Source organism: Nonomuraea sp. NPDC005692 (assembly GCF_040631115.1).
Lineage (GTDB): Bacteria > Actinomycetota > Actinomycetes > Streptosporangiales > Streptosporangiaceae > Nonomuraea.
Window position 1 is genome coordinate 170,845 of sequence record NZ_JBEXYU010000007.1, and the last position, 113,375, is coordinate 284,219.

The window sequence follows — 113,375 nt, forward strand, 5'->3', positions numbered from 1 at the left end:
GATACGACCATAGGCAAGCGTGCCGTGGATGGCGCGAAACGCGCCGGCAGGCGTCTCGATCAGAGCGTAAGGATTGAAGAACAGCTTCGCCGGAAACCCGCCGCGCCGGGGGCCCAGAGACTGCGCGACGCCCAGCGACGGCTGGAATACGTCAGGATACTCCCGCTTGAGAGTTTCGCCGAGTATGATCCGCACTGGGCCCAGGGCATCAACTTCTGCACGCGCGTCGAGGTTCAGGATTTGCATCCAGACCGTTTCCCGCCCCTCTTGAAAGAAACCATCCGGCCTGTTGATGAAGTCGCTCTCACGAATCGTGCTGGGCAAGGTACAACTCGCGGGGAGTGGAATCTGCACTGAATGGTCGCCACCGCTTCGGTAGCGAAACGGAGCTGACCTTGAGACCGTCTGAACCGCGGGGGGCATCGTGAACATCACCGATTGCCCGGCCGCCGGCCCTTGCAGGATCTCCAGTGAGATGATGAAGTGGCTAAGAAAACCGTCGATGCCCGCATCAGGATATGGCCCGATCTGGTCTCCCATCTGCGCGAGGAGTTCGTCGTAGTCTTCGTTGAGTTGCGCGAGTCTCGCGGATTCGTCGCCCGTAGTCATCGTCCATTTCCTTTCACGGGTTTTTGCCGAATATTTTTGCGTCGTTACCGGACGGCGGCTCGCCGAATACCTGCTCGAATGCAGCACGCCAGTCTTCACCGAAATAGATCGGGCTGCGCGGAACCTCGTGAGGTTCATACCGCAGCTTCTTTATCAGGCGCGCAATAGCATACGAATCGTCATCACTCATTCGCGAGTAGAATTGCCAGAGCATGATGTGGTTGAGAGGGCTCGGCCGACCGTACTCGTCAGGTTCGGGCGATACACCTTCACGGAAGGCGCGCATGATCTTCTTGACAGAAGTCTTACTCTGCGGCCCGCCGACACCGAATTTTGTAAGATTGTCGGCATAGAAGACCGCATATCCCGGGTATGGAAACGTGGCCAGCCCTCTTTCGTGCACTCGCAACGGAAGATCCGGGCCAAATCGGAAGACCCCGGTGGTCGCGTCCTTCGGGTCGCCGCCGACGAATTTCTTCAAATTCCCACCCTCATGATGAGAGTGACACTCCGTGCATCCGACCAAGGCTGAGAGAAGGTAGTCCGCCCGTTTAGGGTCTCGGCTGCTTGGAGCTTTCTCGGGCGGGTCGCTTTTCGCTGGTTGCGGGTCGAACGGCAACACGCGATCAGGGATCTCGTGCCGCACTGGTTTCAAACTCTTCAAATAGCGGGCGAGTGCATATGCATCATCATCGGCCAGATTCGGATAGAACGAGTGGGGCGGGAACATGAACAGCACGCGCCCATTTTTCGTCACTCCCGTTCGCAATGCCTTAACGATGTCGTCCTCGCTCCAGCTGCCGATCCCGGTCTCATTGTCCGGAGTGATGTTCCGGCTATAAACCACAGCATTCGAATCTTTCGACAAACGGATGACGAAGGGAACACCGCCCGCGTTGGGCCGGTCGTGGTCTAGGTACTTCACCCAGTCGGGATCGGTGCGGAAATTTCTCTCACGAGCGATCTGCTTCTTGTCCGAGGGGTCAGGTGGATTCTGCGGCACTTCAGGTGGAGTGTGGCAGGCTTCGCATGCACCGATCGTGGCAAGATAGCGGCCACGAGTGATCATGATGTTGGCGGCCTGGCTATTCCCGTTATTCTCGGACTTCGGAACGCGCGTCTCATTGACACCATTGTCAGATGTTGTTTCTGAACACGCCACCATGGACAGTCCGACAACCGCTGAAACAACCCCGGCGGCAACCGGCAACCGCGCGCCATTCGATACATGCACCGTGCTTCCACCTTCCAGGAGAGCGGCAAGGATCAGCCCGAGGACGGCCCATGCAACGCGAAGGGTGCACCTTCCGGGTCGAAGAGCAGGCTGTAGAAGCTGCCATCGGGCAGGCCGGTGGGAGGAACGACGACAGTCGCTCCGAGCGCTGCCGCACGCATGGACATGTCGGCCACATCATGGACTTGCACATATGGAACCCATCGGGGAACGGGATCCTGATCTGTCACCGGCATCATTCCGCCCGCGACTCCTTCACCTACACGGATTTCCACGTAAGGCTTATCCGCAGGACCGGTCGGTTCCAGTTCCCAATCGAACAGCTCACCGTAGAACCTCTGCGCACCCTGCATATCGGGCGTATGCAGCTGCACATAACCGAACGCGTTCCCCACAACATGCTCCAGACGCTCTTGAGCCTCCATTATGCGTACAGCTTGACATCGAGCCTCCAAGATGCGTCTTCTTACGGATTGCTTTTCAGGGTGCGTGTCGGTCTGTCATAGGAGTAAACCCACTCAACCCGTTACAAATCGACTCGCCACCTCACCTACACCGGGTGAACCTGTAGAGGCATGTAACGGGGATCATCTCGATTCGACAGTCAAGCCGGTCCCGGTCAGGTTCCGGTGAGCGGATGCGGACGGTGCCGAATCTTCTACAGTTTGCGTTTGACGAGGCGGCGGGGCGTAGGCGGGCATCCGGTAGCTGCGCAGCCAGTCGGTGTTGGCGGCGGCGAAGTCGTCCGGCTCGGCGGCCAGATGCACGTACAGATGTCCCAGAACCACACGAGCGGCGCGCCGAGCTGCTGATTGCCGCGACGATCAGGTCGCGGTAGTCCTGCCAGCCGAACGTCTCGGGCTCGCCCCGCCGTCCGCGGTAGGCGTGCAGCCGGTACAGCAGATGCGGCCACTGCCCGGGGCGGAAGGACAGCACCCGGCGATATTGACCCGACCACTGCCCCAACCGCGCGCCCTGCGCGGTGCCAACACTCGTCCATGGCATCTGACCTGCCCTTCTCCTCAGCACTCGTGTTCCTACGCCTGCTGTATCTGCTAATCGTCCAGTTGTTCGGCTGGTTGGCGCTTCTCGCGCGCGGCGACACCTCTAAGGACGGAGATTTGGTGCTGCGTCGGATCCTCGCCGCAGTCGGCCAGTGATCAGCGTCACGTCAGGCCTCACCCGACCTGGCGACAGCCCCCCACCTCGCCAGCCTCCGGCATCTTGGCCTGCGACTTCATGCACACCAACGCCGTGTCCCTCAACGCCTGTACGTCTTATTCGTCATGGAGGTCGAACACGCTGAGTGCACATACTGGGCATCACCTTCAACCAGACCGGTGCCTGGACCATCCAGAGAGCCCGAAACCTTCTCATGAACCTCAGAGAACGCGCCAGCGCCTTCAGATCTCTCATCCGGGGCCGTGACGGCCAGTTCCCTGCTCGTTCGACGAGGTGCTCACCGCCGCCGGCGTGCGGGTCGTCAAGACGCCCGTCCGGTCCCACGGGCCCACGCGTTCGCCGAACGGTTCGTGGGAACGCTACGCCGCGAATGCCTCGACCACCTGCTCATCCATGGCGAGCGGCACCTGAGCGAGGTCCTGACTGAGTACGAACAGCTGTTCGGCCACCATCGCCCGCGTCAGGGCCGTTACCTCCGCCCGCCCTATGCACGCCCCAGCCAGGTGATCGACATGACTTCCCGGATCCGCTGACGAAGGATCGTCACAAAACTGATCAACAAGTACCGCAGAGCAGCCTGATCGATCTACGAACGCCAAGCTCAACAGCAGTATCCGCATTCTGGCACCGCACACGCCCATGGCCGTGGAGGATCATCGCCGACGGGCTCGCCTCCCGGCTGGCCACCGAAGACGTGGAGATCGGCGGGTGAGCATCAAGGCCGGCAAGGCCGAAGAAGACGAGTACCCTTCGCCTCGACCAAGGACGGAGCTGGCCATGCGGCGGACAGGGGCATGGAGCACCATTACTCTCTCCGTGCGATCGGGAACAGTCGCAACAGCACCGCTCGCGGTAGCCACGGGAAGGTCCTGTAGAGCTTCTACGACCGCAACCGAGTTCTGCCCGACGACAAATTCTGGGGCTGGATCGTCACCTGATTCCAGAATCGCCCTGATCTGTGGACGCCGTGTCCGGAGCGCCCGACCACATGGAGAAGACGAGATGACCGACATTCGAACCGCGCTGCCGGAGCACGACCAATATGAACTGCTGGCGGCGCACGGGTTCGACACCACCTTTTTCGGGCTCTGGACAGAACGGGACGACCTCGACGAGCTCGCCGAGCTGATGCGCCTCGACCCGCGATCCCGGCGCGATGTGCGGTTGATTCAAGAAGCGGCCACGATGACGAACCCGTCCGTCCCGATCGACGAGAAAGACAGCCTCTGGATCGGGCCCCACAGTCCCGGCTGGTCCGTGGTGATCGGCGTCAGCGGTCCGGCAACAGGTGGATGGTGGCTCAGTTCGGGAAACCGTGCGATGTTCATGGTCGACTGGGACCGGGACATCGACGGCCTCTCCGACCTCGCCTATTACCGGGACGGAAACGTGGTCGCCGAGATCCCCGCTTTCCCCTCCGGCGAGTTCATGCCCGGACCGGAATTCGAGCCCTATGCCCACGGTCTCCCCCGAGGCGAAGACCTGAACGCGGGCGAGGAGAAGCTGGCGCACGCCTTTCTCACCGTCGTGGGACGGATGACGGGCCGCTTCCTCGACGAGGACTGGTTCCATGCTGTGGGCCGCGCCTATGGCATCCCATCCCCTTCGGTTTGAGCCCGGACCCGCGGCTCGGCTCCCCCATTTCCGAAGGGACCACCGAGGCGACCTGACTTACGGGCCTCCGGCCACCTCACCCCTCGCGGAGGTGAGCAGGGCCGGGAACGACATCTTCGCCTGACGACGGCGCCGCCCGCGCACCGGCACGGGTTTTCGGCCCGTCGTCCCTCGCCCGGGTTCGAGCTTGTGCTTCGATGTTGCTTTGTCAGCACTTCGAAGGAGAGGTCATCGATGCCAGACCTTGACGACCCGGCCGCCACGTTCAAGGAGTTCGACCGTGACCGGGACGGATACATCACCCGCGAGGAGTTCGCGCTCGCCATGAACGCCCGCGGCGAGGAGGTCACCGCGGCCGAACTCGACTCGATCTTTCACTCCTCGGACGAGCACGACGGGGACGTGGACGGGCGCATCTCGCTGGCGGAGTTCCTGGTGGCCTGGAACAAGTGACGGCACACTCGCCCTGACCCGGCGGCCGGCGTCACCGGAGATGATCGGCCGCCCAGGTACGGAACGTGCGAGGAGGACGTCCCAGCACCCGCTCGACGTCAGGGGTGAGTCGGGCGTTGCCGTCCCGCGCCACCAGCCTGGAGCCGTCGACCGCGACGTCGGCGAACTCGGCATCCATCCCGGCGGCGATCAGCTGCGCGCGGTGGCCCTCCAGCGGCATGTCCACCGTCTCGACGGGCCGCCCGAGCGTCTCCCCCAGCATCCCGGCCATGTCCGGGACGCTGAGCAGCTCGGGCCCGGTCAGCGTAAGGATGGATCGCACGTGCTCGTCGGACGTCAGCGCCCGCACCACCACCTCCGCGACGTCCCGGGGATCGACGACCCCCTGCCTGCCCTGGCCCGTCGTGTTCGGCACCGGCCGCCCCAGCCGGACCTGCGGAACCCACCTCAAGGCGTTGGAGGCGAAGCTGGACGGCCGCAACACCGTCCAGTCCAGCTCACCCGCGCGCAACGCCTGCTCCCCGGCCCGATGCCAGTCCCCGACCTTGGCGCCGCCGTGTTCCTCTCCCGTGCCGATCGCCGAGAGCTTCACCACCTTCCGCACCCCCGCGGCCCGCGCCGCCAGGACCATCGCCTCGTCATGCCGGGCGAGCCACGGACCGGGGGCACTGAGCAGGAACACGGCGTCGGCGCCGCGCGCCGCTCCGGCCAACGACCCGGGATCGTCGAAATCCCCCCGTACGACCTCCACCTCCGGCGACACCGTGACCTTCCACGGTTCCCGCGTCATCGCCCGGACCCGCTCACCCCGGCCCGCCAGCAGCCGGACCACCTCACCGCCGACCGTGCCCGTGGCACCTGTGACAACAATCATGCGGGCGGCGGGTGAGCGGCCGCCGCTGGTGCACCTCCCCGTCCCCGGCACGTCCTTGATCTTCCGTACGACCCGCGCCGGGCACAGCGACCTGCTCGTGATCGGCCCGCGCACCCGTGCCTCGTACCACGTCGGCAAGGACCTCCCGTTCTGCCTGCGGTTGCGGCTGCGTCCCGGCGCCACCAGGCCGTTGCTCGGCGTCCCGGTGAGCGAGGTCGTGGACCGGGTGGTCCGCCTCGGGGACCTGTGGGGCGCCTCCCGCGACGGACACGACCCACTCCACGACACTCGACCCGGGACACACCAAGGTGTCCGCCGAAGTCGGCCCGGTTCACAGTGAGCCGATGCTCAGGGCGAGCGAGCCGGAGACCCCCGCAAGCCCTTGCGCGGTGAGACAGGCATGGGGCTTCGTGCTGAACATGATGAACGTGCCGGTCCAGCGCGCTCCCTTGAACTCGCCGTCGACCACCACGCCCTTGATCAGAACGAGGCTTTCGGCGCCGTCGAGCGAGACGCTGGAGGTGGAGGACAGCGTGCTGGTGTTGCCGTTGTTCCAGGTGATCCTCCGGCTCCCCGCCCTCGTGCCAGAGGTGCAGGAGAACGACCCTGTGGCGGAGAAGGTCGACGTGGCCTGGAAAATGGTGGGATCACTGCTGGAGGCGCACTCGATCAAGGGAGCCGTCCCGCTGACCGTCACCTCCCGGGGCTGGTCGGTGAGGCCGGGGGTGTAGGTCACCGTCTGGGAACCAGTGCACTTGGTGAACCCGATCGCGGCACGTGCGCCGGTCGCGGCCGGGACGAGCATGGCGACGATCAACGCAAGGCCGCCGATCGCCATCCCGGCGAACCGAGGCCCGCGTGAGGTGGACACGCCCTTGAGGATTGACATTCCCTCTCCTGCCTACGACGCAATGGCCACGGTTGTCGGACCTCGCTGGTCCCGGGCCGGAAAACCCACAGACCCACTACTTAGCGTTACCATATACAAACATTAAGTCAATTCTCCGGTCCAGGACAGCTCGGGCCGGAGTGGGAGTGACGACGTGACGGAGGGCCTCGCGTCGGCGGACGGTCTCGCCGTCGCTGCGGCGCGTGGCGGCTTGGCCGAGCGGGGTCGCACGTACGAGGGTCGCCCTGGCCGGTCCTGCCGCGTGAGGTACGGCGGCTTTCGAGAGGCAGGTCAGACAGTGGTCACACGCAGAACATTCCTCGGCACCGCCACCGCAGCCGGTGCCACAACGCTGCTCGGCGGCAACGTCCTCCCCGCCGCGCGTACCGGCACATCCCCGTCGGATGCGGCCGGACAACGGCCGGCACGCGACGCGATCCGTGCGGTCAACGCCGACACGCGGCGGAACTACGCCACCCTGAAAGCCGATCTCATCAACCACCTGAGCCCGGTCATCGTCGTCCAGAACGACCATCGGGGTGGTCTGTACAGCCTTGTCTCGAACGGGCAGGCACTGGAGTCGCTGCACCCGGTCGACGAGATCTTCGAGCTGGCGAAGTCGATCGCCCACCTCCCGCTGGGCATCTTCACAGTCATCGCCCCATACCTGCCCAAACGGGTCCCGGCGTTCCAAAGCTCCAGGATCGATCCGCACGACCTGGACATGGTCGCGTTCAAGGGGCCGGAGGACGGCTGGATCCAGCCGCTCAAGGACGTCTCCGCCACGATATCCACGGCCCGGCGGCAACTCGACGAGGCGAAACTTCCGTCTGGCCTTCAGCAGTCGTGCGCAACCATTCTCGACAGATCACGCGAATTCATCGCGGACACCACACGAAGCCGCTCCTTCGACATGGAGTCCTTCGAGGACTACTCGGGCAGCGTGTACCCGAACATCCGCACCAACATGTACTGGGCGTCCAAAGTGCAGATCGAAGGCGTCGCGGACGTCATGACCCGCTGGCGCGGACAACTCGGCGATAACGCCTGGAAAGGCCTGTACGTCGTCGTCTTCACGATCTGGACCACATCCTCCCTGAACCAGAACTCCGTCATCATCAAGAAGTTCATGGACCCGGCACAGGCCGACAGCCACCTGATCGACCTGTGCACGGCCGAGATCCCCTCCAAGCCGATCCCCGTCGCCCTGGACAACGTCGCCCGGATCGTGCAGGACAACATCGCCGCAGAGATGATCTTCTGCACCGACACGAAACTCGCCGACGCTCTCAAGGGCCCGGACGAGCTTCTGTCCGACGAGATCCTGCGACTGCTCGGCCGCGCGCCCGGCGCGAGGGATCGGGCATGCTGATGCCCTGGTCTTCGCGCGGCCGCCGATCAGCGCAACGTTGTGGAAGATGCCACGTCGCGACCACCGCAGGCAGCCACCCGACCTGCCGGCGAGGAACGGCGCGCCCCCGCGATCCGTCGGGCTGAAGGCCACCGGCTACGGCCGCCGCGGTCGCGGGCACCTGCGCCCGGTCAACCGCGCGCATGCTCGCATCCGAGGACGCGCTGTTGTCACCATGGACAAGGGTGCTCAGTGATCACGATTTCCGTCCTGCGGGCGGCCGAGTTCGCACCGCGGCCTCCATGCCGCTCCCCACACCCACGCAACCGCCTCCGCCGGGGGCGTCCGGTCCGCGACCGCGGGCCGGACGTCGGCGTGGTTCTCGACGACCACTTGGAGCAGCGCGACGACCCCACCAGCTAGCCGTCTCGGACGTGGCCGCGGTGCTCAGGTTCTGACGCCTGTGGCCAGGACGCGCCCGACGAGGATGTCGGTGAACCGTTCCGGCTGCTCGAACAGCGACCGGTGCCCGGCGCCGGGCAGGACGAGGCGTTCCTTGTGGGGCGCCACGAGCGCGGCGTACCAGTCGTCCAGCAGCCGGCTGCGTGCCGGGACCTCGTCGGCGCCGTCGATGAAGTAGGCGGGGACGGCGAGCCGCGGGACGCGCGTCCGCAGGTCGAGGTCGCGGGCCCGCGGGTAGTAGCGATCGTAGGCGTCGAGGAAGCCGGTGATGAGGTGCACTTTGTCCAGCAAGGAGTATTCGGGCGCCGCCAGGCTCTCGTCGAGGCCGCCCTGTCCGTTCCCGGTCGCGTAGACCTTGCTCTCGGCGAGCAGCATCGGCTCGTAGCCGTACATGCCGGCATAGGGCGGGGGCCCGACGGCTTCCAGCGCGGCGGCGAGGTCGCGGTCACGGTGGCCGCGCGCCCAGGCGAGGGTGTCGGCGTACTGGACGCGGTCGGCGGCGCCGGTGTTCACTGCCTGACCGACGCCGACGTAGGCGTGGAACAGCTCCGGCTGCCGTTGCACGGCGAGCACCGCCGGCAGGGTGCCCCCGGAGTGTGCCAGGAGGTAGATCCGGTCCTTCCCGAACCGGGTTCTGAGGTAGTTCGCGGCGGCGAGGATGTCGCCGGTCTCGCTCGTCGGGGTCAGCGTGGCGGTGGGTTCGAGCGTCGGGTACGAGCTGCCGCCGCCGCGTCGGTCGAGGGTGGCGACGACGACGTGGTCCTCCAACGCGGACAGGTGCCTGCGCACCGCTCCGCGTTCGGCCGCGCCGGGCGCGCCGGGGACGAACAACAGGACCGGCTTGGCCGTGTCCCGGCCGCGGATCATCAGCCCGAGCCGGTGGGAGCCGCTCGGGATGACCGTCAGCTCGGCGACGGCACGCTCACCGGTGATCGGAGCGGTGCTCGCGGGCAGCGTGACGCCGACCGCCGGCGCGGCGACGATCAACGCGAGCACGCCGATCAGCGTCCGGCCGAGCCGGCGCCGGACGCGCCCTGCTCCCGATCTTGATCGGGTAAGGCCGGTTCCCCGCCCTGATCGGGCAAGGCCGGCTCCGCAGGCAGCGCCGACGAGCATCGGAAGCAACGCGAGCAGCCCGTGCACGCCCCGCCCGGCTAGGAACGCGAGCACGCCGAACAGCCCACCCTGCGGCGCGTCGACGCTCGGCCCTTCCGCACCGATCCGGACGATCTCGAAGACCATGGCGAACACCGCCGGCGCCACGATCATCGCCCATCGCGACCTCGCGAGGTATCCGGCGACCCCGCCCACGACCAGGCTGAGCCCGATGCTGGTCAGCGCCGCTGCCGGGGTCAGCGGCCCGCGCGGCGTACTCACCCCCGCGACCACTCCCCACACCAGCGGTGCGAGTACGGGCGCCAGTCTGTTCACAATCATCGCCACCCCTTTGCCTGTAGCAGTCGCTACATGCACATGAATGTAGCATGCGCTACATACGTGGGTGAGACTGCTACGGTCGAGGCATGGATCGTCGTGCCGAGCTGGCCGAACAGGTGCTGGACTACGTGCTCGAACACGGTCTCATCGGGCTGTCGCTGCGTCCGCTGGCCACCGCCCTGAACACCAGCGACCGCATGCTGATCTACCACTTCGGCAGCAAGGAACGGCTCGTCGGCGCCGCCCTCGCGCTCGCGCAGCAGCGGCTGGCCGCGGCGGCCGAACCTCCTGGTGAGGCGGTACGCAGCGTCGCCGACCTCGTCAGGCATCTGTGGTCCAGCCTCGCGCACCCGAGCGGCACGCAGACCACCCGGCTCTATCTCGACCTCTCCGTCCTCGCCGCCAAGGAACCCGAACGCTGGAGTGCCGCCGTCGAACAACTGCGCGGGCCGTGGCGCGAGCCGTTGCGGGGCGGCCTCGTCGCCCTGGGTATCGCGGCGGGCGACGCGGAGCCGCTCGCCGACCTCATCCTCGCCACACTCGACGGCCTGGCGCTCGATCGCATGGTCGCCGCCGACCCGGCGCGCGCCGACAACGCGGCGGCGGCCTTCGCCGACCTGCTCGACCGCCACCCCGGCTGACCGCCGAAACCCGGTCGGCAGCGCAGTGACCACCAGGTCAGCGCCACCCCGGCGGCGTCGGTACAGGTGTCCACTGGCCCGGGAGCTGAGCAGGGGTGAGTTCGCCTCCCTTGGTGAGGCGGTCGGCTTCGGCCGGGCCCAGGCGGGCGGCAAGACCGTCCCTCATCCGGGCGGCGTACAGGGTGCCCGGCAGGGCGATGCCGAGCGATCCGCCGACGGTGCGCGCCCGGGTGAGCGTGCCGTTGGCGGCGCCCATGTCGCGGGGACCGGCGCTGTTCATGGCGATCAGGGTGGTGCTCTGCATCACCAGCCCGATTCCCGCTCCGATGGGGAGGGTGAGGGCTGAGGCGAGGGCGGCAGGGGTGTCGCCGTCGAGGAGCAGCAGGGCCGGCGCACCCACGGTCATGAGCCCCCCGCCCAGATCCGGTAGCGGCTGTTGGCACTGATGAGGCGGCCGGTGACCAGCTGGGCGCCGAGCATGCGGGGTCAGGATCCGGGCAGCTCTCGGGCGGTCGTGGCGTTGTGGCGTTGGTAGTGGCGTGCGGCCCGGGCGCGGTTACCGCATGACGGCTTGCACCACTCCTGCCGCCCGTGGCTCTTGACGAAGTAGCGTACGCAGCGCGGCGCGTTGCAGGCCCGCAACTGCTCACGCTGCGGACCGCTCAGGAAATCGATGGCGGCCCGCGCCAGGGCCGCGATCAGCTGGACGCCTGCGTCGCGCTCGGTCGACAACACCGCCGTACGGGGCGTTCCGCTCGTGGGCCAGTCGAGTTGCGGGACGATCGCCTCACGGGCGGCAACCGCGTTGAGGTGCGCCAGCGCCTGCTCGACCGGCATCAGCCGGTGGGCGTCGGCCGGGCTCGGGGGCGCTGGGCTGACCGCGTGCGCGAACAGCGCCCGCACGGCCCGGCGGAGCCCGACGATCTCGCTCCTGAGCTCCTCCCCCACCGTGAGCTCCGCGACGTCGGCGCGGCCGGCCAGCAGCTCGGCCTGCTGCCGGATCCAGCGGGTCGTGCTCTGCGCCGTTGCCAGGTCGTCGGCGACACCGCCGTCGCCGTCGTGGCGGATCGTGCTCGCCAGTTCCAGCGCCGGCCAGCGCTCCACTCGAACCTCCCGGTTGCTCACGTCCTCTTCCGTCCTCTATGGTCCCTAACGCTAAATCTCATTTAACCATTAGACAGCTCGGGAGGACCGCACGATGACGTTGCTCTTGGCCCAGATCAGCGACCTGCACCTTGACGGCACCGACAGGGCGACCCGACGCGCCACCCGGGTCATGGACTATCTGAGGGCACTGCCCCGACCGGTCGACGCCCTGCTGGTCACCGGTGACATCGCCGATCACGGCGAGGAGGCCGAGTACGAGCAGGCCGCCCAGATCCTGGCCGCCCCCTTCCCGGTGCTCACCTGCCCCGGCAACCACGACGTCCGCCCGGCCTACCGCAAGGCGCTGCTGCGACGGTCACCCGCGCCCGGCCCCGTCAACCGGGTGCACCACGTCGCCGGCACCGCCATCCTGATGTGCGACTCGACCATCCCCGGGCGCGACGAGGGCCGGCTCGACGCCGAAACCCTCGCCTGGATGCACGCCACCCTCGACGGGCTCGCCCCGGACACGCCCGCGCTGGTCGCCTTCCATCAGCCGCCCGTCGTGCTCCACCACCCGTTGCCCGACTCCGGGCGGCTGGAGGCGCCCGGCGACCTGGCCGCGCTGCTCGACGCCCATCCGCAGGTCGTCGCCGTGCTCACCGGCCACGCTCACACCGCGGCCGCCTCCGCCTTCGCCGGTCGTCCCTTGATCGTCGCACCGGCCGTCACCTGGACCCTGCGCCTGCCGTGGGAAGGCGACCAGCCCGCCGACCGCGACCAACCGCCCGGCCTCGCCTTCCACATCCTGGACGACGACCACCGCCTCACCACTCACTTCCGCGTCGTGCTCCAGGCATGACCCACACGTACGCGGTCCTTGGGTTCCTCCTGGCGATCCTGCCCGTCATCGCCACTCCGGGCGCCAGCCTGACCCTGCTCATCCAGCACGTCACGGCCGGCGGTCACCGGCAGGCCCTCCCGATCATCCTCGGTACGGTCAGCGGCCTGTACGCCCACGCGACCCTGGCCATCGCCGGACTGTCGGCCCTGGTCATGCACTCCAGCCAGGCCTTCACCGTCGTCAAACTCCTCGGGGCGGCCTACCTCATCGGCCTCGGCCTGTGGACCTGGCGCGCCACCACCCTGCCCCCGCCTCCCAAGCTGACGGACCGGCCGGAACGTACCGGCTCCGTCTACACCCAGGCCCTGCTTGCGAACGTACTCAACCCCAAGGCGGCCTCCATCTACCTGACCCTGGTCCCGCAGTTCATCGTGCCCGGCCCTCCCCTCAGCGGGCAGATCCTCACCCTGGCCACCGCCCATGCCCTGCTGATGGCGGTGTGGCTGCTGACCTGGACGGCCCTTGTCCGCCAAGGGGCGCACATTTTGCACAAGGCCCGCTTCAAGCGTGCGGTTGGCAAGGTGACGGCGGTGGTGCTCGTCGTCCTCGGTGTCCGGGCCGCCACGACGTAGGCGAGGTCGCGGTCGCAGCAAGGGGCAGGTGAGCGGAGTCGATGATGGCCAACGGCGACACGGTCGAGGGACCGTCCCGGTCGGGACCGAGCGCCTGCCCGGCTCGTTCTGCTCGCCGGAAGCGCTGTACGGGACGGCTCGGCCCTGCCGCCCGGCTCCGGTCGTATTCGTCAGCTACGACCTGGGCGACACGCTGGACGCCGCCAATAGCGTGCGCGCCGGGCGTACGCACTCCTTCACGGTCCCGCCATCCGGAACCCGGCGCCACCACGGGCGCCGTGACCCTCAAGGCCGAGGCGGGCAACTCCGTCAAGCAGACCACCGTCCGGGCTTTCGACCTGCGTTGACGAGCTCCCGGAGGCGCGCGGCCGGTTCCGGGATGGCCGCGCGCGGAGGCCGTCCCGGCCGTGGCCGCCGCGTTGGGCGGCGGCCCCAGCATGCCGAGGGCCGGCGGGGACGCCTCCAGCCGGCACTGCGCGAACACCAGCGCCGACACCGTACGGCCGGAGGTCGTGGCGGTGATCTCGGCGACGCCGGGCCGGTCGGCGACGTACTTGCCGGCCGCGTCGATGGTGCCAGGCCCGGCGGTGACCTTCCAGGTGACCGGCGCGGTGGGCAGGCCGAAGAACGTCACCTTGAAGTAGACCGGCTTGCCGACCTCGACGTCCGCGCGGGGCGGGTCCACGGCGATCCCGGCGAACCCGCCGCCGGCGTTCCCGTGGGCCACCGACGACGGCTCCCCACTCTGATCGGCAGCAGGAGACGCCCGCGCTCCCGCCCATCGAGGTGGACGTGACCCTCCCAAGAGGCGCGAGTTATCCTTGACCTGGGGGAACAATGCACTGCCGATCTTGTGGGTACGAAAGCCTCGCCGACTCGGCATACTGCGAACGCTGCCGAGCGGCGCTGACCCGCCCGTGCCATTCCTGCGGCGAACCGGTCCCGTCGGACGCGGAGCGCTGTCCCGCTTGTGCCGCGCCCGCGACCTCGCGGCAGCGCCCACCCCCGCCGTCACGACCCACGCCGCCCCAGACACCATCCACGCCGCCCAAGACACGACCCACGCCGCCGAAACCGGGGGCATCTTCCAGGCGGGCCCGCGACATGCCCGCCTCGGTGGAAGAACCTCAAGCCGGTCAGACCGCCCGGTTCACCGGCATTGTCCGCGACTTCCAGCAACGCCAGGACCGGTCCCTGGGAAACACCGATCTCGAAGAAGAGATCTGGCACTTCCGTATCGAACGGTACGACGCGAACGGCAACCGCCTGCCCCCGATCCCCGTGGAGATGACGGGCCTGTCCTTCGTGGGCGCTCTGAGCAACGGCGACCATGTCACCGTCGAGGGCAAGTGGCGCGAAGGCACGCTCCGCGTCGAGGAGGTCGCCAACCTCACCACCAACGCCCGCGTCCGCGCCAAGTCCTATCGCCGGCTGCGCATGGTGCTGGGTGTCGTGGTCATCTTCTTCTTCGTGGTCATTGTCGTGATCATCCTCAGCAACGTCATCTCCATGTGTTCATCTCCATGGCCACCGGAGTTGCCATGACCGTCGATCCTGTGAGCACGGCCGCCGTCGACTATCTCCAGCGGGTGCGGCTCATGCCACCACTGCCGGGCGCCACGGGGAGCATGGCGCCCCTGGCCGCGCGCCGTCTCGTCCACATCGCCGGAGCCGGGCAGCCGGTGCGTGAATCCGTACCGGAGCCGGACCTCTCGCCGCCGGACGGCAAGCGAGCCCCCGAGCCAAGCTTCACCCTTCCCACGCTGCCTCTCCTGGTCGGCCTGGCCGGCGCGGGCACGCCGGTGGCGTTCCTGCTGGACGGTCACGGCGACAACGTGTCCGTGCGGATGGGCACCTGGGTCGGCGACGGGCCGGGAGCCGCGGACGACACGGCGGTCGAGGCGGCGGCCGAGGCACGGCAGGCCATGCTGCTGGCCGTACTGGACGGCTGCTACCCGGCCTTGAGCATCAACGCCGCCGGGGTCGCCACACCACGGCTGGACCATGGCGCGCTCGTGCTCGGCGTGCCCAGCCCGGCCACGGTGGACCCCCGGGACGGAGGGCTGCCGATCGACCGGCTGGTGCGGTCGATGAACGGCCTGCGGTGGGCCGCTCTCGTGCTCGCCACACCGGTCGACGCCGACACCCTCGGCGCCGACCGGAACCGGGTGCTCAACGAGATGCGCGCGGTCGCCGTGGCCGTGGATGCGGCGGGCATCAGGAGCCCGCTGGCCGAGCACTACCTGAGCATGCTGCAAGCGCGCCTGGACGCACTCTCCGACGCCCAGGCCCGTGGCGGCTGGCGTACGGCCGTGTACCTGTTCGGCGCCGGGCCCGGCGACCTGACCGCCCTGACCGCCGCATGGCGGGCGGTGCACTCGGGCATCCGGTCCATCCCCGAGCCGGTGCGGACGATCCCGCACCCCCTGGCCGCCGAGCTGGGAGCCCGCTGGGCGCTGCCCGACGCTCCCGAGCAGCCTGGACCCAACCTGTACCAGCACCCCTACGGAGCCCAGACTTTGCTGAGCTCGGCGCAACTGTCGGCATACGTGCACCTGCCGAACCTGGAGACGCCCGGCTTCGCGATCACCCGGGCGCCGCGCTTCGACACGGTGGCCCCGCGGGTCGACAGCGGGGAGCCTCAGGTGCCCCTGGGACAGGTGCTCCAGCATCGGCAGCCGATGGGCGGCGCCTACACGATGCCGCTGCGCTCGCTCACCCGCCACGTCTTCGTCCCGGGCACCACCGGTTCGGGCAAGACCAACACCATCATGGGCCTGCTGGTGGAAGCGGCCGCGCAGGGCATTCCGTTCATGGTGATCGAGCCCGCCAAGACGGAGTACCGCGCTCTGATCGACCATCCCGTTCTCGGCCGGGACGTGCAGATCTTCACCGCCGGCAAGGCCACCGTCGCGCCGTTCGTCCTCAACCCGTTCGAGGTGCCGGCGGGCACCACCGTCAGCGAGCATCTCGACCTGCTGAGGGCCGTGTTCAACGCGGCCTTCGGGATGTGGACCCCGCTCCCCCAGATCCTTGAGCGGTGCCTGCACGAGGTGTACGTCGATCGGGGCTGGGATCTGCGTACCAACGCCAACATCCGGCTCGGCGAGCTGACCGGGGCGCAGGACGCCTTCCCCTCTCTCACCGATCTGATCGCCAAGGTCGGCGAGGTCATCCCCGCACTGGGCTACGAGGACCGCATCGCCGGCGACATGCGCGCCGCCCTGCTCACCCGCCTGGAGTCACTGCGCCACGGCGCCAAGGGCGCGATGCTCGACGTGGCCCGGTCCTTGCCGCCCGAGGTGCTGTTCGACCGGCCGACCGTGGTCGAACTCGACGCCCTCGGCGACGAGGGGGACAAGGCGTTCTTCACCGGACTGCTGCTGATCCGCCTGGCCGAGCATCGACGCGCCCGAGGCCAGAGCCGTGATCTGGTGCACCTCCTGGTCGTGGAGGAAGCACACCGGCTGCTGGCCAACGTGCGCACGGAAGGCTCGGAGGAGTCGGGCAACCCGCGCGGTCAGGCCGTGGAGACCTTCTCCAACCTGCTGTCGGAGATCCGCGCCTACGGCCAGGGGGTCGTCATCGCCGACCAGGTGCCGGTCCGGCTGGCGCCCGACGTGATCAAGAACACCAACCTGAAGATCGCGCATCGCATCATCGCAGCCGACGACCGCACTGCGCTGGCCGGAGCCATGGCGATGGACGAACAGCAGGCCAAGGCCCTGATCACCCTTCAGACCGGCGAGGCCGCCGTCTTCGGCGGGGGCGACGACGCACCCTTGCTGGTACGGGTGCCGCTGGTGAAGGATCCGCTGTCGCCGCAGCCGCCGCCGGACGACCGGGTGCAGCAGCACATGGCGCGCTGGCGGCAGGAGGGCTCGCTGGCCGCGTTCTTCCTGCCGCAGCCGTTCTGCGCCGAGACGTGCGCCGATCCGGTGACGTGCGACACCGCCCGGCTGCTGGCCGGCGACGAGTACGTCCAGCGCGTCATCTCCCGCCTCGTCACCTCCGTCATCGACGAGGCGGGCGCCCTGGACCGCCTGTGGGACGACCTCGTCTCCACCCTTCACTCCCGGCGCCCGCCCACCGTTCCCGCCGACGCGCTGCTGCGGGCGTTCGCCGGTCACGGGACCGACTGGCTGGCCACCCGGCGCGGAGCCCAGCGCGCCTGGTCCTACAGTGACACGGCCGAGCTCCGTGACCGGCTGCGCGCCGTCCTGCTGGACCGGCTCGACAACCAGGGCCGCAACGAGGCCGCACTCATCGGCGCGCTGCAGCAGACGGCCCACCGCCTGCATGCCCGACAGGGCGAGCCGTACCCGGCCTGTCATCTGGTGTGCACCCAGGACCCGGCCCTGTGCCTGTACCGCTCGGCGGTCGCCGACCTGGTCGACAGCGGCCGCTACCAGGCCGGATGGCTGGAGGCCGACAGCATCGACGCCGTCTCGGAGGACAAGCGGCGGCGCCGCACCTGGGAGGTCTGTCAGGACGCCGCGTACGAGCTGATCGAATTCCCCTCCGACGAGCTGCCCGAGCCAGCCCGGGCGGCACTGGACACCGCGGCCCGCCGGGTGTGCCTCTGCTTCGAGCAGCAGATGCTCGCCGACGACCGCCGCAAGGCCCCACGCAGCGGCCGGCGCATCGTGGCCAGGGTGATCGAGGAGGCGGGTCTGTGATGGCCGGGAAACGTCCGCACGAGGGCAGCGATGCGCTGCAGGAGCGCCAGGCGGAGTTCGAAAAGTTCAACCGGGAGGGCATGGAACTGGCCGCCAAGGCGATAGAGGCGTCGGGCATGCAGGGGGCGGGCGAGGCCGCGGCGGTGATGCGGCGCGCCTACGACGCGGCCGGCGCACAGCTCCAAGAGGGGCAGAAGTTCTGCTCCAGCGGAGGCAAAACCGGGGGCCTCGGCATCGGAACTGGCGGCGAAGCCGACGTGTCAGCCGAGAAAGCATCGGGAAGCTCCATGCTCGCGGCGGGGTCGTCGAAGACGCAGTTCGGTGAGGGCATCGACCTGGGGGCCCGCCTCGACGCACCACAGGGGTTGAACCAGCAGACGCTGGGATTCGAGTACCTGAGCGAGCGCAGCGCCCCAGGCTCCGACCACGAGCAGCACGAGTCAAAGGAAGGGGCCCTCTCCCTTTCCGATAAGTCGGACACCTCCACCAAGGTGCCCGAGCCTGGGCTGGCGGCCCGCCCCGCCGAGCCGTCGGCGAACCCCGAACAGATCGACTCCTTCCGCAAGAAGGAACTCGGCACGGGATAGGAGGAGCGGCCATGTCGGAACGAGATCTCGAGCACACCCAACACTCCACCGACAAACCGGGAGGGACGGAGAGTTCGGCCAGCTCCGAACGGCCCAGCCTGAACTCCCGCGAATCGAACACCGAGCAGCTCAAGCCGGAGGGCCGCGAACCGTCCGTCTCCGGACGCTCGGAGGGCTCCGCCAGCTCAGAACGGCCTGGCCTGAACTCACCCGAGTCAACCACCGAGCAGCTCAAGCCGGAGGGGCACGAACCGTCCCGGCCCGGAGATCGCCCCGCCCTGCCGGACAGGTCGAGTCACGAATCCGGAGGTGCCGGGGGTCTCGCTGGCCCGGAGGCGATCAAGCTGCCGTGGAACCCGAACGAGCCGGCCCGGTGGGGCGACGGGGTCTCCCGGGGCTCGGCCTCGGAGAACGCCATACAACTGTGCAGCGATCAGCAGTACACCGGTGCCGGCGGCATGAGCGGCCCGGAAGCCACCTCCTCCAAGGGCACCTCTCCAGCGGACGCGACGCAGACCGCCGACCCCCGCGTGGGTCAGTCCGCGGATGCCGGCGCGCCGAGCAAGAGCCCGGAGACCGGCGGCCCCGGCAAGACCGGCGAGAAGGCCGGCAAACCGGAGACCCCCGGCCCGGACGGACGGACCGAATCCCAGATCCGCGCCGACCTCGAACAGCGGTCCGGCAAGAGCTACCCCCAACTCGTCATGGAACTCGGCCGCGGCCCTCTCGACCCGGCCAAGATCTCGCCCCGGCAGGTGGAGCAGGAACTGGAGAGCAAGAAGGCGCTGCCCACGAGAGACACCAAGGAACCGACCGTCATCCGCAATGTCCTCGTCCCGCATGACTACCAGGCCGGCCGGTACGTCACCGAAGGCCGGGTGGGGCCCGAGTCCAAGGTCGAGGCCGCCGCCAAGGCCGGGCAGGAAGCCGTTCGCAAGGACTTCGTGTCCGGAGTCGCCGGAGGCCTGGCCGGGGGAAAGCCGGGCTCGGCGTCCGAAGGGCTGGTCAAGCCCGCGCCCGAGGTCTCACGCGGCTACGAGCCGCGACCGGCCCAGACGTACGAACCGAGGCAGGGAGCCTACAAGCCGGAGGCGCCCTCGACCGTACGCTCGATGGCAGGCCCCAGCGCAGGCGAGATGAGCTCCGCGAAGGGCTTCCAGAACGAGAAGGCGGTCGCCCAGCTCACCGGCGGAAGCCTGGCCAGGGACAACCGGGCCGCCTCGATCAGTGAAGGCGGTGCGCTGAAGGACACCGAGATCCGCTACGCCCTGCCCAACGGCCAGGGTGGCGTCGCCAAGGTCGACGTGCTGGGGCCCAAAGGGGAGCTGATCCAGGTCGGCGGCCCGGGCAAGGCCGAGAATCTGTCGAAGACCATCAGCGACCTCACGCATCTGCAGCGGGCGGCGGAGTCCCGTGGTGTCAACGCGGAGGCGTACTTCACCAAGGACACTCCGAAGGTCGTCCTGGAAGCGGCCGGCAAGGTGCTGGGCAGCGACAACGTGCACACCTTCGACCGGCCTGACTACCGCTCGCGGTAGACCTGGCACTGCCGTTGCTACGGCGAGCGGCCACTTTCCGCTGATGACAGCGGCCATGCCGGTGAAAGGTCGGCGCCCTCCCGGGCATTGTCCCCGGGGCGTCCTGCCTCCGACGTCCGGGGCGGCCAAGTGACCGTTTGTTCGCTGCACAACTGGCGATCAATACATGCTCTCGCGATGTGGAGCGCATCCCGCTTCAGCTCGATGGCGGAGATCGGATCCTCCCCGGGGGGCCACCGGAATGTGCGATCAGGCCAAGCTTGGCCCGCCGGACCAGCGTCCTCACTCGCCGACCGGCGCATCGTCGTGCCCCGGCCGTAGGGCGCCCGCGCGCACGGCGGCGAGCGTGACGCGCACCGCCTGGTCGGCGATCCTCTCGTCGACGGGTTCGGCGGTGATGAGCAGGCGGAGGTAGATCGGCGCGGCCAGGGTCTTCAGCACCTCGGCGGGATCGGTGTCCCCGGGAAGCTCGCCGCGCTCGACGGCACGCCTCAGCATCGGCTCAGCTCTGGCGAGCCGGTCGTCGAACACCTGCCGGCGGGCCGCGGCGATCTCCGGAAGGTGGGCCGCCCCCGTGAACATGGCGGCCAGGATGGCCTGCCCGGCCGGGCTGGTGAACACCTGGACGATCGAGCGCGCCAGCGCCCGCAGGTCGGTCTCGATCGCGCCGGTGTCGGGCACGGGGATGTCCGTCGCCATGTGTTCGGCCAGGGCGTCGATGAGCAGACTCTCGCGATCTTTCCACCGGCGATACACCGTCGTCTTGTGGACCCCGGCGCGCTGGGCGACGTTCTCGACGGTCAGCGCGGCGTAGCCCCTGTCGAGGAGCTCGGCGAGGGTGGCGGCGTGGACGGCGGCGCGTACTTTGGCGCCGCGGCCGACCGGCCGGGCAGGGGATTGACCAGACCGCATTGCAACTCCAAGTTGCGATATTCGAGGGCGAGTGACAGGATCAATCTATCGCAACTCAAAGTTGCGATGTGTTGGTCCCCACTCCTCCGAGGTGGCACATCATGCACAGCCCTCCCCCCTGGACCTTCCACGACATCCCCGACCAGACCGGTAGGGTCGTGGTGGTGACCGGAGCCAACAGCGGCATCGGCTACATCACCGCCCGCGAACTGGCCCGCCGTGGCGCCCAGGTCGTCCTGGCCTGCCGCGACCCCGAACGGGGCCGGCGCGCGCTGACCCGCATGCAAGGCGAGGCGCCTGGCGCCCGCCTGGAACTGCGCCGGGTGGACCTGGGCAGCCTGGCCTCCGTCCGCGAGTTCGCCGCCGGGTGGGACCGTGGCCGGCTCGATCTGCTGGTGAACAACGCCGGGGTGGCGATGGTGCCGTACGCCCGGACCGCCGACGGGTTCGAGTCGCAGTTCGGCATCAACCACCTGGGCACCTTCGCCCTGACCGGCCTGCTGCTGCCGCACCTGCTCGCCGCGCCCGACCCGCGGGTGATCACCATCAGCAGCGAAGGCCAGCGCTTCGCCCGCTTCGACCTGCACAACCTCAACGCCGAGCGCGGATATCGCACGGCGTTCGCCTACGTGCAGTCCAAGCGCGCCAACCTCTACTTCGCCATGGAGCTGCAGCGCCGGGCCGACGCTGCCGGGCTGCGGCTGCGCAGCATGGCCGTCGCCCCCGGGCTCACCCGCACCAACGTGCTCACCGGCGGCGCCAACAGCGGCAGAGGACGCCTGTACGCGACTCTCACGCGCCTGCTGGTGCGCGCAGCCTTCCGCCCGACGCCGGAAGGAGCGAAGACCTCGCTGTACGCGGCGACCGTACCGGACCTGTCCGGCGGCAGCTACATCGTTCCCGACGGGCCGCTGCAACTGCGCGGCGAGCCCGTACGCCGCACCCGCGAACGCGCCATCCGCGACACCGACACGGCCGCTCACCTGTGGCAACTGTCCGAACGCCTGACCGGAGTCACCTACGCCTCCTCGGCGACCGGGACACCACCGTCGGCCAGGCGGCGCAGCGTGGCCGATGACGCGCGGCCGTCCCATCTGAACCTGTACGGCAGGTTCGAGCTGGACATGAGCGAGGTTGAACGATCAGATGATCCGCTCTGAGCGACGAACGATCTTGAGGTTCAGCAAGGCGAGCCTCAAGACCTATTGACGTTCGGCGGACGTCGGCGCTCCGGCCCCCTCGGCAGCGCGGTCGGCGTTCCAGATCATCGTCCGCTGGTGGACCCGCCGGCCGTCGTGCCGGAGGCCGGGCACCAGTGGTGCCGGGCCGTGCTCGGCGAAGCCCATGCGCTGAAAGAACCGCACCGCCCGGGTGTTCTCGACCAGGGTCTGCAGGTGGCAGCCAGGGGATCCGGCCTGCCTGAGCCGGTCGAGCCAGCGGCTCATCAGCCCGTCGGCGGCGCCGGTCCCTCGCGCTTCGGGTGCCACGTTGATGTGCAGGTGCGCGGGCCACCTGGCGTCGGCGAACTCGCCGACGCCGGGCTGCCTGCGGACCGCGGCCCACGCCAGATCGGCCAGGCTGCGCGCGAAGAAGGCCGCGGGCCCGGGCCGGAAGACCAGCCGGTAGGTCCGCATCGCCTGCTCCATGCGCTCGCCCTCGCCGGGGAACCTCGCACTGTCGAGGCATCCCGTCAGGTAGCCCACCAGGGCGCCCCCGGCGACGGCGACGAAGAGCGAGTCCGGCTCCAGCTCCATGTAGGGGTCCAGATAGACGGCCGCCTCCGAGTCCACGTGCCCCCACAGCGACGCCGTGGGAGCGCCCTCGCCCGCGCGCTCGAACAGCTCGCGCAGCTCGGCGCGGTCGCTCGGCGCGAACGTACGGATCTCCATGCCGCCTCCTTCATTATGTACGGTCTACTCTGTACGACATACACGACTATTAGGCTATATGACGTACACAGATTCCGACCGCACGAGAGGATGTTCGATGGCAGAGCTGCCACCCGTCGTGGCGCGGATGTGGGACCGCGAACCCACCACGCGCAGAGGCCCGAGGCCGCGCCTGGACCTGGCCACGATCACGACGGCCGCCATCGAGATCGCCGACACCGAAGGGCTGGCCGCCGTCTCCATGAGCAACGTCGCCGCCCAGGTGGGCGTCGCTCCGATGGCGCTCTACCGATACGTCGGCAACAAGGACGAACTCCTGACCGTCATGGCGGACAGCGCCGTGCCCCCACCACCCGAACGCGGGAACCTGCCCTGGCGCGACTACCTCGCCACGTGGACCCGGCTCACCCGCGACCTCCTGCTGTCCCGGCCCTGGCTGCTGGACCTGCGCCAGAGCACCCCGCCCATGGGCCCGCGGCGACTGCTCTGGCTCGACCGGGCCCTGGACGCGCTGTCCGGTACCGGGCTGGACGACGGCCAGAAGTTCAACGCCGCCACGGCCCTGACCGGCTACGCCCTCACCAACGCCACACTCACGCACTCGCTCGGCGCCGGCGGCGATGAGCTCGCGGCCAGGGCCAAGGGAGCCGCCGAGTACGGCGAGATGCTCACCGAGGTCCTGGACCCCGCGACGTACCCGGCACTGTCGGCCATGATGCGCTCCGGCCTGCTCAGGGACTCCACCGGCTGGACGGAGGACGCCGACTTCCGGTTCGGCCTCGACCTCCTGCTGGACGGCATAGAGGCGCTGATCACCCGCCCAGCCCGGTAACCGGCCCTCTGTCCCAAGCCGCGTGTGACCGTGTCCCAATCGAGCTTCCAGGGTTCACGGGCAACGAACACCCACTGCACAAGAGTGCAAGAAGCTGAGCAACCTTCTGTACTTCCGGCGGCGTAAGGACGAGTGACTGTCGCCTGAGGAAGGACCGTACATGGCGGATAGATCGGAGTACGACGCGTTCGTCGAGGCGTCGTGGCACCGGCTGCTCCGCACCGCCTACCTGCTCGCCCGCGACTGGGGAGCGGCCGAGGACCTGGTGCAGACGGCGCTGCTGAAGACGTGGCAGGCCTGGCCACGCCTGGGCGACGAGCGTGAGGCGTACGTCCGGAAGATCATCGTGAACCTGCACGTCTCCTGGTGGCGGCGGCGCTGGAGAAAGGCCGAGCTGACCAGCGAGTCGCCGCCCGACCGAGCGCAGGCGGCCGACCACATGGGACAGGCCGACGACCGCGAACTGGTCTGGCAGGCGCTCGGCCGCTTGCCTGCCCGGCAACGGGCCGTCGTCGTGCTGCGGTTCTTCGAGGACCTGACCGAGGTCCAGACCGCTGCGACGCTCGGCTGCAGCGTCGGGACGGTCAAAAGCCAGGCGAGCAGGGCGCTGGCCAAGCTTCGGGTGGACGAGTCGTTCGCGTACGACAGGAGGGGGTAGCGCGATGCATATCGACCAGGGAGAACTCCGCGGCCTGCTGGACGAGCGCAGCAGCCCGGCGCTCGACCGCCCGATCCCGTGGCACTCGCTGCGGGCCAGGACGCGCGGCGCACGGCGGCGCCGGTTGTCGGCCGTCGCTGTCGCTGTCACTTGCGCCGTCGCGGTCGTCACCGCGGGAACGATCGTCAGCCTGCGCGGGCCGGCGCAAGTCGATCAGCCGACCACCGCGAAAGTGACCGACAAGCTCCCGATCCAGTACGAGGAGTCCGACGGCACCGTCTACCGCAGGCTAGCCACGGCGACCTTCGACCCATCACGCGAGGAATCGACGACGTTCCAGGTGAAGGTGAGCGGCAAGCCGGTGGCCATCCTGCCCGACTGCCCACACCCCAAGGCAGCGCCACCGCCTGTCAGCGCGTGGGTACCGGGCCTGGACAAGAGTTACACGCTGTCACCGGCGCCCTTTCTGATGAACTCGTGCGAGCGGGGCAAAGCGGTCGACATGCAGCCCCTCCCCGCCGGGACGCGGACGGTGAGATTCACCGTCAAGCGCGACCTCGGGCGCACACCTCCGGGGAAATGGCGGTTCGGCGTGTACGAGTGGACCCCGCCGGCCACGATGAGGACCGCCTCGCGCCCGGTCGAACCGCCCGCCAAGATCGGGGAGACCCTCAACCTGGTCACCAAGGGCAGCGCCACCTGGCCCGGCACCCGCGAGGTGACGCTCACCGTGCGGAACCGGGGCCGCGGACTGGCCATCGTCACCTACTGCGGGGACGGCCTCACCGAGCGGCTCAGCAACAAGATGTGGGTGAACGGGCGCTTGCACCAAAGCCCCCTCCCCTGCTCCGCCCCGCCGACCACCCGCTTGGCCGGGTACGTCCACATCGGCAAACGGCCGCGCGGTGAGAAGACGACAACGATCAGAGTCCGGCTGGAGACGTCCATCCCCGAGTACCTGCGGCGCCCCGGAACGCTGACGGTGGCCGTTTATGACGACGACCTGTGACAGGGCGCGGCGCCGTCCCAGTCGTAGGCGACGGTAGGCGGTGTGGTGCAGCTGGTTGCGGTCGTTGTGTTCCAGCTGCTCTGATCCGACGGTGGCGGACCGCCTGCCGCTCGACCCGGAGGAGGCACTGGCCGAACAGCCCAGCCGGCTGCTGCACGACCGCACACCCGTCCGACCACCAAGGGCTTGGCTTGCCCTGCCAGTACTACGCGCCAGGTCGCGGGACTCGGCATGACGGTGTTCGCCTTAGTCTCCGTCCTGCCCGCGGCGCCGGCGTCGGCCGCGCCGACCCTCCTTGTGCGGAACGGGCAGACCCAGCCCGCCTTTTCGTACACGGAGGCGGTGCGCGAGACGGTGTACGTCGAGACGCCGATGGACAGCGATCGCGACGGCCGCCGCGACCGGGTCGCCGTGGCCGTGATGCGCCCTGCGGAGACCCTGAACGGGATGAGGGTCGCCACGATCCTGAAGGCGACGCCCTACTCGGGCCGGGAGGCACAATCGGCGGTGCCCGACCCGGGAGTGTTCAACGACTGGTACGACGAGTACTTCGTGCCACGGGGTTACGCCGCGGTGGAGGTCGAGGTGCAGGGCACGGGCGCATCGGAAGGATGCCCGACGACCGGTGGCCGTGAGGACGTCCTCAGCGCGACCGCGGCTGTCGACTGGCTCAACGGCCGGGCACGTGCCACCGACCAGGGGATCGCCTATGCCGGTTCGCTGGGCGACCGCTACCCGGAGTACCAGGCGAACCGGGTCATCAGCGAAAGCGCCAAGACCAAGTGCGGGGACGTTCTGACGAAGCTGGGGGTTGACGCGGCCGACTACACCCCCTTCTGGGCCGAACGGAACTACCGGCGGCATGCTTCTCGCGTACGGGCCTCCGTCCTGCCGGCGCAGGGGCTGAACGACACGAAGGTTCGTGGTCGCCAGTTCGCCGAATGGTGGCAGCGGCTCGAGGACAACGACGTGCCGCGCAAGCTCTGGCTGCACAACGGCGGACACGAGGACCCGCTCGTCACCGGCGCCGGCTACTGGCAGGAGACCCTGCACCGCTGGATGGACCACTGGCTTTACGACCTCGACAACGGAATCACGCGAGAGCCGCGGGTGACCGTCCAGCAATCGGACAACTCCTGGCAGACCTCCGCCAGCTGGCCTCATCCCGATTCCCGGCCGGTTCGCATGTGGTTCGGTCCGGCCGATTCGTCGGCTGTGGGCACCCTCGCGGACACGCCCGCCACGAGCGCGACCCAAACCTTCACCGACGACACCACGCGGTACGAAGCGCAAATGATCGCCGACCCGTCGGTCGGCGCACCCTACCGGCTCGCCTACCTCACGGCTCCCCTGACCCGGCCCACACACCTCTCCGGTACGGCAGAGGTGAGCGTACGCATGACGAGCACGTCGACCAGCACTCCGCTGACGGCCCTCCTGGTCGACTACGGCCCGGCGGCTCCGCAAGCGACGGCGGCCCAGCCGGAGAGCGCCGACTTGTTCGCCCCCTCCCCGCGAGGCAAGCCGACCAAGCTCCCGGTCGTCACGCGTGGTTCCATCGACGTCAAGAACCGCGACTCCGTGACCCGTCCGAGGGCCGTCCGTCCCGGCCAGGCGTACACCGTCAGCTGGCGCCTGCACGCCACGGACTACGTCTTCCCGGCCGGCCATCGCATCGGGATCGTGATCGTCGCGAACGACAAGGACTACGTCACCACCGACCCCGCCGCCAAGTCCGTGACCATCGACCTCGGCCCGAGCAACGTGGTGCGCCCCTTGGCGAACTGACCTCGGACCGCTTGGGACCGCCGCCCGGGGCAGCCGCTCGCCCGGTCCCGGGAACGCCGACGAGTAGGAGCATCCCCCAAGTCGTCGGGCGGCGGCCGAACGTGCCGCGCCGCCCTACCTGCCGGCCCGGCCAGGCCAGGCCGCAGATCCGGTTGCCGCGCTGCGCAGATCGCGGCCGAGGAAGGCCAGTAGCCGCTGGTGGGCAGGGGCGTCGGCGTGGATCTCGCGCTCGGGGCCGAACATGGCGGGACGGCGGAAGGCTGCGAAGTCCATCTCGCGCATGATCGCGTGCAGGTGAGCGCAGGCAGGCTGGTCGAGGAGATGTTCCTGCTCGGTGGCCACGGCCAGGTCTGCGCCGTGCACCAGAACCTCGGTGAGGTGGACGAGCGCGGCCATCGGCCCGGGGACGGCGCCGAACCCCAAGCGGACGGTCGTGTTCAGGGCCTCCGGGCGATGCCAGGCGGTGCGATCCAGTTCGGCGGCGGTGACGAAGGCTGCGTACGGGTCGCTGCCCAGCCAGTCGTCTTCGTGGGCGCCGCCGGGGTCGGCGCCGGACAGTTCGGCCGCGAAGATGCGCATCCCGCCGACCAAGTGGTTGAGTTCGGTGCGGACATCCCATTCCGGGCAGGGGGTGGGGTCGGTGAGCCGCGCGTCGGTGATGCCCTTGACGACGGCGGCGGTCATGTCGAGGGCACGGTCGATCTGATCGATCACGGTGGTCATGGTGGTGGTCTCCGCTCGGGGTTCAGGCGATGGCGAGGGTGTCGTCGAGCCAGTCGAACAGGTGCTGGTGGAGCGTGGCGCGCCCGCCGTAGCTGCAGTGCTCGCCGGCCCCTTCCGCCTCGGGGAAGGTGATGAGGGTGCTCGGGCTGGTCAGCGCCTGGTGCAGCCGCTGAGGTTCGCCCTTGAAGGTGGCGTCGTTGTCCGGGTCGAAGATCAGGGCCGGGGTGGTGATCTGGTGGGCGAGCCCGTCGAGGGTGTAGGGGCGGGAGCGGCGTACATAGTCGGAGGGAGAGTCGGCGCCGAAGGTCCAGACTCCGTTGCGCAGGGCCCAGCGCAACGCGGTGTTGCGGGGCAGCATCAGCGACAGCACCCGCTCGGCTTCTTCGTCCCGGCCCTCCAGCATCCACTGGAGCAGGAACGGCGGGATGAGCCGGGTGGTGGCCTCGAAGTAGCTGTAGATGCCGTCGTCCAGGATCAGTGCGGCGGCCCGGTGCTCATGGGCGGCGGCGCGGGCGACCAGTAGACCGCCGAAGCTGTAGCCGTGCAGGGCGATGCGGGTGGGGTCGATCTCCTGGCGAGTCAGGGCGTGATCGAGTACGGGGGTGAGCACGCTTTCCCAGTCGGGGCGGAAGAACAGGCGCTGCTCGCGCAGCGCCGCACCCTGCCCAGGGCCGTCGTAGGCCAGGCAGTTGTAGCCTCGCCGCAGCGCCGCGGCGGCCACGGCGAAGTAGGCCTCTTCCAGGATCGAGTCGAAGCCGCTGGTGAACACCACCGTCGGACGCGGTCTCCCGGAGTCGTCGACGAGGAACAGACAGCCGGGCAGCGTCGTGTCCGCGTAGGGAATCGCCACCGCCTCGACCGGGGTGTCCATCAGGCCGGCCGCGGTGGCGAAGGTGTCGCGGGCCAGCGCCGACAGCTCCTTGGCGTCGGGGTCGTCGAACGGGTTGTCGCGCAGATAGAACTCCGCGGTGCGGTAGTAGTTCGACGCCCTCAGCAGCGCCTCCCGGGCGCTGACCCGGTGCCCGGCTGCGAGTGAGCGGTTGCCGAGCTCGTGCACGCGTCCGGCTGTGTTCTTCCACTCGCGATGCCAGGCGGCCTCGTCCCCGTCACCTATGGCGCGCGCGGTCACCAGAACCTCCCCCAGATCGGCGCCGCCATAGGTGGCGAAGCACGCGGTGCGTAGCGCCTCAAAGGAGAACGACTCATCCTCAAAGAGGAACTTCATGACGTCACTCCTCACGTCGAAACGTTGCCGTATCGACGCTAGTGGAGCCCATCGATAGAACGCAACTGTTGCGTCGCATCGCTAAGATGGGCTCATGACGCGCAAACCAGCCGGAGCGGCCGTCCTGCAGCAGGACGTCACGGACGCCATCGCCACCGCCGCATTCGCCGAACTGGCCGAGACCGGGTACGGCCGACTGTCCATCGAGTCCGTAGCGCGCCGGGCCGGGGTCGGCAAGACGGCCGTCTACCGCCGCTGGAGCTCCAAGCAGGCCATGGTCATGGACTTGATCACCCAAGTCGCCGTCCGGGCAGCCGACACACCCGACACCGGGACGCTCCGCGGCGACGTGCTGGCCTTCCTGACGATCACCGACCAGGCGCTGCGCCACCCTCTGGTCGCCCGAATCGTGCCCGACATGTTCGCCGAGGCAACCCGCTCTCCCGAGGTGGCAGTGGTCCTGCGGGAACAGGTGGGCGGCGCGCGCCGCAACAAGGTCGCGGCGATCCTGTACCGCGCCATCGAGCGCGGCGAACTTCCTGCCGACACCGACATCGAACTCGGCCTGGACCTGCTGGCCGGGCCTCTCTACTGGGGCGTCAACATCAGTCAGGCCCCGCCCAGCCCGGAGCGCACGCAGCGCCTGGCAGACAAGATCATCGCCGCGTTGGCGGCCTGACCAGACGTCATCGGGGCCAGTGCCGCCGGCGGACTCCTGCCCGCCCCCGGGCAAGGAGACTGCCGCTCCCGATCCCGCGACGTGTGGACAACCACCAGCTGGTGGTCGAGGCCATCGACGCTCTGCGCGCCGACCTGTCCGGCCTGGTCGCACGCAGGCAGGCGGGCCCGGCGCAGCGGGAGGACAGCCTGTTCCCACCCCGGCATGAGCGACTGCGCCCTGGAGGCTCGCCTGCTGCCTCGCCGCTTGTCCTCGGGAGTCTCCGGCAAAGCCGCTTGCGCGCTGACAAGCCGGACGCGATTCCGCCGCCCGCAGGCTCTGATGGAAAGGAGGGTGGTGAGCGTGCGTGCCCGGGGCGTCCCGTCACGGGAGCGGACGGTCGCTGAGCCGGCAGCCGCGCGGCCGCTCGGGGCGTTCGCTGGTCCAGCCCGCCTCAGGTGCCCATGCCTGATAGTCGATGAACGTCCCCTTGGTGAGCCCCTCCGTGCTCTCGACGGCGATCGCGACGTCTACCGCCAAGACGGTGCCGGTCCGCGGGTCGAGGATGGTGGTGTACCGCTGCGCCACCTCGCCATCGGAACCGAATCCGGCGGTGAAGCCCTCGCTCTTTGTGAAGGTGACCTCGATTCCCTTCCGTCCCAGAGGGTCGGTGATCGGGCCGCGCACCTTGGTCGTCGGCAGGCCGGCGAGGAGACGCAGGGTGGCTGCCCTGACCGAGGGCTTGACCGGGAGCTCCAGCAGGTGGGAGGAGGTGGAGAGGAATTCTTCGAAGCTGTCCTTGGGCTGGCCGTCCTTTCGGGCCTTCCAGTAGGTTCGCAGTTTCTCCCGGAGTCGCTCGGCGTCGCCGGGCAGCGCCGCGAGGTCGGCCAGCGTGAGTTCACCCAGCCGTCTGTCACCGAGCACGCCGCCCGGCTCGGCCGCGCGCGTGTAAACACACCGTGAGGGCTTGGACCGCAGCTGGACTCTCGCGCAGGTGTCCGGCATACCGCCCGGCGTGCACACGCGCTGGACCGTGACCGGAGAACCCGCCGCTCGCCACGCACGCTCGTCGGCCGCTGTGGCAGGACGGACGAACTGCTGCCGCTGCTCCGCTTGAACGGGGTCGCCGGGGTCGCGCGGTTGCCAGAGGTCGATTCGTGACGAGGACAGGACGTTGAACGTTTCGCCGCCCGCCCGGACCCTCATCAGCCCATTGTTGAGTAGCGGCCTGCGCCAGTAGTCGCCGCGTTCGTCCGGCAGTTTCGCGATCTGGTCCGCCAGCCGGAGCAGGGCATCGTTGCCGGCCGGGGGCGCGAGCATCGTTGCGGGAACAGCGGTCATGTTCGACACCAGCGTGACGACGGCCATGACGACGGCGATCGTTGTCGCGGCCGCTCCCAGGGTCCATCCCCAGGCGAGGCCCCGCCGATTCGCCCTACCTGGCCGTACCGGCTTGCGCTGGGCGGCGGCAAGTCGGAGGCGGGCCTTCTCGACCACCTCCGCCGAGGGCGGCGGAGCGTCAGGCAGGGCTCTCGCCAGGAGTCTCAGCTCATCCATGGGTCTCCTCCAACGGGTTGACGTCGCCGAGTGCCTTGCGGAGTTGCTTGCGAGCGCGGTTGAGCCGGGAGGCCACCGTCCCCGCCGGGACCCCCAGGGCGGCGGCGACCTCGGCGTGGCTGAGGTCGCCCAGCACGCTCAGCAGCACGACGTCGCGGTCCCCACGATTGAGCCCGGCCAGCGCCCCCGCCAGCTTGCCGGTCAGCCGGCCTGCGGCCACGCGGGCCAGGGCTGCGTCCTCGGGACTGTGCTCGGGACTGTGCCCGGCGCGCTCAGCCGTCCGGCTGAGCGCCTTCCATCTACGGATCTCGGTACGGCGGTGCCGTGCGATGAGGTGGGTGGCGATGCCGTACAGCCACGGACGCACCCCGCCGCGCGAGGCGTCATAGCCACCCCGATAGGCCGCCAGGAACACCTCGGCGGCCAGGTCGTCAGCGACGTCGTCGGACAACCGCCTGACGATGTAGCGGTGGATCTCGGAGAAGTGCGCATTGAAGATCTGCTCGAAGTCCACCCGTAGATCGGGTGGGTCGGCCAGGTCAGGTGGAACGGCCATGCAGGCGTCTCCGCTGGGTCAAGTGAACGATGGTCGCCCTTTCTTGCCCGAAGTGCCTCGATGCTTTCACGGACGGCCGCCGACTCTCTTTTGATCGCCCGGCTCCAGGCGAAGGGCTGTGAGGTTGGCCTGAAGGCCGGCACAGGCGTCCTTCCCAAGTCGGAGATCGTCGGTGTGGAACCAGGGTTTCCGTAGGGGACAACTCCGACGCCGTACCGCCCTCTCGTGTCGGATCTTGATACGGCGGAGACCGAGAGCCGGACTCCGTGAATCGGAGGAGCAACGTGAAGGGAAGACGCATCAGCGCGGCCGTCGTGGCGTGCTTGACCGTGTCGTTGGCGGCAACGCCTGCCGTGACCGCCACCGCGGCGGCAGACGCGAGCCCGAGCGGTCGGCCGAGTTTGCAGGCGATGCTGGACAAGGTCGTCGCAGGCGGTGCGGTCGCCGCGATCGCCGAGGTTCGCGACGGGGACAGGACCTGGCGAGCCGCCAGCGGCAAGGCGAAGATCGACAACGCCCGGCCGGCCCCGGTGGACGGGCGCTTCCGGGCCGGGAGCGTGACCAAGTCGTTCACGGCGACCGCGGTGCTTCAACTGGTGGGAGAGGGAAGGCTGCACCTGTCCGACAGTGTGGAGCAGTGGCTGCCGGAGCTCGTGGACGGGGGCGCCGACATCACGATCAGGCACCTCCTCCAGAACACCAGCGGCCTTCCCGAGTACTCGACGGACATGATGGACGAGGCGGGCATCCCCAAGGAGCGCTACCGCACCTGGTCGGCACGCGAACTGGTGGAAAGAGCGGAAAAGCTCCCGCGCGACTTCCCACCCGGGTCCCAGTTCAGGTACTCCAACACCAACTACATCGTGCTCGGCATGCTGATCGAGAGGGTCACCGGCAGGCCGTACGCGACAGAGATCAGGGAGCGGATCCTGCGGCCGCTCGGCCTGCGGCACACCCGCGTGCCGGGAGCCTCACCGGAGGTGTACGGCCCGCACGCCCACGCATATGTGCCGGTCACCAGGGCCGGCAAGGTCGTCCCCGTTGACGTCACACGGTTCAATCCCACGATGGCCGGCGCGGCGGGCGAGATCATCTCCACCACCGGGGACATCAACCGGTTCTACCGCGCCCTGTTCCAGGGCAAGCTGCTCCGCCCCGGCCTGCTGAAGGAGATGCAGGATCCCGGCACGACCGGGGGGTACGGGCTGGGGCTGGAGCTGGCGCCTCTTCCCTGCGGCACTGCGTTCGGCCACGGCGGCGGTGCCCCGGGCTACCTCACGGTGGCGTTCAACTCAGCCGACGGTTCGCGACAGGTCACATTGTCGATCACCCCGTTCTCCGGCGACCCTCATCAGGCGGCCATGACCCTGCTGACCTCTGCACTGTGCCCTTAGAGAGCCTTGAGGCTGAGGTCAGGGCGATTGGAAGTCCAAGCCCGTCTCGGCGGTGCGAGGACGGCACCAACGCCCCAACCCTCTTGGCCCGCTCCCGACACACCTCCGTACGCTCCCTGGAGTGCTACGCGCGACCCAGCGTTGAAGCGTGTCGCCAACCGCGATCCCCTACGCCGCCGGAAGCGAGCCACCACCGCATGAGCTCGGTGCGCTACCGCTGATTCCTGCGGACTCCCTTCTCGCCCCCGAAAGGGTCCCCACCACGATCCCGAAGCTCCCCCTCTTTGTGAATGGATTGGACTGTGTCCCTGCCGTCATATGCGCTTACGCGAGCGGGGCCCGTGATGGAGGGAACGAGTAGTCCTCGACGGTCATGGAGTTGTGGAGGCGCGCGCTCTTCGTGGTGAGGCGGAGGAGGGCGCGGCCGATCCCGGACGGCAGGCCGGAGATCAGGCGAGCTCCCTGCGCCAGTCCCGCCACCCCCAGTCGTGAGGTGGGGATCAGGGTCTTCGCCGCGCTGAGCGCGGCCTCGCGGCTGCCGCGCACGTGCTCGGCCATCGCCCGCTCGTAGGCGGGGAAGGCGCGCTCGTGGTCGCCGCCCGCCCGCGCCAGCTCCCCGGCGAGGACGTACGCGCCGACCACGGCCAAGCTGGTACTGCCGCCGACGGCCGGGCCGGGGCTGTAGCCCGCGTCGCCCACGAGCGTCACCCTCCCCCGCGACCAGGAGTCCATGCGGAGCTGGCTGATCGAGTCGAAGTAGAACGCCGGGCTGCGGTCCAGCTCGTCCAGCCAGCCGTCCACGGCCGGGTGCATGCCGTCGAACGCCTCGCGCAGCAGCTTCTTCTGACGGGGCACGTCGTGGTGATGGCAGTCCAGCTCGTACGCGCTCCGGAACAGGAACAACGCCCGCGCCCCGTCGAGGTGACGCGCGCCGTAGACGCCGACGGTACGGCCGACGCCGACGTGCATGACGAGCTCGCCGTCGAGGCCGGAGACGTTCGGCAGGGTCAGCACCCCGAAGTAGGCCCCGATGAAGGCGCCGGACGTGTCCCCGAACACGAGGCGGCGCACGTTCGAGTGCAGCCCGTCCGCGCCGACGACGAGGTCGAAGCGGCGCGGCGCGGCGTTCTCGAACCGCACCTCGCCGTCGGGCGAGATGGCGGTGATCGACTCGCCGAAGACGTACTCGACGTCGTCGCGGGTGGCATCGTGGTAGATCTCGCTCAGGTCGTCGCGCATGATCTCGACGTGCCGGCCGGAGGCGGCGCCGAAGATCTTGGAGAGGTCCACCCGGACGGGACGCCGCGCGCCCTCCTGGTGGACGCTCATCCGGCTGGTGCCGGTGGCCCGCTCCTCGACGCGCGGGAGCACGCCCATCTTCTCCGAGATGTCCATCGCGGGCCGGAACAGGTCGACCGCGTGCGCGCCCGTCTTACGCAGGCTCGGGGCCCGTTCCACGACGGTGACCTCGAAGCCGTGCCTGGTGAGCCAGTAGGCCAGGACCGGGCCGGCGACGCCGGCTCCGGAGATGAGAATCCTTGTCGTCATGCACTCACTGTCGCCGCCGGTGCACGCCGCTGGATTGGACGAATGTTCCCGCCGCCGGCTGGCTAGCATGGGACGATGCGGACATTCGTGCGCGATACGGCCGTGTGGGACGTCGCGTGCCCTTCGCGGCCAAGCCGGGTGGCCGGTGTCACCATGGCCGGGTTCCGCGTCCGTGACCTGGACGCGCTCCGGATGGTCCCCCATCCGGCCATGACGCTGCTGGTGGAGTTCGGCGCCGCTTCGCCCGTCCTTGACCGTGACGGCGGGCGGCGGCAGCGCGGCAGCATGGTCGCCGGACCCGGGCTCGGATTCGGCGGCTCGGTCCGGGTGTGGGGTGAGAACGTCGAGTGCGTGCAGGTACGCCTGTCGCCGCTGATCGCCCGCGCGGTACTGGGCGTCTCGCCCGCCGACCTCGGAGACGCCGTCGTGTCTCTGGAGGACCTGTGGGGGCGAGAGGCGTCACGGATCCGTGAGCGGCTGGGCGGCGTCCCGTCGTGGCAGGATCGCTTCGCCCTGGTCGACGCGCTGCTCGCCCGCCGGCACGAGGCGGAGCGGCCGGTGGACCCGGAGGTCGCCTGGGCCTGGCGGCGCATCGTCGGAAGCCGGGGTCGGGCCAGGGTCGACGGGCTCGCGGCCGAGGTCGGGTGGAGCCGTAAGCGGCTGTGGTCGCGGTTCCGGTCGCAGCTCGGCCTGGCGCCCAAGCAGGCCGAGAAGCTGGTCCGCTTCGACCACGCCGCCCACCGGCTGGTCGCGGGCGTGGCCGCGGCCCGGGTGGCGGCCGACACCGGCTACGCCGACCAGTCCCATCTGCATCGGGACGTCATGGCGTTCACCGGCGCGACCCCCGCCACCGTCTCCGCCGAGCCGTTCCTCGCGGTCGACGACATCGCCTGGCCCGGCAGCGCGCCCTCGCCCGCCTGAGCGCGTTCGCACCGCCTGTCCCGGCAGCACGCCCTCCCGCGCCTGAGGACATTCGTTCAAGACACCCGCGCGCGCCGGCGGCGACCGTGGGTCCATGACCACTCTCCATCGCGCCACTCGCCGCAGCCTTCCGCCCCGGAGGCTGACACGGCGCCGGCGGCGCCTCCTGATCGCCGCGGCCGTCCTTCTCGTCATCGCCGGATCGCTGCTGGTGAACGCGGCGGTGGTGACCCGCCAGAGCGCCGGCGGAAGCCCGACCCTGCCGCTCGACGGCGGGAACGTCTACGTGCGCCAGGACGGCCCCTCCGACGCCCCGGCGCTCGTGCTGATCCACGGGCTCGCCGCCTCGACCCGCTCGTGGGACGCCCTCGTCCCGCTGCTGGCCGGGTCCTACCGCGTCATCCGGCTCGACCTGCTGGGACACGGCCGGTCGGCCAAACCGGCCGACGGCGGCTACGGCGTGCCGGAGCAGGGACGCCGGGTCGGTCAGGCCATGGACCGGCTCGGCGTCAAGCACGCCGTGGTGGTCGGGCACTCCACCGGCGGCGCGGTCGCCACCGCCCTCGCCGAGCAGCGCCCCGACCTGGTGTCCGCGCTCGCGATCATCGACACGGCACCGCGCCTGAACGCCGCCGTCTCGACCGGCTTCGTCGGCGGGCTCCTGGACAAGCCCGTCATCGGGCAGCTGCTGTGGCGGCTTCGAACCGACAGCCTGATCCGCGACGCCGCGAGCAGCGCGTTCAGCCGCCCGGGCTACGAGGTCCCACAGGCGGTCGTGGACGACGCGCGCGAGATGACCTACCACGCCTTCGTCGCGACCTCGCAGGACGGCGACGACTACGTGAACCGACGCGCGCTCCCTGACCGGCTGATCCCCCTCGGCAAGCCGCTGCTGGTGATCTTCGGCGCCGACGACCGCAGGTGGCGCTCCTCCTCCGCCGCCGAATACCGCGCCGTCCCAGGCGCGACGGTCGAGGTGCTGCCCGGTGTCGGGCACTCGCCCATCATGGAGGATCCGCCGCGGACCGCCGCGCTCCTCCTGGCCTTCGCCGCCCGCCACGCACACCGTTGACCTTCGTCCGACCAAGGGAGATCGCCATGCCGCACACCAGCTCCGGCATCCACTGGGAAGAACACGGACAGGGCCCGTCGACAGTTGTCATGCTGCCGGGATTCGGCGCCTCGGCCGATCTCATGGCCGGGATCGCGCGGCACCTTGACGGGTTCCGCGTCCTGATCTTCGACCTGCCCGGACACGCCCGGTCCGTACGCGCGCCCGCGGACGGACGGCTGCCCTCGCTCGCCGCGATCCTGCACGAGGCGATCAAAGAGGCGGGCGCCGACGACTACTGCCTCGTCGGCTACTCCCTCGGCGGCGCGATCGCGGTGCGGATCGCGCTCGACCACCCGGACGAGGTGCGCGCCCTGATCGGCGTCGTCCCGTGGAACGCCGGGGGGACGACGGCCGAGGACGCGGTGATCGCCGGCTTCGACGCCGCGTACGGCGACGTCGAGGCTCTCACGCACGCGGTGGCGGCGATCTCCGTGGACCCGTCCAGGACATCGGGCCTGACGAGCAGCATGCTGACCGTCACCGAACGGATGTGGCACGGCTGGCTGGCCGGCGGCGCGCTGACCAGCCAGGCCGACGAGCTGCCCGGGATGCGCGTACCGACCTGCTACCTCCTCGGCGGGAAGGACGTCGTGGTGGACCAGGCGAAGCAGCTTGACGACGTGCGGCGCATCCCCGGAAGCCGCGCGGTCCTGCTGCAGGAGCTCGGCCACCTGTGCGGCCTGGAGCGGCCGGACGTCGTCGCGTACGAGATCTCGGCCTTCCTGCGGCGCACCGCACCCTCCTGACGGGGGTCACCCGTCCTGGTACGGCGCTGTGAGCTGGGTGGCCGGTTCGGTCGGCTCCCTCTGGACGGGCTCCGGGGTCTCCACGACGACGAGGCCCATCCGGATCGCCACGGTGTGGCGGTTCTCGACGTCCCCTACCGGACGGGCGGCCTGGACGTGATGCCGGCACTTCCCCCGCCCGTCCCTGGGCCCGCGCTGCGGAAGACCTCGACCTGGTCTGCGACCTCCATGTGAAGCTCCCCGGCAGGAGCCAGCAGGTCGCGCACGATGACGATCACCCCGTGCATGACGTGCTCGAACGCCTCGTCCACCGTCATCACGGGAGCGGCGGCGGCCGCTTCGCGAAGGTGCGGAACGGCCAGGTCGGGATGTGCCCGCAACCAGAGCGGCGGGACGGGAGTGTGCTCCATGACCGACTCCCCCTGGTCCTGACGATGGTCCACGAGCAGCACGAACCCGAAGAGCCGCAGCGTCAGATCGGTCCCGGCATGCCACGATTGCGCGGCGTTCCGCGTTGTGGTGGCGATCTCTCCGTTGAGAACGTAGACCGCGACCACAGGCGCCACACCCCTGCCCACCATGACGGCGGCTGCGAGGCGGGCATGAGCGGAGCCGGTGCCGGCTGGGCAAACGGCGAGCTCGTCGCCAACGCCGAGAAGCCGCGCTCAGCCCACGAGGGGGGACTCGAAGGAGAACTGCTCCCGCCTGACCAGATCTGTGACCTGGGCGGAGCCCAGAGCGCGGTCGAACTGGAAGGGGTTGTTGTCGGGCACGCTGCGGGTGCCGCAGAACGCCGTCTGCCCGTTCTGGAGGCTGATGTTGACGCAGCGGGCGTCCGCGGGAAGAGACTCCAGGCGGGCGGTGAGGTTCTCGACCTCCACCGAGAAACCCGTGCCGTTGAAGACCTCCGTCTGGGCCTGCTTCCAGGCGGCACCGGCCCCCCAGATACAGGCTCGGGCCGACAGACCGGGGAAGACGAGACTGGAGATCCAGCTCCCGCATGTAGGGTCGGCCGCGGCCAGGGCGCCGTTCGTGCCGGTCAGGCCCGGCGCCATCGTCACAGCGCCCGCCACCGCCGCTGCGATCAGGGCTCGTGACAGGCCCCTCGCCGATCGGATGCTCATCGTGGTCTTCCCTTCGTAGACGGCCTGATCGCCGCCGCCGGATATGGGTGTCGCGTCGACGGCGGTCGGACGCCGGGCCTTCAGGCTGGAGCGCCTGCCGTCCGACCGCTCGACCTTCGGCCGGTCACAGACAGTAATCGCCCCTTGACAGGTCCATAGTGTTGGTGACGGACGGCGACGGGCAATCTTCGGTCCACTCAGTGGACCGACGGAAGCAGCGCGTTGCGCAGCCGCGCCCGCGCCTCGACCTTGCGGCGTCCGCGGGCGCGGTCGTAGCCGGTGTACGGGCAGATATCGCCGTCCGGGAGCCGCCCAATGCTGATCCCCAGGCCGTCTCGTGGGCGATGGCACGAGCAGTGGCCTCCGGATGATCTCTCGTGCGCCGGGGAGTGCGACGTCGCGATCCGGCGCGCCGGCGGACGGCGGGCGGCCGGGCTCAGGCGCCCTTGCGGAGGAGCTCGGTGATGGTGAAGCCGACGCGCTGGGTCACCTTGCCGTCGGCGAGCGGCACGTTGAGCGCCCTGGCCAGCTCCGCCCCGTACAGGTCGGCGGTGGCCTCGCACACCTGGGCCAGCGTGCCCGTCGCCGACCTCCCCCTGCGGTGGCCGACCGCGATCGTCACCACGCCGACCAGCGCCGCCGGCCACCACAGGGTGACCGCCGCGACCGCCAGGTACAGCACGCCCCAGGCGGCGGTGGTCGCGGCGCCGGTCAGGGCGGCGCGGGCGTCGCCGATCGTGGTCCGCGCGTGGTCGGGGACGACCAGCCACAGGCGCGGCCAGGCGGCGTCGAGGTCGATGCCGTACCGGTTGCGCACGCGGACGGCGACGGCGTCGAGCTGGTCGCCCATCCAGGTGGGCCGGAACGGGCGGGCCAGCGCGATGGCGTTGCGGCGCGCGGCCAGCTCGCCCCGGCGGCGCTCGAAGTCCGCAGTGCTCTCGCCCTCGGCCGCCGTCGCCGACTCGTAGGCGCGGTGGGCGTCGTCCCAGCGCCGCCTGCGGCGTTCGACCAGGGGGCGGGCCAGTCGGCGCGGGCCCCGCGCGAACCAGCAGCGTACGACCGGCCCCGCCAGCGCGTTCGCGGCCAGCCCCGCCCCGAACGCGCCGAGCAGGAGGGCGACCAGCAGCAGCGCCTGCGCGACGGGCTCGCCGTCCAGGGCCCTGGTCTGGGCGGTGGCCCGGGCGGCCAGGAACGGGACGTCCCACGGGCGCCGGTGGCCGAGGACGGCGGCGAGCCAGAGCACGCCCTCGAACAGCGCACCGGGCAGGACGAGCACGGTCAGCCAGCGCTCGGCGAGCTTCTGCCCGAGGCTCGACAGGAACCCCGTCATCCCGGCGCGTATTCCAGCGGCAGCTCGTAGACGTCGCACGCCGGTATCGCGCCGCCGGGCTCGGGCCGGGCCTCGCGCCGGCAGCGGCCCAGCGGGCAGCGGTACCCGCCGGGCGGCGGCGGCAGGTCGCCGGCCGTCGGCAGAGCGGGGACGACCGGCTTGCCGCGGGCCAGGACGTCGAGGCCGAGCATGCGGCTCAGGTCGTCGACGATCTCCTGGGGGCGGCGCTCGCCGCCGCGCAGCGCGCGCCTGGCCTCGTCGAGCTCGGCCGACCATCCCTCCGACCCGGCCATGCGGACCAGTCGGGGGAGGCTCTCGCACAGGGCCGCGAGCGCGCGGCCGTCGTCCGGCGGATCTGCCATGGCTCGGTGTCTACCACCCGCCCGGCGACGTCGGCAAGACGGACGGACGGTAACACCCGCGTCGCGGAAAGCGAAGCGCAGGAGAGCGCCCCGATGCGACGAGGATCGCCTCGGCCCGGCCCCGGCGGGAGGACACCGATGCTTCGACGCAGCCGAGCCGTCCGAGCCGCCCGGCACGCGGTGTGGGTCATCCGCGAGCACCCGTCGAGTCAGGACCTCCAGCAGCTCGACGAGGCGCTCGCGGCGCTCAGGGACGCCCTCGACCGGCTGCCCGACGACCATCCCGAACGGGCGGAGTGGCTGTCGGCGCTCGGCGACGGGCTGTCGATGCGGTTCGACCACATAGGACGGATCGAGGACATCGAGGACTCGCTCACCGCCCACCGCGACGTCGTGCGGCTGGCCGGGGGCGCCGACGCCGGGGCGGTGGCCCGGCTGAGCCGCGCCGCGGCGCTGCTGAACACCTACGACCTGCACCACCCGGACCACGGCATGGCGGCGGAGAACCGCGAAGTGCTGGCGGAGGCGGTCGCCCTGCTGCGTGAGCTGCGCGACGGCCCGGAGCTGGATCCCGAGCTGCGCGACTCGGCGATGGCCAACCTGGTCCTGGCGCTGGAGAGGCAGGCCGAGCTCGACCCGGAGCGGCTCAGGGAGTACCAGGACGAGACCCACGCGATCCTGAGCCGGCTGGTGGCCGAGACCGACCCCGGCCACACCTACTACCTGTCGCGGGTGGTCAAGCTGGCCATGCTGCTCGCGCGGCGACCGGACCTGCCCGGACGCAACCGGCGCCTGCGCGACCTGCTGGAGATCGTGCGGCGGCGCTTCCCCACGGCTGCGGAGCTGGAGCGGCGCAGCATCAGGGCGGGGCTCGGCTGGCTGCTCGACCACGGCATCGAGGTCTCGGAGCAGGTCTTCACGGCGGACCGGCTCATCCCCCACATCCGCGAGCAGCTGACGCTGCTGCCGCCCGAGCACGCCCTCCGGACCGCCCACCTGGTCGAGATCGCCTACCACGCCTCGATCATCGCGATGATGTCGGGCCGGCTCACGCTGCTCGACGAGGTCATCGCGGCCATGCGGGCGAGCCTGGCCGGCCTGCCCGCCGGGCACCCCGCGCACGGCGAGCTGCTGTCCGCGCTGGGCACCGCGATGGGACGCAGGATGCAGGCGACGGGCTCTGCCGCCGACCTCCAGGCGACCCAGGACCTGCTCCTGGCGGGCGTCGAGCGCCTGCCCGAGGGCGACCCGGAGCGCGGCCTGCACCTGGCCAACCTCGCCAACACCTACTTGATCGCGTACCGGATCACCGGGCGCGAGGAGCACCTGGAGGAGTGCCTGCGGCTGTGCCGGGAGGGGGTGGCGGCGACGCCGCCCGACCACGCCAACCGCGGCATGGCCCTGACCGGCCTCGGCAGCGCCCTGCACGCCGCCTTCGAGCGCCGGCATCGCGAGCAGGACATCGACGCCGCGATCAGGGCGCACTCCGAGGCGGTGCGGGCCACCCCCGACCATCACTACGACGCCGCGCTCTACCGGGCCAACCTGGGCGGCTCCCTGCTCGCCCGGTTCGAGGACCTCGGGGTGGAGAAGGACCTGGACGACGCGATCGAGGCGCTGCGCGAGTGCGTGCGGCTGACCCCGCGCGAGCACTCGCTGCGCGGCTCCTACCTGTCCAACCTCGGCAGCGCCCTGTTCCGCCGCTACGTCCAGTACGACGACACGGCGGCGCTGGAGGAGGCGCGGCTGATCCTGCGCGAGTCCGTCGCCTCCGTGCCGAAGGAGACGCCGGACAGCGGCCTGGCCAGCCGGAACCTGGCCAACGCGCTCATGGTCCACGACCAGGCGGCGGCGTCCGGGGACGCGGTCGAGCTGCTCCGCGCCGCCCTGGCCAGGCTCGGCCGGACGCACGTGAGCCGGGCGGGCATGATGGCCAGCCTGGGGATGGCGCTGGTCGCGCGGGCCGAGGCGTCACTGGTGACGGACGAGGAGCGGAAGGTCGCCCGCCTGCTCCTGCGGCTGGCGGGCGACGAGAGCCCGGCGCCGGCCGACGCCGACGCGCTGGCGCGGATGGTCCACGAGATGCGGGGCGGCCCCCAGCCGGCCCACGTGGCCGACGATCTCGACGAGGCCGTCGACATGTTGCGCGACGCGGTCGCCGCCGGGCCCGTCACGCACGCCGAGTATCCCCTGTGGCTCTCGATGCTCGGCCTCAGCCTGTCGCTGAGGGCCAAGGCCACCGGCGAGCCGGCCCCGTACGCCGAGACGGTGCGCCTGCTGCGCGAGACGCTGGACCTGATCTCCCCCGGGCAGCCGCTCAGGGCCAGCGTGCTCAACCAGCTGGCCCTGCTGCTCGACCGGTGGGCCGACGACGAGCCGGCCGACGCGCGGCGCCTGCGCGCGGAGGCGATCGAGGCGTTGCGCGAGAGCACGTCCGTCGAGGCGGCCCCGGCGACCACCCGCGCGGGCGCGGCCCGGTTCTGGGGGCGGCTCGCCGCGGGCCGGCAGGATTTCGCGCTGGCCGTGCAGGGGTTCGCGATCATGGTCCGGCTGCTGGAGGCGATGGCCTGGCGCGGCCTGAACCGCGGCGACCAGGAGCGGCTGCTGGCGGAGTTCCAGGGGGCGGCGAGCGACGCGGCCGCCTGCGCGCTGGAGACCGGCGACGCCCGCCTGGCCGTCGAGCTGCTGGAGCAGGGCCGGGGCGTGCTGCTGGCGCAGGCGCTCGACGCCCGGGCCGACCGGGACCGGCTGGCACGGGAGCTGCCCGAACTGGCCGGGCGCCTCGCGGAGGTCCATGCCGAGCTCGACGCCCGCTCCGCCGACATGGACCGCCGGCACCTCGCGGCCCGGCGGCGCGCCGCGCTGGTGGCGGAGATCCGCCGGCAGCCGGGGTTCGAGGACTTCCAGCGGTCGATGGACTTCGGGCGGCTGGCGGCGGCCGCCTCGGACGGCCCCGTGGTCGTGGTCAACGTCAGCCCCTACCGCTGCGACGCGCTCGTCGTCGAGGCCGGGGAGGTGACCGTCGTGCCGCTGCCCCGCCTGACGGCGGAGGCGGCCGAGGCCCAGGTGACCGGACTCACCGAGGCGATCGACGCGCTCGGCGGTGCGGCGGAGGAGTTCGAGGAACGGCTGACCGCCCGGCAGACCGTCCAGGACACCCTGCGCTGGACCTGGGACGCCATCACCGAGCCGGTGCTCGACCGGCTGCCCGGCGCGCGGCGGGTGTGGTGGTGCCCGACCGGGCCGGCGGTCTTCCTGCCGCTGCACGCCTCCGGCGACCACCGCACCCGGCACGACGCCCGGCCGAGCACGGTGATGGACCGCGTGGTGTCCTCCTACACGCCGACCGTGCGCGCGCTGGCCCACGTCCGCGCGCTGCCGCCGCCCGTCTCGCGGCCCGACGGCCGGCCGCTGGTCGTGTCCATGCCGGTGACGCCGGACGCGGCCGACCTGCCGGGCGCGGCCCGCGAGGAGGAGATCTTCCTCGGCTGCTTCCCCGGCGCCCGCCTGCTGCGCGGCGCGAGCGCCACCCGCGAGGCCGTGCTCACCGTGCTGCGGGCCAGCCCCTGGGCGCACTTCGCCTGCCACGGGGCGCAGGACACGGCCAGCCCGTTCCACGCCTGGCTGGTGCTCCAGGACGGGCCCCTGACGGTTCGTGACCTGGCCGCGCTCGACCTGTCCGACCACGCGCGGCTGGCGTTCCTGTCCGGCTGCGACACCTCGCGCGGCGACGAGCGGCTCTCCGACGAGGCGATCACGCTGTCGTCGGCCGTGCACCTGGCCGGGTACCGCCACGTGATCGGCGCGCAGTGGCAGCTGGAGGACGGCACGGCGCCCGACGTCGCGGCCCGCGTCTACCGGCGGCTGGGCGACGGGCAGGGCGGCCTGGACCCGTCCGGCACGGCTCGAGCGCTCCACGAGGCCGTGCTGGAGCTGCGCGAGCGGATGCCGTACGCGCCGCTCGTCTGGGCGTTGTTCACTCATACCGGACCCTGAGCGGGAGGCCCCTGTGAAGTTCCTGCGGTCGTTGGCGGTGCCCGCTCTCGCGTTCGCGTTCTACCTGCTGTTCAGCGGCGAATGGCGCAACGTGGGGACCTGGGTCGGCACGGCGGTCACCTGGCTGCTCGGCGTGCCGTGGGCGCTGGTCCTGGCGGTGAGCCTTCCGCTGATCTTCGTCGGGCTGGCGATCAGGATGCTGGCGGGCGGCCTGCAACAGCTCGCCGCCAACCAGCCCAAACAGGGGCAGACCCTCGGCCGGCCGGCGGAGAAACCGGACGAGCGCTTCGACCGGCTCGGCGGGCTCGACGAAGTGAAGGCACAGCTCGAACCGGTCGTGGCCTGGCTGCGCAAGCCGCACGGCAAGCTGGGCGCGGACGTGCCCCGCGCGGTCCTCGTCACCGGGCCGTCCGGATGCGGCAAGACCGTCCTCGCCCGGGCCGTCGCCGGTGAGGCGAACGTCCGCCTGTACGCCTACTCGGGCGCCGAGTTCCACGAGATCCTCATCGGCATGGGCTCCAGCCGGATGCGACAGGCCTTCCAGGAGGCGAGCAGGAGCGCCGGGAGCGGCAGCCCGGTCGTCGTCTTCATCGACCAGATCGACCTGATCGCCGTCGAGCGCAGCAGCGAGCCCGGCTCCGGCGTCGGCGGCGAGTCCGAGGCCCACCGCACGATGGCGCAGCTGATGACGGCCATGGACGACCTCGGCGCCAACGGCAGGGTCTACGTCATCGCGGCCACCAGCAGGCCCCGGGTGATCGACCGGGCGCTGTTCGCCGCGGCCCGCTTCGGCCTGCGCATCGACCTGGAGCCGCCGGACGAGGCACAGCGCGCCGACATCCTGCGGTTGCTGCTGGCCGAGCACGACCTCACCGCGGCGGTGGACCTCAAGGCCATCGCCGCGGGGGTCGCCGGGTTCACCGGCGCCGAGCTGCGGCAGCTCGTCCACTGGGCGGCCGCCGCCGCGAGCGCCCGCGCGGCCACGCGGCTGACGCTGGACGACTTCATCGACGCCAAGACGCGCATCCTGCCGCGCGTGGACCTGCGCGACCCGCCCGACATCGTGCGGCACCTGGACAGCAGGATCGAGGGCCAGCGCACCGCCAAGGAGCGGCTGGCCGTCGCGGTCGGCAACCACTACCTGCGGCTGACGATGGCCAACCGGTTCGAGGCGCCGCCGGTGGCCATCCGCAAGGCGAACGTGATGATGCTCGGCCCGACGGGCACCGGCAAGACGATGCTGGTCGAGACCATCGCCCGCCTCCTCGACGTGCCGTTCGTCATCACCAACGCGACCGTGCTGAGCAGCACCGGCTACGGCGGGACGACGGTGGAGAAGATGCTCTACCGGCTGCTGATCGCCAGCTCCTTCAACCTGCGCCGGGCGGAGTACGGCATCGTCTGCGTCGACGAGTTCGACAAGCTCGCCCTCGGGCACGGCGAGCGCAGCAGAGCCTCCAGCGGGGCCGTGCAGCAGGAGCTGCTCAAGCTCGTCGAGGGGTCGGTGGTGGACGTGCCCAAGGGCGGCTCGGAGCTGTCGGCCAATCTCGACTTCTACCAGTTCGACACCAAGAACGTGCTCTTCGTGTGCCTCGGCGCCTTCAACGGACTCGCCGAGCACGTGGCCCGCAGGCTCAGCCTGCCCGAGAACGCCCTGGGCGACCGGGCCGCGCTCATGGACCACATCCTGCCCGAGGACGTCATCGAGTACGGATTCCTGCCCGAGCTGGTCGGCCGCTTCCCGGTGATCACCGCCACGCTCCCCCTCGGCCACGCCGAGCTGGTCAAGATCCTGCAGAACGAGCACAACGGCCTCACCCACGAGTACGCCGAACTGCTGGCCCTCCAGGGCAGGAAGGGCACGGTCTTCACCCAGGACGGCGTCGAGCGCGTCGCCGAGGAGGCGCTCCTGCGCGGCGTCGGGGCGCGCGGGCTGCGCGGCGTCCTGGAGAACGCGCTGGCCGCCACGATGTTCGAGCGGCCCGAGCCCGGCGCGCCGCCGCTGATCGTCGACGCGGCGCTGGTGGGCAGGGGGCTGAACACCGCCGCCCTGGTCTCCCCGTCCGCCGGCGGCCGCCCGCTGACGCCGCACCAGGTGGCGAGGAAGCTCGGCGACCTGCTGCCGGGGGCCGTCCGCGCCAGGGAGACCCTGGCGGTGGTCAGCAGCAGGCACTACGGCTCTCCCGGCGGCGACGCCGCCCGCCAGTGCGTCGTCCTGGTCGACCCGCGCACCGGCCAGCGCACCGCCCTGGTCAGGGCGCTGGCCGAGGTCTGGGACGTGCCATGGGCGGTGCTGGACGGGGCCGCGCTGACCGCGGGCGACGCGGAGGCGGTCAACGAAGGCGGCGGGCAGCCGTGGTGGGTGACGGAGATCGTCGAGGAGCTGGTCTCCCGCTCCTCGGGCCGGCCGGCGGCGATCCACCGGGGCGTCGTGCTGGTGGACGGCGTCGACGTCCTGCTCGGCGGGCACTCAGGGCGGGCGCTGACGGGCGTGGTCAGGCCCCTCGTCGAAGGACGTCCCCTGCCCGGCGGCTTCCCCACCGACCGGCTGCTGGTCGTGCTCGCAGGCGCCTTCCCGCCGCCCGGGGAGGACGACGGCCGTGCCGACGCCGCCGAGGTGGCCGAGGAGGTCACGGCGCACTACCCGATGCCCGCCTGGCTCGCCGACCGCGCGGTGCTCGCGGTCACCGATCTGACGCACGACCATGAGGGGCTGCTCGACTTCATCCGCCGCCAGGACCACGAGATCCGCCGCAAGTACCAGCCCATCCTCGACTCGCGGCACCAGGTCGTCCCGATGAGCGCCGAGCTGCACGAGGACCTGGCCCGCCGCGCCGAGCGGGAGGGCTGGCGGCTGGCCGACATCCCCGCCCACCTGGAGAGCGCCCTGCTGCGCAACCTCGGGGAGCCGTAGCCCGCCCACCGCGCCCCCGACTGTCGGCCGAGCAGGGGCCCGGACGTGCTTGAGTCGCCTCAAGCTCTTCAGGCAGTCGTCCCGACGGGATCGGCCAGTAACGGCCCACCTGCTGCCACTCGGCCTGCGGCACAGGCCAGGCCAGGGCGGATGTGGCCGCGTCGTCGACTCGCATGGCCGAGCGCGACGGCACGGCGGCGATCTCGGTCGCCCTCACCAGCTCATCCGGCTTCGCGAGCGTCGCCTATGATCATGCGGATGACCGACATCAGCGGGCCCCCGGTCGCCCGAGTGGACGTGGTGCGCGACGTTCACCACGGCATCACGCTCGACGATGCCTACCGGTGGATGGAGGCGGACGGCGAGGAGTTCCACCGCTGGCTCGACGGCCAGGCAGGACATGCCCGCGAGCAACTGGACACCCTGCCCCGCCGGGAGGAGCTGCTGACCCGGATCCGCGAGCTGGGCGGCGCGCTCCCGCAGTACTCGCACTTCACGCCGGCGGGCGACAGGATCTTCTACCTGGCGCGCGAACCAGGCGCCGGCGTACTCGTGCTGATGGTGCGTGAGCCCGAGGGAGCGAGCAGGGTCCTGTTCGACCCGGACACCGTGCCCGGCACGGCGCACCACGCCATCGCCTGGTACGTGCCCTCTCCCGACGGCCGCCACGTCGCCTGCGCCGTCTTCCCGTCCGGGTCGGAGGAGAGCACGATCCAGGTCATTGACGTCGGCTCTGGCGCCGTCCTGGAGACGATCCCGCCCACGACGCGCTTCGCCTTCCTGAGCTGGCTGGAGGACGGCCGGTCGTTCGTCTACCACCGCTTCGCGGCTCCTCCGGCGGGCGCTCCGCCCGAGGAGCGCCGTCTGGACAGCCGATCCTTCCTGCATCGGCTGGGCACCGACCCGGCGCGGGACGAGGTCGTGCTGGCGCGCGGGCTCAACCCCCACGTCGAGCTGACCCCGCAGGATCGGCCCTTCCTTGTGGTGCCGCCGCGCGGTGAGTGGATGCTGGCGATCGTCTCCCGCGGCGCACTCGGCCCCTGGACCAGCGAGCAGTTGAGTGACTGCTCGCTGTACGTGGCGCCACGAGCCGGGCTCGCCGATCCGGCCACCTGCCCGTGGCGGAAGGCAGCGGACGTGGCGGACGGTGTGACCGCCTTCGCCACCAGCCACGACACCCTCTATCTGGTCTCCCACCGGGACGCGCCCCGCTCCCACGTGCTCGCCGTTCCGTTTGCCGTACCGGATCTGTCCCGAGCCCGGGTGGTCGTGCCCGCGGGTGAGCGCGTGGTCGAGGCGGTGCGCGTCGTCGGCGACCGGCTGCTGGTGCGCGATCTCGACGGTGGCGTCCATCGGGTACGGCATGCGCCCCTGTCCGGCGGCGAGCCCGCCGACCTCCCAATGCCGGTGGAAGGCGCCATCTGGGAGTTGACCACCCACCCGGAACGGCCCGAGGCCCTGCTGCTGGCGACCGGTTGGACAGACGCGCCGCGGCTCTACCGCTACGACGGCGAAACCCTCCAGGACACCGGCCTGGCGCCCCGCTCACCGGTCGACTTCGGCGACGTGCACGCCCGCACCCTGCACGTGCCCGCGAGGGACGGCACACCGATCCCGCTCACCGTCATCCACCACAAGGACGTGGTGCTGGACGGCGACAACCCGGTCCTGCTCACCGGCTACGGCTCCCATGGCATGTCCGAGCTGCCGGAGTTCCGTCCGGAGATGCTCGCCTGGTACGAGCGTGGCGGCGTCTACGCCGTGGCGCACCTGCGCGGTGGCGGCGCCTATGGCCGGGAGTGGCACGAGGCCGGGCGTGGCCTGCGCAAGGAGGCCACCATCACGGACTTCATCGACTGCGCCGAGCACCTCATCGCCCTGGGCTACACCCGGCAGGGACGGCTGGCGGGCGAGGGCGTCAGCGCCGGCGGCATCCCCACTGGCGGCGCGCTGGTGCGTCGGCCGGAACTGTGGGCCGCCATGGTGATGCAGGTGCCGACGGTCAACGCCACACGGACCGAGTTCAGCGAGAACGGGCCGATCCACGTGCCGGAGTTCGGCAGCGTCACCACCGAGGAGGGCCTGCGCGGTCTGCTGATCGCCGATGCCTACCTGCGGGTCGAGGACGGCGTCCCGTACCCGGCGGTGCTGCTGACCACCGGACGTCGCGACGCGCGGGTGCCGCCGTGGCAGCCGGCGAAGCTGGCCGCCCGCCTGCAGGCGGCCAGCGCCTCCGGCCGGCCGGTGCTGCTGCGTGTCGAGGAGCACGGCGGTCACGGCGCCGGCTCGACCCGAGAGCAGGAACATGCCCTGCTCGCCGATGTGCTGGCCTTCCTGTTGCACGCCTTCGAGGCGTCACGATGAGTACGACTGAGCAGTGGGCCCTTCGTCATGTCGCGGCGGGCGCAGATCCAGGATCATGTCGAACGACTGTGCGCCGTCACTTCCGGTGAAGGAGCCGACCAGCTGGAAGCCGTGCTTCTCGTAGTAGCGAACGGCGCGTGGGTTGTCGACGAGAACGCCGCCGAACAAAATGATTCTCGTCCTGCCGAAATGCCGTGCGATGTCCGCGATGAGCGGGAAGATCTGCGTTCCCACCCCCCTCCCCTGGTGGTCGTCGGCCAGAGTGGCTGCCGGACGGCACGTCCTCAAGCACCAGTCTGAGTTTGTCGTAGCGCGCGATCGCGTCACACAGCTGCCGGGCAGCCTCGAGGTCGTACCCGTCGAAGGTGCTCAGTCGCCGCGATTCGGCCGACAGCCCCTCCAGGAAGGCTGCAAGACGCTCCGCGTCAGTGTGCATCAGCGGTCGGAAGACGACCTCCGAACCGTCCTTCAGGTTCAGGCGACGCGTCAGGACGAGCGGGTCTTCGGCGACCGCCGCCAGTGTGAGCACTTCAGCAATCCCTCTTCCTCGAACCTTGGTGGCGTGAACCTACTGGTCACCGACCTTCGCCGGCAACGCACCGGCGAGTGCTGCCGTACCGGCGGTGATCCGACTGACGGCTATGCGTCGCGCATCCGTAGGAGCAGCCCGCCGCCCAGGAGCGCCGCGGTGGCCCATGCGGCGAGTACGCTCAGGCCGGCCCATGGGCTGAGGGGGAGGCCGGCGAGATTGGTGGTGGCCTGGACGGCGAGCCCGGCGTTCATCGGGGAGATCTGCCAGAGAAGCCGCTGCCAGTCATCGTCGGCGATCATGAGGATGAGGGCGGGGAAGAGATAGAGCAGGCCGAGCACGACCCCGATGGCGGTGGCGGAGTCCCGAACGGCGGTGGCGACCCCCAGGCTGAACAGGGCGATCAGCGCCAGGTAGAGGACCGAGCCGACGGCGGCGCGCAGCATGGGACCGCTGGTGAGGAGGAGCATGTCGGCGGGGAATCCGTTGTCGAGCAGAACAGGCCGCGCGGCCAGCGCGGAGGCGAGCACGGCGACGCTCCCGGCGATCAGGGTCAAGCCGGTCAGAACGATCGCCTTCGCGGCTAGGACGCCGGTCCGGCGCGGCATGGCGGTCAGGGTGAGGCTGATCATGCCGGTGCCGTATTCGCCGGTGATCGCCGGCACGGCCAGGATGGCGACGACCGCCTGGCTCACCTGGACCCCGAACAGGCCGATCTTGGCGGGGTCGTAGCCGCAGCCTTCCGCGGCACAGGACACGACGGCGCAGGCCGCGACGCTGACGGCGACGGTCAGCACCACGATCGCGAGCAGCAGCCAGCCGGTGCCGGCCAGGGTACGGAGTTTCGTCCACTCCGCATGCAGGTGCTCTCTCATGCGTCCCTCCTGCGGAGTCGAAGGACGGCCGAGCCGAGGGCGAGCGCGGTATAGCCGGCCAGCACGGCCAGGCCGGCCCACGGCGGCAGCGGGTGGAACCCGGCGATGGGCGCGTAGTGGCCGAGCACGTGCGCGTACTGCGGGACGCTCTGCTGGATGGCGAAGCCGGCCGCCGGGGTGAGGCGCAGCAGCCATTGCGCCGCGCTGTCGGGCAGGACCGAGGTGGTGGCGAGGACGTGCGGGACCACGATCACCGCGATGGCGGTGATGACCGCCGCGACGCTGCGCCGCAGCAGCGCGCCGAGGGCGAGGGCGAGCACGGCGGCCAGCGCGAACAGCGCCGCCATGCCGACCACGATGCGCACCTGGGTGAGCGGGGACACCGGGAGGACGGCGTTGCCGTTGTCGCGCAGGATCCGCCCGCCGACCGTGAACGTGATCGCGGTGGCAGGCAGGGCGGCGGCGAAGGTGACCAGGCCGAGCGCCAGCGCCTTGGCCGCCAGCGTCCGGCCCCGGCGCGGGCCGGCCAGCAGGGTCGTCCGGATCAGGCCGTGCCGGTACTCGGCGGTGATGAACATGACCGCCACCACGATCACGAGAATCAGGCCGGTCAGCGCGCTGCTGAGGGGACGTTCGGGGGGCGCGCCCTCGATGGTCGGCGCGATGTCGCCGACGCCGGTGACGGAGAAGGTACCGCCGGACCGGCCGGCGCGGCCCGGGTGGTGCTCGGCCCCGTCGGGCGCGATGGTGACGCCGATGTCGTCGTTGTGCCACGAGCCGGGCGTGTTGCCCTGCAGCTCGACCTGGTCGAACTCGCCGGTGGCTTCGGTGAAGCGGGCCGCCGCGACGGACCCGCCGAGATCCCCCTGCGTGACCGTCAGATCCCCTGGGGAGGTTGCGAACAGCCCGACCTGTACGGTCTGCGGTAGTCCGGCCAGGGTTGCGGTGCCGATCTGGGTCCAGTTCGTGCCGTCGGCGGACTCGTACCCGGTGACGGTGTCGCCGGCGCGGGTCAGCCGCAGCCGGCGCGGCGATTCCCGGGAGACGCCGCCCGGCCGGCCGGCCGTGTCGTGGGTGAAGTTGTGCTGCATCCGCACGCCGTGCGCGCCGGTCATCATCACCGCCGCGTAGGCGGAGCCCTGCTCGGTGCTCTCCTTGATCATGACGCCGGCCTTCGCCCACGGCACCAGGCCGGGAACCACGTTGCGCTGCCCCGGGCTGACGTCGGGCTTACGGATCTGGCCGGTCATGGAGGTGAGGCGGACGGTGATGCTGCCGTCCCCGGCCAGCGGCCGGTGCACGAAGTAGAACTTGTCGTCCACCGCTTCGCCGCCCGGACCCACCAGCGACGGCGGGCAGGCGACCTCGACCGGACCGGAGTTGCAGGAGGCGTGGCTGCTGGCGGCCGACAGCAGCCCGAGCAGCACGGTGACCAGCGCCGCCGCGGTCATGGCGACCACCCAGCCGCGTACCGTCCTGAATTTGATCCACTCGGAGCGCAGCAGACGCCCGAAGCCCCCGCGCCCGGCGGGGCGTTGAGAGCGAGTGCTCATCGAGCCGTCCCCCGGTATTCGACCGCATCGGCGGTGAGGTCCATGTATGCCTGCTCCAGCGTCACCCGGTGCGCCGCCACCTCGGAGAACCGCACCCCGCCCGCGTTGAGTACCGCCACGATGTGCTCCGGCGGCAGCCCTGAGACGGCGATCGTGTCGCGATCGGTCACGGCCATCGTGGCGCCGGCCTGGCCCAGCACCGACATCGCCGCCGCGCGCGCCGTCGTACGCAGGGTGACCCGGCCGCGGGAGGCGGTCGTGATGAGATCGGCCACGCTGGTGTCGGCGATGACGCGGCCCTTGCCCACCACCACGAGATGGTCGGCGGTGTCCTCCAGTTCGCTCATCAGATGGCTGGACACCAGCACGGCCCGCCCCTCACCGGCCAGCGACCGCAGGAAGCCGCGCATCCACACGATGCCCTCGGGATCCAGGCCGTTGACCGGCTCGTCCAGCATGAGCACCGGCGGGTCCCCGAGCAGCGCGGCCGCGATGCCGAGCCGCTGGCGCATGCCCAGCGAGAAGCCGCCCGCCCTGCGCCGGGCGGCGGACTGCATCCCCACCTGCTGGAGCACCTCCTCGACCCGCCTGCCGTCCAGGCCCTGGGAGTGGGCCAGCCACAGCAGGTGGTTGCGCGCGGTGCGGCTCGGCTGCAGCGCCCCGGCGTCCAGCAGCGCGCCGACGTGGGTGAGCGGGTTGCGCAGGCTGGTGTACGGCCGTCCGCCGATCAGCGCGTGGCCCTCATCGGCCGCGTCCAGGCCGAGGATCACCCGCATCGTGGTGGACTTCCCGACTACGGGTTTGGGGCACATAATCGAAGTAGAACCACCGAAAACGGGCACAGCGAAGGGACGGGAACCATGGGCAAGCTCGGTACGGCAGCAGGACGCACGGCCAGCGGCGCGGCTGAGGGGCAGGCCCGTTGGCTGGTGGACTACACCCGTAAGAGCCTGGACAAGGCCAAGACCGGTGCCGGAGTGGGCAGCCAGCACGACGAGAACCAGGACCTTGCCGACGAGTTCGACTTGGGCGAGATCCAGCACACCTACAGCGACAACGACGTGTCGGCCTACCAGGACGTAGAGCGCCCCGACTACCGGCGCATGCTGGCCGACATGCAGGCGGACAGAATCGCCGTGATCATCATCTGGCACGCCAAGCGACTGCACCGCAAGGTCGAGGAAGTGGTGGAGTTCATCAAGATCGCGCGAGCCCACAAGGTCCGGTTGTTCAGCGTGGCGCGCGGTGGTGAGTACAACCTGAACAAGCCCCAGGGCCGCCGGGACCTGATCAACGACACCAACGAAGGCGAGTACGAGTCCGGCGAGCGTGGCGAGCGTGTGGCGTTGGCCCGCAAGCGCCAGGCCCGCAACGGCGACTACGGCGGGGGCGTGCGCCCGTTCGGTTGGGGAGTGGACACCGGCCGCGTACGGTCGGTGTGCATCAACCCCAAGGCCCCCACGCTGGAGCGCGTCTATGAGGACCGCCCCGTTCTGGACATGACCCAGCACAACCCGGAGGAAGCCGCAGAAATCCACAGGTGGGCCAAGGACATCCTTGCAGGAGTCCCGGTAGACCAGATCATCGCCGACCTGAACAAGCGCGGCGTCAAGACCGTCAGCCAGAGCGACGGCCGGACAGTCAAACGCAAGGGCAAGGTCATCGAGCAGAGCCGATGGAACTCCCGCACCATCAAGCAGATCTTGACCCACCCCCGCACCGCAGGCCACGCCGTCTACAACGGCGAGATCATCCGCAGGGACGCCTACGAGCCGATCATTGCCGAGGACACGCGCCAAGCGATCATCGCCCTGTACGCCGACCCGACCCGCAAGACGAGCCCGGGGAACACGCCCAAGTGGCTTACGTCCGTGATCGCCGAGTGCGACCGCTGCGACGACGGCACCGTCTGCACGGTGCGCAACAACTCCCAGGGCGTACCGGTCTACCGGTGCCGCACCAAGGGCCATTGCATGGCGGTGGCGGCGGAGGTAGACGCCCGCGTGGAGCGCGTAGTGGTCAAGCGTCTGTCCCGCGACGACATCCGGGATCTTCTCCCGGCGCACGTGGAGGCTGACGTGCCCGCGTTGCGCGAGGAGATCGTCACGCTGACTCAGGCCAAAAAGGACGCCGCCCGTAAGGTCGCGCTCGGCAAGTGGGACGAGGAGACCGGGGACGCGGCGATCGCCGCCGCCATGAGCCGGATCGAGGAGATTCGCGAGACCTTGCGCCAGGCCACCACCAACAGCCCGTTGGCCGAGTTCATCACCACCGACGACGCGCAACGCACATGGGATGGCCTGTCGTTGGGACGCAAGCGCGAGATCATCCAACTGTTGGTCACGGTCCGGTTGGTCCCTGTCGATCGCCGCCGCAACGTGCCGATCGCCCAGTGTGTGATCACCACGCCGAAGAAGCCGACCCCGCCCGCGCCGACCGCGTTGGCCGCCTGATCCACCCGGGTTGCGCCCCCGCCGGGCACGCTTGCCGGACCGGGGGCGCATCGCTGTCACGGGCACCGCCTACACCAGCAGCAGCAGCGCGAGGCGTTCGCGCTGGCTTTCGGTCAACGGTGGCCAGTCCCGGACCATGGCCGCGATCTCGTCATCCTCACTGATCGCGGCTAACTCCTGATCATCTCGCCTGTCTGTCGTGTCCATCCCTGCCGCCTCACCCCGAGCGGGCAGCGCCGCAGCGCCCCCACGGCCGAGCCTGGCGAGCCCATGCCGAAGGAGCGGACGACCGCCCGCATGATCGTTTCAAGGTGCTGTCTGGCAGTGGCCGGGCAGCCCACCCACCCGCCCACGGTGCAGGTTGAGCACCATAGATCGAGCACAGGCAGGCAGCCGGGGAAGAAGGGCCAACCCCAACAGCTTTATCGTGCCTTCGGCGCGTTTTCCCAGGTCGCAGCCTCGCCGCAAGTGCCGGCGGATGCGCCCGCGACCTTCACGCCGTAAGCCCCAGGCGTTGCGCCTCGCGTGCCTGACGATGTTCCCGCCCGAGTACTTCGGCCAGCACCCGATCCCCGAGTGTCCGGTAGCCGATCCCGGCGATACGCCAGTCACCCACCACCACGCACTGTGCGTCGTCCCGCTCATGCGCCCACGGGTCGCGCTCACGAGCCCGCGCCTGACGCCAGGCCCGCCGCTCCTCGCGCAGCGCCGCGAACGTGGTGGAGTAGCGGCGGCTCTTGGACGTCACGTGCCCCCGAAAGCCGAGTGTGTGGATGTGTCGGGCAAGGCGCAGGGTCCGGCAGGTGGCCAGCCGTGCCAGCCTGCGAACCGCGTCGGTCAGCGCCGCCACGTGCGCCGGGATGGCGCGTGCCCCCGCCATGTCGGGGTCGTCGCCCCGTGGCCGGGACGCCGGGAGACCGCTCACGGAGTCGGAGACGGTCTTGGTCGCGTACTTGGCCAGGTACCCCGCCACCCGTGCCCCGTCCACCGCACTCGCCCGGACCGGCCGCACATCCAGTTGATTGCCCCACCGAGCCATGGCAGCCGTCCGGCTGTCCACCACCGGGAGTGGCACGCTCGCCCGCGCCCCGGCCTGCTTGAGCGCCGCCGTCAGCAGTTCCACCCCGGCCCACGCCGGAGCGGGCACCAGCGCGTCAGGGTCATCAGGGTTGACGCCATCCAGACGGGCCAGGACGTGAAGGTGCACCACGCCCCGCTTCTGAAACTCCGTGACCTTGACGTAGCTCAGCCGTAGCAGATCCCGGATCTGGCGGACGCCGACCGGCCGACCGCCGAGCGCCGGAGCCAGCGCGGCCAGCGCCCGGTAGACGTAGATGACCGTGCGCCGCCACAGCTCCCCAACGTGGGCGTTCCACAGCACCAGCCCGGCCAGGTCCGCGCAGTCGGTGCACAGTGGAGCGCCCACCATGCCATCCCCAGGAGTGTGCCGTGCCGGGCACCCGAGCGGCCTGCCGTGCTCGCAAACCCGCGTGCCCCGGCCCCCGTCACGTCGGCCAGTCCGAGCCGCCCGGCAGACTCCGCCATCACGGGCCGCGTGCACCCGGCCGAAGCTCGGAGCGGTGAAGGTGGCCAGCACCAGCGGGCTCCCGGCCGCATCGCTGTCAGGGGCGGGCAGCGCCCGCGACACGCCACCGGCGAACACGTGCCAGGCATCGGAGCGGTAGCGGGCCGCGCACGGCGGACACACGCTCTCGCGGCGATCCTTGCACGCCACCAGCAGCACCCCGCCCGGCTCTGCGGAGCTGGAGTAGGACGCTTCCACCTCACCCGTTGCCGCGTTCACCGTCGTTGCCGACCCGGCCAGTTGCACCGGCCGCACGCAGTACCCGGCCCGGTCCACTTGCCCCATCCAGCGCCGGTATTGGTCGTCATCGGCCACCCGGGCAAGGATCTGCCCCAAGACCGTTTGTGTTCTCAACATCTGATCACTCCGCATCCACATGTGTGTCCGGGAACGCAAAGAGGCGGGTCCCCACGGCCCGCCTCTTTGGTCATGTGCGCAGATCCCCCGACCGGTGCCCGGAGCCTCACCGCCGCCCCGGCCGCTCCCGGCTACTGCGCGCGTCGCTGCTCAGGCACCGTCAGCGGGTTCCATCGGGTCTGCACCACCCGCGCCAGGGCTTCCAGGTCGGCCGGACCGTCCACCGTCGTCGCGCCCAGCCCCCCGCGCTTCCACGGGGTATGCGCGAACGTCTTGAGGGTGTGTTCCAGCTCCGCCCGGCCCGCGCCGAACATCCACGCCACGAACCTCTGAGCCGCGTACTCATCGCTGATCTCTACCGGTGCGAGTTCTTCCCCCAGGATCCAGATCTTCACCGTGCTACGTCCTCTCCCGTTGTGATCTCTCGCCCGTCGGCCCCTCGCCCGGCCCCTGCGTCCCCACTCAGGTTTTCCGGCCCCCGTCGTGCGCTTCCCCTACTTGTCTGTTGAGTGATCAGACAGTGGTGGTACGACGCATCCGGCCGGACGGTTCAATCCGGGACGCCTATATTCGAACTACATTTCCGCAGGTAGGAGCTCTTTCCGGAAAGCCGCCCGACCGGTGATCGCATCGGGCGGCCCTCCCTGGCACCGGACGCGGGCTAGATCACCCGCACGCAGGTCGCCGGAACGTAGCCGTACGGGCTACCGGTTACGGTCAGCCGCCCCGAGCGCACCTGATACCAGCTCTGCCCCCGTAACCCGCACTTGGACGGGTAGGAGTTGGAGCCGTTGCCCGCCACGACACCGCACGTCGTCAGGACGGTGCCACGCGCAACGGTCCGGACGACCAGGCCGTTGACGAACGGGAAGTCGCGGATGGCGATCTTGTCCCCGGTCACCTGGACCTGACGGCACGCCCCCGCGCCGTTGGCCGTCCGGCTCACGGCCTGCGTGGTGGTCTGCGTCGCGCTCTGCGTCTGGGCACTCGCCGGAGTGGTCAGCGCGAAACCCATGGTCAGAGCGGCGAGGACTGAGCCGGCGAACAGGGTGGAGGGTCGGAACATGGTCGTTCTCCTGTCTGTGATGAATGAAGCCGTGGGAGTCGAAGCAGGGGCGGGGGTCAGGAGGCGAAGTACTCCGCCGTCTCCCGCGTGGACAGGTAACAGGTGATGACCGTGGCGATGGCCAGCGCCACCACGGTCCCGATGTTCGGGCCTGTGAACAGGGACAGCGCCCCGCTTCCGAGCATGAGGATTTCCACCGTTAGCGCCGTGCGCCGGACCCAGCGGCGACCCGCGCTGAGCTTGGCCGCCAGCACCCCGATCAGGATGTAGAAGGCGAAGGTGACCCCGGCCCAGACGAGCACCGCGCCCGGGATCGGACCGTACGCGCCCGCCATCGGCAGGAGGAACGCCAGGGCCAGGATGCCGATGCAGCACTGGACCCCCATCCAGTTGGCCGCGAGCTGGACCGAGCGCGGCGGGCTCCCCGCAAGGCGCGGCGCGGTGCGCGTGGCAGTGCCGCGCGAGTCGGTGGTGTTCGGGTTGGGGGTGTACGTGTCAGTGGTGTGAGTGGTCATCGGACTTACCTCCATGCGTGCGTTGTGGCCCGCAGCTCCGCCGCGTAGGCCGCCAGGTCTGACAGTTGCGTGTCACTGATGTAGAAGCCCTTCAGCCGGACCGGCCCCGCCGCGTCCGACAGCAGGTAGCCGACCCCGGCCGCGCCCAGGTCGATGGTCGAGGCGTCCACGCCCCGAGCCGCCCAGCCCGACCCCAGAACCGTGTCGGAGGCGTCCTTGGTCGTGCAGCGCAGCGCCCACCGGGTGTCGAACAGATCCCGGACGTAGGTCGGAACCACGTCACTGCCGGGCTTTTGCGTCGCGGCCAGCACCCGCACCGCCGCAGCGCGCCCCCGCGCGCCGAGGTCGTGCAGCGCCAGCAAGAACCGTTCTCGCTTCTTCTTGTCCGGGTACAGCGTGAACGTCGCCAGCTCATCGATCACCACGGCCAGCAGCCCGTAGCCCATCGATCGGACGATCTTCCGTGCCCCGCACGCGCCCAGGAAGGTGTAGCGCTCATCCATGCGCTTGACCGCCCACTCCAGGCCCTCGGTGGCACTGTCGATGTCGGAACGGATGCCGCCGTGAGCCACCTTCTCCCACGCGGCCAGCTCCACGCCCTGCTTGCCGTCGATGAATACGCCTTCCGTTTCCGGGTCGATCATCAGGCCAGCGATCAGCGCATGCAGCGCCACCGACTTGCCCGACTCGGGTGCGCCGCCCAGCAGCACATGCACGCTCACCGGACCGGCCCGCCGATCTCAGCCCCGGCCCCGGCCCCGATCGTCTCCGGTGCGCCCTCACTCAGCAGCGACACCACCACCAGATCCCCGGTCTCCGAGACGCCCACCGGCATCGGGTCCCACGCCGAGGCGACCCACCCCGCATCGGGGGCGTCCACCCACGGCCAGGCCAGCACCCCGAACCCGTCCAGCGGATCACGCCGGATCACCTCCACCGTCGCGTAACGGGCGTTGACCTCATCGCCGAGCACCAGCACGGCCGAGGCTTCCAGCGAGGAGGCCAGCCACGGCGTACGCTCCTCCACGTCGCACACCGCGCTCCCCTTGGGCAGCCGCACCCGCAGCCGTTCACCGGCCGCCGTCCGCACCGCGTGCATGACGCGCGGGACCCGGTCGTTATGCGTGGCCAGCCCGGCGAAGCGGGCAGCCCGGTCCCAGCGGCGGATCACCCGCGACCGCCACAGCAGGCCGGTGAGCCAGCCGCGAACCCCGGGCACCCCGCCGACCAGCGAGGCCAGGCACACCCACACGCCCAGCGCGCCGGGCCAGTCCCACGCCAGCCAGCCACCGCCGACCATGCCCCCCGCGCCCAGGCTGAGCCCGATCTCACGCCGGACCAGCCACGCCGGCCGCAGCACGTAGACGGTCAGCCGGGACTCCGGGGTGCTCTGCGCCCGGATGGGCACGGCGGGCATCTCGATCGCCGGGGGCAGACCCGAGGCCCGGCCCGGAACCTGCGGACCCATCACCATCACGCCACGCCCCCGGATTCAGCCGGAGCGGCCCCGTGCGCGCCACCGTGCCGGGACGCCACCGGGTTACGCCCACGCGTGGCTCCCGCCCCCTCGCCGGTGCCCCCGGCCGTCGAAGCAGCCCCCGAAGCAGCCACCGACGGCGCGGCCACGTGGTGAGCCGTGACCGGACCGGTGACCATCGGGACCACGGCGTTGGCCGACCACCACCTGACCTCGCCGTCCTTGGCCATGCCGTAGGCGAGCCCTTCCACCCGGACCGGCATGCCCGGCGTCAAGTGATGCTGCTCCCCGGGCAGGTTGAACTTGACTTTGGTCGAGTCGGTTCCGTCCATCGCCAGCAGCGTCACCACCATGACCGGCTGACCGTCGTCGGTCACCTTCGCCTTCTTAGTGGCGAAGTCGCGCGCGGGCATCGGGGGCGAGGTGACCGTGAACGCCAGTTGCGTCGTGTCGATCGGGAATCGCATCCCACTACCTCCCATCGTTGCGGATGTCCCTGTGACACCCACCATGGCAAGCAGTACTCGAACACGCGTTCGAACAGTTCGAACACATGCGTTCTCGGCATACCGGCGAACACCCCGGCCGTAGCCGTGCTAGAATGCGCCCGCGTGAGCCCCGCGCCACGCGCTGCGGATCATTGGCATGGTCTAGGCGAGTTCGGGCATGATGGGTTACCCGCCGCTCGGCACGGCCATTTCGGAGTGCTCACATGAGGTTGCGATGACCCCGCTCACACTGACCCATCAGCGCCTCCACGGGGTTGCCCTGATCACAGCAACCGGCGAGCTGGACAGCACCAATCGAACGTACTTCGAGGCGTACCTAGCCGAGGTCGGCAGTCAGCTCCCTTACGTCATGGTGCTTGACCTATCGCAACTGACATTCATGGACAGTTCCGGCCTAGGCGCGATCATCATTGCGACACAGGCGCAGCGCGCACGCGGGGGCGATCTCTGGCTCGCCGCCGTTCGCCCCACCCCGCGCTATTTGATCACCCGCACCGGCCTTGAGCCCTACCTGAAGGTTCACGCCACGGTGGACGACGCCTTGACCGCCGCCCGGAGTCACCCCGCAGACTCCTGATCTCCCGCCGCACGCATCGGACTGTGTGATGAGTTTCCCTACTAGATCAAGCCCGCCCGGCCTACGGCCGGACGGCACCACTCCCGCGGGAATGATCTTGAACGGTGATCGTCTGGAGGTTGGGGGTAGCCCGCCACCCACCCCCCTCACCCGCCCGCGTCACCGCCCCCAATTCTTGAGCGCGACACCAGACCCTTCATGCGGACCCGCCCACCGGGCGGCCAGGATCGCCCCGCCACGCGTCCCCCGCTCGCGCGCCCCGGGGAGGGTTTCCCCTTCCCCGGTCCCCTCCCCCCGGGGGAGGACGCTGCCCTCCCCTCGCCCCCTCCCTCACGCGCATCGCTTCGCTCGCGCGCCGACCGCATCACTTCGCTCGCGGTCAAGGTCAACCCCCGACCCTCACCGGTACCGCGCCCGGGTGCCACCGGGGCAACGGCACAGGCAGGCGAGGGCGGACATCGGGACTGCGCGCGGCGCTAGCGCGCCGTGCTCGCCCTCGCCACCCTCGCCGGCCTGGCCTCGCCCCGGCGTCACCGAACCGGCCCCGCCCGGCCGTAGCCTGCCCCGACCACGGCAACCGACCGCGCACGCCAAGCCATGCGCCCGAGGAGGGACCCTTCCGGAAGCACAGCACCGCCCCGCGTCGGACCCCGGGACGTGCTCAACACCAGCCATGCCACAGCCCCCGGACATGCCGGAGTCCTTGGCCGCCCGGCACGGGGACACCAGGACTCCGACCCTCCCAAGCGGCCTTCGCTTCGCCCGGGAGGACCGCTCAGTGAGGGGCCCGCAACTCACTCGACGCGGGCTGGCCCTCAGGCGACTGCAACCGGACCCAACACGCAGCCACCACAGCCCACGGAGGATTTCCCCTCACTGAACGGGACTTGCACCCCTGACCGGCCAGACGGCAACCAGGCTCACCGGTCAGGGGTTGTCTATGCCGCGTCGCCCCCCTCAGGATCCGGCGACGTCTCCACCGATCGCTCATCAGCCAGCCGGTAGCGCACCCGACCACGTGGCCCCCGCGCGGGCACGCCCGGGACACCATTGGGCACGGCCAGCTCCAACACCCTCACCGCCACACCATCCCGAGCCAGAGCAGCCAGGCACGTGCGGAAGAAGTCCGCCGTACGCAGGTGATCGAAATGCGCAGCCACCTCATCGGCACTAGCACCACCCGGGAACTGCGCTAGGCACTCCGCCACCTCATCCCGCCACGACTTGTGCGCCCCACCCGCCATCTCCGCTCCCGTCCTAGCCGCTGCATCTGCTTGGGAGAGGACCGTCCCCGGAGGCTGCACCACATGTGTCCGCCAACGCCGCTTCCACGCCAGCGGGCCGCCTCACGCGATGCCAGGAATGACCTCCGGGGAAGGCCCCTCAAACCCCTACCCGCACCGTCCCTCCGAGGACTTTCCCCCGGGTAGGGGTGGCTCTCCATCACACGGCGCAGACGCCGCATCCTTGTCCGCCTGGTCGTCGCTCATGACCGCCGCCCCTGACCAGACTGACCACCCCGCCGGGGCACCAGCGCCCACACCACGCGCTCACCCACCACGGTCGCGTTGGTTCCCCATGCCCCGTACGTCAGGCCGTGCACCAGGCGTAGGCCGCGCCCCCACTCGTCCGTCTCCGAGGTGACCCGAGGATGCGGGACCAGACCGTTCCGGCCCGGGTCCACCACCGTCAGCCGCCAGAACCCCGATTCCGGAACGAGGTGCACGCGCACCCACTCCGCGTTAGCGTGTATCAGCGCGTTGGTGACCAGTTCGGTGGCGATCATTTGCAGATCCCCGAGCGCTTCGTGAGTCGATCCCATCCACTCCGCTAGCTCCCTGCGAACCAGCCCAGGCAGGAGCGAGGAGATCTCTATCTCACGGACGAGCCATACCTTGACCCCCGCGAAGGGGGGGTCTGCTGTAGCCGCTGACGCAGTCCCCACAGGCGGAAGGGGGCACCCTCCGTGTCTTTCCATGGACATCTTGCTCCCACCCTCTCCGCTCACTTGATCATCTGCCTAAGTGCTAAGACCTACACCTAAGATCTTGGCTGTCATTTCGTCTCCACTAGATGTGGTCGAAATGTCGGTTTCGATCGTGCCCCAGAGGGATACAGGTTTGTGGGGCTCTCCTAGAGTGCCTAATCGACCAGGGATTTTGCACGCCAGATCGCGAGACAGTCTCGTGACAGAAGTACGCACGCCGTGTAGACAGATGTAGTGGCCTGTGAATTCAAGTGAGCGTTATGCCAACAACGCCCGGGAGACCGCCATGGCGAACGATCTTGACCCGCGTATATCACCTGCCGAGCGTTTCGGCCGCGAGCTGGCACGATGCCGGAAGGAGCGGGGACTATCCCAACGGCGACTAGCCGATCACGTAGGGTGCTCTCCGTCGCTTGTAGGGCACATCGAGACCGGTAGTCGTAACCCGCAACTCGACTTCGCGCAAGCCTGTGATCAGCTTTTCGACCTGCCCGACAAGGACTACTTCGTTCGGCTGTGCCGCCGAATACACCAGTCACCTTCCGGACCAGGATGGTTCCTGCGGTGGTTGGAGGAGATAGAGCCCAGCGCAGCGACCTTGCGCACATGGGACCCGCTCCTGATTCCCGGGTTACTTCAGACGGAGGACTACGCGCGTGCCATCTTCCGTGGGCATCGCGCGATTCTCGAAACGGAGGCGGAGGAGCAGGTTGCCGCCCGAATGCAAAGGCAACTCATCCTCACCCGCAACAGCCCCCCTACCCTGTGGGTACTCCTGGACGAGTGGGTTCTGCGCCGCTCCATCGGCGATCCCCAGGTGATGGCCGACCAGCTCACGCACTTGGCAGCCGTCGCCACTTATCACAATGTGACGGTGCAGATCGTTCCCGCTGACAGCCCATGTACGGACGGCTTGATGTCGGGCTTCGTCATCGCTGAACTTGCCGACGCTCCGACCACCGTGTCTGTAGAGTCCGCAGGTAGAGGCGAAGTTTCGGCTGAGCATGAACTGGTTTCCCTCATCTGGGGGCGGTATGACAGACTACGAGCAGAGGCGTACCGCCCAGGCGAATCGCTCGAAAAGATCAAGGAAGCAGCAGACCAATGGAGTCTAAGGACCTGACCGCTACACAGCTCACCGGGGCCGTGTGGAGGAAGAGTTCCCGCAGCGGTAACGGCGGTGGGAACTGCGTTGAGGTCGCCACCAATCTTGCCGGGATCATCGCAGTTCGTGACAGCAAGAACCCCACCGGTTCCGCTCTTGTCTTCACGCCAGCGGAATGGAAGGCATTCCTGGGCGGCGTGAGACTTGGGGAGTTTGACCTAGGCTGACCGCCCCGGCGATGAGGTCCCGTCACGTCTCTAACGGGGCATCGCCGACCCATTACCGCTTCAAGCGCCCGATGCCGTGCAATCGGGCGCTTGCTGCTATCTGTATCAATGCATATCCCGACAAGCGCAAATGCCCTTTGGGAACCCCCCACGGGTCAACGCCGCACTGCGTGCCTACGGCCCGCTGGACTCTCCGTAGGCCACTCGCCGGCTGATCTTGGTCCGCCATGGCGGGGGCTACCGAATCGTTTCGGAGCCAACCTCACGGGGACCCCTCCAAGATCGCAAAAGGGGGGCCGGGAGGGAATTCCGGGGGCAGGGGCGCTGCCCCTCCCCAATTGGGGAGCCATTGTAATGCCCCCCTTTTGTGATCTTGCCCCATGAGGTCAGCGCCACCGCAACGATTCGTCCACCCCCTCGCGAGACAAGGCGCTCCCGGCTCAACTCCGCAGGTGAGGGCGCTAATCAGCCGCGCGGATCGTTACCAAATCGCAAGCGCCCCAGACCGTTAGCAGGCTTGCCCGCCCCGTTGGGGCCGACGAACCCGGTGACCTGGCCGGGCAGCACGGTGAACGACATGCCGTCCAGCGCCAGGGTCGGGCCGAACCGTTTGCGCAGCCCGCTGACTTCGATGGTTGCCTGCATGCGATCGGTTGTACGGACCCGGCCCTAACACGGGCCGAACAGAGGCTGTCACACCACTGTCAGGTCCGGCACGGCCACGCGGCTCAATGAGGGCCGGGGTGGGCGGCGTCCTCCGAGCCGCGGTCGTCGCCGACGGCCCGGGGTCCTGATCCGGTGACGAGGGCGTCGCCGAGTTCCGAGCGCAGATAGAGGACCGAGCGGCCGTGGCGTGCGCCGGCGAGGAGGCCGGCGGCGCGGAGGGTGCGCAGGTGCTGGTTCACGGCCGAAGGAGTGACGCCCAGGCGGCCGGCGAGCTCGGTCGACGAGGCGGGGGTCTCGAGCATGGTGAGCAGCCCGGCCCGGGAGGCGCCCAGAAGGTCGGTGAGCACCGCCGGGGAGGGACGGGCCTCCGGCTGCCAGAGCGTGCCGACGCCCCGAGTGCCGTACGTGATCAAAGGGGGCTCGGACGGGGAGATGGGGACGGTGGCGGCCCGGCCGAAGAGGGTCGGGACCAGGGTGAGGCCCTCGCCGCTGGTGGAGCGCCGGTAGCGGGCGTCGCTGATCAGCCGCATGCGTAGGACGCCGTCCTGCAACTGAACGCGCTCGCTGAGGTCGGCGAACATCGCGGCCAGGCCGTGGGCCGAGATGACCTGGCCGCGGTGGACCACGTCGGCCTGCAGGACCGCGCGCATCCGGGGCCACCAGGGGGCGAAGCAGGTGCGCCAGTAGTCGCGCAGCGCGTCCAGGATGCGGGCGGACGGGTCGCCGCGCAGCGGCTCGGGGAGCCGGGGGTGGATGGCGCGCAGGTCGTCGAGCACCCGGTCCACCGGGACGCGGGCGACTGTGGCGAGTTCGTCGTCGATGCGGGTGAGCGGGGCACGGGGGCGGGGTGACAGGTAGTCCGGTGTCCACATGTCGTCGTTGGTGAGCGCTTGCAGCAGGGGCACGTCCAGTGCGGATCGGGCCTGCTCCGTGCGGCGCAGCCAGGGCAGGTGCACGGGATAGCGCCCAGGGTCGCGGAACGTGCGCAACGACAGCGTGAGCTCGTTGAGCGGCGAGATGGCGAAGCGGACGTCGGCCACGTCCATCCCGGCGAGCTCGTACTCGATCAGCCCCGCCATGAAGCCATACGCTACATCAATTGGCGACAAAGGCCCTATCACGGGATAAAGGCCCCCGTGATCCAGACGTTCTTCCCCCATGACCGCGTCGCCCGCTCGCTGACCCTCAGCACGATGGCGTTCGCGCTCTCCAGCGGCGTCTTCTACACCGTCAGCACGCTGTACTTCACGCTCGTCATCGGGCTCAGCGCGACCACAGTGGGGCTCGGGCTGGGCATCGCGGGCAGCACCGGGGTGCTGGCCTCGTACGCGGGAGGGTGGCTGGCTGACCGGGTGGGCGCGCACCGCGTCCAGGCGGTGGCGACGGGGCTCAACGGGGTTGCGCTGCTCGCCTACACGTTCGTCTCCGACGCCGTCGTGTTCACCCTGATCGCCTGCCTGGCCGTGATCACGCGTTCGGTGGGGTCCTCGTCGAAACAGGCGATGCTGGCGCGGTGGTACACCGGGCCGGAGCGGGTCGAGGTTCGGGCCCGGATGCGCGTGGTCACGAACGTCTTCATCGGCCTGGGCACTGTGGCCGCCGCGGCGGCGCTCCTGATGAGCACCGCGTCGGCGTACCGTGTGGCGGTGGTCGCCGCCGGCGTCCTGCTGCTTGCGGCCACCGTGCCGCTGGCCGGGCTCGGGCGTCAGGTGCCGGAGCTCGCCGCCAGGATGACCGCCGTCAGGGAGCGCACCGCGTCCGCCGGGCCTTCGCCGCTCAGGGACCGTACGTACATCGCGAGCGTGGTGTGCAACACCGTGGTGGCCACGCAGTTCGGCCTGCTGACCGTCGGCATGCCGCTCTGGGTGGCCACCACCGACGCGCCCACCGCCATCGTCTCCGTGCTGCTCGTCCTCAACACCGTGGTCGTGGCCGCCCTCCAGGTGCGCGCCTCGCGCGGCACCGACGACGTGCGCAAGGCCGGGCGCACGGTCAGGCGCGCGTCATGGCTGCTCGCGACGGCATGCGGTCTGTACGCCCTGGCCGGCCACGGAAACGTGATCGTCGCCTGCGTCCTGTTCGTCCTGGCCGCGTTCGCCCACACCATGGGTGAGATCCTGGGCGAGGCGGGCGGCTGGGGCATGGCCTTCGAACTGGCCGACCAGCGCAGCGCCGGCGCCTACCAGGGCCTCAGTCAGACCGGCTACGCGATCGCCGCCATGGTCTCCCCGATCCTCGCCACCACCGCCGTCGAACACGGCACCGCGGGCTGGGCCGGCCTGGCCGCCCTCTTCGTCCTGGCCGGCGCGGGCGCCGCCGCGGTGGCCCGGCACGCAGCTGTGACGATCCCCGCCGCCTAGCGAGGAGATGAAGCTGCGAGACCGGTAGGAGTCGATGATCGGGCGACCTGAACGCGGAAACCGGGGCTTGAGGCACCAGGGCCCTGCGTCCGGGGAAGAGCCACGGGGTTTCCGCGTCGGTGGCTGTGTTCATGATCGCCCTGAACACCGGGTTGGGTCAGTCGGCCGATCTGCGCTTGCGGTAGGCGCGTTGCTGGCAGGCCCGCGAGCAGTAGACGCGAGGGCGGCCCGAGGGGGCGGTTTCCAGTGGGGTGCCACACTCGGGACATCTTTCGTCACGGCTTTCGTCACGCTCTCGGATCAGCACCTCGACGCCGTCCAGGAGGCGGCGCAGGCCGAACGTGAAGGAGTCCTCCGGGTCGTCCCAGCCGCCCGTCTCCCACAGGCGCGAGAGGGCGGGATAGCGGTCGAGGCGTTCGTACAGGGAGTCGCGGGCGCCCCACCACTCCTGCTCGGACACGCCGCTGCGGCGTTCCTCGCGCCGGGTCTCGGCCAGGACCAGCGCCTCGGCGTCCACGAACCGGCCGAGCAGGCCGACCACCGCGACCACCTCGGACGGCCGCAGCGCGGTGCCGGTCAGCGCGCCGAGCATGCGGTCGTAGTGGGCGACCGCGTTCGGGCCCGGCAGGTGGCGGGAGCCGCGCACCTCGGCCAGCCAAGGGTGGCGCATGCGGAGCTCCCACGCCCGCCGGGCCGCCTCCTCCAGCCGCCCCCGCCAGCCACCATCGGCGTCCGGGGCTGCGTCCGGGGCGGCGTCCGAGGCGGCGACGAGGGCTTCGCCCAGCACCTCGTCGCGCATCAGGTCCACGAGCTGGTCCCGGCCGGGTACGTGGCGGTAGAGGGACATGGTCGTGAAGCCCAGCCGGTCGGCGACCTTGCGCATCGACAACCCTTCCAGGCCCTCCGCGTCGGCCAGCTCGACCGCGGCCCGCACGATCCGGCCCAGGCTGAGGCCGGGCCGCGGCTCCCGTTCCGCGTCCCGCCACAGCAGCTCGACCCCGTGGTCCGGATCCCCCGCCACACCTCGCGCCATTGGCACCTCCCTCGTTTATGGTGTATTACTCCGTGTATGCCATAAACAGCAAAGGGGATACCTGTGTTCCACTTCCATGTCGCACCCGGCGGGGACGACTCCTGGCCCGGCTCCCTCGAACGCCCCTTCGCCACCCCCGGACGCGCCCGCGAGGCCGCCAGGGCGTCCGGCGGGGAGTCCGTCGTCCACCTCAGGGGCGGCGTCCACGTGCTGGGCGAGCCGCTGGAGCTCACCGAGGCCGACTCGGGCACCGTCTACCAGGCGTACGGCCACGGCACCCCCGGCCAGGAGGACGCCGTGCTGAGCGGCGGCCGGACGATCACCGGCTGGCAGGTGCGCGATGGCCTCTGGCTGGCCGACGTCGGCGACCTGGAGACCCGCCAGCTCTACGTGGACGGCCGCCGCGCCGCCCGGGCCGGGATCGAGGGGCTGCCCGGTTCGTCCCCGGCCGCGACCGCCACGGGCTACGTCACCGACAGCGCCGCGCCGCTGGCCTGGACCAGCCCGCGCGACGTGGAGTTCGTCCACCGCGGCGTGTACCCGTGGACCGAGGGCCGCCTGCCCGTCGCGGACGTCGCCCGAGACGGCGACCGGACCGTGATCACCATGGCGACGCCCGCCTTCGGATGGGCCTCCGAGCTGTACAACTCCACCTGGGAGGGCACCACCTCCGCCGGGCCCGGCCTGCCCACCAGGATCGAGAACGACCCGAGCTTCCTGCGCGAGCCGGGCACGTTCGTGCTCGACCGCTCACGGCCGGGCCACCACGTGCTGCGCTACCTGCCCCGCCCCGGCGAGGACCCCGCCCGTACGCGGGTGGTCGCCCCGGCGCTGGAGACCCTGGTACGCGGGTCCGGCGCGCGGCGGGTGACCTTCCGCGGTCTGACGTTCGCCGAGGCGACCTGGTTGCGCCCGAGCCGTCCCGAGGGCTTCGTGCACTATCACGGCAGCGGCTTCTACGAGGGCGGCGGCGTCGGCGTGGCGGAGCTGGGCGAGGGTGCGTCCGTGACGTATCCCACGGCTTCCGTGACGATTCCCGCCTGCGTCACGTTCGAGGACTGCTCGGACGTGGTGATCGAGGGATGCCGGTTCACCAGGCTGGGGGCGTCCGGGCTGGGGGTGTCCGGCGGCGAGGGGCACGTCGTGCGCGGCTGCGACTTCGACACGCTCTCGGCGGGGGCCGTCGTGGTGACGGGCAGCCGGGGCACGGTGATCGAGGACAACCTGGTACGCGGCGTCGGGCTCGAATATCCGGGATCGCCGGGGATCGCGGTGATGGGGACGTCCGGATGCGTCATCGCGCACAACGAGGTCAGGGACGTGCCGCACTGCGGGATCACCGCCGGGCCCGGCGAGGGCACCCGGATCGTACGCAACCGGACCGTCGACACCATGCGGGTGCTGGCCGACGGCGGCGGCGTGTACGTGTCGGGGCCGCAGGGCGGTTCCCATGACGACGGGGCGCTGGTGCTGGGCAACGTCATCGAGGACACCCGCACGCCGTACAACTTCGGGCTCTACACCGACTACGGCGCCTCCTGGGTGCGGGTGGAGGAGAACGTCGTCGCGCGCGCCGACAACACGGCGGTCCTGCACGTGGGCCCGCCGCTGGAGAACGTCGTCTACCGGGGCAACTTCTGGGACGCCGACCCGCTCGGCCACGACGCCCCGCCACCCGGGGTCACGTACGAGGAGAACCGCACCATCAAGGACGAGCAGGAACTGATCGCCGCGACCACCGCCATCCGCGCCCAGGCGGGCCCGCGCCGCGCCCTCTGACGAACGGACGCCCGGCCGGGATCAGCCGTCCCGGCCGGGCCGGTCACGGTGGGCGGCGAGCCTGTGGCGGGGGCGTCCCGGAAGGCCGGTCAGCCGCCGCCGCGCTCGTCGGCGATCTTCTTCAGCAGGGTGATGGCGGTCATGGCGTTGGGCCAGCCCGTGTAGAAGGCCAGGTGGGTGATCGTCTCGGACAGCTCCTCGACGGTGAGCCCGTTGTCCAGGGCCACGTCGAGGTGGTGGCCGAGCTGCTCGCTCCGGTACAGGGCGGCCAGCACGCCGACGGTGACCATGCTGCGGTCGCGCGGCGAGGGCCCGGGACGTTCCCAGATGTCGCCGAACAGGACCTGGTCGGTGACCTCGACGAGCTTGGGCGCGATCTCCGCCGGCTCCTGCGGTGCGGACTGCGTGGGCATATGACGACTCCGGTTCCTGAAGTGATCGTTGACGGGTTCGGACACCCTTCTGCCCAACCCACGACGGCTCAGTGCCCCACTCGACACCCGCCGGAAGCACGGGGAAACCACCGGAGCCCACGCCCGATCCGCCGCAGCAGACCACCAGGCGCCCGCCCAGCCGCAGCCGCCGTCCCCGGTGGAGAACCCGTGCACCCGCATCCCGTCGATGTGCTGAGGCGCGGCCCGCGTCAGTCGGGCCGGGGTCGCGGGCCCCGTCCGAGAACGAGCCCGCAGCGGCTGACAGGCGCGCGATGAAATTCGCGGAATCTGCGGCGCTGTCACGCATTGACCTGACTTTGAAGTCGATGCATTGTTGCTACTGCCTGTCCCAGTCCGGTGCGTTGCCGTGACGAGGCCGGGCGGCGCTTTGAGCCAGTGCTGTCGGGGGCCTGGCTGTTGACGGTCGCGCCAAGGGGGGGCGGCTACCGGGACGACGACGGATTCACCGCACAACGGTCTTTCCCGCTGTCGAAACCCATTCTCCATCTCCGGGACGACTTCACCTGTACGCGGCGCCGCCGGCCTGCCCTGCGCGCCCGCGATTCGGAGGGTATTCACATGCGAGTCGGCGACAGCCTGCCCAACTACCAGCTGCTGTTCGGTGAACTGGACTTCCGGCCGGGGGACGAGGCGCGGACGGTGAATTCGCCGGCGGCGTACCTGGCCGATCTGCTGCGGCTGCTGGACGAGGAGGTCGACGCCGACGGGGCGCGGCTGCACGAGCGGCGGCCCGACATCCGGGAGATCCCGCTGGACGCCGAGCACACGACCACCGAGCTCCCGTACCTCGACATCGTGGTCGAGATACTCGAACGGCTGGCGGGCCCGGACCCGTACGAGCGCATGAAGACGATGCCCTTCCCGTTCGACAAGCCGTTCGACCTCGCCTACGAAGAGCTTGGAACGTTCCTGAAGAGGCGCAACGTCGGGCGGGACGAGATTCCGCGGCTGTTGGGCGCGCAGGCGAAGGAGCTGGCTGAGCGGTTCCTCGGCCTGTCGCCCGAGGTGGTCCGCGTGGTCACGACCTCGCGGCCGGTGGAGGCCGAGCTGCGGGCGTCCTTCCAGGTGGGAAAGGACGCGGCGGGGAAGGCCGAGCAGCTCGGCGTGCTGGCGGACCCGGCGCGGCTGCGCCGGACGGCGGGGCTGTCGGAGGTCGAGCTGACCGGGGTACTCGGCGCGGCGTTCGTCAGGCAGGGCGGCGCGGCCGTCACCGTGGCCGACGGGCGGCTGAGCCTGCCAGGCGGCGCCGAGCTGCTCGGCTGGCTGGACCGGTTCAACCGGTTCGTCCGTCTGGCGCGGCGGGCCGGGCTGTCGTTCGAGGACCTGGACCTCGTGCTGAGCGGCTGCTGCAAGAACCGGCTGGACGCGGCGGCGCTGGGCGTGCTGGCAGCGGCCGTGCACGTCAGCCGCTCGCTCGGGCTGCCCATGGACGTCACGGTGAGCCTGGCCGCGCCGATGCCGGCCGAGCTGGAGGTCCGTACGTTCGCCGGGGTCACGGTAGCGGAGGCACTCGGGATCGGGGCCGCGGAGCTGGAGCGGCTGCGTGCGCGCTTCGGCGAGGTGGTCACCGGCGAGGCCGGGCCGTCGGCGCTGCACCGGGCGGCGCGGCTGATGACGGTGCTCGGACTCACCGCGGACGAGCTGTTCGACCTGCTGCGGCTGCTGGACGGATCGATCACCGTGCCGTTCGCGGTGCCGTTCACCATGCCGTTCGCGACGCCACGCACGCGGGGCGACTGCAGGCGGATCTTGGCCATGCCCGAGGCGGGGGCGGGGTTATGGCTGGCGCAGGCGTTGCCGCTGGTGGTGCGGTGGATGCGTGACGGCGGACTGTCGGCTCAGGACCTGGCCGAGTTCGCAGGGGGTCCTGCGCAGGAGGCCGTGCCGGGCGAGCCCGTCGAGGGCGAGGAGGAGTTCGCCGCCGCGCTCGGCGAGGCGCTGGCGCTGGTGGCGCCGGGGCCGCGGATGTTCGTGTCGGACCGGTTCAGCGAGCGCGCGTCCCGGGCGATCTGGGACGGGCCCGCCGACGCGTACGCGGCCCTGATCGGGATGGCGCAGATCACGCCGGCCGACTTCGCCGGGCTGGGGCTGGGTGACCGGCTGGCCGTCAAGATCTTCACCAACCTGGTGCTCCGTGGCAACCTCACGGCGGACGGCGAGCTGGTCGAGGTCCCGTCGGAGCTGGCCACGGACTTCTCCCCGCACCATGACAAGGTGGCCGAGCTGTTCGGCGAGCTGGGCGACATGTGTTATCCGTCGCACCTGGAGGAGCTGACCGGGCTGTCGATCGCCCAGCGCGCCGAGCTGTACGACAACCTCGTCTACAACGGCTACATCGACGCCGAGGGCGTGGTGCTGGACGCCGCCATCGGCGAGCTGAACGCCGACCTCGGCGATGTCGCGGCCGACGTCATCGAGCTGATCAGGGCCGGCGGCCAGGCCTATCTGAAGGAGCCGCTGAAGATCGATCTGGGTGCGGCCCCTGACGGGCTGCTGGCGAACCTGAAGTACAACGGGTTCATCGACGGCGAAGGGAACTACCGCGACAAGGAGGCGGTGACCGAGCTGGTGGCGGAGGACTTCGCGCTGTCCGCCGAGTTCGAGCCGTACAAGGCGGACGTTCTGGCGATCATGCAGGAGCAGGTCGCCGAGCTGTGGGCGCGGGTCTGCCTCTTCCCGCCGGAGGCCTTCGTCGAGATCGCCGAGTCGGCCGTCGGGCGGCGGATCATCGACGCGGGCGAGTGGGACGATCCGGTCGTCGAGGAGCGGCTGCGGGCCATCGCGGAGGAGCAGCGGCCCTACCGGCTCGACCGTGCGTCGCTGAACGCGCTCGGGCTGGAGGAGGCCGGGGCGCAGGTCGTCCTGGACGCGCTGATCCAGGGCGGGGACCTGGACGAAGAGCTGGCCGTGCCCGAGGATCGCCTGTCGTTCTTCGCCGAGCCCAACAGCGTGGTCGAGTTCTACCTGCCGGGCGTCGCGGACTACAGCGCGCAGGTCTTCGGCCTGCTGAACGCGGTCGCCGTGGCGACCCAGGAGGCCGTCGCGGAGATCGAGGCGGTGCTCGTCACGCAGGAGGAGGCGCAGGCGGCGGCGCTGCTGGCGGTCGCGCAGGACACGCTGGGCGTGCCCGCCACGGTCGTCACCGCGATCTGCGCCGGGGTCGGCGCCGAGCTGACCGACCTGCTGGAGCCGCCGACGACGGCGTACCGGCGCATCAGGGCGTTCGCCAGGCTGGCCGCCAAACTCGGCCTGGACGAGCGCCGGGTCGCGCTCGCCTTCGGCGACCTGCGGCTGGCCGGGCGTTACCCCGAGCCGCTGGCGCTGCCCGACCAGGCCGACGGCATCGACGCGGTGCTGGAGAGCGCGGACGGAGACGTGTACGTCTTCCGCGGCGAGCGATACTGGCGCTTCCACGAGGGAAAGCTCGCGAACACCGCGCCCCTGGCCACGCTCGTGCCGGGGCTGGCCCGGGTGGAGGCCGCATTCAGGCACCCGGCGGGGGCCGACTGGCTGGTGAGCGGCGCGCGGGCGTACGTGCGCGAGCCCGGCAGCACGCGCTGGGTGGCCCACGAGCAGGTCTGGGGACGCTTCCGCGACGAGTTCGCCGGCGGCGGGAAGATCACCGCCGCGCTGGTGGACGACGACGGGCGGACCTACCTGTTCTGCGGAGATCAGTACGTGCGTTACTCCACCGGGAACTACAGCGTGGTGGACGAGGGGTTCCCGCGTCCCGCGGCGGAGTTCGGCGAGCCCGGGTTCTTCGGCCGGGACGGCGCGTTCCACGCCTTCGGCGACGAGGCGGGATTCTGGCGCGGGGCCCGTGCCGACGACGGGGAGGAGCCCGGCGCGCCGGGGTTCGACGGGCAGGGCTTCGACGGGCTGGTGGACGCCGCGTACGCCGACCCCACCGGCGTGTACGTCTTCCGCGGCGACCGCGTCGCCCTGCACACGGCGTCACTGGAGAACGAGGGCGCGCAGGCCGACGACGGCTACCCGGTGAAGATCGAGACGCAGTTCCCCGGCGTGCCCGCCGAGTTCGAGAGCGACATCGAGGCAGCCTTCGCCGACGCGGGCCGCGTCGTCCACCTGTTCAAGGACGGCCGTACCGTCGCGCTGACCGGCGACGCGCGGATCGTGCCGACCACGCAGCGGTGGGGGAACATGCCTGCCGCGTTCCCCAGTGGCCGGGTCGACGCGGCGTTCGTCGGCCTGGACGGGCGGACGTACCTGTTCAGCGGCGGGACGTACCTGCGTTACTCCGGCACGGACTACTCGCGCGTGGACCTCGGCCACCCACGCGGGATCGCCGCCGACTGGGGCGGCCTGACCAGCGTCGACGCCGCTTTCGTGCTGGACGGCGAGACGTACCTGTTCGGCGGCGGCCGGTTCGTGCGTTACTCGACCGCGGACTACACCAAGCCTGACGAGGGCTATCCGCAGCCGCTGCCCGGCAACTGGTGGAACCTGCCTGACGCGTTCGGTCCGGAGGTCGACGCGGTCTTCACCTCGGCCGACGGGCGGACTCACCTGTTCCGCGGCGACCGGTACGTCGAGTTCGACGCGCGGCGGCGCTGGTGGTCGGCGCCGCGGAAGCTGTCCGAGCAGTGGGACAGCGTGCCGTTCGCCTCGGTGGACGCGGCGTTCACCGGACGCGACGGGCGCACCTATGTGTTCTCGGGCGAGCAGTACGTGCGGTACTCGAGCGGTGACTACAGCAGGACCGACGACAGCTACCCCGCGCCGGTGGCCGCCTTCTGGGGGCGCACGCGCAACAATCTGGCGCGTACCGGGCGGGTGGACGCGGCGCTGCAGGTGGACGAGCACACCTATCTGTTCTCGGGTGACCAGTTCATCCGCTACACCGGCACCACCCCCGACCTCGGCTATCCGCGCGCGCTCTCCGACCTGAAGGAGGAGCCGCGGCTGGGCAGGCTGACGGTGGAGCTGGACGCGGTGGACGCGGCCTTCGCCGATCGGGGGAACGTCTACCTGTTCCGCGAGCACACCTGTCATGTGGTGTCCGACGCGCTGCACCGGACCTACGACGTGCCCGGGGTGTCATGTGCCTTCGTGGAGGACGGTCAGCTGATCGTCGAGAGGCCGAACGGCTGGCGGCGGCAGGGGTCGGTGGAAGGGCTGGGCGCGGTGAGCGGCCCGGCCAGGCCCAGGCTGCTGCGCGAGCTGCCCGAGCGGTTCCGCACCGGCCTGGACGCGGTCCTGCGCGGCACCGACGGCGTCACGTACGTGTTCAAGGGCGACGCCTGCTACGACACGCTCGTCGACCGCGAGTACCCGATCGCCGAGGCGTGGGGCAGGCCGCGCGGGCTCGGCGCGGTGGAGGCCGGGTTCACCGGGCGCGACCGGCGTACCTACCTGTTCAGCGGCGACCAGTACACGGTGGACGGCGGACGGCCACACCGCATCGCCGCGACGTGGGGCGGTCTGACCAGCGTCTCGATCGCGTACGTGTGGCAGGATGCGACCTACCTGTTCGAGCGGCCCGACGAGAACGGGTTCATGCGGTACGTGGTCTACTCGGGCCGCGACTACACCGCGCCCGATCCCGGGTATCCGCAGGTCACCGACGCGTCGTACTGGAACGCCGACGAGGTGCCCCGGGCGGTGCTGCCGGTGGGCGACTCGCTGGTGCTGCTGTCCGGGCTGACGTACACGCTGCCCGACGGGTCGGCGCCGCGGCCGATCGGCCGGCTCTGGCGGGGCTTCGAGGGCACGCTGACCGGCGCGTACGTCGGCGGCGACGGGGCGACCTACTTCTGCTTCGGCGAGCAGTACCGTCGTTACGCCGACGGCGCCTTCGGCCCGCTCACCAAACCGGCCGGCGAGTCGTTCTGGCGGGTGGACGCGGCGTTCACCTGGGCGGGGCGCACGTACCTGATCAGCGGCGACCGGTACGCGCGATACTCCACGGAGGAGTACGCCTACGCCGACCCCGGCTACCCCAAGCCCATGTCCCGAAATTTCCGGAAAGAGTTTCCGGGGCTGGCCGAGTCCTTCGAGGACGCCCTGACCAGCGTGGACGCCGCCGTCACCGGGCGGCGCAGCCTCTACCTGTTCATGGGCGGCCGCTGCCACGTGGTCTCGGCCGGGCAGGAGGCGGTGCTCGAGACCGCCTTCGCCGCGGGCGACGAGGCCGGTTACCAGGCCGACTACGAGGATCTCGCCGGACGGACCCGTCCGCTGGGCGGCCCGCTCGACGCCGCGCTGCTCGTCGGCGAGCGCACCTATCTGCTGTCCGGCGGGCGCTACAGCCGCTACACGGGCAACGAGTACATCCGGCCCGACGAGGGCTACCCACGGGCGATCTTCGCCCGGCTCGCCGACGACCTCGCCCTGCCCTCGCCGCTGCCGGAGGCGTTCCTGGACGGGGTGGACGCGGGATTCGCCGGCCACGGCATCCACCTGTTCGCGGGCTCGAACTACCTGCGGGCCGACGCCCCCGGCACGCCGCCACCGGTGTGGGGCCGGGTACGCAACGCGTTCGACCGCACCGTGGACGCCGTGGTGGCCATCGAGGAGGCGGTGTACGCCTTCCGCGGCGACCAGTACGTCCGCTACACGATCGAACCCGACGGCCCGACGGACGGCGGCCCGGACCCGGCAGGCATCCTGGACCTGGCCGACCCCGGGTTCCCGCGGACGATCAAGGACGACTGGGGCGCCGTGCCGACCACCTTCGAGGCCGGCGTGGACGCCGCGTTCACCCTGGCCGGACGGCTGTACCTGGTGCGCGGCGACACGTACGTCAGTGACGCGGGCCTGGTGCGCACGATCACCGAGGGCTTCGGCGACGGCGCCGACCACCGGCTCGCCGACCTGTTCACGATCATCCGGTTCGCCGCGCTCGGCGCGGCGCCGGCCGAGGCCCTGACGGCCGCGGACGAGGAGCCGTACAAGACGATGGCGGCCCTGTTCGGCTGGGACGTGGCCGAGCTGATGTGGGCCCAACGCACCCTGCCGTCGGAGTCGAACATGGGCTTCGTGCTGGCGGCGCGCGAGCTGTTCGCGCTCGCGCGCAGGGCCGGCGTGCCGCCGTCCACGCTGCCCGGCCTGACCGGCGAACGCGACAGCGTCCTGCGGCGCGACGCGCTGCTGTCGGTCGTGCTCGCGGCCGACCCCGGCCTGGCCGACTCCACCGACCTGTTCGACCGGCAGCTCATCGACGTCGACATGGGCGGCAAGGGCGTCACCTCGCGGATCCGCGAGGCGATCGCGGCCGTGCAGCTCTACCTGCACCGCTGCCTGCTGGACCTGGAGCAGGCCCCCGGCCTCACCGACCCGGAGACGCGGGCGCGGCTGCGCCGCTGGTGGTCATGGATGAAGAACTACCGGGTGTGGGAGGCCAACAGGCGGGTCTACCTGTATCCGGAGAACTACCTGCGTCCCGAGCTGCGTGACACCAAGACGCCCGGCTTCGCCGACCTGGAGAGCGACCTGCTGCAGAGCGGCGTCACCTCCGCCACCGCGCAGCGCGCGTACAAGCGTTACCTGGACGAGTACACCGAGGTGTCCCGGCTGGAGATCGCCGGTGGGTACGTGGACGCCGCCCACGCGGGGGCGCGCGACCTGGTCCTGTTCGGGCGTACCCGCAGCGATCCGCGGCGCTACTACTGCCGTACGGCCACCTTCCGCGACGGCGACAAGCTGTCGGCCACCTGGCGGCCCTGGCAGAAGGTGGACCTGCGCATCGACGCCGACCGCGTCCAGCCCGTACGGGCCTTCGACCGGACCTTCGTGTTCTGGGCCACCGTCGAGGACCTGCCACCCGAACGGACCGGCACCACGACCATCGCGGTCGTCGAGTCGGGCACCGGCCAGCAGGTGAGCGCACCGGTACGGCACGCCGTCAAGATCTATTACTCCTACGTCAACCTCAACCAGGAGTGGGTGCCCGCGCAGCTGCTGGCCACCGGGTCGTCGACGAACATCCCGATACTCGGCGTCACCCTCGCGGTGCGGCCCGGCCCGCTGCCCGGTGGCGGCGACCACCAGGCCATCATCGCCTCGTACGTGGCCACGCTGGCGGGCGGCGGCAGCATGGGCACGTCGTACGCGCTCACTCCCGAGCTGTACAGCGTGCCCGTGTCCGGGATCGCCGTGCAGCCGCCCACGGGCGACGTGACGACCATCTTCGACGAGCCGGGCGGGATCGACCCGGCTTCGGTGATCTGGTTCAACCGGCCGGCCGGCTTCGGGATGGGCGAGGGCTCCTGGTTCAGCGTGGACCACAAGGGCGGCAGCTTCCTGTGCCGGCCGATCATGCCGGCCGCGGGAGAGCCGGCCGCGCTGGCGCCGATCAAGGGGGCCACCGGGCTGCCCAACTGGGTGCGCGTGGACGCCGCCGTCACGCTGCCCGACGGCACGCGTTACTTCTTCAACAACAGCAGGCGCGGCCGGTTCACCAAGATGGCGTCGGGGTCGAACACCGCGGAGAGGAGCAAGTACATCTCCCGGCACTGGGGTCTCACCGAGCCGCTGCGGCCGTCGGACCCGTCGTGGCCTGGAGTCGAGCCGGATCCCGACGCCGAGCCGGACGCCACGGCCGCGCCCGAACCGGCGCGAGGCGAGTCACGCGGCGAGTCACGCGGCGGGCGCAGGCCAGGGAGGATCGACCTGCCGGTTCCGCACGACCCTCCGGCCCAGCAGGGTGCCTCGTCCGACGGGCCGGGCTGGACCTCGGTGGACGCGGCGTGGGTCGTCGACGACACGTACCTGTTCATCACCAGCGGCACCAGGCTCGCCCGCTACACCCTCGGCCCGGGGTACAGCATCCCAGAGGTGGTCGACCAGGGATACCCGCAGACGATCACCCACACCGTCGAGGCCGTCTTCCGCGGCTGGGCGATCAGCGGCGGCGAGTACGCCAGGGTCGGCGACTGGAAGTGGCGGCCCCTGGCGGGCAACTGGGGCGAGCTGCCCGCCGGGATCACCGGCGCCCTGGAGACCAGCGCCGACGTGTACCTCTTCGTCGGCGACCAGTACGCCGTGTACGCCAAGGGCGGCAACCTGCCGCGCCCGTACGAGTACACCGAGGTGCCGCACGACATCATCAGGCTCACCACCAGCACCGCGTACAAGCTGAACCAGCGCCTGCTGGCCGGCGGCGTGCCCGCACTGCTGGACACCTACACCCAGGAGACCGACGAGCTGCCCGCCTTCGACACCGGCGGCTCCGACGCCGTCACGATCAAGGTCCGCGAGGGACGGGTCAAGAAGGCCTGGCTGCCCGGCCGGTCTCACCTGGACTTCACCAGCGCGAACGGCATCTACTACTGGGAGATCTTCTTCCACGCCCCGCTGCTGATCGCGCAGGCGCTCAACGCCGCCCAGCGGTTCGACGAGGCGCGGACCTGGTACGAGTACGTCTTCGACCCCACGCAGCCCGGTCAGCCGTGGCGGTTCCTGCCCTTCCTCGGCGCGGACCCGGCCGCGCTGGCCGACGCGTTGCGGGCGTACGGGGATCCGGCGCTCGCCGGCGCGATCGCGTTGCTCGACTCGCTCGTGCCGGTCTTCCGTGGCGGCGCGGCGCTCACCGACGGGCAACGCAGGGACCTCGCCGCGCTGGCCACGCTGCCACCGGGTGAGGAGCTCGCGCTCGCCATGGAGCTGCCCCGCGTGTACGACGTGACAGGCGACGTGGACAGCCTGCGGGAGGCGTACCGCGATGATCCGTTCGACCCGCACACGATCGCGGCGCTGCGGCCGGTGGCCTACCGGCGGGCGGTGGTCACCGGGTACATCGACAACCTGCTCGACTGGGGCGACCAGCTCTACCGGCGCTTCACCCCGGAGAGCGTGGACGAGGCGCGGATGTTGTACATCTTCGCCCACGACCTGCTCGGGCGGCGTCCGCAGGAGCTGGGGCCGATGCCCCTGGACGCGGCCATGGGCTTCGCCGAGCTGGAGAAGGTCTCGGCCTCGGACGAACTGTTCGGGGAGCTGGCCAGGGTGCATGCCAGCATCGGGCACCCGTACTTCTTCGCGCCGGTCAACACCATGCTGCTCGGCTACTGGGATCTGGTCACCGACCGGCTGACCAAGATCAGGGCGTCGCTGGACATCATGGGCATCAGCCGGCCGCTGCCGCTGTTCGAGCCGCCCATCGACCCGATGACGCTGGTCGCGGGCGCGTACGCGGGCGAGCTCGACGGCGTGAGCGTCACGCCGGCCGCCGAGGTGCCGCAACACCGGTTCGCCTACCTGTACCGCAGGGCGCAGGAGCTCACCGACCGGGTCTGCCAGTTCGGGGCGAACCTGCAGGACGTGCTGGAGCGCCAGGACGCCGAGGCGCTCAGCATGCTGCAGTCCACCCAGGAGACAGGCATTCTGGAGCTCACCCGCGCCGTCAAGGCAGCGCAGATCGTCGACGCCGAGGAGACGCTCGCCGGCCTGCGGACCGGGCTGGCCGGGGCGCGGGCGCGCATGACCCACTTCCAGCAGGTGATCGACGCGGGTGTCACGCCGCTGCAGGTCGCCCAGCTCTCCATGATGGCCGCCGCGTCCACCGCCCACTTCACCTCCAGCGGGCTGCGGATCGGCGCCTCCGTCGCGCACGGCGCGCCGCAGGTGCTGGTCGGCCCGTTCATCCTGGGCACGATGGCCGGCGGCGACGAGATCGGCGACGCCCTGGACAGCGTCGCCGGGATCGCCGAGTCGCTGGGCGAGGGGCTGTCGGTCCTGGGCGAGCTGCTCGGCGTACGCGCGGAGCAGGAGCGGGCCATGCAGGACAACCAGCTGCAGCTCGCCATCGCCACCAACGAGAGCGCGCAGATCGAGCACCAGGTCACCAGCGCTGAGGCGCGGCTGGCCATCGCGCGGCGGGAACTGGACATCCTGCACCAGCAGATCTCCGACCAGGAGGCGGTGACGGCGTTCCTGCGGGAGAAGTTCACCGGCGCCGACCTGTACCAGTGGATGTCGGGCCGGCTCGCCGGGCTGTACTTCCAGACCTACGGGATGGCGGCCGACCTGGCCCGTGCCGCCGAACGTGCCTACCAGTACGAGCGTGGCGCCACCGGCGGCGTGATCACTCCCGCGCACTGGGACAGCAGGCGCAAGGGCCTGCTCGCCGGGCAGCTGCTCGCGCACGACCTGGACCGGCTGGGTCAGGCGTACGCGGCAGGGGACGGGCGGCGACTGGAGATCACCCGGCAGATCTCGCTGCTGGAGCTGGATCCGGTGGCGCTGCTCACGCTGCGCACGACGGGCAGTTGCGAGTTCGCGCTCACCGAGGGCTTCTTCGACCGCGACTTCCCCGGCCACTACCGCCGCCAGATCCGCACCATGGCCATCACGTTCGTCGGCGCGGACGGGGCGACGTTGCCGCTCAACGCCACGCTCGGCCAGGTCACGCACCACACCCTGCTGACCCCCGACCCGAAGGGCGTGCAGTACCTGCTCACCCCGACCGGCACGCCGCCGAGCAGCGTGCGCACCGACTGGCGGGCGGGCCGGCAGATCGCGTTGTCGCAGCCGCCCGAGGGCTGGGAGAACAACGGCCTGTTCGAGCTGCGTTACGACGAGGACCGCTACCTGCCGTTCGAGGGCACGGGCGCGGTCTCCGCCTGGCGCCTCACACTGCCCGGCCTGCGTTCCGCCGACCACCCCGCCGGTCTGTTCGACGCCAAAATCACGCTGCGGTACGAGGCGGACCACGGTGGCGAGACGTTCGCGGCCGGGGTGAAGGGGCTGCTGCAGCCGTACGACGCGGCGCGGTTCATCGACGTCGCAGCGGAGTTCCCCGAACAGTGGGAGTCATTCACGGACACTCTCACCCTTCCCCTGTCCCCCGCCCTGCTGCCGGACCTGTACAACCCGCAGATCACGGGCATCTACCCGGTGTACGACCCGGGTGCGTCCGGCACCGCCCAGTTCGCCGTGCACGGCAACCCGCTGGTCGACGGCCGCCTCCTGCCCACTCCCGGGCTCCCGGCCACCGCTCCCCTGGTGCTCACCTTCACCGGTGACCGCTCCGCCCTCGCGGGTCTGCGACTCGCCCTCCTCTACCGCGCCCGCTGACCAGGACGGATCACGACCATGAAGAGAAAAGCCAAGTCGGTGTCCGGGCCGAAGAAGAAGGCGAACCAGAACACGGGTGACTTCCAGCCCAACCGCGTACCCGTCACCATCGACACGGACTCCGACACCGGCACGGGCGCGACCGGCGGCGACAGGACGCCGCTCACGATCACGCCGGTCCGGACGACGGACCGCGAACCCAGCACGATCACCAAGCCCAAGCAGTCGTTGTCGTTCCTGACCCCGCCCATCTCACTGACGACCACGAACCTCGACGTGGACCCGCCGAAGCCCACCAAGAAGCAGAAGGCGTCGAAGGACGATCTGGGCACCAGCGCCCTGGCCCTCGCACAGAGCATCATGGAGGGCACGGAAGAGGGGTCGTCGACGTACGACTACGCCCAGCAGATGCACGAGCTCGTCACGCTGGCCGGCATGCAGGTGATGAAGAAGTTCTCGCCCAAGCAGCTGACCCTGATGGCGAAGATTCTGCTCAAACGGCAGACGATGGCCGTCGAGGGCCCTGACCAGACGGTCGACGAACTCACCGCGACGGTCCGTGACTACCTCCTCGCCGTCCGCCCGAAGGCGGACGCGTACGTGCTGCCGGGGTCGAAGAAGAAGGGCATGGACACCGTGTCCTCGAAGCAGCAGGCCGCCGAGACGAGCGCCTGGCTGGACGTGGCGCTGTCCGTCCTCGGCCGGGACGGCTTCGACGACGGCGGCAGACTGGTGTGGATGCGGAAGAACATCGACAACCTGCTGAAAGCGATCGCCGACGGCACGGCCACCGTCGAATGGGCGGAGCTGCGCGGCTACATCTTCCAGATCAACAAGACCCTGGCGGCACGCAGCAGTTATCTGCTCAGGGACGTCGAACTACCGATCACCATCCCGGATTCCACCAAGGGGAGATCGGTGGACAGCATCGAGCTGGTCTTCACCCCGGGAGAGCCGGAGCCCGCACTCTGCTTCTGCGAGTACAAGGGCTACGGCACCGATCAGACCCCCAGCAAGGACTTGACGCAAGGCTTCGACGAACAGCTCAACGACTACGTCAAGAAGCTCTCGCTGCCGGCCCAGCCCTGTCACCTGCGTTACGTCTTTCCTGGCGCGGCCCCCGATTGGGTGCATCCCAAGCTCCGCGCCGCCGCTGAGAGGCTGCAGGCCGCCGGGAAGAAGGTCTACATCACCGAGGGATCCGGCACCAGGGTCGTCGGAAAGGAGAAGAACTTCTTCGGCAAGCCGACGAAGCAGATCACCACCACCACCTCCACCGACCCCCCCGTCATCACGCCGCGGGCAAGAGCCGCCTCGACCCCCAGCGTCGTCGTCAAGGAGAAGGTGACCCCGCCCAAGAAGAAGCCCCCGGCCAAGAAGAAGGCGACGAAGAAGGATGAGGAGATCGACGGGCAGGGCAAGCTGGACGCCTTCTGGCCGACCGCCAAGGTGCACCCGCCGGCCTCCACTCCCCCGCCGGGCGACCGGCCTCGCAGCACGTCGACCGTCCTGACCAAGAGCCCGTGGACCTGACCCCGCACAAGGTCCTCCTCGGCCGCCACTTGCCGATGCAGCACCAGGGACACATCACGTGCGACCAGATCTCCAGGTCAGTCACGAGTCTTGTCCTTGAGGAACAGGGCGAGCACCAGCCCTGCGGCCATGACGCAGCCGACCACGATGAAGACGGTGTCCATCGCGCCGGCCATGCCGTCCAGCACGGGCCGGGCCAGGCGGGCGTCGAGATGGTCGAGGTAGGAGGTGTTGTTGAGGTCGACGCCGGATCCATCGTGCAGGCCGGCGATCAGATGCCGTGCGCTGGGGTCCGCGGTCACCGCGGGGTCGTGCAGGGCTGATCGGAACGCCGGGGTGTTCTCTGCCTGGTGGAAGGCGGCGGTGATGCGGTCCTCGGTGAGAGCGAACAGGAGCGACAGGTAGATCGCCGTTCCGGCGGGGCTCGGCTTCGCCCGTGTCGGCCTGTGGGCAGAGGACGACGAACACGCCGACGCGATCTCGTGCGCATTGACCGAACCGCTCCGCCTACCGGTCCCGGGATCGACGGTGATAGACATCCGGCGTGGAAAAGAACTTGGAGTTCCCTGACCTGCTGCGACTGATCGATGAACGGTCGACCGCCTTCCGCGCCACGGTCGCCGCCGCGCCCAGTCTCGACGCACAGGTGCCGACCTGTCCCGGGTGGACGCTGTTCGATCTGGTGAGGCACCTGGGTGGTGGAGACCGTTTCTGGGCCGCCATCGTCGGCGCGGGGCCTGCCGACGCTCCCCCGGCCGAGGCCGCCGCTGCGCGCGCCGCCCTGGAAGTGCCGCAGGAGCGCGAGGCCCTGCTGGCCTGGCTGACGGAGTCGACGCAACTACTGCTGGGCGTACTGCGGGAGGCGGGACCGGACGCCGGCTGCTGGGCGTGGTGGAGTGCCCTGCAGACGCCACGGAGCTCCGGCGGAGTCGCCCGGCACCGGGTTCAGGAGAGCGCGGTGCACACGTACGACGCCCAGCTCGCCGGGGGCGCCCCGCAGCCGGTGCCGGCCGAGGTCGCCCTCGACGGCGTCGAGGAGTTCCTGTTCACCTGCGTCGCGACGCCCATCGCCTGGCCGCACAAGCCTACGGCCTTCGACTTCCACGCCGCCGAGGGCCGCTCCTGGCGCCTCTCGGTCGACGGCGACGGCGCACGCTCTACCCGCATCCCCACGCCCACTGCCGGCGAGGACTCGGACGCAGCCGGCGCCTCCGTCCATGGCACGGCCGGTGAGCTGGTCCTCTACTTGTACGACCGTATCCCGGCCGCCTCCTTGCACGTTGACGGCGACGCAGGGCTGCTTGACCTGCTCCGCGCCTGGGAGCCGAAGGAGTAGGCCCGGCGCTCGGGTCCGTGCCGGCCCGATGTGGCACCAGGCATCGAAGCAAGTGCCCTCTGCGTAACCGCCGCCCGGGACCGTGGCACGCGACCCCGCCCAGACGATCACACACCGCTGCTGATCGTGGTCGAGTGGTAGGCCTGGGCGGGGGCGCGCACTCCCGGCTTGGCAGGGACGGCTGGATCCTCATGCCGACCGCCTCATCCGAGGACGCCTCCTCGCGGATCGCCGAAAAGCGCGAGCTCATGGCTGATCCCGAGTTCCGCGAGTCCGTGATCGTGGAGTCGTCGAACGGTCCGGCGAAACAGAGGATGACCGCCACGTCGCCCCACAGATCACGGACGAGGTCAACCGGCACACCGCGCCAGGAAGACGCACTCTCTTCCTGACCGATCAGGCACATCGCGAACGTCCGCCACCACGTCCCCGTGGGCGACCAGACGCCCTCCGGGCCGAGCGGCACACCGCCGGTTTGACGCGTACACTTGCACCTGTAAGACTGAACTAACAGGTGCAAGACAGACCCTCTCCAAGGACGACATGCCGACCAGCGAAGAGTTGCTCCGCCTGCTCGGCGCGGTCGGGCATCCACTCAGGTTGCAGATCCTCGCCGAGCTCGCCGGCGGCCGGATCCATGTCAGCGAGCTGGCCCGCCGGATCAAGGTGTCCCGTGCGCTGCTCTACATGCATCTGGAGCGGCTGGAGAAGGCGGGGCTGGTCGAAGGGCGGCTGGAGCTGTCGGCCGACGGCAAGGCGATGAAGTACATCGAGCTGCTGCCCTTCGAGCTCACCCTGACGATCGACACCGTCCTCGCGGCTCTGCGCGCGGACGACGAGGAAGGACCCCATCAGGTGCAGGAGACCCCGCAGTGATCGACATCGGTTCCATCGTGATCCCCATCGTGGTCGTGCTGATTCTGTTCGGCGCGATCACGGCCTGCATGGCGTTCTACTTCCGGTTCGAACGGCACCGCACCGACGTGCTGACGGCCGAGATGGCCAGATATCGCGAACTGGCCGAGCAGGCCGTGCAGCGGCAGGGCGAGGTGCAGGCCAGGCTGGGCGAGCTGACGGAGAAGGTCGCGGCGATGGAGAGGATCCTGCTCAGCGTCGACTGACGAGCCTGTGACACAGGTCCGGGGGCGAGCGGCAACTCACCCCCGGACGGCGGAACCGCACGACCACGCCGTGACGGCGTGCCTTTGACGCGTACGTGTTCCTACAGAAAGGAGAGCAGCTCATGCTGCTCGAACGCAAATCATCCCGCCGGCGTGCCCTCATCTGCTCGCTGGCGGTCGCCGCGCCGCTGCTCGCGGTGAGCGCCCCCGCCGCCGCGACGGCGGCCGATCCGGCACGGTCGGTACGGGAGTTCGCCGACGCCTACGTGCCCCGCCAGCTCAAGGAGCACCACATCCCGGGGGCGGCGATCGCCGTCGTGGCGGGCGGCCGTCAGGTCTTCGCCCAGGGGTACGGCGTCGCCGAGGTGGAGACCGGCCGTCCCGTGGACCCCGAGCGGACCGTCTTCGCCCCCGCGTCGGTGGCCAAGCTGATCACCGCCACCGCCGTCATGCAGCTCGTCGAACGGGGCCGAATCGACCTGAACGCCGACGTCAACCAGTACCTCACCACGTTCAAGATCGACGATGCCTACCCGGGCCGGCCGGTCACCATGGCGAACCTGCTGACCCACACCGCCGGGTTCGCCGGCGGTGACTTCGGCACCGGCGCGGCCACCGCCCGTGATGTGCACCCGCTCGGCGCCCACCTCGCCGACCACCAGCCGCCCCGGATCCGGCCGCCCGGCGCGAGGGCCGTCTACTCCAACTACGGGATGGGCCTGGCCGGCTACCTGGTCGAGGTGCGCTCGGGCCTGCCCTTCCACCAGTACGTGCAGGAGAACATCTTCCGCCCGCTCGGCATGACGCGCTCCAGCATGACCCAGCCGGAGCCCGGTCCCGTCGCCCAGGCACTGGCCCCCGGTTACCGTCTCCAGGACGGCCACCAGGTCCGGGCCGAAGGGGCCAAATACGGGCACATGCCGCCGCACGGAGCCGGCTTCCGCTCCACCGCCACCGACATGGCCGCGTTCATGCTGGCCCAGCTGACCGGCGGCAGGGGGATACTCAGGCCGGACAGCGTGCGGCTCATGCAGAGCCGCCACTTCGGCAACGCCGAGGGCACCGCCGGCATGGGGTACGGCTTCCAGGAGTACACCAGGAACGGCCGGCGCCTGGTGGTGCACCGGGGCAACATTCCCGGCTACTTCGCGATCATGGCGCTGATCCCCGACCGGGGCATCGGCGTCTACGCCTCCTACAACGGCATCGGCAAGGGCGGCCCCGACTCCGCCTGGTCCCTGGTCAACGCCTTCGCCGACCGCTTCGCCCCGGCCCCCGCCCCGGCGGACGCCACGCCGGGCCCGCTGCCCGACGTCGCCCAGTACACCGGCACCTACCGTACGGCCCTGGCCGCCGACATGACCGACCTGGGCAAGCTCAGCTCGCTCACCAGCACCGTGACGGTCAGCGCGGGCGGCGACGGCCTCCTGACCACCACCGGCGCGGTCGCGCTCGGCCCCACCGAGAGCCGCCAGTGGACGCAGATCGCCCCCGCCCTGTTCCGCGAGAAGAACGGCTACCGCACCATCCGGTTCCGCCCCGACGGCCTGCTGGCCACGGAGAACCCGGCCGGGCCGCTGGAGCGCCTGGCCTGGTACCAGTCGCCCACGTTGCATCTCGGCGTGCTCGGCGTGAGCCTGACCGTGCTGCTGCTGTCGGCTGTGGGCGGACCCCTCGCGCATGCCGTACGCCTCGCGCGGCGCCGTCGCAGGCGCGCCGGGTCCGGTGACGGTGACGGCGCCGCCTCCGCAGGTGCTTTCGGGGCTGCCGCCGGAGCCGGGCGGGCGGCGCGCCGGCGGCCGGTTCGCAGGCCACGCCTGGCCGGGCTGCCCGCGTGGATCACGGCGGTGCTCGTCACGGCCTCCGCCGGATCCCTCGTGGCGATGTTCGCCGACTTCGACGCCAACCAGGCCGAGTTCTTCCTGGGCGGCAGCCCGTTGTTCACGACCATCACCACGCTGCCCGTCCTGGCCGCGGCCGGGGCCGCCGTGACGCTGGTCACCGCCGGGCTGGCCTGGGTCAAGGGCTGGTGGACCCTGGCCGGGCGGGTTCACTGCACCGTCGTGGTCCTCGCCGCGCTCGCCTATCTGAGTGTGGCCGCCGCCTACAACCTGATCGGCTGAGAGCCTCCGGAGACTCCCGCCTGGCACGCCGGCGTGGCCGCCGAGCCGCTGGTCAGCCGGTCAGGTGGGATGAGCGGCGGCTTCTTGTGAAGGCCGGCGGGTCCGACGGCGGGGGTTCGGCGGTCCGCCAGTACCAGCGGGCCGCCGACGCCTCCGTGCCGCCAGGCCGGTTCCCGGGAGTACCCGACCGGCGGGCACGGCCTGTTCGTCACCCGCTCTCCGACCTGGCTGGTCAGGCGCAGATCTTCACTGCGTCAGTCATGTTGTCCGCCGACTGTGGCATGTCGCCCTTCGCGCCGTCGGGCACGTTCACGAGTAGTTGCCATTCGGCGCCCGTCCAGTTGTACAGTGCGACGCTCGTGCCGGTCCGGTTCTGATACGAGGTCAGCCGGTCCCCCAAGCCGGCGCTTCCGATGTCGTGCATGCTGCAGGTGGCGTCCTTTTGGACGATCATGGTGCCCGCGCCTTGGGCGCCGTCCCATGCGCAGAACAGTCCACCGGGGCAGCTCCACTCCCCCGTGCCTCTGGTCGGCTTGGACGACTGCTTGGAGGGGTTGTGGCCACTCTTGGGGCTGCCTGCCGAGGCGGAGTGGATACCGCCGTCCCGGCAGACCCCGAGCGCCTGGCATACCGGCTCGCCCCACAGCGGTGAGGTCACGAGGGCCGTGATCAGGCCGATGACGGCGACCACTATGGGTATCAGCGAGCTGCTTCCTTCTCTCCCTGTCATGTGGACTCTCCTGGCTAAGGGGGTTATGACCCGGTCAGGGCATGGGGTGTTACCGGATGGTGCCGGTGCATCGGGGGCCTCGTCCCGGACGACCTCCCCGCGCCGCAGCGGCGCGGGGAGCCCGGTTTTCGAGAACGGCTAGGCGACCCTGTTGATGTGCCAGCTCTGGTTCTCGCCGCCCCAGCAGCGGGCCTGCACCACCCTGGCGCCGTTGGCGGGGTCCACGTTGGCCACGTCCAGGCACAGACCACTGTGCTTGGCGATGACGCGCATGGTGCCGTCGGCGTTCTTCTTGAGCCGCCACCGCTGGTTGGCCTTGTAACTGCAGGTGGCCTGGAGCACGGCCGCCGCGCCCGCGGTGCTCGCGAAGGCGACGTCCAGGCACTTGCCGCTGTGCCTGGCGACGAACACGTACGACCCGTCGTCGAACTTGCGGGCCTCCCACTGCTGGCTGAGCACTCGGTCCAGGCACTGCCACTGGTGCGTCGGGGTGGCGTGCAGGGTGCTCCCGTGCAGTACGTCCAGGCACTTGCCGCTGTGCTCGGCGACGAACTTGTAGTAGGCGGGTGCGGCGTGGGCGATCCCGGTTCCGGTGAGGGGGAGGCCGGCGGCCACGGTCAGGGCGACGACGAGGGCGCGGCGGACTGTTGCGGAGGCCATGGTGACTCTTTCTGATGAGAGTTGACGGGTCTGCCGGAGTTCATCCGGCAGACTTCGGACTGGTGGCCACCGACGGGTGAGCACTCCGTCTTCCTGGACCGAAGTCCTGAGGAAAGACCGTGTCCCACCCTGTGACCGGGTGCGTTGATCGCTGATGGATGGGAGCCCGTGCCCAGGAGGCTCGGGCGTCCTCGTTGCTCCACCATCGGCTCCGGCGTGGTCCCGGCGACAGAGGCGCCCGTCCCGGCCGTCCGGGAATCACGGGAAACAGCAGGCCGGGGGCTGTGGGGCGGCCGCGCGTGAGGGGCACGGCAGGACGGCGTGGCGTGACGGCGCGCCCCCGAGCGGCCTTCGTCAGCCGGGTCCCGATGAGCCGGGACCGCCGCCTCTGTCGCCGGGACCACGCGACGCTCCACGGTGGAGACCCCGGTCGCGGGCGCGGCCGTGGGTCTGGTGATGGGAGGAAGGCCATGGTGTCGGCGGGCTGGTCGGGTTCGCGCACTGGTACGGCTCGGCCGGGCCGCGGCAGCGGGCAGAAGGTCGCGGCGTGAGCTCCCTAGGGACGCGGCGGAAGATGGGTGATAATCGCGGCATCGTGGATACCGCTCCTGTCGACGCCGCCACGACCGCCGCCTGCGGGACGGCGGTCGTGCTCACGATGGCCTGCGCCGCGGCGGCGATCGTCTACCCGGTGAGGGCCTGGTCGATCGTCCTGCCGGTGGTGGCGGTCGTGTACGTGTCGGTGCCGGTCGTGGGGGCGGCCATGGCACGGTCGCAGCCGCGCAACCCGGTCGGCTGGATCCTCGTGGCCAGCGGCGTCGGCTTCCCGCTCGCCTGCACCGGCTACCTCCTGGCCGAGGCCGCCTACACCGCCGGAGCGGACGTCCCCTTCGCGGCATGGGCGGGATGGCTGGACGGATGGCCCTGGGTGCCGGCGCTGGGGCTCGTACCGACGCTCGGGCTGTTGCTGTTCCCCGATGGGCGGCCACCGTCGCCGCGGTGGCGTCCGTTCCTGTGGTTGTGCTGTGCGCAGGCCATCATGCTGTTCCTCGGCCTGCTGCTGTCGCCGACGCTGTCGGACTTCCCCGAACACGACAATCCGACCGGGCTGGCGGGAGAGTGGGGGACGGCGGCGGCCGGGCTGTCCGCCGTGATCGCGCTCATGGCGCCACTGTCCACGGTCGCGGCCTGGTCGGTGCACCGCAGGAGAGCCCGCACCACCGATCCGCGCCAGCTGGCCGCGCTGAACCTGGTGCAGCCCGCCGCCTGGCTGCTGGCGGCGGCCTGGTGGGGATGCATCGCGCTCATCTCGTTCGGAGGAGAGTCGATAGACGCCACCCCCGCCGAGGTCTCGGGCATGCTGGCGCTGGCCGGCACGGCGTGGGTCGCGATCCGCCGGTACGGGCTGTTCGACGGCCGCCGGGTGCTCAGCGCGACGATGGCCTACGGACTGCTCACCGTGCTCGTGTTCACGGTGTATCTGGGCGTCGCGGCCGTCGTGCGGCTGCTGACGTCCGAGGCCGTCAGCGAGGCCCTTGCCGTCGTCGCCGCGACGCTGGTGGCGCTGCCACTGCGCGACGTCCTGCAACGCGCCGTCAACCGGATCGTCTACGGCTACCGGGACGACCCGGCCGGCGCGCTCGTCCAGCTCAGCCGCCGACTGGAGGCCGCCGCCCTCCCCGAAGAGGTGCTGCCCAGCGTCGCCCGCACCGTGCAGGCCGCGCTGCGCGTCCCGTACGTGGAAGTCCGCCTCGGACAGAACGTCAGGGCCTGCGCGGGAGACCCGTCCGGCGATCCGCCGGAGGAGTTCCCGCTCGTGTTCGCAGGTGAGACGGTCGGTACGCTCGCCGTGGCCGGGCGTGACCCCGGCGGGGCATTCACCCCCGGGGAGCGGCGGCTGCTGTCCGGCCTGGCGGGCCAGATCGCCGCCGCCGGCCACGCCGTGTCGCTCACCGCCGATCTGCTGCGCTCACGCGAACGGCTGGTGTCCGCGCTGGAGGAGGAACGGCGACGGCTGCGCCGGGACCTGCACGACGGGCTCGGGCCGGCGCTGGCTGGAACGGTGCTCGGGCTGCAGCGGGCGCGTTCCCGGCTGGCCACCGACGCCGACGCCGTGGCCGGGCAGCTGAACGAGCTCACCGCGCAAGTCCAGGAGGCCGTCGCCGAGATTCGCAGGCTCGTGTACGGCCTGCGCCCGCCCGCCCTGGACGAGCTGGGACTGATCGGCGCCCTGCGCGAGCAGGCCAGGACGCTTGGGCCGTTCGTGGTCGAGGGGCCGCAGGAGGAACCCGTCCTGCCCGCCGCCGTCGAGGTCGCCGCCTACCGGATCGCCCTGGAGGCCATGACCAACGCCGCCCGCCACGCGCACGCCGGCCGCGGCACCGTACGGATCAGCGCCGGCACCGCCCTGCACCTGGAGATCAACGACGACGGCATCGGCATACCTGACGGCTACCGCGCCGGCGTCGGCATCACCTCGATGCGCGAACGCGCCGCCGAACTGGGCGGCACCTGCCTGGTCGAACGCGCCACCCCGAACGGCACCACGATTCGCGCGACCCTCCCCCTCAGCCCCGCACGAACGCCCGCGGAGACGTCATGACCGACACCCGCCCGATCAGCGTCGTGGTGGCCGACGACCACCCGATCTTCCGCTCAGGCCTGCGCCAACTGGTCGAGGACAGTCCACTCCTCGAGTTCGTCGGCGAGGCCGCCGACGGTCAGCAGGCCATCGAGCTCTGCTTCCACCGGCAACCGGACGTCGTCCTCATGGACATCCACATGCCGGGCACGAACGGCATCACCGCCACCCGCCGCATACTCGCCGACCTGCCCTCGACCGGCATCCTCATGCTCACCATGCTCGAGGACGACACCTCCATCTTCGCGGCCCTGCGCGCCGGAGCCCGCGGCTACGTCGTCAAGGGCTCAGGGCCCGACGACATCATCCGGGCCATCACGGCTGTGGCCGCCGGCCAGGCCCTGCTCGGTGCCACCGCCGCCGCCCGCATCGCCTCCTTCCTCCAGCCCGACGTGCGCAACCCCGCCCACCCGTTCCCGTCCCTGTCACCACGCGAACGCGACATCCTCGACCTCATGGCCGCCGGCAAACTCAACGCCGCCATCGCCGACGCCCTGGCCCTGAGCGAGAAGACCGTCCGCAACAATGTCTCCAACATCTTCACCAAACTTCAGGTGACCACCAGATCAGACGCCATCGTCAAGGCCCGCCGCGCCGGACTGGGCGAACACGCCACCCCCAGCGGAGACGACGGACACCCCGGCCGCCACCGAGCCGATCCCCCGAACGCCGAACACGCATGAGAGCACTCATCTGATCACGCCCAGTTCAGGAACTCAGCCAATATTCGGCACCGGTCTTCCCGTCCTGTGGCAGCGGTGGCGCGGCGCGCCCTCGAAGAGGCGTTCCAGGGACTGAACGCCTCAGCCGTCAGCGGCGCGGCGTATCCAGGAAGGCCGGGTCGAGGACTGCGCCGACGCGCTTGACGTCCTGGACGATGGGGGCGGTCTCGACGTGGCCGATCGACTTCAAGGCGGCCACCCGTCCGGTGAGGTAACGGTAGAGCTCGCGGGAGTCACGGCAAACGACCTGGACGGCCAGGTTGGTGGGCCCGGTGGTGGCCGCAGCGAAGACGACCTCGGGGTGTCCGGCGAGCGCCTGCCCGGTAGCGACCAGCTCCGCGGGGGCGACCGTCGCCCACAACCGGGCCGCGGTGTGGAAGCCGACGTATGGGAGATCGAACTCGGCGTAGTAGTGGAGCACGCCGATGCCGCGCAGATGGTCGAGACGGCGTCCGACGGTCGACTGCGACCAGCCGGTCGCGGCGGCGAGCTCGGCGTGGCCGGCCCGGCCGTCACGGGCCAGGATGTCGAGGAGCCGCTGGTCGCCAGGATCCAGACGCTGGATGTCGTCGATCTCCGGCGCCGGTTCGGGGCTCAACCGCTGGACCTCCTCGGGGCTGAGAGCCTCCAGGCTGCGGATCCTGCCGGGCGAGCCGTAATAGGTGTGCAGGACCGAATGCGCGGCGACGGCGACGACCCGATTACCGCGCGGCAACCCGTCCAGCAGGAGTTGCTCGCTCTCGACCTGGCTGCGGGTACGCGCGATGCAGAGCAGTTCTGTGCCGCCGGAGACGATCTGGACCCAGGCGGTGTCAGGACGCCGCGCCAGGGTGGCGGCGACGCTCTGCGCTGCGCCGGGCGCGCAGCGCAGCCTGAGGAGCCATCGGCCGTGGGCGACGTAGTTGGCCGGGGGGACGCCGACGATGCGCAGCAGCCCCTGCGAGCGCAATCGGCGGTAGCGGCGGGCGATCGTCTGGTCGGAGACGCCGAAGACGTCGGCGATACGGCTGAACGGTGCCCGACCGTCGAGTTGCAGCGCGTGGATGAGCTTGCGATCGAGGGCGTCGGCAACGGCGCCGATGGAGGAATTCACCATTCAAGAGTAAAAGATGTCGAAATTATGGATTTATGGCCTCCTGGATGGATCTCTCGCGGTTCATCCGCGATCGTTGCCGCCTGACCGCTCTGGCGGTCCGCAATGATCTACGGAGGACTGACATGGGCAAGTGGTGGCCGCTGACGGCGGTCTGTCTCGGGGCGTTCATGCTGCTGGTGGACGTCAACATCGTGACGGTGGCGTTGCCGGACATGGCGATGGGGATGAAGTCGTCGTTCTCCTCGCTGCAGTGGGTCATGGACGTCTACGCGCTGGTGCTGGCCGCGCTGCTGATGGGTGCGGGTGCGCTCGCCGATCTGGTGGGACGCCGCAAGGTGTACGTGAGCGGGCTGGCGCTGTTCGCGCTGTCGTCACTGGTCTGCGGGCTGGCCCCGGACACGGTGGTGCTCGTCGGCGCGCGGGCGGTGCAGGGCGCCGGCGCGGCGATGATGTTCGCGACGACCGTCGCCTTGGTCAACGCCTCCTACGAGGGACGCGACCGGGGAGTGGCGTTCGGCGTCTGGGGGGCGGTGAACGGCGCGGCAGCGGGCGTCGGGCCGCTCCTTGGCGGGCTGGTGACGCACGAGTTCGGCTGGCGGTGGATCTTCCTGGTGAACCTGCCGGTCAGCGTACTGGCCGTGGGGCTGACCCTGAGGGTGGTTCGCGAGTCGCGCGACCCGGCGGCCCGGCGGATCGACCTGCCCGGAACGGCGCTCTTCGTCCTGGCCGCCGGCGCGGTGACGTACGCGCTGACAAAGGCGGGAGAGAACGGATGGACCTCGGCGACGACGCTCGGCATGGTCGCGATCGGGACAGCCGCCCTGATTGCCTTCGTCGTGGTCGAGATCCATGCCCGGCATCCCCTGCTGGACCTGCGCCTGTTCCGCAACCCGACGTTCGCCGGGATCATGATCGCCTCGCTGGTGATGTCGGGGGCGGCCTTCGCCTACCTGCTCTACACCTCGTTGTGGCTGCAGTCCGTCCAAGGGTTGAGCGCGATCGAGGCCGGGTTGGTCATCCTGCCGATGAGCGGCCTGTCGTTCGTGACCTCCTGGCTGACCGGGCGCTTCCTCCACCGGGTGTCACCCCGGTGGGCCGTCGGCGCCGGAATGCTGCTCATCGGGATCGGGACGCTGAGCCAGGCGGTGCTGACCGCGGGATCGGGCTGGACCGCCGTCATCCCCGGGTTCGCGATCACCGGGATCGGCGTCGGACTGGCCCTCCCCAACGTCACGGCGGCGGCGATGGGCTCCGTTTCCCCGGAGCGAAGCGGGATGGCGGCCGGTGCTGTCAGCGCGTTCAGGCAACTCGGCTACGCGCTGGGAATCGCGGTGCTTGGCAGCGTCTTCCGTGCGACGCTGCAACATTCCCTGGAGGGCGAGGTGAGCGATCCCGCCGCCATGACGGAGGCTCTCACCGGCGGCCAGGCCGCGCAGGCGATCAGCCAGGTCTCCGACGCGACCGTCGTCCCGGCCGCATACGCGGCCGGCCTCAACGCCGCGACCATGACGGCGGCGGCGATCGCCCTCGCCGCCGCGGTGGCGACGATCGCCCTGGTACGCCGCCCGGCTCCGGCCCCGAGCCCGGCCGCGCCCGAACCCGCCACGGCCTCAGCGCCCTGACCTAAGGTTGATCTTCAACCTGTCTGTCCAAGGGGGCTCTCGCGTGCGGGTTTTGCCGACGTCATTGTGGGGTGCCGGTCGGCGCCCCCTCGCCGAGGCACTCGCCGGCACCGCAACCCCGCGTCGGCTTCGTCGACGGCCCCGGTGGGCCGGCCGGACCTGCCGGCTACTTCACCGCGGCCGGGTCCCGGCGGCGTCTCGCCGGCGGTCCGAGATCGCTCGACCGGCGGGTGAGCCGGGACACCCCGGTGTGAGCGTTCACGACGGGGTGCCCTGGCCTGGCGGGGCAATCGTGCGGGTTCACCAGAGCAGCCTGGCCTGCCCGGTATGGCCGATAAGGCCTGTGGAGCCTTCCATCACGGCGGCCTCGTAGGTGAAGGCCTGCCCGAACCACGGCTGGCCGGAGTACTCACCGTTGTGGCCGGTCACCGCCGTTCTGGCTTTCGGCAAGATTGCCCAGCCTCACGCCATAACCCGCGGCGTCCGGCGTGTATGCCGACGAATACCGAGGGCGTCGCACATGCTCGGCAATAGACCGGAGTATGACTGTCTGTAACGGATCGCTGGCTCGTCCGGAAGCCGGTGTGAAGGGAGCGCCTCATGGCCGAGCAGGGCCGCGTGTGCTGGAAGCGCTTCGGTCTACTCTTCGCTCCTGTCGCGGCGATGACGTCGTTGCTGGTCGGTGCCACAGCCCAGGGGGTCATCGGCGCCACGTTCGCGGTCTCCGGCAACAGCTTCAAACTGTTCGCCGGCGAGCTGCGCGGCCAGGGCTTCTCCTTGGCCACCGACGTGGACCGGACCGAGAACGGCCAAGTGTTCCCCGTCATCGTGACCGGCGTTCGGCGGGCCGCGGTCACCGGCCTGTGCACGAGCGCGCTGGTGAAGACGCCCGTGGGCACGATAACGCTCCAGCTGACCGGCGGCCGGGGCGGTGACGAGGTCGACATCGACAACTTGGTGATCGATGTGGTGGCGGGACAGACGGCCGCCTCCATCCGGGACCTGGAACTGGGCCGGGATGCCGGCACCCTGGACGAGGTTCCCGCCGGCAGGGGGCCGGCCGGCACGTTCGGCAGCCAAGCGAGAGTCGTCACCCTGCGTAACGTCAGGCTGGGCGCCAGGGCGGTCACGGCGGCGACGTTCAGCCTGCCCGACCTCGACCTGAAGGTGTCGCGCGGCGAGCACGAGTGCTACTGAGGCAGGACGGGCCTGGATTGCGCGCGGCAGGGGGCGCGACGTGAGACGAAGGATGGAAGATCATGAAGCTGTGGCGTCGTTCCCGGCCGTTCTGGGGCGGGCTGTTCATCGTGGCGGCGGGGCTGGAACTGCTGTCCATCCCGCTCGCGCTCGACGCGCTGCCCGTGGCCGTCATGTTCGCCACGGTGGGTGCCGGCTACCTGATCGCTCTCACCCTGATCATCGCGGGCATGCTCGTGTGGTTGCAGCCCGGCCAGCGACTGTTCCTCGGCTTGATCGCGGTGCTGCTGTCCCTGGCGTCCTTCGTCTACTCCAACCTGGGCGGCTTCCTGCTCGGCATGATCCTTGGCCTGCTGGGCGGCATGCTGGCCATCGCCTGGACGCCCGACAGCCCGCCCGCCGGACGCCTCGACACCGTCACCGTCCGGAGCGCCCTGGCCGCGGCCCGGGCTGTGGGGCGGCGTTGCCGGCGACTGGTTGCGCCTCCGAGGCGAACCCGTACCGAGACCGATCCCGTGCCGGCGGACACGGGTTCCCCTGCGAAGCTGCGAGAGCCGGCAAGGTGAAGAGGCGTGGTGGGATCCCGAGGCGAAGGTCCCGCAGACGGGCAGCACGGGATGACACGAGCCTGTACGCGCTGCTCACCCGCTGGTGCGTCAACCGGTGGGGCAACCACGGCTCCGTGGAAGGTTGCGCTGACGAAGACCTGGTCACAACACGCGCTCGCAAATCTGGAGGAATTCGTTGACAGAGCAACGCCCAAAAGGCCGTCTCGCGGCGGTACCGCCGCGCGTCTGGCTGGCACTCGTGCTGCTGGTGCTGGCGGTCGCGTTCATCCTGCAGAACCAGCAGGACGCGACGATCCGCCTGTTCACGATCGTGGTGACCGCCCCGCTGTGGGTCACGCTGGTGGCGTGCACCGTCGTCGGGATCCTGATCGGCGCGCTGGCCGCCCGCAGGAGTCGAAACGGCCGGTGACGGCGTGCTGAGCCGTCTCCAAGAGCGCCTCCTCCCCACGGCGCAACGCCGCCCGTTGGAGGAACTGGCCGAAATCCTGGACCTGTCCTCGGGGGACGTGCGCGCGAAACGATCGGCGTTCTGGACGATGCTCGCCCTGTCGGCCATCATCGCCGCGGCCGGCATCCACACCGATTCCACGGCCACCGTGATCGGCGCCATGATCATCGCACCGCTGGGCACGCCCATCATGGGCATCGCGCTGGCGATCGTACGGCGCCGCCGGGAGGGCGCGGTCGGGTTCGTGTTCTTCGGCGCCCTCCTCGTGATCGCCACCGGGATGGTCTTCTCGCTGCTGCTGCCCACCTCGTATGCGCTGCTGGCCAACAGCCAGATCGCCGCCCGCACATCCCCCAAGCTGATGGATCTGGTGGCCGCGCTCGCCACCGGGCTGGCCGGAGCCGTCGCGCACGCCCGCCGCGACGTCGCCGCCGTGCTGCCGGGCGTGGCGATCGCGATCTCCCTGGTCCCGCCGCTAGCCGTGGCCGGGGTCTGTCTCGGCCAGGGAGCGGGCTGGCTGACGCTCGGCGCGCTCGTGCTCTTTCTGTCCAATCTGCTGGCGCTGGTGCTGGGCGGCATCGCGGTGTTCACGGCGACCGGGTACGCGGCCGAGTCCGTCGCCCGCTCCGGTGGCAGCGGCCACACTCGGCTCACGCTGGTGCTGCTGGCCGTCGTGGTGCTGCTGCCGCTGTCGGTCAACAGCGTGGTCAGTTACCTGCTGAGCGCCTGGAGCGCACAGGCGCGGGCGGTCGCCACCGAGTGGATCTCCGCGGTGCCCGGCTCGTCGATCGCCGGTGCCGACGTCGTCTCCCGCGAGATTCACATCCGCGTACGGACGCCGGGCGACCTGCCGCCGGTCTCCGGCCTGCTCGGCGCGCTTCGCGGCCGGGTCCCGGACGGGGTGCCGATCGTGGTCGAGGTCACGCAAGGGGGCACGATCAACGCCGGCCGGGTGGGGGCGCCCTCGTGAGATCCCTCCGGCCTTCCGTTGAGCGGCCACGGACGGGCCAGGGCGCTGCTGTTCGAGCTCATCTGGCTGATCACGAGCTGGGCCGTGCTGGTCGTTCTCATCATGCTGCCGGGCGGGTGTTCTTGGACCGCTTCTCGGCGATGCGATCCAGAAGTACGCTGCCCACATGAGTAGCCCACGCGTGCAGGGCAGAGGGCCCTGAATCCTGGCTTCACCGTTGCTGCAATAGTCCTAGCTCTGCCAGTGCTGCTGCGCTTGATGCTCGCGGCGTGGGCTTTCCGCATCGCTCTGCGGAACTGCCGCTCCCAGGAGCAACGCCGAGCCATTGCTCAGTCAGCCATCCCCATCTTCCTGAACAGGAAAGATGAACAGTCACCGCTTCCCACAGCGGATGAGTTGCCCTCTGGTGAGACAGAGGGCGGGGCAGAGTCCTAGATCGCGGCGCGGGCGGATGGGGTCAGGAGGACTGTGTCCTCAATCGGGCCACACCCGCCACATCAGCCCCATGACGACGCAACCGCCCCATACGAAGACCTCCCGGCGGCGAAGACGTGAGTCACCGACGGCGACGAGCCGGAGCCTCGCGTACGCGATGGGAAGAGGCTCAACCCAGCCGGCGGCTGGGAGCTCGCCGGGATGACGGCATCCTGCGCATGCGCCCCCAGTGGGAGAAGGGGCGCCCCAAGAAGCAGACCTGGAGCGTCGCCGCCGGCATGCCGTCGCGCCATCGGCCCTGGTGACTGTCACTGCGCTCAGCGCCCGCCCTCAGCCTGCGGTTGCCGAGCAGGCGAGCGCAGTCAAGCCGGCCGACTGGATCGCGGCACTGGCCGGGGCTCTTGGCGCGATCGGAGGCGCCGCGGGTGGTCGTAGAATCGCTGCGGCAGCCTTCACGGGAAGCGGGAGCCGCGGATGAGAGTCGGAATCTCCGGCGCGCACGGGACCGGGAAGACGACGCTGGTCGAGTCACTGTGTGCGAACCTGCCGGGCCACGTGGCGGTCGACGAGCCGTATTACTCCTTGAGGAGGAGGGGTACGAGTTCGGGTTCCCGCCGTCCCTGGAGGACTACCGGGCCATGCTCGCACGCTCGGTCCGGAGCATGACCTCGCCGCTGCCGGCGGCCGGGGTCGTCTTTGACCGGACGCCGCTGGACTACCTCGCGTACCTGGCCGCGATGGGCGCTGATCCGTCGGGCGAGGCCGGAAACGCGGGGCTTCGGGCCGCCTTTGCGGGTCTTGACCTGCTGGTCGTTACGCCGGTCACGGCGGAGACGGAGCGGGTGTTGCCGGCTGCGGAGATGCGCGGGCTTCGCTCGCGGGTGAATGATGCGCTGCTGGACCTGGTCTATGACGACCCGTTGGGCGCCTGGGAGGACACGCCGGTGCTGGAGCTCAGCGGGTCGCTGGACGGCCGTCTGGGCGCGCTCCTTTCCGCGCTGGGCCAGGCGGTGTCCTAGCCGGGATTGAAGGCGCGGGTCAGCCACCGTGCAGGAAGCTCTCAATGTGGTCCAGGCCGTGTTTCAGAACCCTGTCGCGCGCGCCGGATTGTCGGTACACGGACCTACGATCTTCCCCATGCCGATATCCGCCATCCCCGCGTCCCTGTCCTATGCCGATGCCGATGCCCGCCTGGGCGGCGCGTTGTCCGCCGTGTTCGAGGGTGCGGGAGCGTCGCCCGGCTACGACGAGGTGCTGTTCTGCGACGGCGACCTCACCCTCGACGGGGATTTCCTGGACGCCATCAACGAACTGCGCGGCGGCGACGCCAAGGGGGACGTCGAGTTGATCGTGGTCACCGGCGACCTGAAGGTCAACGGCCCGATCGCGCTCTACGGGGACCGGCCCGGCCTGTACGTCGGCGGTCGCACCGAGGCCGAGACCCTGGAGGGCGGCGAAGCGGAGATCTACATCCACGACGGCGCCTTCACCCACCTGGTCTACGGCTGGTACAACCACGGCTCTTTGCGGACCGGGATCGTCGAGACCCCATGGGTGATCGACTACGACCACGCCATGGACGTGTACGCCCCGAACGGGCGCTGGGTGGACAATTACGACGATGACGACGACGCCGACTTCGCCGTCGGGGACAGCATCGTCGAAGCGTTCGTGCCCGAGGTCGTCGACGCGGAGGGCCGATGCCTGGACGTCGACGAGTTCCTAACCCGGCTGCGGGCCGGGCTGCCGGTCCTACGGCCCGAAGCCCGGCCGGCGGCCGATGGTGTTTCATAAGGATCTTTGAGGCTTGCGGCGTGGCGGCCGACACCCCGGACGCCTGCGCGACCTCGTTGACGGCCACGACGAAGCCCTCGGGTGAGGTGACCGCGACGACGCCGGGCGGAGCGTGCATGCCGAGTTGCCCGACCGGCTTGTCCACTCACCGTGTCGAAAACGCCGAGCAGGTGGCTGGTGGCCACCACGCTGGTCAGCGCCTGGTCGGCCTGGCGGCCACGTTCCAGCAGCCAGCCAGGGAAGTAGGAGCTTGCGCGTAACGGGGTCGCCGGCTCCACGGTGCCGGCGCGGGCGCCCGGTCCCGTCGGCGGCAGCCGATGCGCGCATGCTCCGCTCGTTACCGTGCTCGCCGTACGGCGCTCCGATGCCCACCAGCAGAACCCACAGTGTGACGTGACACCATCGTCGCCGCAGTGCTCGGTCCGGCGAGGTCCTGGGACGGTCGCCAGAGACGCGCGCAACCCCGATTCTGCCCAGCACCGAGATGGACCGAGGACTGTCGCCCCGCTGCCCGACGGTCACCACCGCGGCCGGCAGTCCGCGGCCCTGCTCACCGGCCAGCCGGTCTTCCCGGCGGCGTCCCCGCTGCCGCCAGGATCTGGGCCCGGCTCCCCGCGCGTTGCCGGCGGGCGAACGTCGCAGACGGCAGTAACTGGCCGTGGCCCCGCTCGGTGATCAGCGCGCGGCAGTCGGGCCCGGTTCGGCGTGTGCCCGCGACGGGCGGGCCGAGACGACATCGAGCAGGCCGGCGAGCTGACCGAGCTGTTGTTGATCCAGCCGACCGGTCGCCGGTGTCAGGGCCCGCCGGATGTCGTCCTTCACGCGCTCGGTGAGTTCGATCCCGGCCAGGGTCATGTACACCTCGACGACCCGGCCGTCATCGGGGTTCTTGCCGCGCGTCAGCAGCCCCCGGCGCTCGGCGCGGGCGATGAGGGTGGACATCGTGGACTTGTCCAGACCGAGGTAGGCGGCCAGGTCGGTGACGCGGAGGCGGCGGTCGCGAAGGATGCCGAGCACCCGCAGCTGGGTGAGCGACAAGTCGTGCTCGCCACCGATGCGGGTCAGCACGCCGGCCACCTCGAAGGTGGTCCGGACGAGGGCGTCCATGACGTCGTCGGCGACGGTCATGCCGCCATGCTAGTCCGGCATGGTTGGAAATACCAACCATGCCGAAGTGTGGACGTCCGGCATCGCCGTCACCCGAGGGCGCCTCACGCTCGATCCCGTATCAGGGGTCGACGGATTCGGCGTCGATCGCACGGCCCGGTTGACATGGTTTGCATTTCCAACCATCCTGAAGATAGTTGGAAATGCAAACCATCTCCCGGAGGTCTCCATGCATGCTGCCGTCATCCCGGAAGCCGGTGCTCCGCCGGTCTATCAGGACCACCCCGACCCCGCGGAACGCCGCGACGAGCTCGTCGTCGAGGTCCTCGCGGCCGGTCTGCACCATCTGACCAGGGCCAAGGCGAACGGCTCGCACTACTCCGGCAAGGGCATGTACCCGCTCGTCCCAGGCGTCGACGGCGTCGTACGCGACAAGGAGGGCAACCTCCGCTACGTGGTCCTGGACGACACAGCTCTGGGCACGTTCGCCGACCGCACCCTCATCGACCCGCGTCGCAGCGTGATCCTGCCCGACGGCGTCGACCCCGTGCGGATCGCCGCCGCGATGAACCCGGCCATGTCGTCCTGGGTCGCGCTGCGCCGGCGCGTCGACTTCCGAGCCGGTCAGCGCGTTCTGGTCCTCGGCGCCACCGGCAACGCCGGACGAATGGCGGTCCAGATCGCCAAGCTGTTCGGCGCCGCCCACGTCATCGCAGCGGGCCGTGACGCCACCCGCTTGAGAGCGCTGACCGCCCTCGGAGCCGATGAGACGATCACCTTCGACGAGTTCGGCCGCGCGGCCGATGTCGACGTGGTCATCGACTACGTGTGGGGCGAGCCCGCGGCCGGCGCCTTGATCCCGATGCTCACCGCCCGCGCCGATCGCGCCGTCCCATTGACCTGGATCCAGATCGGATCGGTCGCCGGCCAGAGTGCGCCGATCCCGTCCGCGGCACTGCGCTCGGCCCGCCTGCAGATCGTCGGCAGCGGCATCGGCTCGGTCCCTGCCCGCGACATCCTCGCCGAGCTGCCCGAACTGGCCTCAGCGGTGACCGCCGGCGCGATCGACGTGCGGGCCCGCGCCGTACCCCTCCCCCAGGTCGCGCAGGCGTGGACCGACGAGACCGAGGACCGCATCGTCCTCGTCCCCCAGCCACCCCATCGGACGAGGCAGCCATGACATCGTCGAGCAGCGGCGCGAACGCGCTGATCACTGGCCCTCCGTGCCGATGACGCCGCCGCCGAGGGCGGCGGGGCAGTAGCTCATCGCACGCTGCTGCGCCGTGTGGGAAATCGGCGAGAGGGTGCGTCGAGGCGCTCGCGGATCCATGCTGCCCGCGCTGAGGGCGAGGAGTGAGGTGACGTGCGTGGTTGCTCGGCTGCCATCGGCCAGGATGATCGGCTCGTCTATCGGCAAGTAATGCGCCTCATGTTCGCGGCGATAGTCGGACGCGGGGCCGAGGCCGAGGGAGGGGCGCGGATGTTGACTGAGGCGTTGGCGGCGGTGGCGCCGGCGGGGGAACGGCCGTGGTCAAGACCGCTACTGCACCGGGGCGGGCCAGGCCGAGCAGGTGGCGGCGTGGCGGCTGCAGCTGAGCGCCCTGTTGGAGGACGAGCCCGGGGCAGAGAACGGACTGCGGGCGCTCGTGGCGGTGTGGGGCGCGGGCGGCCGTCGGCCAGAGCTTCCGGCAGGCCGTCCATGACACCGAGCGCCTGCAGCTCCAAGTAGGCCGGCGATGAGCGAGGCATCGCCGAGCAGGCCAAGATGGCCACGGTGGATGTGGCCGGCCGCTCAGGCTGCCGCCGTCGTGGTGGGAGCGGTGCTGCTGGTGGCGCTCTCGCTCACCGACTTTCTGGCCTGGGCGGAATCCCCGCGAGGGCTGGGGCAGTCAGCCCTTGGGGCGTGGGTGGTGGCGCTATGGCTGGCTGTCTCGCCGGTCGTGCTGGCTCTCAAGGTCGGGAACTTGCGGCGGCGTGGTGCTCGTTCTTGGCCGCTGGTCATCGCGGCGTGGGCGATCATCGCCATCGGTGCGGTCGCCCAATGGGAGGCCGGACGCTCGTGGCCGGAGATCCTCCTCAGGCCCGTAACGCTGGCCCTCATGCTCGTGATCACCGGCCCGGACGGGTTCCGTTCTTTTGCCAAAGCCGTCCGAGGGGTGCTGCGGCCACCTCTGCGGATCGCGCTGTGGGCGTTGGACAGCAGCCGCTCTCCCTACCGCAAGAAGCTCTCTGGAGTGATCGTGCTGGCAGGGTACCTGTCCTGGGTTGCCGGGCGATTCTTCGACGCAGCGTTCGCTGATGTGACCGCGTACTTCACGTCGATCTCGACCAGCGACGACGTCTGGTCATGCTTTTACGTGCCGCCGAAGCTGTCCAGCCAGGTGGGGACGCCGCTGTGGCTGCACGTCGCGTTCTCAGCGACGCTGCTCGTCCTGGTGCTGTGGGCGTTTGGACTACTTGTCGCCACTCGAGTGCTCCTGTGCCTGTACCTGGGCGTGGTCGTTGTCTGGAACGCCTGTCAGGCAGCGCGTTTGGGCGGCGTAAGTGCCTACACAGCGTCGTTCTCGGGTGTGGACGACGTCTGGCAGCACATCTATCTACCGCCGAAGCTGTCCGGCCAGGTGGGGACGCCGCCGTGGTTGCACGTCGCGTTCCCCGCGACGCTGCTCATCCTGGTGCTGATGGTGTTCTTGCAGTTGTGCCTGTGGGTCCTCTCCCGGTTCGTGGAGCAGGCTGGCAGTCGGAACACCGAGTGGCGGTAGTGAGCCAGAGGCCGGGCTGGGGCTACCGCCATCCAAGGCATCTACAGGCTCGTCAGCCGCTGGGTACAGTCCTGGCACGGGGCCGGCCGCGATGGGGCGTCGTTGCCCGACCCAGGTTCAGGTCAGGGGCCGGAAGAGGGTTCGGAGCTGTTCTGCCAGGTAGTCCGGTTCCTCGTGGGCCATGAAGTGTCCGCCGTGGTCGGGGCGAGCGAAGTGTCGCAGGTTGGGAAAGGCGCGTTCGGCCAGGCTCCGGGGGAAGCCTGCCATCAGGGATTCGTGGCTCAGGGTGAGCAAGTCGTCGGCCTCCCACCGGGCCTTGAGGTCGCCCTCGCAGTCGCTCCAGTCGCGGTACTTGTCGGCGATCCAGGCCAACAGCCCTGCCGGTGAGTCCGTCAGCGCCGCGGCGATCGTGTCCGGGCGGGTTCGCATGATCGCGCTGTAGCCGCCGTCCTGGGCGTCGTAGGCCTGTTCGGCGTCCAGGTGGATCCGCTCGTCCGGGTTCACGGCCGAAGAGTCGATGCCGGCGGTGAGGCGACCACGCTGGCCGGAAGTGGCCGGCGACAAGGTCGCCGTATCACCGGCCCTGACCGCTGCTTCAGCCCTTGATCCACCTGGTCAAGGTGTCGAGATAGCCCGGCGCCGTACTCGTGCCACCGTTCGTCTGGAGCCGGTGGTCGGCGACGGGGACCAGTGCGTCGGCGCCGCCGAAGATTGCCAGGTGCGGGCAGCGCAGGCGCAGCGTGTCCGGGACGGGATCGTGGTCCTGCTTGCGTTTCTGGAACTCCCAGAGACGCTCGTCCATGTCGCCCCAGAAGCCGGTGAACGCGTGCTCTTCGTCGAAGAGCGGGGCCACCTCGGCGAAGCCGAGATCCTTCCGGCCTGCGTCGACGAGCCGGTCGTACCAGGCCAGCACGCCATCGGCCGGCCGCGCGGTCGCCGCGCCGCGCCGCAGGGCGTTGGCCAACGCGTGCCGATCCTGGGCCGCCGGAGTCATCCCCGGGCAGCTGTTGGTGATCACCCAAGGTGCGCCGGCCCGGGCGGCGGCGCGCAGGACGACCCAGCCGCCCTCGCTGTGCCCGAACAGCCCCACCTCGCCGGTCCGCATGCCAGGTTGCGCGCGGAGGAATCGCAGCGCAGCGAGGGCGTCGCCGGCCAGGTCGTCCATGGTCGCATCGCGCCAGTCGCCGGTGGACGAGCCGACGCCGCGTTTGTCGTAGGACAGCACGGCGATACCGGCCTCCACCAGGTGCCGGCGAAGGGGCGGGAAGTACGTGCCGTTGTCCCTGTCCGACGCCCCGGACCCGCCGACCATCACCACCCCGTGAGCCACTTCGCCACGATCGGGAACCGCCATCGAACCCGCCAGCTCCACCTCGTTGCTGACGAACCTGACCTCACGCGGGACCGGATCGGTAGCCATGAAGATCAGTATCCCGAAGAGCCCGCCGACGCGCAGTGGGGCCTGCGAGCGGCCTGAGGACGGCGCGGGACGGTGGGCTCCCGTCCACCCTGGTGAGCCTGTCGCCGGGTGCCCGCGGCCTCGGCGCCGCCCGAATGAGTAGGCGTTACTCATGCCGGACGGCGTCCGGCGGCGGAGGCTGGTTCTGGAACGACTCCAGAAGATCAACAGCTGTCGGGCAGGAGAGTCCATGGACACGCATTGGGGCACGATGCGCCGCCGCTACACGCGGGCCGCAGCGCGGGCGCAGTCGATGACCGCGCTGAGCACGGCCGGATACGAGGTCTGGAGCGACCCGGCCGGCGACGAGTACTTCGTCCTGGGCGGCAACGACCAGGTGAACGTGACGATCGTGATCGTCCCCGAGGGGGACGCCGAGTGCTTCATCGCCGTCATCGCCAACAGCTCCAACGGCACGGCCGAGAGCGCACGCAACAAGGTCCGCAGCCTCATCCCGGACCTGGCGGCTCCCGCCCCGATGCCCCACCTGCCGTAGGTCCGTCGTCCGACAGAAGGGAGCACGGTCATGGTTCAGGTGGCCCCGACATTCGGCCCGTGGTCGAGCAACGCCAACAGCGTCGTCAGCACCTGGGTGCCCAACGGCGACACGCCGCTGGGCTACCGCATCTGGACGAACCCGTTCGACCTGCGGGTCACGATCGACGTCGACCTCGCCGTGTTCACGGCCGATCCCTCGGTCGGCGGGTGGGGTGGCCGGTACACCTGGACGAACCTGCCCAGCGACCGTCAGATGACGTTCATCGTGGCGTGCGTGTACCCGGGAGGAGTGATCGCGGCCAACAGCTTCCAGGCGCGTACCCTGCCCTCGGCGACCGCTCCGGCGGAGCCGCCACCGCCGCCCGCCGGCCGTTTCCGCGCGGTCGGGAACATCGGCGGGGCCGTCGAGCTGACGTGGGACCGCGTCGACGCGGCGGCCGTGAGGGAGCTGTTCGTGGTCCGGCTGGGGCCGGAGGTGAGGTTGTTCAGCTCGCCCGGGGCCGCCGACCCGGGACGGTTCACCGACCACGTGGGCGGCCCGGGCGACTACACGTACATGTTGCGGACCATCGCCCCGCACGGGGCCTTCACGGACGTACGGGCGACGGCGACGGTCGTCCCGGCGCCGGCTCCGATGCCGCACCTGCCGGGCTGGTCGGAACGGCGCGGGATCGCCATGAGCCACGGTGTCCCGATACCGGCGATGACCGCCGTCTCATGGGGGCCGAACCGCATCGACGCGGCATGGAGCTCGTTCGCGGACTTCAAGAAGATCGCCAGGGTGGCCTGGACCGGGGCGGCGTTCGAGTCCCAGCCGGGGCCGGCGGGACCGGGCGACGGAAGCGGTGACTCCTCCGCCATCGGCTCGATGGCCCTCAGCTCGCTGGGCCCGGGACATCTGGACTTCCTTTACGCGCACCCGGGGACGGGCCCCTGGCATCGCTGGTGGAACGGGCAGTCGTGGACGGCGCCCGAGAACCTGGGCTGGGGAACGATCAACGGGCTCTGCGCCGTGGGGTGGCCCGCGTCGGACCAGTTGCACGTGTTCTACACCACCGCGAGCGGAGGCAGCCGCCTCCTGCACCGCCGCTGGAGCGGCGGCGCCTGGTCCGGCGAGGAGGACTGGGGCGGGACCGTGCAGGGGCGGCCCACGGCCGCATCATGGGGCGAAGGACGGCTGGACGTCTTCTACCGATCCCCCGCCAACCATCTCATGCACCAGTGGCTGGACGCCGGAGCTCGGGGCGCGGAGGAGGACCTGGGCGACTCTCTCACCTGCGACCCGGCAGCGGTCGCCGACCGGTTCGGGTCGCTCCACGTGTTCTACAACTCCGGAGGGCGCCTGGTCGATCGGCGCTGGAACACCAGCGGCCACGGCTGGGACCGTCCTGCCGAACCGCTGGACCACACCACCACCGGGCCCCTCGACGAGAAGCGCGCCCCAGCCGCCGCGTCCTGGGGGCCGGGCCGGGTCGACGTGTTCTTCGTCCGCTTCGACCAGGGGGCGGTCCCGTACGTCTATCACATGTCCTATCACTGACCGGCGACCCGGACCACGCGCGTCGGTTGTCAGGGATACGGCCTCGGTCCGAATGCCTCCGTGCGGCAATTGCGCGAGCAGGGGTGTCCACTGGTCACCCAGACGGTGCGGCCCGCATCAAGCGTGATCATCGCTCAGGTGACGGATCGCGCCACCAAGGCCATGGCCTGCCGCATGGCGTCCCGTACTTCGTCGGGTCCGTCGCCGCGTCGCAGGGCGGTCAGCGCGGCCGCGCCGACCGCGCCCACCATGGCGCCGACCAGCGCGGAGGCCATGGTCGTGTCGAGGTCGTCGGGGAAGGCCCGCTGCAACGCCGGAGCCAGTTCGGCCTGCGCGGTGAGGTACCGCTGCAGCAGCCGGGCCTGCAGCGACGGCTCCGACGCCGCCAGCCGGGCCCGCAATGCCGCGAGCCCGCTGGGCAGGTCGTGATCCCAGGCGTTGAAGATCATCTGATCCGTCACCCGCACCAGCACGTCAGGCAGCCGCTCACCGGCGCGGTGCTCGGCGATGACCTCCAGTGCCAGGTCGACGCGCACGTCGGCATTGGCCAGGAGCACATCCTCCTTGGTCTGGAAGTGGAGGAAGAACGTGCGGGGGGACACCTCCGCGGCGTCGGCGATCTCGGCCACGGTCACCTGGTCGTAGCCCCTGTCCTCGAACAGGCGTATCGCCGCTTCGGTCAACGCCTGCCGGGTGCGTTGCTTCTTGCGCTCCCGGAGACCCGCTTTCTCCACCATGCCAGTCATGTTACTTCATCTACTGCAGTTGTGCATACACTGAACCAATACAGTGACTGCACTCAATGGAGGATGATCAACATGGGAAGCCTGGACGGACGCGTGGTCCTCATCACCGGAGCGGGGCGCGGCATCGGCCGGGAGGAGGCGTTGTTCTTCGCCGCCGAGGGCGCCAAGGTCGTCGTCAACGACCCGGGCGTCGCCATCGACGGTACGGGCGGCGACGGCGACGTGGCCGCGAAGGTCGTCGAGGAGATCACCGCCGGCGGCGGAGCCGCCGTGGCCAACACCGACAGCGTCGCCGACTGGGACGGCGCCCGCCGCATGGTGGAGACGGCCCTCGAGTCGTTCGGGGACCTGCACGTCGTGGTCAACAACGCGACCATCGAACGGAACATGGGCCTGACCGACCTGCCGGAGAAGGACTTCGACGACGTCCTGGCCGTCAAGCTCAAGGGCACCTTCGCAGTGACCCGCTGGGCGGCCCGCCACTGGCGCGACCGGTACGAGGCCGGGGTCCGCGCCGACCGCGCCGTGATCAACACCTCCTCCGGCTCCGGCTTGCTCAACCCCCTGCCCACGCAAGCGTCTTACGCGGCGGGCAACGCCGGGGTCGCGGCGCTGACCATCGTTGCCGCCCTCGAACTCGGCCGGTACGGCGTGCGGGTCAACTGCATCTCGCCCTCGATGGCCCGTACCCGCCTCACTCTCGCCGTTCCCGCCATGAACGAGGAGCCGCCGACGGGCCGGTTCGACCCGCTGCACCCGGCCGCCTGCGCGCCTGTCGCCGCCTACCTGGCCGGTGCGGCCTGCCCGTTCACCGGCCAGGTCCTGTCGGTACGAGGCGGAACCGTCGCGGTAAACCAGGGCTGGTCCCTCGGCGGCCACATCCACAAGGACGGGCTGTGGAGCGTGCGGGAGCTGACCGACAAGGCCAAGGAGCTGCCGACGGACGACCCCTTCGACAAGCTCGCCCAAACCCTGACCGGCGCACTCGGTGACTTCGGACGCGACCGCCTCCAGGAAATGATCAACACCCTCCTGGACGGAGGGGGCCGGTCCGGTACGGCCACCGCATGACACGACGGCGCACAGCCTGGCCTTCGGTCTCGGCCCAGCCCTCGTGCAGGGCCGCGCCACCGAGGGCTGGGCCGTCGCCGCGAGGGACATCACCGCCGCCGTCCTCGGCCCCGGCCCACGGCGCGCTCCACCTGGCCGTCGCCGTCACTGCCATCCTGGGCCGAGCCAGGCAGATCGGCAGCTCGATCAGGCGATCGGCGCCCTCTTGCGGGCTTCGGCGAGCGCGCCGGCCACGGCCTCTGTGTCGGCGAGGCCCGTACGATGGCTGGTCACGCACAGGCGGATGGCGGGACGCCCCGCGATCCGGATCGTGCTGAGCCAGGCCGCGCCGCTCCTGACCACGTGATCGGCGACGGCGGCGTGCCGGACGGCGCTGCTCTCGTGGCCCCCCGTCTCGGCCTCCGTTGCCGTGGCCGCAGCACCGCCACCACGAACAACGCGATCACAACCGCGCCCGCGCCGGGTCGGTGGCCGGCCTGCCGCAGGACGGCCACGAACTTGCGGTGTGCGGGTGGCGCCTCCGGCGCGCTCAACCCTCTGAGAACAGCGTGACCAGCTCGTTCCGCACGCCGTCGTCCAGGGTGTGGCCGAAGGCCCGGGACAGTTTGTCGACGAGGTTGCGGGCACGCGCCGCGCGTTGCCGGAGCACGGCGCCGACATCTGCGAGAGGCGGCCCGGGGGCCTCCGTCGTCTCGTCCACCGGGACGATCTCGTAGGAGTCGCCGATCGAGCCGCTTCCGAGCGGGAACCAGAACAGCTGGATGATCGAGCTGTCGCCGGCCTGTTCCGCGCCCTCGGAGCTGCCGAACGTGACGGCGGCGCCGTCGTACCACCAGTCGGTGTTGGCGGGAATGGGCACGGTCATCACGTTCGGGGTGGTGAGGGTGCTCCCGCCCCCCGGAGGGGCGACGATGACACCGCCCTCCACGACGAACCACTGCCCCAACAGGTTGATCCGCCCCTGCGCCCAGGACGGCTTGGTGTTCGGCCAGGTGATCTGCATGACGGCGAAACCGTCGGTGGCGGCCTTCACGTGGGTGGCCGTCGTGGTGGGGGCCGCGAGGGTCACGAGGGGGCCGAGCATGGTGACCTGCCCGCCCGCCGCGTCGAGCCCGCCGGTCAGTGTGGCCAGGCCGCTGACGGTGAGCGGCCCGCTGACGTTCGCCGCGCTCATGCCCACCCCGGCCAGCACCGTCTGCCCGCTGACGTCGAGCGCGCCGGTGGAGGTGAGGCTGCTCGCCGTGACGTCGCCGGCGAGGAGCGTGCCGGTGGTCGTCGTACCGGAGAGGGTGGCCTCACCGGTGATCGTCGCGGTTCCCGCCGTGAGGGACGTGGCGACGAGATCGGGATCCTGTACGGCGACCGTCGTCGACATCGCCGCCGTCAGGGGCGCCCCGGTCGGCCCGACCACGTCGACGACGACCGTGAAGACCGTGTCGCAGAACAGCCTGCGCGAGGTCCAACCGCTGTTCCGCAGCTCCTCGACGGTCCCCTGGCCCGCCGCGCTGGAGTAGTGGACGGTGAACGCCTTCTCCGTGTCGACGACCGAACAGTTCCAGACGAGGGTCACCGAGTCGCCGTAGCCGACCTGCGACACGGGCACCAGCGAGCCGTCCTGTTCCGTCGTGGCGGTCAGCCCGTTGAAGTAGAACCCGTACGGGAAGGTCGTGACCTGGATGTCGGTGGAGGCGTCGTTCCAGGGAGGCTGCGCCCCCGTCTCCTCCAGGATCGAGATCGTGGTCGTGCCCGCCTCCGGCACGGTCTTCATCTCGTAGAGCTGAAGGTAGACCGACCCGCCCGGAGCCATCGGCACGGTCGCGCCGGCGGCCGGCACCAGCCGGTAGTTCGCGGCGACTTCTCCCACGAACGGGCCCAGGACCATCCAGTTCGTGGTGTCGGAGATCATGTTCTGGACCCCGTCCACGCTGGGCGTGATGTCGGTGCCGGCCGAGCCGAGCCACAACGTGATGACGATGGCGGCGACGTTCACCGTTTCGCTCGTCTGGTTCGAGATGACGAACTCCAGCGACGCCTGGTGCCGCGGGTCGTCGGGGTCGCTGACCACCAGCGGCGCCGGATTCGTCTGCAGGGCGTAGGTCAGCAGCGTCGAGGGGTCGTCCTCGGCGTTGATCCAGACGTTGGGCTTGGGGATCGGTGGCATGAAGGTCTCCTCGCTGTCGGTTCACCGGCCGGGACGCGGCCGTGGGTGCTCCTGGTCGCCCAGCGCCGCGGACAGTTGCAGGAGCCCGCGGCGCAACACCGGCGCGACGGTCGGCAGCCGGGCCGTGGTGTCGTTCGGGCCGGTCGCGTAGCTGGTCC

101 protein-coding genes and 3 pseudogenes (2 of these 104 only partly in view) are annotated in these 113,375 nt (G+C 70.4%); 52 read left to right on the top strand and 52 right to left on the bottom strand.

All coding sequences use genetic code 11. The features are described from left to right. The 3 genes in view from ABZ459_RS17940 to ABZ459_RS17950 are tightly spaced (at most 32 nt apart) and all read right to left on the bottom strand, a layout consistent with a single transcriptional unit that may run on beyond the window. A protein-coding gene (locus ABZ459_RS17940; protein ID WP_357971356.1) for a hypothetical protein crosses the window boundary here: on the bottom strand, positions 1-609 show its 5' portion. It extends 240 nt beyond the left edge of the window; 609 of the gene's 849 nt are visible here — the first part of the coding sequence; the start codon lies at positions 607-609; its stop codon lies off the left edge, out of view. A 13-nt stretch (positions 610-622) separates the two neighbouring features. Then, entirely contained in the window at positions 623-1,843 is a 1,221-nt protein-coding gene (locus tag ABZ459_RS17945) for a hypothetical protein (RefSeq protein WP_357971357.1), read from the bottom strand. 32 nt (positions 1,844-1,875) lie between these two features. Continuing rightward, positions 1,876-2,268, bottom strand: coding sequence for a VOC family protein (locus tag ABZ459_RS17950; protein WP_357971358.1), 393 nt, complete (start codon positions 2,266-2,268; stop codon positions 1,876-1,878). Positions 2,269-2,841: 573 nt separating this feature from the next. Between ABZ459_RS17950 and ABZ459_RS17955 the strand changes: the two genes are divergently transcribed. Next, entirely contained in the window at positions 2,842-3,003 is a 162-nt protein-coding gene (locus ABZ459_RS17955) for a hypothetical protein (protein ID WP_357971359.1), read from the top strand. A 381-nt stretch (positions 3,004-3,384) separates the two neighbouring features. Here ABZ459_RS17955 and ABZ459_RS17960 read toward each other — a convergent pair whose 3' ends face one another. Beyond that, on the bottom strand, positions 3,385-3,645 hold the full coding sequence (locus ABZ459_RS17960; RefSeq protein ID WP_357971360.1) for a hypothetical protein: 261 nt from the start codon (positions 3,643-3,645) through the stop codon (positions 3,385-3,387). A gap of 382 nt (positions 3,646-4,027) precedes the next feature. On the opposite strand from ABZ459_RS17960, the gene ABZ459_RS17965 reads away from it, so the two are divergent. Both ABZ459_RS17965 and ABZ459_RS17970 read left to right on the top strand, forming a co-directional pair. After that, positions 4,028-4,639: a hypothetical protein gene (locus ABZ459_RS17965; RefSeq protein ID WP_357971361.1), complete on the top strand. Its 612-nt coding sequence runs from the start codon at positions 4,028-4,030 to the stop codon at positions 4,637-4,639. A 234-nt stretch (positions 4,640-4,873) separates the two neighbouring features. Further along, positions 4,874-5,092 (top strand): EF-hand domain-containing protein, encoded by a 219-nt coding sequence (locus ABZ459_RS17970; RefSeq protein ID WP_357971362.1) that lies wholly within the window; start codon positions 4,874-4,876, stop codon positions 5,090-5,092. 31 nt (positions 5,093-5,123) lie between these two features. Here the strand turns inward: ABZ459_RS17970 and ABZ459_RS17975 are convergent, their stop codons facing one another. Then, positions 5,124-5,966, bottom strand: a complete 843-nt coding sequence (locus ABZ459_RS17975; protein ID WP_357971363.1) for an NAD(P)H-binding protein — start codon at positions 5,964-5,966, stop codon at positions 5,124-5,126. On the opposite strand from ABZ459_RS17975, the gene ABZ459_RS17980 reads away from it, so the two are divergent. After that, entirely contained in the window at positions 5,953-6,306 is a 354-nt protein-coding gene (locus tag ABZ459_RS17980) for a hypothetical protein (protein ID WP_357971364.1), read from the top strand. The two genes, ABZ459_RS17975 and ABZ459_RS17980, sit on opposite strands and share 14 nt — an antisense overlap. Here ABZ459_RS17980 and ABZ459_RS17985 read toward each other — a convergent pair. Then, positions 6,298-6,855, bottom strand: coding sequence for a hypothetical protein (locus ABZ459_RS17985; RefSeq protein WP_357971365.1), 558 nt, complete (start codon positions 6,853-6,855; stop codon positions 6,298-6,300). The genes ABZ459_RS17980 and ABZ459_RS17985 overlap by 9 nt on opposite strands. Positions 6,856-7,153: 298 nt before the next feature. Between ABZ459_RS17985 and ABZ459_RS17990 the strand changes: the two genes are divergently transcribed. Next, positions 7,154-8,227: a twin-arginine translocation signal domain-containing protein gene (locus tag ABZ459_RS17990; RefSeq protein WP_357971366.1), complete on the top strand. Its 1,074-nt coding sequence runs from the start codon at positions 7,154-7,156 to the stop codon at positions 8,225-8,227. Between the two features lie 426 nt (positions 8,228-8,653). Here the strand turns inward: ABZ459_RS17990 and ABZ459_RS17995 are convergent, their stop codons facing one another. Further along, positions 8,654-10,105, bottom strand: coding sequence for an alpha/beta hydrolase (locus tag ABZ459_RS17995; protein ID WP_357971367.1), 1,452 nt, complete (start codon positions 10,103-10,105; stop codon positions 8,654-8,656). Positions 10,106-10,191: 86 nt separating this feature from the next. Here ABZ459_RS17995 and ABZ459_RS18000 point away from each other — a divergent pair, with 86 nt between their 5' ends. Then, positions 10,192-10,746: a TetR/AcrR family transcriptional regulator gene (locus ABZ459_RS18000; protein ID WP_357971368.1), complete on the top strand. Its 555-nt coding sequence runs from the start codon at positions 10,192-10,194 to the stop codon at positions 10,744-10,746. Between the two features lie 37 nt (positions 10,747-10,783). Here the strand turns inward: ABZ459_RS18000 and ABZ459_RS18005 are convergent, their stop codons facing one another. Together ABZ459_RS18005 and ABZ459_RS18010 are read right to left on the bottom strand one after the other, a co-directional pair. Further along, a complete protein-coding gene (locus ABZ459_RS18005; protein WP_357971369.1) occupies positions 10,784-11,152 on the bottom strand; it encodes a hypothetical protein in 369 nt (122 codons plus the stop codon). Between the two features lie 80 nt (positions 11,153-11,232). Then, on the bottom strand, positions 11,233-11,871 hold the full coding sequence (locus ABZ459_RS18010; RefSeq protein ID WP_357971370.1) for a CGNR zinc finger domain-containing protein: 639 nt from the start codon (positions 11,869-11,871) through the stop codon (positions 11,233-11,235). A 73-nt stretch (positions 11,872-11,944) separates the two neighbouring features. Here ABZ459_RS18010 and ABZ459_RS18015 point away from each other — a divergent pair, with 73 nt between their 5' ends. Continuing rightward, complete coding sequence (locus tag ABZ459_RS18015) at positions 11,945-12,694, top strand: metallophosphoesterase (protein WP_357971371.1); 750 nt, start codon at positions 11,945-11,947, stop codon at positions 12,692-12,694. Continuing rightward, a complete protein-coding gene (locus ABZ459_RS18020; protein ID WP_357971372.1) occupies positions 12,691-13,308 on the top strand; it encodes a LysE family translocator in 618 nt (205 codons plus the stop codon). Before ABZ459_RS18015 ends, ABZ459_RS18020 begins: the two co-directional genes overlap by 4 nt. Here the strand turns inward: ABZ459_RS18020 and ABZ459_RS18025 are convergent. Then, a complete protein-coding gene (locus ABZ459_RS18025) occupies positions 13,238-14,035 on the bottom strand; it encodes a hypothetical protein (RefSeq protein ID WP_357971373.1) in 798 nt (265 codons plus the stop codon). The two genes, ABZ459_RS18020 and ABZ459_RS18025, sit on opposite strands and share 71 nt — an antisense overlap. Before the next feature lie 110 nt (positions 14,036-14,145). Here ABZ459_RS18025 and ABZ459_RS18030 point away from each other — a divergent pair. The 5 genes and pseudogenes from ABZ459_RS18030 to ABZ459_RS18050 all read left to right on the top strand — a co-directional run. Next, positions 14,146-14,268, top strand: a pseudogene (locus tag ABZ459_RS18030) (zinc ribbon domain-containing protein); the annotation flags it as partial. A 144-nt stretch (positions 14,269-14,412) separates the two neighbouring features. Next, positions 14,413-14,853, top strand: coding sequence for a hypothetical protein (locus ABZ459_RS18035; protein WP_357971570.1), 441 nt, complete (start codon positions 14,413-14,415; stop codon positions 14,851-14,853). After that, positions 14,850-17,987 carry an FtsK/SpoIIIE domain-containing protein gene (locus ABZ459_RS18040; protein ID WP_357971374.1) on the top strand — a complete coding sequence of 1,046 codons (3,138 nt, stop codon included), beginning with the start codon at positions 14,850-14,852 and terminating at the stop codon, positions 17,985-17,987. Before ABZ459_RS18035 ends, ABZ459_RS18040 begins: the two co-directional genes overlap by 4 nt. Continuing rightward, on the top strand, positions 17,987-18,574 hold the full coding sequence (locus tag ABZ459_RS18045; RefSeq protein WP_357971375.1) for a hypothetical protein: 588 nt from the start codon (positions 17,987-17,989) through the stop codon (positions 18,572-18,574). Before ABZ459_RS18040 ends, ABZ459_RS18045 begins: the two co-directional genes overlap by 1 nt. A gap of 458 nt (positions 18,575-19,032) precedes the next feature. Then, positions 19,033-20,112: a hypothetical protein gene (locus ABZ459_RS18050; protein ID WP_357971376.1), complete on the top strand. Its 1,080-nt coding sequence runs from the start codon at positions 19,033-19,035 to the stop codon at positions 20,110-20,112. Positions 20,113-20,394: 282 nt separating this feature from the next. Here the strand turns inward: ABZ459_RS18050 and ABZ459_RS18055 are convergent, their stop codons facing one another. After that, complete coding sequence (locus ABZ459_RS18055) at positions 20,395-21,024, bottom strand: TetR/AcrR family transcriptional regulator (RefSeq protein ID WP_357971377.1); 630 nt, start codon at positions 21,022-21,024, stop codon at positions 20,395-20,397. 101 nt (positions 21,025-21,125) lie between these two features. Here ABZ459_RS18055 and ABZ459_RS18060 point away from each other — a divergent pair, with 101 nt between their 5' ends. Further along, positions 21,126-22,184: an oxidoreductase gene (locus ABZ459_RS18060; RefSeq protein WP_357971378.1), complete on the top strand. Its 1,059-nt coding sequence runs from the start codon at positions 21,126-21,128 to the stop codon at positions 22,182-22,184. A gap of 42 nt (positions 22,185-22,226) precedes the next feature. Here ABZ459_RS18060 and ABZ459_RS18065 read toward each other — a convergent pair whose 3' ends face one another. Then, positions 22,227-22,913 carry a GNAT family N-acetyltransferase gene (locus ABZ459_RS18065; protein ID WP_357971379.1) on the bottom strand — a complete coding sequence of 229 codons (687 nt, stop codon included), beginning with the start codon at positions 22,911-22,913 and terminating at the stop codon, positions 22,227-22,229. A gap of 97 nt (positions 22,914-23,010) precedes the next feature. Between ABZ459_RS18065 and ABZ459_RS18070 the strand changes: the two genes are divergently transcribed. From ABZ459_RS18070 to ABZ459_RS18085, 4 genes are all read left to right on the top strand, one after another. After that, positions 23,011-23,745 carry a TetR/AcrR family transcriptional regulator gene (locus tag ABZ459_RS18070; RefSeq protein ID WP_357971380.1) on the top strand — a complete coding sequence of 245 codons (735 nt, stop codon included), beginning with the start codon at positions 23,011-23,013 and terminating at the stop codon, positions 23,743-23,745. 160 nt (positions 23,746-23,905) lie between these two features. Continuing rightward, positions 23,906-24,403 (top strand): SigE family RNA polymerase sigma factor, encoded by a 498-nt coding sequence (locus ABZ459_RS18075; RefSeq protein WP_357971381.1) that lies wholly within the window; start codon positions 23,906-23,908, stop codon positions 24,401-24,403. Positions 24,404-24,407: 4 nt separating this feature from the next. Further along, positions 24,408-25,412, top strand: a complete 1,005-nt coding sequence (locus tag ABZ459_RS18080) for a hypothetical protein (protein WP_357971382.1) — start codon at positions 24,408-24,410, stop codon at positions 25,410-25,412. Between the two features lie 231 nt (positions 25,413-25,643). After that, positions 25,644-27,200 carry a CocE/NonD family hydrolase C-terminal non-catalytic domain-containing protein gene (locus tag ABZ459_RS18085; RefSeq protein ID WP_357971383.1) on the top strand — a complete coding sequence of 519 codons (1,557 nt, stop codon included), beginning with the start codon at positions 25,644-25,646 and terminating at the stop codon, positions 27,198-27,200. Between the two features lie 114 nt (positions 27,201-27,314). On the opposite strand, the gene ABZ459_RS18090 is transcribed toward ABZ459_RS18085, so the two are convergent. Both ABZ459_RS18090 and ABZ459_RS18095 read right to left on the bottom strand, forming a co-directional pair. After that, positions 27,315-27,914, bottom strand: coding sequence for a TIGR03086 family metal-binding protein (locus tag ABZ459_RS18090; RefSeq protein ID WP_357971384.1), 600 nt, complete (start codon positions 27,912-27,914; stop codon positions 27,315-27,317). A gap of 31 nt (positions 27,915-27,945) precedes the next feature. Next, the gene (locus ABZ459_RS18095) at positions 27,946-29,148 is read right to left on the bottom strand and encodes an alpha/beta hydrolase family protein (protein ID WP_357971385.1); all 1,203 of its coding nucleotides are present in this window, start codon (positions 29,146-29,148) and stop codon (positions 27,946-27,948) included. Between the two features lie 94 nt (positions 29,149-29,242). On the opposite strand from ABZ459_RS18095, the gene ABZ459_RS18100 reads away from it, so the two are divergent. Further along, on the top strand, positions 29,243-29,827 hold the full coding sequence (locus ABZ459_RS18100; RefSeq protein WP_357971386.1) for a TetR/AcrR family transcriptional regulator: 585 nt from the start codon (positions 29,243-29,245) through the stop codon (positions 29,825-29,827). 363 nt (positions 29,828-30,190) lie between these two features. On the opposite strand, the gene ABZ459_RS18105 is transcribed toward ABZ459_RS18100, so the two are convergent. Both ABZ459_RS18105 and ABZ459_RS18110 read right to left on the bottom strand, forming a co-directional pair. After that, positions 30,191-31,174 (bottom strand): hypothetical protein, encoded by a 984-nt coding sequence (locus ABZ459_RS18105; RefSeq protein WP_357971387.1) that lies wholly within the window; start codon positions 31,172-31,174, stop codon positions 30,191-30,193. Between the two features lie 181 nt (positions 31,175-31,355). Beyond that, positions 31,356-31,919, bottom strand: coding sequence for an RNA polymerase sigma factor (locus ABZ459_RS18110; RefSeq protein WP_357971388.1), 564 nt, complete (start codon positions 31,917-31,919; stop codon positions 31,356-31,358). Positions 31,920-32,329: 410 nt separating this feature from the next. On the opposite strand from ABZ459_RS18110, the gene ABZ459_RS18115 reads away from it, so the two are divergent. After that, positions 32,330-33,313, top strand: coding sequence for a serine hydrolase domain-containing protein (locus ABZ459_RS18115; RefSeq protein WP_357971389.1), 984 nt, complete (start codon positions 32,330-32,332; stop codon positions 33,311-33,313). A gap of 324 nt (positions 33,314-33,637) precedes the next feature. Here the strand turns inward: ABZ459_RS18115 and ABZ459_RS18120 are convergent, their stop codons facing one another. Further along, entirely contained in the window at positions 33,638-34,861 is a 1,224-nt protein-coding gene (locus ABZ459_RS18120) for an FAD-dependent monooxygenase (protein ID WP_357971390.1), read from the bottom strand. A gap of 75 nt (positions 34,862-34,936) precedes the next feature. On the opposite strand from ABZ459_RS18120, the gene ABZ459_RS18125 reads away from it, so the two are divergent. The 3 genes from ABZ459_RS18125 to ABZ459_RS18135 all read left to right on the top strand — a co-directional run bounded on the left by ABZ459_RS18125 (position 34,937) and on the right by ABZ459_RS18135 (position 37,642). Beyond that, positions 34,937-35,782, top strand: a complete 846-nt coding sequence (locus ABZ459_RS18125; protein ID WP_357971391.1) for a helix-turn-helix domain-containing protein — start codon at positions 34,937-34,939, stop codon at positions 35,780-35,782. Positions 35,783-35,876: 94 nt separating this feature from the next. Next, positions 35,877-36,854 (top strand): alpha/beta fold hydrolase, encoded by a 978-nt coding sequence (locus ABZ459_RS18130; RefSeq protein WP_357971392.1) that lies wholly within the window; start codon positions 35,877-35,879, stop codon positions 36,852-36,854. 26 nt (positions 36,855-36,880) lie between these two features. Next, on the top strand, positions 36,881-37,642 hold the full coding sequence (locus ABZ459_RS18135; RefSeq protein ID WP_357971393.1) for an alpha/beta hydrolase: 762 nt from the start codon (positions 36,881-36,883) through the stop codon (positions 37,640-37,642). Positions 37,643-37,776: 134 nt separating this feature from the next. Here ABZ459_RS18135 and ABZ459_RS18140 read toward each other — a convergent pair whose 3' ends face one another. The 4 genes from ABZ459_RS18140 to ABZ459_RS18155 all read right to left on the bottom strand — a co-directional run bounded on the left by ABZ459_RS18140 (position 37,777) and on the right by ABZ459_RS18155 (position 40,458). Then, complete coding sequence (locus tag ABZ459_RS18140) at positions 37,777-38,208, bottom strand: hypothetical protein (protein ID WP_357971394.1); 432 nt, start codon at positions 38,206-38,208, stop codon at positions 37,777-37,779. 99 nt (positions 38,209-38,307) lie between these two features. Continuing rightward, positions 38,308-38,766: a hypothetical protein gene (locus ABZ459_RS18145; protein ID WP_357971395.1), complete on the bottom strand. Its 459-nt coding sequence runs from the start codon at positions 38,764-38,766 to the stop codon at positions 38,308-38,310. 436 nt (positions 38,767-39,202) lie between these two features. Further along, positions 39,203-40,096: a hypothetical protein gene (locus tag ABZ459_RS18150; RefSeq protein ID WP_357971396.1), complete on the bottom strand. Its 894-nt coding sequence runs from the start codon at positions 40,094-40,096 to the stop codon at positions 39,203-39,205. Then, complete coding sequence (locus ABZ459_RS18155; protein WP_357971397.1) at positions 40,093-40,458, bottom strand: hypothetical protein; 366 nt, start codon at positions 40,456-40,458, stop codon at positions 40,093-40,095. The genes ABZ459_RS18150 and ABZ459_RS18155 overlap by 4 nt, the downstream gene beginning before the upstream one ends. Before the next feature lie 138 nt (positions 40,459-40,596). Here ABZ459_RS18155 and ABZ459_RS18160 point away from each other — a divergent pair, with 138 nt between their 5' ends. The 3 genes from ABZ459_RS18160 (at position 40,597) to ABZ459_RS18170 (ending at position 49,732) form a co-directional block, all read left to right on the top strand. Next, a complete protein-coding gene (locus ABZ459_RS18160) occupies positions 40,597-44,454 on the top strand; it encodes a CHAT domain-containing protein (protein ID WP_357971398.1) in 3,858 nt (1,285 codons plus the stop codon). A 13-nt stretch (positions 44,455-44,467) separates the two neighbouring features. Continuing rightward, entirely contained in the window at positions 44,468-47,368 is a 2,901-nt protein-coding gene (locus tag ABZ459_RS18165) for an AAA family ATPase (protein ID WP_357971399.1), read from the top strand. Positions 47,369-47,626: 258 nt separating this feature from the next. Beyond that, on the top strand, positions 47,627-49,732 hold the full coding sequence (locus tag ABZ459_RS18170) for a prolyl oligopeptidase family serine peptidase (protein ID WP_357971400.1): 2,106 nt from the start codon (positions 47,627-47,629) through the stop codon (positions 49,730-49,732). On the opposite strand, the gene ABZ459_RS18175 is transcribed toward ABZ459_RS18170, so the two are convergent. The 4 genes from ABZ459_RS18175 to ABZ459_RS18190 form a co-directional block, all read right to left on the bottom strand. After that, positions 49,724-50,059 (bottom strand): GNAT family N-acetyltransferase, encoded by a 336-nt coding sequence (locus ABZ459_RS18175; protein WP_357971401.1) that lies wholly within the window; start codon positions 50,057-50,059, stop codon positions 49,724-49,726. The two genes, ABZ459_RS18170 and ABZ459_RS18175, sit on opposite strands and share 9 nt — an antisense overlap. A 312-nt stretch (positions 50,060-50,371) precedes the next feature. Further along, positions 50,372-51,136 carry an ABC transporter permease gene (locus ABZ459_RS18180; protein ID WP_357971402.1) on the bottom strand — a complete coding sequence of 255 codons (765 nt, stop codon included), beginning with the start codon at positions 51,134-51,136 and terminating at the stop codon, positions 50,372-50,374. Next, a complete protein-coding gene (locus tag ABZ459_RS18185; protein ID WP_357971403.1) occupies positions 51,133-52,689 on the bottom strand; it encodes an ABC transporter permease subunit in 1,557 nt (518 codons plus the stop codon). The genes ABZ459_RS18180 and ABZ459_RS18185 overlap by 4 nt, the downstream gene beginning before the upstream one ends. Further along, positions 52,686-53,501: an ATP-binding cassette domain-containing protein gene (locus ABZ459_RS18190; RefSeq protein ID WP_357971404.1), complete on the bottom strand. Its 816-nt coding sequence runs from the start codon at positions 53,499-53,501 to the stop codon at positions 52,686-52,688. The genes ABZ459_RS18185 and ABZ459_RS18190 overlap by 4 nt, the downstream gene beginning before the upstream one ends. Before the next feature lie 48 nt (positions 53,502-53,549). Between ABZ459_RS18190 and ABZ459_RS18195 the strand changes: the two genes are divergently transcribed. Further along, positions 53,550-55,142 (top strand): recombinase family protein, encoded by a 1,593-nt coding sequence (locus tag ABZ459_RS18195; protein WP_357971405.1) that lies wholly within the window; start codon positions 53,550-53,552, stop codon positions 55,140-55,142. Positions 55,143-55,211: 69 nt separating this feature from the next. Here ABZ459_RS18195 and ABZ459_RS18200 read toward each other — a convergent pair whose 3' ends face one another. The 8 genes from ABZ459_RS18200 to ABZ459_RS18235 all read right to left on the bottom strand — a co-directional run bounded on the left by ABZ459_RS18200 (position 55,212) and on the right by ABZ459_RS18235 (position 60,609). Next, on the bottom strand, positions 55,212-55,349 hold the full coding sequence (locus ABZ459_RS18200; RefSeq protein ID WP_357971406.1) for a hypothetical protein: 138 nt from the start codon (positions 55,347-55,349) through the stop codon (positions 55,212-55,214). Between the two features lie 286 nt (positions 55,350-55,635). Beyond that, positions 55,636-57,105, bottom strand: coding sequence for a replication initiator (locus ABZ459_RS18205; protein WP_357971407.1), 1,470 nt, complete (start codon positions 57,103-57,105; stop codon positions 55,636-55,638). 110 nt (positions 57,106-57,215) lie between these two features. Then, on the bottom strand, positions 57,216-57,479 hold the full coding sequence (locus ABZ459_RS18210; protein WP_357971408.1) for a hypothetical protein: 264 nt from the start codon (positions 57,477-57,479) through the stop codon (positions 57,216-57,218). Between the two features lie 266 nt (positions 57,480-57,745). Then, entirely contained in the window at positions 57,746-58,150 is a 405-nt protein-coding gene (locus ABZ459_RS18215; protein WP_357971409.1) for a hypothetical protein, read from the bottom strand. 56 nt (positions 58,151-58,206) lie between these two features. Continuing rightward, positions 58,207-58,665: a hypothetical protein gene (locus ABZ459_RS18220; protein WP_357971410.1), complete on the bottom strand. Its 459-nt coding sequence runs from the start codon at positions 58,663-58,665 to the stop codon at positions 58,207-58,209. Between the two features lie 5 nt (positions 58,666-58,670). After that, a complete protein-coding gene (locus ABZ459_RS18225; RefSeq protein ID WP_357971411.1) occupies positions 58,671-59,381 on the bottom strand; it encodes an FtsK/SpoIIIE domain-containing protein in 711 nt (236 codons plus the stop codon). 2 nt (positions 59,382-59,383) lie between these two features. Then, entirely contained in the window at positions 59,384-60,133 is a 750-nt protein-coding gene (locus ABZ459_RS18230) for a hypothetical protein (protein WP_357971412.1), read from the bottom strand. A 5-nt stretch (positions 60,134-60,138) separates the two neighbouring features. Beyond that, the gene (locus ABZ459_RS18235) at positions 60,139-60,609 is read right to left on the bottom strand and encodes a hypothetical protein (RefSeq protein ID WP_357971413.1); all 471 of its coding nucleotides are present in this window, start codon (positions 60,607-60,609) and stop codon (positions 60,139-60,141) included. Positions 60,610-60,865: 256 nt separating this feature from the next. On the opposite strand from ABZ459_RS18235, the gene ABZ459_RS18240 reads away from it, so the two are divergent. After that, on the top strand, positions 60,866-61,228 hold the full coding sequence (locus ABZ459_RS18240; protein ID WP_357971414.1) for an STAS domain-containing protein: 363 nt from the start codon (positions 60,866-60,868) through the stop codon (positions 61,226-61,228). A gap of 1,486 nt (positions 61,229-62,714) precedes the next feature. Here the strand turns inward: ABZ459_RS18240 and ABZ459_RS18245 are convergent. Beyond that, positions 62,715-63,212 carry an ATP-binding protein gene (locus tag ABZ459_RS18245; protein WP_357971563.1) on the bottom strand — a complete coding sequence of 166 codons (498 nt, stop codon included), beginning with the start codon at positions 63,210-63,212 and terminating at the stop codon, positions 62,715-62,717. Positions 63,213-63,501: 289 nt separating this feature from the next. On the opposite strand from ABZ459_RS18245, the gene ABZ459_RS18250 reads away from it, so the two are divergent. Together ABZ459_RS18250 and ABZ459_RS18255 are read left to right on the top strand one after the other, a co-directional pair. Then, positions 63,502-64,338 (top strand): helix-turn-helix transcriptional regulator, encoded by an 837-nt coding sequence (locus ABZ459_RS18250; RefSeq protein WP_357971415.1) that lies wholly within the window; start codon positions 63,502-63,504, stop codon positions 64,336-64,338. Continuing rightward, positions 64,320-64,547: a DUF397 domain-containing protein gene (locus ABZ459_RS18255; protein WP_357971416.1), complete on the top strand. Its 228-nt coding sequence runs from the start codon at positions 64,320-64,322 to the stop codon at positions 64,545-64,547. The genes ABZ459_RS18250 and ABZ459_RS18255 overlap by 19 nt, the downstream gene beginning before the upstream one ends. Before the next feature lie 516 nt (positions 64,548-65,063). Here ABZ459_RS18255 and ABZ459_RS18260 read toward each other — a convergent pair. Beyond that, positions 65,064-65,192: pseudogene (locus tag ABZ459_RS18260) on the bottom strand (ABC transporter ATP-binding protein); the annotation flags it as partial. An 83-nt stretch (positions 65,193-65,275) separates the two neighbouring features. Beyond that, positions 65,276-66,292, bottom strand: a complete 1,017-nt coding sequence (locus ABZ459_RS18265) for a DUF5937 family protein (protein WP_357971417.1) — start codon at positions 66,290-66,292, stop codon at positions 65,276-65,278. A gap of 57 nt (positions 66,293-66,349) precedes the next feature. On the opposite strand from ABZ459_RS18265, the gene ABZ459_RS18270 reads away from it, so the two are divergent. Next, positions 66,350-67,573 carry an MFS transporter gene (locus ABZ459_RS18270; RefSeq protein ID WP_357971418.1) on the top strand — a complete coding sequence of 408 codons (1,224 nt, stop codon included), beginning with the start codon at positions 66,350-66,352 and terminating at the stop codon, positions 67,571-67,573. 157 nt (positions 67,574-67,730) lie between these two features. Here the strand turns inward: ABZ459_RS18270 and ABZ459_RS18275 are convergent, their stop codons facing one another. Beyond that, positions 67,731-68,606, bottom strand: a complete 876-nt coding sequence (locus ABZ459_RS18275) for a TetR/AcrR family transcriptional regulator C-terminal domain-containing protein (RefSeq protein ID WP_357971419.1) — start codon at positions 68,604-68,606, stop codon at positions 67,731-67,733. Between the two features lie 63 nt (positions 68,607-68,669). Here ABZ459_RS18275 and ABZ459_RS18280 point away from each other — a divergent pair, with 63 nt between their 5' ends. Further along, positions 68,670-70,385 (top strand): right-handed parallel beta-helix repeat-containing protein, encoded by a 1,716-nt coding sequence (locus tag ABZ459_RS18280; RefSeq protein WP_357971420.1) that lies wholly within the window; start codon positions 68,670-68,672, stop codon positions 70,383-70,385. 89 nt (positions 70,386-70,474) lie between these two features. On the opposite strand, the gene ABZ459_RS18285 is transcribed toward ABZ459_RS18280, so the two are convergent. Next, entirely contained in the window at positions 70,475-70,798 is a 324-nt protein-coding gene (locus tag ABZ459_RS18285) for a carboxymuconolactone decarboxylase family protein (protein WP_357971421.1), read from the bottom strand. A gap of 417 nt (positions 70,799-71,215) precedes the next feature. Between ABZ459_RS18285 and ABZ459_RS18290 the strand changes: the two genes are divergently transcribed. Together ABZ459_RS18290 and ABZ459_RS18295 are read left to right on the top strand one after the other, a co-directional pair. Further along, positions 71,216-82,876 (top strand): hemopexin repeat-containing protein, encoded by an 11,661-nt coding sequence (locus ABZ459_RS18290; RefSeq protein WP_357971422.1) that lies wholly within the window; start codon positions 71,216-71,218, stop codon positions 82,874-82,876. An 18-nt stretch (positions 82,877-82,894) separates the two neighbouring features. Continuing rightward, positions 82,895-84,409 (top strand): hypothetical protein, encoded by a 1,515-nt coding sequence (locus ABZ459_RS18295; protein ID WP_357971423.1) that lies wholly within the window; start codon positions 82,895-82,897, stop codon positions 84,407-84,409. 77 nt (positions 84,410-84,486) lie between these two features. Here ABZ459_RS18295 and ABZ459_RS18300 read toward each other — a convergent pair whose 3' ends face one another. Further along, a complete protein-coding gene (locus ABZ459_RS18300) occupies positions 84,487-84,711 on the bottom strand; it encodes a hypothetical protein (RefSeq protein ID WP_357971424.1) in 225 nt (74 codons plus the stop codon). Between the two features lie 242 nt (positions 84,712-84,953). On the opposite strand from ABZ459_RS18300, the gene ABZ459_RS18305 reads away from it, so the two are divergent. From ABZ459_RS18305 to ABZ459_RS18320, 4 genes are all read left to right on the top strand, one after another. Continuing rightward, a complete protein-coding gene (locus tag ABZ459_RS18305; RefSeq protein ID WP_357971425.1) occupies positions 84,954-85,745 on the top strand; it encodes a maleylpyruvate isomerase family mycothiol-dependent enzyme in 792 nt (263 codons plus the stop codon). Between the two features lie 543 nt (positions 85,746-86,288). Next, positions 86,289-86,621, top strand: coding sequence for a winged helix-turn-helix domain-containing protein (locus ABZ459_RS18310; protein WP_357971426.1), 333 nt, complete (start codon positions 86,289-86,291; stop codon positions 86,619-86,621). Beyond that, complete coding sequence (locus ABZ459_RS18315; RefSeq protein WP_352326865.1) at positions 86,618-86,866, top strand: hypothetical protein; 249 nt, start codon at positions 86,618-86,620, stop codon at positions 86,864-86,866. Before ABZ459_RS18310 ends, ABZ459_RS18315 begins: the two co-directional genes overlap by 4 nt. A 122-nt stretch (positions 86,867-86,988) precedes the next feature. Then, positions 86,989-88,989: a serine hydrolase domain-containing protein gene (locus ABZ459_RS18320; RefSeq protein WP_357971427.1), complete on the top strand. Its 2,001-nt coding sequence runs from the start codon at positions 86,989-86,991 to the stop codon at positions 88,987-88,989. Positions 88,990-89,221: 232 nt separating this feature from the next. On the opposite strand, the gene ABZ459_RS18325 is transcribed toward ABZ459_RS18320, so the two are convergent. Next, entirely contained in the window at positions 89,222-89,719 is a 498-nt protein-coding gene (locus tag ABZ459_RS18325; protein ID WP_357971428.1) for a peptidase inhibitor family I36 protein, read from the bottom strand. A 138-nt stretch (positions 89,720-89,857) separates the two neighbouring features. Then, positions 89,858-90,379: an RICIN domain-containing protein gene (locus ABZ459_RS18330; RefSeq protein ID WP_357971429.1), complete on the bottom strand. Its 522-nt coding sequence runs from the start codon at positions 90,377-90,379 to the stop codon at positions 89,858-89,860. A 595-nt stretch (positions 90,380-90,974) separates the two neighbouring features. Here ABZ459_RS18330 and ABZ459_RS18335 point away from each other — a divergent pair. Both ABZ459_RS18335 and ABZ459_RS18340 read left to right on the top strand, forming a co-directional pair. Further along, the gene (locus tag ABZ459_RS18335) at positions 90,975-92,981 is read left to right on the top strand and encodes a GAF domain-containing sensor histidine kinase (RefSeq protein WP_357971430.1); all 2,007 of its coding nucleotides are present in this window, start codon (positions 90,975-90,977) and stop codon (positions 92,979-92,981) included. Then, on the top strand, positions 92,978-93,703 hold the full coding sequence (locus ABZ459_RS18340) for a response regulator transcription factor (RefSeq protein ID WP_357971431.1): 726 nt from the start codon (positions 92,978-92,980) through the stop codon (positions 93,701-93,703). The genes ABZ459_RS18335 and ABZ459_RS18340 overlap by 4 nt, the downstream gene beginning before the upstream one ends. Before the next feature lie 127 nt (positions 93,704-93,830). Here ABZ459_RS18340 and ABZ459_RS18345 read toward each other — a convergent pair whose 3' ends face one another. Continuing rightward, complete coding sequence (locus tag ABZ459_RS18345; RefSeq protein ID WP_357971432.1) at positions 93,831-94,838, bottom strand: Lrp/AsnC family transcriptional regulator; 1,008 nt, start codon at positions 94,836-94,838, stop codon at positions 93,831-93,833. Positions 94,839-94,960: 122 nt separating this feature from the next. On the opposite strand from ABZ459_RS18345, the gene ABZ459_RS18350 reads away from it, so the two are divergent. After that, on the top strand, positions 94,961-96,460 hold the full coding sequence (locus tag ABZ459_RS18350; RefSeq protein ID WP_357971433.1) for an MFS transporter: 1,500 nt from the start codon (positions 94,961-94,963) through the stop codon (positions 96,458-96,460). A 300-nt stretch (positions 96,461-96,760) separates the two neighbouring features. On the opposite strand, the gene ABZ459_RS18355 is transcribed toward ABZ459_RS18350, so the two are convergent. After that, positions 96,761-96,889: a hypothetical protein gene (locus tag ABZ459_RS18355; protein ID WP_357971434.1), complete on the bottom strand. Its 129-nt coding sequence runs from the start codon at positions 96,887-96,889 to the stop codon at positions 96,761-96,763. A gap of 171 nt (positions 96,890-97,060) precedes the next feature. Here ABZ459_RS18355 and ABZ459_RS18360 point away from each other — a divergent pair, with 171 nt between their 5' ends. The 6 genes from ABZ459_RS18360 (at position 97,061) to ABZ459_RS18385 (ending at position 101,873) form a co-directional block, all read left to right on the top strand. After that, the gene (locus ABZ459_RS18360) at positions 97,061-97,657 is read left to right on the top strand and encodes a DUF6230 family protein (RefSeq protein ID WP_357971435.1); all 597 of its coding nucleotides are present in this window, start codon (positions 97,061-97,063) and stop codon (positions 97,655-97,657) included. A 62-nt stretch (positions 97,658-97,719) separates the two neighbouring features. Continuing rightward, entirely contained in the window at positions 97,720-98,223 is a 504-nt protein-coding gene (locus tag ABZ459_RS18365) for a DUF6114 domain-containing protein (protein ID WP_357971436.1), read from the top strand. Between the two features lie 178 nt (positions 98,224-98,401). After that, complete coding sequence (locus tag ABZ459_RS18370) at positions 98,402-98,635, top strand: LapA family protein (RefSeq protein ID WP_357971437.1); 234 nt, start codon at positions 98,402-98,404, stop codon at positions 98,633-98,635. A 97-nt stretch (positions 98,636-98,732) separates the two neighbouring features. Continuing rightward, positions 98,733-99,644, top strand: a complete 912-nt coding sequence (locus ABZ459_RS18375; RefSeq protein WP_357971438.1) for a DUF389 domain-containing protein — start codon at positions 98,733-98,735, stop codon at positions 99,642-99,644. 1,097 nt (positions 99,645-100,741) lie between these two features. After that, on the top strand, positions 100,742-101,098 hold the full coding sequence (locus ABZ459_RS18380) for a hypothetical protein (protein WP_357971439.1): 357 nt from the start codon (positions 100,742-100,744) through the stop codon (positions 101,096-101,098). Positions 101,099-101,216: 118 nt separating this feature from the next. Beyond that, the gene (locus tag ABZ459_RS18385) at positions 101,217-101,873 is read left to right on the top strand and encodes a hypothetical protein (RefSeq protein WP_357971440.1); all 657 of its coding nucleotides are present in this window, start codon (positions 101,217-101,219) and stop codon (positions 101,871-101,873) included. Positions 101,874-102,021: 148 nt separating this feature from the next. Here ABZ459_RS18385 and ABZ459_RS18390 read toward each other — a convergent pair. Beyond that, positions 102,022-102,163: pseudogene (locus ABZ459_RS18390) on the bottom strand (transposase); the annotation flags it as partial. A gap of 385 nt (positions 102,164-102,548) precedes the next feature. After that, entirely contained in the window at positions 102,549-103,001 is a 453-nt protein-coding gene (locus ABZ459_RS18395) for a MarR family transcriptional regulator (RefSeq protein ID WP_357971441.1), read from the bottom strand. A 208-nt stretch (positions 103,002-103,209) separates the two neighbouring features. Here ABZ459_RS18395 and ABZ459_RS18400 point away from each other — a divergent pair, with 208 nt between their 5' ends. Continuing rightward, the gene (locus ABZ459_RS18400) at positions 103,210-104,160 is read left to right on the top strand and encodes a zinc-binding alcohol dehydrogenase family protein (RefSeq protein ID WP_357971442.1); all 951 of its coding nucleotides are present in this window, start codon (positions 103,210-103,212) and stop codon (positions 104,158-104,160) included. 30 nt (positions 104,161-104,190) lie between these two features. Here the strand turns inward: ABZ459_RS18400 and ABZ459_RS18405 are convergent, their stop codons facing one another. Then, positions 104,191-104,397 carry a hypothetical protein gene (locus ABZ459_RS18405; protein ID WP_357971443.1) on the bottom strand — a complete coding sequence of 69 codons (207 nt, stop codon included), beginning with the start codon at positions 104,395-104,397 and terminating at the stop codon, positions 104,191-104,193. Between the two features lie 403 nt (positions 104,398-104,800). Here ABZ459_RS18405 and ABZ459_RS18410 point away from each other — a divergent pair, with 403 nt between their 5' ends. After that, a complete protein-coding gene (locus ABZ459_RS18410; RefSeq protein WP_357971444.1) occupies positions 104,801-105,742 on the top strand; it encodes a hypothetical protein in 942 nt (313 codons plus the stop codon). Between the two features lie 117 nt (positions 105,743-105,859). On the opposite strand, the gene ABZ459_RS18415 is transcribed toward ABZ459_RS18410, so the two are convergent. Together ABZ459_RS18415 and ABZ459_RS18420 are read right to left on the bottom strand one after the other, a co-directional pair. Beyond that, the gene (locus ABZ459_RS18415; protein WP_357971445.1) at positions 105,860-106,246 is read right to left on the bottom strand and encodes a hypothetical protein; all 387 of its coding nucleotides are present in this window, start codon (positions 106,244-106,246) and stop codon (positions 105,860-105,862) included. 91 nt (positions 106,247-106,337) lie between these two features. Beyond that, positions 106,338-107,162 carry an alpha/beta hydrolase gene (locus tag ABZ459_RS18420; protein ID WP_357971446.1) on the bottom strand — a complete coding sequence of 275 codons (825 nt, stop codon included), beginning with the start codon at positions 107,160-107,162 and terminating at the stop codon, positions 106,338-106,340. Positions 107,163-107,391: 229 nt separating this feature from the next. Here ABZ459_RS18420 and ABZ459_RS18425 point away from each other — a divergent pair, with 229 nt between their 5' ends. Together ABZ459_RS18425 and ABZ459_RS18430 are read left to right on the top strand one after the other, a co-directional pair. Continuing rightward, on the top strand, positions 107,392-107,697 hold the full coding sequence (locus tag ABZ459_RS18425) for a hypothetical protein (RefSeq protein WP_357971447.1): 306 nt from the start codon (positions 107,392-107,394) through the stop codon (positions 107,695-107,697). 30 nt (positions 107,698-107,727) lie between these two features. After that, complete coding sequence (locus ABZ459_RS18430; protein WP_357971448.1) at positions 107,728-109,239, top strand: hypothetical protein; 1,512 nt, start codon at positions 107,728-107,730, stop codon at positions 109,237-109,239. Positions 109,240-109,373: 134 nt separating this feature from the next. On the opposite strand, the gene ABZ459_RS18435 is transcribed toward ABZ459_RS18430, so the two are convergent. After that, a complete protein-coding gene (locus ABZ459_RS18435) occupies positions 109,374-109,976 on the bottom strand; it encodes a helix-turn-helix domain-containing protein (RefSeq protein ID WP_357971449.1) in 603 nt (200 codons plus the stop codon). Positions 109,977-110,057: 81 nt separating this feature from the next. Here ABZ459_RS18435 and ABZ459_RS18440 point away from each other — a divergent pair, with 81 nt between their 5' ends. After that, positions 110,058-111,056 (top strand): SDR family NAD(P)-dependent oxidoreductase, encoded by a 999-nt coding sequence (locus ABZ459_RS18440; protein WP_357971450.1) that lies wholly within the window; start codon positions 110,058-110,060, stop codon positions 111,054-111,056. Between the two features lie 186 nt (positions 111,057-111,242). On the opposite strand, the gene ABZ459_RS18445 is transcribed toward ABZ459_RS18440, so the two are convergent. From ABZ459_RS18445 to ABZ459_RS18455, 3 genes are all read right to left on the bottom strand, one after another. Beyond that, entirely contained in the window at positions 111,243-111,398 is a 156-nt protein-coding gene (locus ABZ459_RS18445) for a hypothetical protein (RefSeq protein ID WP_357971451.1), read from the bottom strand. A 187-nt stretch (positions 111,399-111,585) separates the two neighbouring features. Further along, complete coding sequence (locus ABZ459_RS18450; protein ID WP_357971452.1) at positions 111,586-113,217, bottom strand: hypothetical protein; 1,632 nt, start codon at positions 113,215-113,217, stop codon at positions 111,586-111,588. A 21-nt stretch (positions 113,218-113,238) separates the two neighbouring features. Then, positions 113,239-113,375, bottom strand: the 3' end of a protein-coding gene (locus ABZ459_RS18455) for an IPT/TIG domain-containing protein (RefSeq protein ID WP_357971453.1). The gene runs 4,075 nt beyond the window's last position; the window shows 137 of its 4,212 coding nt (coding positions 4,076-4,212); its start codon lies off the right edge, out of view; its stop codon occupies positions 113,239-113,241.

What these genes read in the sequence shown, in the direction of transcription:
- ABZ459_RS17950 (WP_357971358.1), bottom strand. Translation starts at nt 2,268, where the DNA reads ATGGAGGCTCAAGAGCGTCTGGAGCATGTTGTGGGGAACGCGTTCGGT.
- ABZ459_RS17955 (WP_357971359.1), top strand. Translation starts at nt 2,842, where the DNA reads ATGGCATCTGACCTGCCCTTCTCCTCAGCACTCGTGTTCCTACGCCTG.
- ABZ459_RS17960 (WP_357971360.1), bottom strand. Translation starts at nt 3,645, where the DNA reads ATGCGGATACTGCTGTTGAGCTTGGCGTTCGTAGATCGATCAGGCTGC.
- ABZ459_RS17965 (WP_357971361.1), top strand. Translation starts at nt 4,028, where the DNA reads ATGACCGACATTCGAACCGCGCTGCCGGAGCACGACCAATATGAACTG.
- ABZ459_RS17970 (WP_357971362.1), top strand. Translation starts at nt 4,874, where the DNA reads ATGCCAGACCTTGACGACCCGGCCGCCACGTTCAAGGAGTTCGACCGT.
- ABZ459_RS17975 (WP_357971363.1), bottom strand. Translation starts at nt 5,966, where the DNA reads ATGATTGTTGTCACAGGTGCCACGGGCACGGTCGGCGGTGAGGTGGTC.
- ABZ459_RS17985 (WP_357971365.1), bottom strand. Translation starts at nt 6,855, where the DNA reads ATGTCAATCCTCAAGGGCGTGTCCACCTCACGCGGGCCTCGGTTCGCC.
- ABZ459_RS17995 (WP_357971367.1), bottom strand. Translation starts at nt 10,105, where the DNA reads ATGATTGTGAACAGACTGGCGCCCGTACTCGCACCGCTGGTGTGGGGA.
- ABZ459_RS18000 (WP_357971368.1), top strand. Translation starts at nt 10,192, where the DNA reads ATGGATCGTCGTGCCGAGCTGGCCGAACAGGTGCTGGACTACGTGCTC.
- ABZ459_RS18005 (WP_357971369.1), bottom strand. Translation starts at nt 11,152, where the DNA reads ATGACCGTGGGTGCGCCGGCCCTGCTGCTCCTCGACGGCGACACCCCT.
- ABZ459_RS18015 (WP_357971371.1), top strand. Translation starts at nt 11,945, where the DNA reads ATGACGTTGCTCTTGGCCCAGATCAGCGACCTGCACCTTGACGGCACC.
- ABZ459_RS18020 (WP_357971372.1), top strand. Translation starts at nt 12,691, where the DNA reads ATGACCCACACGTACGCGGTCCTTGGGTTCCTCCTGGCGATCCTGCCC.
- ABZ459_RS18035 (WP_357971570.1), top strand. Translation starts at nt 14,413, where the DNA reads ATGCCCGCCTCGGTGGAAGAACCTCAAGCCGGTCAGACCGCCCGGTTC.
- ABZ459_RS18040 (WP_357971374.1), top strand. Translation starts at nt 14,850, where the DNA reads ATGACCGTCGATCCTGTGAGCACGGCCGCCGTCGACTATCTCCAGCGG.
- ABZ459_RS18045 (WP_357971375.1), top strand. Translation starts at nt 17,987, where the DNA reads ATGGCCGGGAAACGTCCGCACGAGGGCAGCGATGCGCTGCAGGAGCGC.
- ABZ459_RS18050 (WP_357971376.1), top strand. Translation starts at nt 19,033, where the DNA reads ATGAGCGGCCCGGAAGCCACCTCCTCCAAGGGCACCTCTCCAGCGGAC.
- ABZ459_RS18055 (WP_357971377.1), bottom strand. Translation starts at nt 21,024, where the DNA reads ATGCGGTCTGGTCAATCCCCTGCCCGGCCGGTCGGCCGCGGCGCCAAA.
- ABZ459_RS18060 (WP_357971378.1), top strand. Translation starts at nt 21,126, where the DNA reads ATGCACAGCCCTCCCCCCTGGACCTTCCACGACATCCCCGACCAGACC.
- ABZ459_RS18065 (WP_357971379.1), bottom strand. Translation starts at nt 22,913, where the DNA reads ATGGAGATCCGTACGTTCGCGCCGAGCGACCGCGCCGAGCTGCGCGAG.
- ABZ459_RS18070 (WP_357971380.1), top strand. Translation starts at nt 23,011, where the DNA reads ATGGCAGAGCTGCCACCCGTCGTGGCGCGGATGTGGGACCGCGAACCC.
- ABZ459_RS18075 (WP_357971381.1), top strand. Translation starts at nt 23,906, where the DNA reads ATGGCGGATAGATCGGAGTACGACGCGTTCGTCGAGGCGTCGTGGCAC.
- ABZ459_RS18080 (WP_357971382.1), top strand. Translation starts at nt 24,408, where the DNA reads ATGCATATCGACCAGGGAGAACTCCGCGGCCTGCTGGACGAGCGCAGC.
- ABZ459_RS18085 (WP_357971383.1), top strand. Translation starts at nt 25,644, where the DNA reads ATGACGGTGTTCGCCTTAGTCTCCGTCCTGCCCGCGGCGCCGGCGTCG.
- ABZ459_RS18095 (WP_357971385.1), bottom strand. Translation starts at nt 29,148, where the DNA reads ATGAAGTTCCTCTTTGAGGATGAGTCGTTCTCCTTTGAGGCGCTACGC.
- ABZ459_RS18100 (WP_357971386.1), top strand. Translation starts at nt 29,243, where the DNA reads ATGACGCGCAAACCAGCCGGAGCGGCCGTCCTGCAGCAGGACGTCACG.
- ABZ459_RS18105 (WP_357971387.1), bottom strand. Translation starts at nt 31,174, where the DNA reads ATGGCCGTCGTCACGCTGGTGTCGAACATGACCGCTGTTCCCGCAACG.
- ABZ459_RS18110 (WP_357971388.1), bottom strand. Translation starts at nt 31,919, where the DNA reads ATGGCCGTTCCACCTGACCTGGCCGACCCACCCGATCTACGGGTGGAC.
- ABZ459_RS18115 (WP_357971389.1), top strand. Translation starts at nt 32,330, where the DNA reads ATGCTGGACAAGGTCGTCGCAGGCGGTGCGGTCGCCGCGATCGCCGAG.
- ABZ459_RS18120 (WP_357971390.1), bottom strand. Translation starts at nt 34,861, where the DNA reads ATGACGACAAGGATTCTCATCTCCGGAGCCGGCGTCGCCGGCCCGGTC.
- ABZ459_RS18125 (WP_357971391.1), top strand. Translation starts at nt 34,937, where the DNA reads ATGCGGACATTCGTGCGCGATACGGCCGTGTGGGACGTCGCGTGCCCT.
- ABZ459_RS18130 (WP_357971392.1), top strand. Translation starts at nt 35,877, where the DNA reads ATGACCACTCTCCATCGCGCCACTCGCCGCAGCCTTCCGCCCCGGAGG.
- ABZ459_RS18135 (WP_357971393.1), top strand. Translation starts at nt 36,881, where the DNA reads ATGCCGCACACCAGCTCCGGCATCCACTGGGAAGAACACGGACAGGGC.
- ABZ459_RS18145 (WP_357971395.1), bottom strand. Translation starts at nt 38,766, where the DNA reads ATGAGCATCCGATCGGCGAGGGGCCTGTCACGAGCCCTGATCGCAGCG.
- ABZ459_RS18150 (WP_357971396.1), bottom strand. Translation starts at nt 40,096, where the DNA reads ATGACGGGGTTCCTGTCGAGCCTCGGGCAGAAGCTCGCCGAGCGCTGG.
- ABZ459_RS18155 (WP_357971397.1), bottom strand. Translation starts at nt 40,458, where the DNA reads ATGGCAGATCCGCCGGACGACGGCCGCGCGCTCGCGGCCCTGTGCGAG.
- ABZ459_RS18160 (WP_357971398.1), top strand. Translation starts at nt 40,597, where the DNA reads ATGCTTCGACGCAGCCGAGCCGTCCGAGCCGCCCGGCACGCGGTGTGG.
- ABZ459_RS18170 (WP_357971400.1), top strand. Translation starts at nt 47,627, where the DNA reads ATGACCGACATCAGCGGGCCCCCGGTCGCCCGAGTGGACGTGGTGCGC.
- ABZ459_RS18180 (WP_357971402.1), bottom strand. Translation starts at nt 51,136, where the DNA reads ATGAGAGAGCACCTGCATGCGGAGTGGACGAAACTCCGTACCCTGGCC.
- ABZ459_RS18185 (WP_357971403.1), bottom strand. Translation starts at nt 52,689, where the DNA reads ATGAGCACTCGCTCTCAACGCCCCGCCGGGCGCGGGGGCTTCGGGCGT.
- ABZ459_RS18190 (WP_357971404.1), bottom strand. Translation starts at nt 53,501, where the DNA reads ATGTGCCCCAAACCCGTAGTCGGGAAGTCCACCACGATGCGGGTGATC.
- ABZ459_RS18195 (WP_357971405.1), top strand. Translation starts at nt 53,550, where the DNA reads ATGGGCAAGCTCGGTACGGCAGCAGGACGCACGGCCAGCGGCGCGGCT.
- ABZ459_RS18200 (WP_357971406.1), bottom strand. Translation starts at nt 55,349, where the DNA reads ATGGACACGACAGACAGGCGAGATGATCAGGAGTTAGCCGCGATCAGT.
- ABZ459_RS18205 (WP_357971407.1), bottom strand. Translation starts at nt 57,105, where the DNA reads ATGTGGATGCGGAGTGATCAGATGTTGAGAACACAAACGGTCTTGGGG.
- ABZ459_RS18215 (WP_357971409.1), bottom strand. Translation starts at nt 58,150, where the DNA reads ATGTTCCGACCCTCCACCCTGTTCGCCGGCTCAGTCCTCGCCGCTCTG.
- ABZ459_RS18220 (WP_357971410.1), bottom strand. Translation starts at nt 58,665, where the DNA reads ATGACCACTCACACCACTGACACGTACACCCCCAACCCGAACACCACC.
- ABZ459_RS18230 (WP_357971412.1), bottom strand. Translation starts at nt 60,133, where the DNA reads ATGGGTCCGCAGGTTCCGGGCCGGGCCTCGGGTCTGCCCCCGGCGATC.
- ABZ459_RS18235 (WP_357971413.1), bottom strand. Translation starts at nt 60,609, where the DNA reads ATGCGATTCCCGATCGACACGACGCAACTGGCGTTCACGGTCACCTCG.
- ABZ459_RS18240 (WP_357971414.1), top strand. Translation starts at nt 60,866, where the DNA reads ATGACCCCGCTCACACTGACCCATCAGCGCCTCCACGGGGTTGCCCTG.
- ABZ459_RS18245 (WP_357971563.1), bottom strand. Translation starts at nt 63,212, where the DNA reads ATGTCCATGGAAAGACACGGAGGGTGCCCCCTTCCGCCTGTGGGGACT.
- ABZ459_RS18250 (WP_357971415.1), top strand. Translation starts at nt 63,502, where the DNA reads ATGGCGAACGATCTTGACCCGCGTATATCACCTGCCGAGCGTTTCGGC.
- ABZ459_RS18255 (WP_357971416.1), top strand. Translation starts at nt 64,320, where the DNA reads ATGGAGTCTAAGGACCTGACCGCTACACAGCTCACCGGGGCCGTGTGG.
- ABZ459_RS18265 (WP_357971417.1), bottom strand. Translation starts at nt 66,292, where the DNA reads ATGGCGGGGCTGATCGAGTACGAGCTCGCCGGGATGGACGTGGCCGAC.
- ABZ459_RS18275 (WP_357971419.1), bottom strand. Translation starts at nt 68,606, where the DNA reads ATGGCGCGAGGTGTGGCGGGGGATCCGGACCACGGGGTCGAGCTGCTG.
- ABZ459_RS18285 (WP_357971421.1), bottom strand. Translation starts at nt 70,798, where the DNA reads ATGCCCACGCAGTCCGCACCGCAGGAGCCGGCGGAGATCGCGCCCAAG.
- ABZ459_RS18295 (WP_357971423.1), top strand. Translation starts at nt 82,895, where the DNA reads ATGAAGAGAAAAGCCAAGTCGGTGTCCGGGCCGAAGAAGAAGGCGAAC.
- ABZ459_RS18310 (WP_357971426.1), top strand. Translation starts at nt 86,289, where the DNA reads ATGCCGACCAGCGAAGAGTTGCTCCGCCTGCTCGGCGCGGTCGGGCAT.
- ABZ459_RS18320 (WP_357971427.1), top strand. Translation starts at nt 86,989, where the DNA reads ATGCTGCTCGAACGCAAATCATCCCGCCGGCGTGCCCTCATCTGCTCG.
- ABZ459_RS18325 (WP_357971428.1), bottom strand. Translation starts at nt 89,719, where the DNA reads ATGACAGGGAGAGAAGGAAGCAGCTCGCTGATACCCATAGTGGTCGCC.
- ABZ459_RS18330 (WP_357971429.1), bottom strand. Translation starts at nt 90,379, where the DNA reads ATGGCCTCCGCAACAGTCCGCCGCGCCCTCGTCGTCGCCCTGACCGTG.
- ABZ459_RS18340 (WP_357971431.1), top strand. Translation starts at nt 92,978, where the DNA reads ATGACCGACACCCGCCCGATCAGCGTCGTGGTGGCCGACGACCACCCG.
- ABZ459_RS18345 (WP_357971432.1), bottom strand. Translation starts at nt 94,838, where the DNA reads ATGGTGAATTCCTCCATCGGCGCCGTTGCCGACGCCCTCGATCGCAAG.
- ABZ459_RS18350 (WP_357971433.1), top strand. Translation starts at nt 94,961, where the DNA reads ATGGGCAAGTGGTGGCCGCTGACGGCGGTCTGTCTCGGGGCGTTCATG.
- ABZ459_RS18360 (WP_357971435.1), top strand. Translation starts at nt 97,061, where the DNA reads ATGGCCGAGCAGGGCCGCGTGTGCTGGAAGCGCTTCGGTCTACTCTTC.
- ABZ459_RS18365 (WP_357971436.1), top strand. Translation starts at nt 97,720, where the DNA reads ATGAAGCTGTGGCGTCGTTCCCGGCCGTTCTGGGGCGGGCTGTTCATC.
- ABZ459_RS18380 (WP_357971439.1), top strand. Translation starts at nt 100,742, where the DNA reads ATGACCTCGCCGCTGCCGGCGGCCGGGGTCGTCTTTGACCGGACGCCG.
- ABZ459_RS18385 (WP_357971440.1), top strand. Translation starts at nt 101,217, where the DNA reads ATGCCGATATCCGCCATCCCCGCGTCCCTGTCCTATGCCGATGCCGAT.
- ABZ459_RS18395 (WP_357971441.1), bottom strand. Translation starts at nt 103,001, where the DNA reads ATGACCGTCGCCGACGACGTCATGGACGCCCTCGTCCGGACCACCTTC.
- ABZ459_RS18400 (WP_357971442.1), top strand. Translation starts at nt 103,210, where the DNA reads ATGCATGCTGCCGTCATCCCGGAAGCCGGTGCTCCGCCGGTCTATCAG.
- ABZ459_RS18420 (WP_357971446.1), bottom strand. Translation starts at nt 107,162, where the DNA reads ATGGCTACCGATCCGGTCCCGCGTGAGGTCAGGTTCGTCAGCAACGAG.
- ABZ459_RS18425 (WP_357971447.1), top strand. Translation starts at nt 107,392, where the DNA reads ATGGACACGCATTGGGGCACGATGCGCCGCCGCTACACGCGGGCCGCA.
- ABZ459_RS18430 (WP_357971448.1), top strand. Translation starts at nt 107,728, where the DNA reads ATGGTTCAGGTGGCCCCGACATTCGGCCCGTGGTCGAGCAACGCCAAC.
- ABZ459_RS18435 (WP_357971449.1), bottom strand. Translation starts at nt 109,976, where the DNA reads ATGGTGGAGAAAGCGGGTCTCCGGGAGCGCAAGAAGCAACGCACCCGG.
- ABZ459_RS18440 (WP_357971450.1), top strand. Translation starts at nt 110,058, where the DNA reads ATGGGAAGCCTGGACGGACGCGTGGTCCTCATCACCGGAGCGGGGCGC.
- ABZ459_RS18450 (WP_357971452.1), bottom strand. Translation starts at nt 113,217, where the DNA reads ATGCCACCGATCCCCAAGCCCAACGTCTGGATCAACGCCGAGGACGAC.